The 115,343-nt window shown below is 58.8% G+C and carries 88 protein-coding genes and 14 pseudogenes (2 of these 102 cut by a window edge); 51 read left to right on the forward strand and 51 right to left on the reverse strand.

Annotated features, from left to right (window positions below):
* Window positions 1–341, reverse strand: the 5' end (the start) of a protein-coding gene (locus tag LT974_RS07765) for a DUF7260 family protein (RefSeq protein ID WP_232590203.1). 433 nt of this gene lie to the left of the window's left edge; 341 of the gene's 774 nt are visible here — the first part of the coding sequence; its start codon is at window positions 339–341; its stop codon lies off the left edge, out of view.
* A gap of 399 nt (window positions 342–740) precedes the next feature.
* A pseudogene (locus LT974_RS07770) lies at window positions 741–1,733 on the reverse strand (RNA-guided endonuclease InsQ/TnpB family protein); the annotation flags it as partial.
* A 3-nt stretch (window positions 1,734–1,736) separates the two neighbouring features.
* On the opposite strand from LT974_RS07770, the pseudogene tnpA reads away from it, so the two are divergent.
* Window positions 1,737–1,994 (forward strand): annotated as a pseudogene (gene tnpA, locus LT974_RS07775) (IS200/IS605 family transposase); the annotation flags it as partial.
* A 335-nt stretch (window positions 1,995–2,329) separates the two neighbouring features.
* Here the strand turns inward: tnpA and xacF (LT974_RS07780) are convergent.
* A complete protein-coding gene (xacF, locus tag LT974_RS07780; RefSeq protein ID WP_232590205.1) occupies window positions 2,330–3,778 on the reverse strand; it encodes a 2,5-dioxovalerate dehydrogenase in 1,449 nt (482 codons plus the stop codon).
* 191 nt (window positions 3,779–3,969) lie between these two features.
* On the opposite strand from xacF (LT974_RS07780), the gene LT974_RS07785 reads away from it, so the two are divergent.
* The gene (locus tag LT974_RS07785) at window positions 3,970–5,046 is read left to right on the forward strand and encodes a mannonate dehydratase (RefSeq protein WP_232590207.1); all 1,077 of its coding nucleotides are present in this window, start codon (window positions 3,970–3,972) and stop codon (window positions 5,044–5,046) included.
* A 368-nt stretch (window positions 5,047–5,414) separates the two neighbouring features.
* Here the strand turns inward: LT974_RS07785 and LT974_RS07790 are convergent, their stop codons facing one another.
* Window positions 5,415–6,659 (reverse strand): mandelate racemase/muconate lactonizing enzyme family protein, encoded by a 1,245-nt coding sequence (locus tag LT974_RS07790; protein WP_232590209.1) that lies wholly within the window; start codon window positions 6,657–6,659, stop codon window positions 5,415–5,417.
* A 472-nt stretch (window positions 6,660–7,131) separates the two neighbouring features.
* Here LT974_RS07790 and LT974_RS07795 point away from each other — a divergent pair, with 472 nt between their 5' ends.
* Window positions 7,132–7,905: an IclR family transcriptional regulator gene (locus tag LT974_RS07795; RefSeq protein ID WP_232590211.1), complete on the forward strand. Its 774-nt coding sequence runs from the start codon at window positions 7,132–7,134 to the stop codon at window positions 7,903–7,905.
* 116 nt (window positions 7,906–8,021) lie between these two features.
* Here the strand turns inward: LT974_RS07795 and LT974_RS07800 are convergent, their stop codons facing one another.
* The gene (locus LT974_RS07800) at window positions 8,022–8,975 is read right to left on the reverse strand and encodes a dihydrodipicolinate synthase family protein (protein WP_232587091.1); all 954 of its coding nucleotides are present in this window, start codon (window positions 8,973–8,975) and stop codon (window positions 8,022–8,024) included.
* Between the two features lie 674 nt (window positions 8,976–9,649).
* On the opposite strand from LT974_RS07800, the gene LT974_RS07805 reads away from it, so the two are divergent.
* The 6 genes from LT974_RS07805 (at window position 9,650) to LT974_RS07830 (ending at window position 17,392) form a co-directional block, all read left to right on the forward strand.
* Window positions 9,650–11,095, forward strand: coding sequence for an ABC transporter substrate-binding protein (locus LT974_RS07805; RefSeq protein WP_232587092.1), 1,446 nt, complete (start codon window positions 9,650–9,652; stop codon window positions 11,093–11,095).
* Between the two features lie 152 nt (window positions 11,096–11,247).
* Window positions 11,248–12,219, forward strand: a complete 972-nt coding sequence (locus LT974_RS07810) for a carbohydrate ABC transporter permease (protein ID WP_232587093.1) — start codon at window positions 11,248–11,250, stop codon at window positions 12,217–12,219.
* Window positions 12,220–12,247: 28 nt separating this feature from the next.
* The gene (locus LT974_RS07815; protein WP_232587094.1) at window positions 12,248–13,129 is read left to right on the forward strand and encodes a carbohydrate ABC transporter permease; all 882 of its coding nucleotides are present in this window, start codon (window positions 12,248–12,250) and stop codon (window positions 13,127–13,129) included.
* Between the two features lie 60 nt (window positions 13,130–13,189).
* The gene (locus LT974_RS07820) at window positions 13,190–14,416 is read left to right on the forward strand and encodes an ABC transporter ATP-binding protein (protein WP_332840540.1); all 1,227 of its coding nucleotides are present in this window, start codon (window positions 13,190–13,192) and stop codon (window positions 14,414–14,416) included.
* A 173-nt stretch (window positions 14,417–14,589) separates the two neighbouring features.
* Window positions 14,590–15,546 carry a D-2-hydroxyacid dehydrogenase gene (locus tag LT974_RS07825; RefSeq protein ID WP_232587095.1) on the forward strand — a complete coding sequence of 319 codons (957 nt, stop codon included), beginning with the start codon at window positions 14,590–14,592 and terminating at the stop codon, window positions 15,544–15,546.
* A 145-nt stretch (window positions 15,547–15,691) separates the two neighbouring features.
* The gene (locus tag LT974_RS07830; RefSeq protein ID WP_232587096.1) at window positions 15,692–17,392 is read left to right on the forward strand and encodes a thiamine pyrophosphate-binding protein; all 1,701 of its coding nucleotides are present in this window, start codon (window positions 15,692–15,694) and stop codon (window positions 17,390–17,392) included.
* 102 nt (window positions 17,393–17,494) lie between these two features.
* Here LT974_RS07830 and LT974_RS07835 read toward each other — a convergent pair whose 3' ends face one another.
* Both LT974_RS07835 and LT974_RS07840 read right to left on the reverse strand, forming a co-directional pair.
* Entirely contained in the window at window positions 17,495–18,565 is a 1,071-nt protein-coding gene (locus LT974_RS07835; protein ID WP_232587097.1) for an Ldh family oxidoreductase, read from the reverse strand.
* 118 nt (window positions 18,566–18,683) lie between these two features.
* Complete coding sequence (locus tag LT974_RS07840; protein ID WP_232587098.1) at window positions 18,684–19,628, reverse strand: dihydrodipicolinate synthase family protein; 945 nt, start codon at window positions 19,626–19,628, stop codon at window positions 18,684–18,686.
* A 277-nt stretch (window positions 19,629–19,905) separates the two neighbouring features.
* On the opposite strand from LT974_RS07840, the gene LT974_RS07845 reads away from it, so the two are divergent.
* The gene (locus tag LT974_RS07845) at window positions 19,906–20,682 is read left to right on the forward strand and encodes an IclR family transcriptional regulator (RefSeq protein ID WP_232587099.1); all 777 of its coding nucleotides are present in this window, start codon (window positions 19,906–19,908) and stop codon (window positions 20,680–20,682) included.
* 163 nt (window positions 20,683–20,845) lie between these two features.
* Here the strand turns inward: LT974_RS07845 and LT974_RS07850 are convergent.
* From LT974_RS07850 to LT974_RS07855, 3 pseudogenes are all read right to left on the reverse strand, one after another.
* A pseudogene (locus tag LT974_RS07850) lies at window positions 20,846–22,044 on the reverse strand (site-specific integrase).
* Window positions 22,031–22,496 (reverse strand): annotated as a pseudogene (locus tag LT974_RS17910) (hypothetical protein). The pseudogenes LT974_RS07850 and LT974_RS17910 overlap by 14 nt, the downstream one beginning before the upstream one ends.
* Before the next feature lie 3 nt (window positions 22,497–22,499).
* Window positions 22,500–23,037: pseudogene (locus LT974_RS07855) on the reverse strand (DUF7342 family protein).
* 58 nt (window positions 23,038–23,095) lie between these two features.
* Here LT974_RS07855 and LT974_RS07860 point away from each other — a divergent pair.
* From LT974_RS07860 to LT974_RS07870, 4 genes and pseudogenes are all read left to right on the forward strand, one after another.
* Window positions 23,096–23,775 (forward strand): annotated as a pseudogene (locus tag LT974_RS07860) (IS6 family transposase).
* A gap of 32 nt (window positions 23,776–23,807) precedes the next feature.
* A complete protein-coding gene (locus LT974_RS17915; protein ID WP_408611711.1) occupies window positions 23,808–24,191 on the forward strand; it encodes a PPC domain-containing DNA-binding protein in 384 nt (127 codons plus the stop codon).
* A gap of 383 nt (window positions 24,192–24,574) precedes the next feature.
* Window positions 24,575–25,210: pseudogene (locus LT974_RS07865) on the forward strand (IS6 family transposase).
* Window positions 25,167–25,838 (forward strand): annotated as a pseudogene (locus tag LT974_RS07870) (IS6 family transposase). The pseudogenes LT974_RS07865 and LT974_RS07870 overlap by 44 nt, the downstream one beginning before the upstream one ends.
* Window positions 25,839–26,005: 167 nt before the next feature.
* On the opposite strand, the gene LT974_RS07875 reads toward LT974_RS07870, so the two are convergent.
* Window positions 26,006–26,998, reverse strand: a complete 993-nt coding sequence (locus LT974_RS07875; protein ID WP_232587101.1) for a WD40/YVTN/BNR-like repeat-containing protein — start codon at window positions 26,996–26,998, stop codon at window positions 26,006–26,008.
* Window positions 26,999–27,236: 238 nt separating this feature from the next.
* Here LT974_RS07875 and LT974_RS07880 point away from each other — a divergent pair, with 238 nt between their 5' ends.
* Window positions 27,237–27,479, forward strand: a complete 243-nt coding sequence (locus tag LT974_RS07880; RefSeq protein ID WP_232587102.1) for a MarR family transcriptional regulator — start codon at window positions 27,237–27,239, stop codon at window positions 27,477–27,479.
* 51 nt (window positions 27,480–27,530) lie between these two features.
* Here LT974_RS07880 and gdhB read toward each other — a convergent pair whose 3' ends face one another.
* The 5 genes and pseudogenes from gdhB to LT974_RS07900 form a co-directional block, all read right to left on the reverse strand.
* A complete protein-coding gene (gdhB, locus tag LT974_RS07885) occupies window positions 27,531–28,826 on the reverse strand; it encodes a glutamate dehydrogenase GdhB (protein ID WP_232587103.1) in 1,296 nt (431 codons plus the stop codon).
* A complete protein-coding gene (locus tag LT974_RS07890; protein WP_232587104.1) occupies window positions 28,826–28,969 on the reverse strand; it encodes a rubrerythrin-like domain-containing protein in 144 nt (47 codons plus the stop codon). The genes gdhB and LT974_RS07890 overlap by 1 nt, the downstream gene beginning before the upstream one ends.
* A gap of 144 nt (window positions 28,970–29,113) precedes the next feature.
* Window positions 29,114–31,990, reverse strand: a complete 2,877-nt coding sequence (locus LT974_RS07895; RefSeq protein ID WP_232587105.1) for a GAF domain-containing protein — start codon at window positions 31,988–31,990, stop codon at window positions 29,114–29,116.
* A gap of 669 nt (window positions 31,991–32,659) precedes the next feature.
* A pseudogene (locus LT974_RS17920) lies at window positions 32,660–32,806 on the reverse strand (WD40/YVTN/BNR-like repeat-containing protein); the annotation flags it as partial.
* A 9-nt stretch (window positions 32,807–32,815) separates the two neighbouring features.
* Window positions 32,816–34,360, reverse strand: a complete 1,545-nt coding sequence (locus LT974_RS07900) for an FAD-dependent oxidoreductase (RefSeq protein ID WP_232587106.1) — start codon at window positions 34,358–34,360, stop codon at window positions 32,816–32,818.
* A gap of 144 nt (window positions 34,361–34,504) precedes the next feature.
* Here LT974_RS07900 and LT974_RS07905 point away from each other — a divergent pair, with 144 nt between their 5' ends.
* Window positions 34,505–34,975, forward strand: a complete 471-nt coding sequence (locus tag LT974_RS07905) for an FKBP-type peptidyl-prolyl cis-trans isomerase (protein ID WP_232587107.1) — start codon at window positions 34,505–34,507, stop codon at window positions 34,973–34,975.
* Between the two features lie 112 nt (window positions 34,976–35,087).
* Here the strand turns inward: LT974_RS07905 and LT974_RS07910 are convergent, their stop codons facing one another.
* Both LT974_RS07910 and LT974_RS07915 read right to left on the reverse strand, forming a co-directional pair.
* Window positions 35,088–36,881 (reverse strand): ABC transporter substrate-binding protein, encoded by a 1,794-nt coding sequence (locus LT974_RS07910; protein WP_408611675.1) that lies wholly within the window; start codon window positions 36,879–36,881, stop codon window positions 35,088–35,090.
* Between the two features lie 176 nt (window positions 36,882–37,057).
* Complete coding sequence (locus LT974_RS07915; protein WP_232587109.1) at window positions 37,058–37,837, reverse strand: DUF7260 family protein; 780 nt, start codon at window positions 37,835–37,837, stop codon at window positions 37,058–37,060.
* 155 nt (window positions 37,838–37,992) lie between these two features.
* Between LT974_RS07915 and LT974_RS07920 the strand changes: the two genes are divergently transcribed.
* Both LT974_RS07920 and LT974_RS07925 read left to right on the forward strand, forming a co-directional pair.
* Window positions 37,993–39,507: a phosphoenolpyruvate carboxykinase (ATP) gene (locus tag LT974_RS07920; RefSeq protein ID WP_232587110.1), complete on the forward strand. Its 1,515-nt coding sequence runs from the start codon at window positions 37,993–37,995 to the stop codon at window positions 39,505–39,507.
* A 417-nt stretch (window positions 39,508–39,924) separates the two neighbouring features.
* Window positions 39,925–40,554 (forward strand): polysaccharide deacetylase family protein, encoded by a 630-nt coding sequence (locus tag LT974_RS07925; RefSeq protein ID WP_232587111.1) that lies wholly within the window; start codon window positions 39,925–39,927, stop codon window positions 40,552–40,554.
* 18 nt (window positions 40,555–40,572) lie between these two features.
* Here the strand turns inward: LT974_RS07925 and LT974_RS07930 are convergent, their stop codons facing one another.
* Window positions 40,573–42,015, reverse strand: coding sequence for an MATE family efflux transporter (locus LT974_RS07930; RefSeq protein WP_232587112.1), 1,443 nt, complete (start codon window positions 42,013–42,015; stop codon window positions 40,573–40,575).
* 95 nt (window positions 42,016–42,110) lie between these two features.
* On the opposite strand from LT974_RS07930, the pseudogene LT974_RS07935 reads away from it, so the two are divergent.
* A pseudogene (locus LT974_RS07935) lies at window positions 42,111–42,752 on the forward strand (endo-1,4-beta-xylanase).
* Here LT974_RS07935 and LT974_RS07940 read toward each other — a convergent pair.
* The 3 genes from LT974_RS07940 to LT974_RS07950 form a co-directional block, all read right to left on the reverse strand.
* Window positions 42,753–43,682, reverse strand: a complete 930-nt coding sequence (locus LT974_RS07940) for an NAD-dependent epimerase/dehydratase family protein (protein ID WP_232587113.1) — start codon at window positions 43,680–43,682, stop codon at window positions 42,753–42,755.
* 54 nt (window positions 43,683–43,736) lie between these two features.
* On the reverse strand, window positions 43,737–45,218 hold the full coding sequence (locus LT974_RS07945; RefSeq protein WP_232587114.1) for a family 4 glycosyl hydrolase: 1,482 nt from the start codon (window positions 45,216–45,218) through the stop codon (window positions 43,737–43,739).
* Between the two features lie 176 nt (window positions 45,219–45,394).
* Window positions 45,395–47,194, reverse strand: coding sequence for an ABC transporter substrate-binding protein (locus LT974_RS07950; RefSeq protein ID WP_232587115.1), 1,800 nt, complete (start codon window positions 47,192–47,194; stop codon window positions 45,395–45,397).
* A 214-nt stretch (window positions 47,195–47,408) separates the two neighbouring features.
* Between LT974_RS07950 and xacR the strand changes: the two genes are divergently transcribed.
* Window positions 47,409–48,164 carry an HTH-type transcriptional regulator XacR gene (gene xacR / locus LT974_RS07955; RefSeq protein WP_232587116.1) on the forward strand — a complete coding sequence of 252 codons (756 nt, stop codon included), beginning with the start codon at window positions 47,409–47,411 and terminating at the stop codon, window positions 48,162–48,164.
* Window positions 48,165–48,574: 410 nt separating this feature from the next.
* On the opposite strand, the gene LT974_RS07960 is transcribed toward xacR, so the two are convergent.
* From LT974_RS07960 to LT974_RS07970, 3 genes are read right to left on the reverse strand one after another with little or no spacing between them, the layout of a single operon-like run.
* Entirely contained in the window at window positions 48,575–49,354 is a 780-nt protein-coding gene (locus LT974_RS07960; RefSeq protein ID WP_232587117.1) for an SDR family NAD(P)-dependent oxidoreductase, read from the reverse strand.
* Between the two features lie 30 nt (window positions 49,355–49,384).
* Window positions 49,385–50,770 (reverse strand): glucuronate isomerase, encoded by a 1,386-nt coding sequence (uxaC, locus tag LT974_RS07965; RefSeq protein WP_232587118.1) that lies wholly within the window; start codon window positions 50,768–50,770, stop codon window positions 49,385–49,387.
* A 53-nt stretch (window positions 50,771–50,823) separates the two neighbouring features.
* Window positions 50,824–51,777, reverse strand: a complete 954-nt coding sequence (locus LT974_RS07970) for a mannonate dehydratase (protein ID WP_232587120.1) — start codon at window positions 51,775–51,777, stop codon at window positions 50,824–50,826.
* A 139-nt stretch (window positions 51,778–51,916) separates the two neighbouring features.
* Between LT974_RS07970 and LT974_RS07975 the strand changes: the two genes are divergently transcribed.
* Window positions 51,917–53,893, forward strand: a complete 1,977-nt coding sequence (locus tag LT974_RS07975) for an endo-1,4-beta-xylanase (protein ID WP_232587124.1) — start codon at window positions 51,917–51,919, stop codon at window positions 53,891–53,893.
* 24 nt (window positions 53,894–53,917) lie between these two features.
* On the opposite strand, the gene LT974_RS07980 is transcribed toward LT974_RS07975, so the two are convergent.
* Window positions 53,918–54,373 carry a universal stress protein gene (locus tag LT974_RS07980; protein WP_232587125.1) on the reverse strand — a complete coding sequence of 152 codons (456 nt, stop codon included), beginning with the start codon at window positions 54,371–54,373 and terminating at the stop codon, window positions 53,918–53,920.
* A gap of 84 nt (window positions 54,374–54,457) precedes the next feature.
* On the reverse strand, window positions 54,458–55,930 hold the full coding sequence (gene xacF, locus LT974_RS07985) for a 2,5-dioxovalerate dehydrogenase (RefSeq protein ID WP_456298798.1): 1,473 nt from the start codon (window positions 55,928–55,930) through the stop codon (window positions 54,458–54,460).
* Between the two features lie 70 nt (window positions 55,931–56,000).
* Here xacF (LT974_RS07985) and gfo6 point away from each other — a divergent pair, with 70 nt between their 5' ends.
* Window positions 56,001–57,086, forward strand: a complete 1,086-nt coding sequence (gene gfo6 / locus LT974_RS07990) for a D-xylose 1-dehydrogenase Gfo6 (RefSeq protein ID WP_232587133.1) — start codon at window positions 56,001–56,003, stop codon at window positions 57,084–57,086.
* A 19-nt stretch (window positions 57,087–57,105) separates the two neighbouring features.
* On the opposite strand, the gene LT974_RS07995 is transcribed toward gfo6, so the two are convergent.
* The 5 genes from LT974_RS07995 to LT974_RS08015 all read right to left on the reverse strand — a co-directional run bounded on the left by LT974_RS07995 (window position 57,106) and on the right by LT974_RS08015 (window position 63,611).
* Complete coding sequence (locus LT974_RS07995) at window positions 57,106–57,474, reverse strand: hypothetical protein (RefSeq protein ID WP_232587134.1); 369 nt, start codon at window positions 57,472–57,474, stop codon at window positions 57,106–57,108.
* Between the two features lie 80 nt (window positions 57,475–57,554).
* Complete coding sequence (locus LT974_RS08000) at window positions 57,555–59,762, reverse strand: ABC transporter ATP-binding protein (RefSeq protein ID WP_232587137.1); 2,208 nt, start codon at window positions 59,760–59,762, stop codon at window positions 57,555–57,557.
* Window positions 59,763–60,788: an ABC transporter permease gene (locus LT974_RS08005; RefSeq protein ID WP_232587139.1), complete on the reverse strand. Its 1,026-nt coding sequence runs from the start codon at window positions 60,786–60,788 to the stop codon at window positions 59,763–59,765. It lies immediately after the preceding gene.
* A complete protein-coding gene (locus LT974_RS08010; protein ID WP_232587142.1) occupies window positions 60,778–61,776 on the reverse strand; it encodes an ABC transporter permease in 999 nt (332 codons plus the stop codon). The genes LT974_RS08005 and LT974_RS08010 overlap by 11 nt, the downstream gene beginning before the upstream one ends.
* Before the next feature lie 35 nt (window positions 61,777–61,811).
* Complete coding sequence (locus LT974_RS08015) at window positions 61,812–63,611, reverse strand: ABC transporter substrate-binding protein (protein ID WP_232587144.1); 1,800 nt, start codon at window positions 63,609–63,611, stop codon at window positions 61,812–61,814.
* A gap of 207 nt (window positions 63,612–63,818) precedes the next feature.
* Here LT974_RS08015 and LT974_RS08020 point away from each other — a divergent pair, with 207 nt between their 5' ends.
* Together LT974_RS08020 and LT974_RS08025 are read left to right on the forward strand one after the other, a co-directional pair.
* Window positions 63,819–65,888, forward strand: a complete 2,070-nt coding sequence (locus LT974_RS08020) for an alpha-glucuronidase family glycosyl hydrolase (protein WP_232587146.1) — start codon at window positions 63,819–63,821, stop codon at window positions 65,886–65,888.
* Between the two features lie 87 nt (window positions 65,889–65,975).
* Entirely contained in the window at window positions 65,976–66,215 is a 240-nt protein-coding gene (locus tag LT974_RS08025) for a hypothetical protein (RefSeq protein WP_232587148.1), read from the forward strand.
* Here the strand turns inward: LT974_RS08025 and LT974_RS08030 are convergent.
* Window positions 66,212–67,117 (reverse strand): HEAT repeat domain-containing protein, encoded by a 906-nt coding sequence (locus tag LT974_RS08030; protein ID WP_232587149.1) that lies wholly within the window; start codon window positions 67,115–67,117, stop codon window positions 66,212–66,214. The genes LT974_RS08025 and LT974_RS08030 overlap by 4 nt on opposite strands.
* A 194-nt stretch (window positions 67,118–67,311) precedes the next feature.
* Here LT974_RS08030 and LT974_RS08035 point away from each other — a divergent pair, with 194 nt between their 5' ends.
* Window positions 67,312–68,550 carry a mandelate racemase/muconate lactonizing enzyme family protein gene (locus LT974_RS08035; protein WP_232587150.1) on the forward strand — a complete coding sequence of 413 codons (1,239 nt, stop codon included), beginning with the start codon at window positions 67,312–67,314 and terminating at the stop codon, window positions 68,548–68,550.
* Window positions 68,551–68,777: 227 nt separating this feature from the next.
* Window positions 68,778–69,656, forward strand: a complete 879-nt coding sequence (locus tag LT974_RS08040; RefSeq protein ID WP_232587152.1) for a fumarylacetoacetate hydrolase family protein — start codon at window positions 68,778–68,780, stop codon at window positions 69,654–69,656.
* A gap of 100 nt (window positions 69,657–69,756) precedes the next feature.
* Here LT974_RS08040 and LT974_RS08045 read toward each other — a convergent pair whose 3' ends face one another.
* Window positions 69,757–72,087: a glycoside hydrolase family 3 N-terminal domain-containing protein gene (locus tag LT974_RS08045; protein WP_408611676.1), complete on the reverse strand. Its 2,331-nt coding sequence runs from the start codon at window positions 72,085–72,087 to the stop codon at window positions 69,757–69,759.
* 1,484 nt (window positions 72,088–73,571) lie between these two features.
* Here LT974_RS08045 and LT974_RS08050 point away from each other — a divergent pair.
* Together LT974_RS08050 and LT974_RS08055 are read left to right on the forward strand one after the other, a co-directional pair.
* Window positions 73,572–74,243: pseudogene (locus tag LT974_RS08050) on the forward strand (IS630 family transposase); the annotation flags it as partial.
* A gap of 51 nt (window positions 74,244–74,294) precedes the next feature.
* Window positions 74,295–75,026 (forward strand): annotated as a pseudogene (locus tag LT974_RS08055) (IS6 family transposase).
* Window positions 75,027–75,166: 140 nt separating this feature from the next.
* Here LT974_RS08055 and LT974_RS08060 read toward each other — a convergent pair.
* On the reverse strand, window positions 75,167–76,312 hold the full coding sequence (locus tag LT974_RS08060; protein WP_232587154.1) for an acyl-CoA dehydrogenase family protein: 1,146 nt from the start codon (window positions 76,310–76,312) through the stop codon (window positions 75,167–75,169).
* 207 nt (window positions 76,313–76,519) lie between these two features.
* Here LT974_RS08060 and LT974_RS08065 point away from each other — a divergent pair, with 207 nt between their 5' ends.
* The 10 genes from LT974_RS08065 to LT974_RS08110 all read left to right on the forward strand — a co-directional run bounded on the left by LT974_RS08065 (window position 76,520) and on the right by LT974_RS08110 (window position 88,135).
* Window positions 76,520–77,440: a VOC family protein gene (locus LT974_RS08065; protein ID WP_232587157.1), complete on the forward strand. Its 921-nt coding sequence runs from the start codon at window positions 76,520–76,522 to the stop codon at window positions 77,438–77,440.
* A 96-nt stretch (window positions 77,441–77,536) separates the two neighbouring features.
* Complete coding sequence (locus tag LT974_RS08070) at window positions 77,537–78,298, forward strand: IclR family transcriptional regulator (RefSeq protein ID WP_232587158.1); 762 nt, start codon at window positions 77,537–77,539, stop codon at window positions 78,296–78,298.
* Window positions 78,299–78,720: 422 nt separating this feature from the next.
* A complete protein-coding gene (locus LT974_RS08075; protein WP_232587159.1) occupies window positions 78,721–79,974 on the forward strand; it encodes an ABC transporter substrate-binding protein in 1,254 nt (417 codons plus the stop codon).
* 35 nt (window positions 79,975–80,009) lie between these two features.
* On the forward strand, window positions 80,010–80,873 hold the full coding sequence (locus tag LT974_RS08080) for a branched-chain amino acid ABC transporter permease (protein ID WP_232587160.1): 864 nt from the start codon (window positions 80,010–80,012) through the stop codon (window positions 80,871–80,873).
* A 1-nt stretch (window position 80,874) separates the two neighbouring features.
* A complete protein-coding gene (locus LT974_RS08085; RefSeq protein ID WP_232587162.1) occupies window positions 80,875–81,918 on the forward strand; it encodes a branched-chain amino acid ABC transporter permease in 1,044 nt (347 codons plus the stop codon).
* The gene (locus LT974_RS08090; RefSeq protein WP_232587164.1) at window positions 81,911–82,678 is read left to right on the forward strand and encodes an ABC transporter ATP-binding protein; all 768 of its coding nucleotides are present in this window, start codon (window positions 81,911–81,913) and stop codon (window positions 82,676–82,678) included. Before LT974_RS08085 ends, LT974_RS08090 begins: the two co-directional genes overlap by 8 nt.
* Complete coding sequence (locus tag LT974_RS08095) at window positions 82,675–83,388, forward strand: ABC transporter ATP-binding protein (protein ID WP_232587166.1); 714 nt, start codon at window positions 82,675–82,677, stop codon at window positions 83,386–83,388. The genes LT974_RS08090 and LT974_RS08095 overlap by 4 nt, the downstream gene beginning before the upstream one ends.
* Window positions 83,389–83,526: 138 nt before the next feature.
* Window positions 83,527–84,369, forward strand: a complete 843-nt coding sequence (locus LT974_RS08100) for an amidohydrolase family protein (RefSeq protein ID WP_232587168.1) — start codon at window positions 83,527–83,529, stop codon at window positions 84,367–84,369.
* A gap of 122 nt (window positions 84,370–84,491) precedes the next feature.
* Complete coding sequence (locus LT974_RS08105; RefSeq protein WP_232587170.1) at window positions 84,492–86,444, forward strand: 3-hydroxyacyl-CoA dehydrogenase/enoyl-CoA hydratase family protein; 1,953 nt, start codon at window positions 84,492–84,494, stop codon at window positions 86,442–86,444.
* Between the two features lie 59 nt (window positions 86,445–86,503).
* Complete coding sequence (locus LT974_RS08110; protein ID WP_408611712.1) at window positions 86,504–88,135, forward strand: long-chain fatty acid--CoA ligase; 1,632 nt, start codon at window positions 86,504–86,506, stop codon at window positions 88,133–88,135.
* Window positions 88,136–88,986: 851 nt separating this feature from the next.
* Here the strand turns inward: LT974_RS08110 and LT974_RS08115 are convergent.
* Entirely contained in the window at window positions 88,987–89,745 is a 759-nt protein-coding gene (locus LT974_RS08115; protein WP_232587174.1) for a maleate cis-trans isomerase family protein, read from the reverse strand.
* A gap of 157 nt (window positions 89,746–89,902) precedes the next feature.
* On the opposite strand from LT974_RS08115, the gene LT974_RS08120 reads away from it, so the two are divergent.
* A complete protein-coding gene (locus tag LT974_RS08120; RefSeq protein ID WP_232587175.1) occupies window positions 89,903–91,039 on the forward strand; it encodes an amidohydrolase family protein in 1,137 nt (378 codons plus the stop codon).
* Window positions 91,040–91,041: 2 nt separating this feature from the next.
* Window positions 91,042–91,419, forward strand: a complete 378-nt coding sequence (locus LT974_RS08125) for a Rieske (2Fe-2S) protein (protein WP_232587177.1) — start codon at window positions 91,042–91,044, stop codon at window positions 91,417–91,419.
* A gap of 134 nt (window positions 91,420–91,553) precedes the next feature.
* On the opposite strand, the pseudogene LT974_RS08130 reads toward LT974_RS08125, so the two are convergent.
* The 5 genes and pseudogenes from LT974_RS08130 to LT974_RS08150 all read right to left on the reverse strand — a co-directional run bounded on the left by LT974_RS08130 (window position 91,554) and on the right by LT974_RS08150 (window position 96,935).
* Window positions 91,554–92,112, reverse strand: a pseudogene (locus LT974_RS08130) (IS6 family transposase).
* 115 nt (window positions 92,113–92,227) lie between these two features.
* Window positions 92,228–93,007, reverse strand: coding sequence for an SDR family NAD(P)-dependent oxidoreductase (locus LT974_RS08135; protein WP_269785362.1), 780 nt, complete (start codon window positions 93,005–93,007; stop codon window positions 92,228–92,230).
* 6 nt (window positions 93,008–93,013) lie between these two features.
* Window positions 93,014–93,835: an enoyl-CoA hydratase/isomerase family protein gene (locus LT974_RS08140; protein ID WP_232587180.1), complete on the reverse strand. Its 822-nt coding sequence runs from the start codon at window positions 93,833–93,835 to the stop codon at window positions 93,014–93,016.
* A 752-nt stretch (window positions 93,836–94,587) separates the two neighbouring features.
* A complete protein-coding gene (locus LT974_RS08145; protein WP_232587181.1) occupies window positions 94,588–96,210 on the reverse strand; it encodes an acyl-CoA synthetase in 1,623 nt (540 codons plus the stop codon).
* A gap of 113 nt (window positions 96,211–96,323) precedes the next feature.
* Window positions 96,324–96,935 carry a GNAT family N-acetyltransferase gene (locus LT974_RS08150; RefSeq protein WP_232587182.1) on the reverse strand — a complete coding sequence of 204 codons (612 nt, stop codon included), beginning with the start codon at window positions 96,933–96,935 and terminating at the stop codon, window positions 96,324–96,326.
* 139 nt (window positions 96,936–97,074) lie between these two features.
* On the opposite strand from LT974_RS08150, the gene LT974_RS08155 reads away from it, so the two are divergent.
* Window positions 97,075–97,911: an acyl-CoA thioesterase gene (locus LT974_RS08155; RefSeq protein WP_232587183.1), complete on the forward strand. Its 837-nt coding sequence runs from the start codon at window positions 97,075–97,077 to the stop codon at window positions 97,909–97,911.
* A gap of 396 nt (window positions 97,912–98,307) precedes the next feature.
* Here the strand turns inward: LT974_RS08155 and LT974_RS08160 are convergent, their stop codons facing one another.
* The 3 genes from LT974_RS08160 to LT974_RS08170 are packed head-to-tail and all read right to left on the reverse strand — an operon-like array spanning window position 98,308 to window position 100,203.
* Window positions 98,308–98,781, reverse strand: coding sequence for a MaoC family dehydratase (locus tag LT974_RS08160; protein ID WP_232587184.1), 474 nt, complete (start codon window positions 98,779–98,781; stop codon window positions 98,308–98,310).
* A 4-nt stretch (window positions 98,782–98,785) separates the two neighbouring features.
* Complete coding sequence (locus tag LT974_RS08165) at window positions 98,786–99,478, reverse strand: ABC transporter ATP-binding protein (RefSeq protein ID WP_232587185.1); 693 nt, start codon at window positions 99,476–99,478, stop codon at window positions 98,786–98,788.
* Complete coding sequence (locus LT974_RS08170; protein WP_232587186.1) at window positions 99,475–100,203, reverse strand: ABC transporter ATP-binding protein; 729 nt, start codon at window positions 100,201–100,203, stop codon at window positions 99,475–99,477. The genes LT974_RS08165 and LT974_RS08170 overlap by 4 nt, the downstream gene beginning before the upstream one ends.
* Window positions 100,204–100,356: 153 nt before the next feature.
* Between LT974_RS08170 and LT974_RS08175 the strand changes: the two genes are divergently transcribed.
* The 5 genes from LT974_RS08175 to LT974_RS08195 all read left to right on the forward strand — a co-directional run bounded on the left by LT974_RS08175 (window position 100,357) and on the right by LT974_RS08195 (window position 106,505).
* Complete coding sequence (locus tag LT974_RS08175; RefSeq protein WP_269785363.1) at window positions 100,357–101,868, forward strand: amidase; 1,512 nt, start codon at window positions 100,357–100,359, stop codon at window positions 101,866–101,868.
* A gap of 168 nt (window positions 101,869–102,036) precedes the next feature.
* Window positions 102,037–103,311, forward strand: a complete 1,275-nt coding sequence (locus tag LT974_RS08180; RefSeq protein ID WP_232587188.1) for an ABC transporter substrate-binding protein — start codon at window positions 102,037–102,039, stop codon at window positions 103,309–103,311.
* A gap of 154 nt (window positions 103,312–103,465) precedes the next feature.
* The gene (locus tag LT974_RS08185) at window positions 103,466–104,329 is read left to right on the forward strand and encodes a branched-chain amino acid ABC transporter permease (protein WP_232587189.1); all 864 of its coding nucleotides are present in this window, start codon (window positions 103,466–103,468) and stop codon (window positions 104,327–104,329) included.
* A complete protein-coding gene (locus tag LT974_RS08190; protein ID WP_232587190.1) occupies window positions 104,326–105,345 on the forward strand; it encodes a branched-chain amino acid ABC transporter permease in 1,020 nt (339 codons plus the stop codon). The genes LT974_RS08185 and LT974_RS08190 overlap by 4 nt, the downstream gene beginning before the upstream one ends.
* A 158-nt stretch (window positions 105,346–105,503) precedes the next feature.
* Window positions 105,504–106,505, forward strand: coding sequence for an MBL fold metallo-hydrolase (locus tag LT974_RS08195; RefSeq protein ID WP_232587191.1), 1,002 nt, complete (start codon window positions 105,504–105,506; stop codon window positions 106,503–106,505).
* 656 nt (window positions 106,506–107,161) lie between these two features.
* On the opposite strand, the gene LT974_RS08200 is transcribed toward LT974_RS08195, so the two are convergent.
* Together LT974_RS08200 and LT974_RS08205 are read right to left on the reverse strand one after the other, a co-directional pair.
* On the reverse strand, window positions 107,162–107,446 hold the full coding sequence (locus tag LT974_RS08200; protein ID WP_408611713.1) for a 2Fe-2S iron-sulfur cluster-binding protein: 285 nt from the start codon (window positions 107,444–107,446) through the stop codon (window positions 107,162–107,164).
* A gap of 1 nt (window position 107,447) precedes the next feature.
* On the reverse strand, window positions 107,448–107,927 hold the full coding sequence (locus LT974_RS08205; RefSeq protein WP_232587193.1) for a GNAT family N-acetyltransferase: 480 nt from the start codon (window positions 107,925–107,927) through the stop codon (window positions 107,448–107,450).
* A gap of 118 nt (window positions 107,928–108,045) precedes the next feature.
* Between LT974_RS08205 and LT974_RS08210 the strand changes: the two genes are divergently transcribed.
* The 5 genes from LT974_RS08210 to LT974_RS08230 are packed head-to-tail and all read left to right on the forward strand — an operon-like array spanning window position 108,046 to window position 110,546.
* Window positions 108,046–108,966 (forward strand): Phenylacetic acid catabolic protein, encoded by a 921-nt coding sequence (locus LT974_RS08210; protein ID WP_232587194.1) that lies wholly within the window; start codon window positions 108,046–108,048, stop codon window positions 108,964–108,966.
* Window positions 108,966–109,331: a metal-sulfur cluster assembly factor gene (locus LT974_RS08215; protein ID WP_232587195.1), complete on the forward strand. Its 366-nt coding sequence runs from the start codon at window positions 108,966–108,968 to the stop codon at window positions 109,329–109,331. The genes LT974_RS08210 and LT974_RS08215 overlap by 1 nt, the downstream gene beginning before the upstream one ends.
* The gene (locus LT974_RS08220) at window positions 109,328–109,537 is read left to right on the forward strand and encodes a phenylacetic acid degradation PaaB family protein (protein ID WP_232587196.1); all 210 of its coding nucleotides are present in this window, start codon (window positions 109,328–109,330) and stop codon (window positions 109,535–109,537) included. Before LT974_RS08215 ends, LT974_RS08220 begins: the two co-directional genes overlap by 4 nt.
* The gene (locus tag LT974_RS08225) at window positions 109,534–110,304 is read left to right on the forward strand and encodes a Phenylacetic acid catabolic protein (RefSeq protein WP_232587197.1); all 771 of its coding nucleotides are present in this window, start codon (window positions 109,534–109,536) and stop codon (window positions 110,302–110,304) included. The genes LT974_RS08220 and LT974_RS08225 overlap by 4 nt, the downstream gene beginning before the upstream one ends.
* A complete protein-coding gene (locus LT974_RS08230) occupies window positions 110,301–110,546 on the forward strand; it encodes a PaaD-like zinc ribbon domain-containing protein (RefSeq protein ID WP_232587198.1) in 246 nt (81 codons plus the stop codon). The genes LT974_RS08225 and LT974_RS08230 overlap by 4 nt, the downstream gene beginning before the upstream one ends.
* Before the next feature lie 209 nt (window positions 110,547–110,755).
* Here LT974_RS08230 and LT974_RS08235 read toward each other — a convergent pair whose 3' ends face one another.
* From LT974_RS08235 to LT974_RS08250, 5 genes and pseudogenes are all read right to left on the reverse strand, one after another.
* Window positions 110,756–111,910, reverse strand: a complete 1,155-nt coding sequence (locus tag LT974_RS08235) for an acyl-CoA dehydrogenase family protein (RefSeq protein ID WP_232587199.1) — start codon at window positions 111,908–111,910, stop codon at window positions 110,756–110,758.
* Between the two features lie 72 nt (window positions 111,911–111,982).
* On the reverse strand, window positions 111,983–112,906 hold the full coding sequence (locus tag LT974_RS08240; protein ID WP_232587200.1) for an MBL fold metallo-hydrolase: 924 nt from the start codon (window positions 112,904–112,906) through the stop codon (window positions 111,983–111,985).
* Window positions 112,906–113,682 (reverse strand): hypothetical protein, encoded by a 777-nt coding sequence (locus tag LT974_RS17825; RefSeq protein WP_332840541.1) that lies wholly within the window; start codon window positions 113,680–113,682, stop codon window positions 112,906–112,908. Before LT974_RS17825 ends, LT974_RS08240 begins: the two co-directional genes overlap by 1 nt.
* A 417-nt stretch (window positions 113,683–114,099) precedes the next feature.
* Window positions 114,100–114,372 (reverse strand): annotated as a pseudogene (locus tag LT974_RS17925) (3-octaprenyl-4-hydroxybenzoate carboxy-lyase); the annotation flags it as partial.
* A protein-coding gene (locus tag LT974_RS08250) for a UbiD family decarboxylase (protein ID WP_408611714.1) crosses the window boundary here: on the reverse strand, window positions 114,369–115,343 show its 3' portion. It continues 522 nt past the right edge of the window; the window shows 975 of its 1,497 coding nt (coding positions 523–1,497); its start codon lies beyond the right edge, outside the window — the gene reads right to left on this strand; the stop codon is at window positions 114,369–114,371. The gene LT974_RS08250 and the pseudogene LT974_RS17925, both read right to left, overlap by 4 nt.

The raw sequence follows: 115,343 nt of genomic DNA on the forward strand, positions 1-115,343 counted from the left end.
AACTCTTTGGCAACGTGCTCCTCGAGAGACTCCCCGTACACGTCGTCATAATGTGGGAGGTCCATCACAGTTTCACGATACGTAGTACAAACCCGGTCTATCTTGCCATCTGAAGGACTGTAATCCGTGAGTACTGTCGATGGCGCTGGAGAGCGCAGAGCCTGCGTTGGTGTGATTGCTGCGATTCGCTCAGACAGTGGTTTGTAAGCATCGCGTTCGTCTGCTGTTTCCGAATACTCCTGTTCTACGAGAGTGGTTGCTGTCGAGAGAGGAGAAAACGTGTAACTGCGTAAGGACTGGAGAAAGTATAGAGGATGCTCTTCAGTCTGTGCACCCGCCATAGTGATAGATACGGTAACAACCGACAAAAAGATATTGTGGGTTTGAATACATGAAATGTGGCTAGTATACAGGTTTCGAGTAGGCACGGAAACATACCTTACATAGACTGTAATTACTGATAACGAAGCTCAAACTGTACGTTCCCACTCGCTGCTCCCCCGATACCTGCGAAGGTGTGTGCCATCGTCGTCTTCTGGCGTGACGTAATCGGGACAGACACGACCATCGACGGTGGCGAGTGTGGAGCAGTCGTCGTTGTCTGTGGTGCGGGCCCCGTACACGACGCCTTTGCCACGGAACGTGAACCGCCTCGGGGTCAAGTGGTTCAAGACGCCGAAGGCGTCTCGTCATCACGAGAGAGCTTCGCTCTCTCGGACGACCCCGAGGCTTCCCGAGGGTTAGTCGGACACTCCCATCCGACCATCGGCCTGATAGCCTCGGGCGGTCGGGTGGGTCACGGTCGGGGCGTCCACGGCCCCCGATGCCTGCCGTCGCACCTTCCGAACAACGGGAAGGTTGTTGAGAGCAGGCACATTCCAATCGAGTTTCTTTATGCCTTTCACGGCGATATTGACGCTTGCACCACGGTCACTGTGGTCTTGATGCCCGCACGACCGACACTTGAACCGCTTCTTATGTCGATTCGCACGCTCCGTATGCCCGCACATCGGACACCGTTGACTCGTGTATTCGGGGTTAATCCACGCAGTCGGGATGCCCTCGAACGACGCCTTGTACGACGTATAGAACTGAAGGGCGCGGAACGGGAGGTGGTGCAAGCGTCGGTTCATTCGCGTGCCGTAGTCGATACTGTCGCGCATCTCTTTGAGGTCTTCAAAGACGATGCACGGCTTCTCGAACTGCTGGCTCCACTCCACGATGTGACGGCTCACTTTGTGGAGTCGGTCGCGGACGAACCGTTCCTCACGTCCTTCCAGCGTGTCGTGCATACTCGACTTCCCCGCGTTCTGGACGCGCTTTCGCATCGTGAAATAGCGGTGGCGCTCGAACTTGATTTCGGGGAAGTCGATGACGAGCGTGTCTTCGACGCCACCCTCGGAGAGTGCGGTGAGGGCCACGTTGTCTTCGTTCACGTCCACACCGACGACCGTCCGCGAGTCCTGCTTGTCTCGAACAGTCTGCTCGGTATTGGTGACGTTGACGTGCAACTCGGCGTTGTCGTTGTGGAGCAGGGCTTCAGCTGTCCCAATCTTCCACTCGTCGCTTTCGAGGGCGGTCTTGAGAATGTCGAGGTGAGCGTCACTCCCTTCGAGAACACCCTTGACGTGCTTGTACGGTTTCGCGCTGATGCGGAACGCAACGTCACCGTCGTCGGTGAGCGACAGGTTGTACCCTTCCTCGTAGTTCGCACGAAGCGGGTACGCACCGTCCGCTACGAGATACTGTCGTTGCACATCTCGCCCGACCACGTACACCTGTTCCTGTCAGCCCATCCGAAGCACGCGCCGAGAGAGATTGTGCGGACGGTCAAGAGCATCACGGCGCGGGAGATGTGGGAACAACACGAACCACTCTTGGAGGAGTATCTGTGGGGCGGTGGGTTCTGGGAGGAATCATACTACGTGGGGACGGCAGGCGACGTTTCGACAGACACGATTGAGCAGTATATCGAGCGCACGGAACACGTTTAGCGGAGCGTACGGCCTTCACCCTCGGGGTCAAGCCCCGAGGCACTCGGCCTGCTCAGCCTGTAGACTTGGTCGCGTTCCTTCCGCCGAAACTGCGGTCTTGGCAGTTTGACAGTACGTCGACGGCGAAGCTACGAGTAGATTGGACGTGGTTCGAGTGAAGTTGATCTCTTCGCGTACGTCGTCGTAGGTGGCGGCGTCGAGGTCGCCTTGGCTGGTGCCGATCTCACTCGACCATCGGTCCATCTCCGGCAACTGAAGAGATGTCCGGACGCGAAGAACAAATTGCCCGGGAACTAAACCCCTGGCGAAAACCACCTTCCGTCTTCGCTACGCCGTCAGTAGTTGTCGTAGACGGTTTTCTCGATGGTGTAGAACTCTAGTCCGGCATCCCCTTGCTCGCGCCAGGTTTCCGAGGAGGAGCGCTTGAACCCGCCGAACGGAACGTGCAGTTCCAGCCCGGTCGTTTTCTCGTTGACTTTGACGACACCAGCCTCGGCGTCGTCGATGAAGCGATTGGCTTCGGTGTGGTCGTCGGTCACGACGCTCGCCGAAAGGCCGTACTCGACGTCGTTGGCGGTTTCGAGGCCTTCGTCGAAGTCGCTGACTTTGATGACGGCGACGACCGGCCCGAACACCTCCTCCTGGGCGATGCGCATGTCGTTGTCGACGTCCACGAACACCGTCGGCTCCACGAAGTAACCGTCCTCCACGTCTTCACCTTCGGGCGTGTTCCCGCCAGCCGCCAACGTCGCGCCCTCCTCCTGGGCGATGTCGATGTAGTCCAGCGTGGAGTCGAGTTCGCTCTCGCTGACTTGGGGGCCCATCTCGTGGTCGAGACCGGGACCGATGTCGATGGCCTCAGCCTCGTCCACGAGTTCGTCGACGAACTCGTCGTAAACATCCTCGTGAACAATCGCCCGAGAACACGCCGTACAGGACTGGCCAGTCGTCCCGAAGCCACCAGAAGCGACGATTTCGGCGGCTTCCGCGGGATTTGCGGAGTCCGCGACCAGCGTCGGATTTTTGCCGCCGAGTTCGGTCTGGACGCGCTTGCCCTGGTCGGTCGCTTGGTCGTAGACCATCTCACCGACTTGGCTGCTGCCCGTGAACGAGACGGCATCAGTACCTTCGTGCTCGATGAATTCGCTGCCGACCGAGCTTCCGGGACCAGTCACGACGTTGAACACGCCGTCCGGGAGACCGGCTTCGTCAAGGGCTTGCGCGATAGCCAGCACCACGCCAGGCGCGGCGCTGGCGGGCTTGAGGACGACCGTGTTGCCGGCTGTCAGGGCGGGCGCGAGCTTCCACGCCGGAATGGCGATGGGATAGTTCCACGGCGTGACCAGCGCGGCGACGCCGACCGGCTCTTTGCGCGTGTACAGCGTCGTATCCCGGCTACTAGAGCCTTTGACAGTGCCACCGAGGTCGGAGGCCTTCCCGGCGAAGTAGTGGAAGATGTCGATTGCCCGCTGTACCTCGCCCGCTGCCTCCGGGCGAGCTTTCCCCTCCTCTTCGACGAGGAGTTCCGTGAGCTCGTCTTTGCGGTCGGCCAGAATCGAGCCAGCCTGCCGGAGGATGCGGCCGCGCTCCGGACCCGGTGTGTTCGCCCACTCGTCCTCGGCGGCGACGGCGGCCTCGACGGCCGCGGTGGCGTCGTCGGCGCTGGACTGCTGGTAAGTTGCGACCGTCTCGCTGGGGTTCGCCGGGTTCTCGACGTCGAAAGTCTCGCCCGTCTCCGAAGCGACCCACTCTCCGTTCACGTAGTTCTGTTTGCCATTCGGCATATGGAGTGAATCTCTGCACTCCCATACCATTCTTACGATTTTGTCGCTTGTTACCAGATATATCGTGAGTGGCGTTTGCACCCCTGGCTGTTCACTCTGCTACCGTTGAAGCGGGATAACCAGATTTCAGGGAGGACCGCGAGAGAAAATGCTCCGGAATGATTTAGTAGTTAGAAAAATTGGCGATAGGTGTGAGCCAAAATGACAATACTGGCGTTCGAGTAGGCGTTCGAACGCGATCACTCGCAGAGCCGAGACTGCGCTACATCAAGCAACTCGGTGCGACAGACATCTTCGTCGACCATGCGGATACGGAAGAAGAACCCGACGAGTTTAACGATCGGGATGGGACTGATACGATTGCAGTCGGTCCAGATCAAATTCCGTCCGTTTCCGAGCTCGAAGCTGCGAGAAGCCGTATCGAGGATGCAGGACTCTCGTTCACTGGCATCCAATCTCTGCCGTATTCGATGTACGGCGATATCATGTTCGACCGTGAAGGCGCCGGCGAAGCACTTGAACAAATCAAGACCCTAATCAGGAATCTTGGGGAGGCCGGGATTCCGATTCTGGGCTACCAGTGGAATCCTCGGAGTGTAGTTCCGATGCGGACCTCCCCGGTTGAGACGCGTGGTGGTGCCGAAGCCACGGCCTTCGATTATGACGAGCTCGAGAATCCAGACAAGCTCGCACCCGGTATCGATCGAGCGTACACGGAGGAGGAGTTCTGGGACTACTATCAACGGTTCCTTGAGGAAATTCTTCCGGTCACAGAGGAAGCTGGCGTGGATCTTGCACTACATCCCGTTGATCCACCCGTGTTGGAGTTGCTCGGGGGAATCCCCCGGCTGTTCCGTAACGTCGAAAACTTCGAGAAGGCCATGGACCTTGTGCCGAGCGACAACCATGGATTGAAGCTCTGTCTGGGGTGTTTCTCTCAGATGGGCGAAGATATTCCCGACGTAATTCGTCGGTTTGGCGAGCGCGACGAGATTGTCTTTATCCACTTCCGGGATGTGATCGGCACTGTCCCACGATTCCACGAAACCTTCGTCGACAGAGGGAACTTCGATACTACCGCAGTCATCAGAACGCTTTATGATGTCGGGTACGATGGCCCGGTGATTCCGGACCACGTGCCGAAAATGGAGGGGGATGACGACTGGCGGCACCGTGCACGCGGGTTTACTGTCGGGTATCTCCGCGGTGTCATCGACACAGTTCAGACATCCCACCAAGAGAAGGCCGGTGAGTATCAGGGAAACTAATCTCTGGGGCCATTCCCCGCGTCTGTCCACTTATTTTGCGAGGTGATTACCGAGTCGTAGTTCGTGGAGCCAAGTCAGACGGTTAGTCCCCTTTCAATTAACGGAGTTCGTCAATTGTCGTCGGAGATTTTATTAATCGTTGTATCGTGGATGCCACGTACGATGCGATGCGACAACTGCGGCTGTACGTTGGTTGCACCGTACGAATATCCGCAATTCATGTGCGAACAGTGTGGGTACGTGCCGGCACAGGGTTCTGACTAAGCGTAGACAGGGAGATGACACATCGCGAGGAGAAACTATTGCTCGCCCTGCGACTTCTACTTGCAGCCTAGTTGACAGGGTGAAATCGGAGGTGGCAATCGTCGCTATTCGTCGTAGTGGAATTCAGTCCACGGTCCTTCGATGAAGGAATATTCCTCAATTGCGTCCAGATCAACTTCAATTCCAAGTCCGGGATCGTCGGGTACAGTGAGCTGGCCGTTTTGCATCGGTGGTTGCCCCTTCACGAGATCGAAGGCGAGGTCAAACGGATACATTCCCGGGTCACCAGATGCATCCACGAGTGGGTCATCCTCGAAGATCGGATATTCTACGAGGGAGACTTCCGGTGCAGCAGCAACGAGATGCGCGTTTGCAAGTAGGCCCAGCCACGTTCCAAAGTTATGCGGGACAAATTCGATATCCCGCCCTCGACAGAATTCAATTGCTCTATGACAGCCGGTGAAGCCCCGATGATGACGAACGTCGCCCTGAAGAAAGTCGACAGCACCAGTTTTCCCGAGTGCAAGCAGGCCTTCCGGGGACTCCTCGCTTTCGCCACCTGCCAGAGCTGCTCCGGTTTCAGCTAGGCGTTCGTATCCACTGTAGTCGTCAGGGGCGACGGGTTCTTCAACCCAATAGGCCCCGTTCTCATCGGCACAGGCGACGATATCGTCAACTTCCGCCTTACTGTAGGAATCCTCTAGTTTCCACCACGTATGAGAGTCGAGCATCATCTCGGTTTCATCGAGCGCATCCGAAACAAGATCGATCGTTCGACGGTCCTCGTCAGGCCCTATTCCTGGTCGGTATTTGTATCCGAAAAAGCCGGCTTCTTCAACGTAATGTGCTTGCTCGGCGAAGCCTTCCGGCTCCATGTACATCCCAGAACTGGCATAGAGTGGCAGTTCCGTCGTTAGCTCTGGCGGATTCTCGTATTGATCGTGGAGAAGTTCGTATACTGGAGTGCCTAGCTCTTTTCCGCGAATATCGTAAAGCGCGACGTCGAGAGCTGAAATGGCCTTTGTCTTCAGTCGATCCGATAGGTTTGTCTCCTCGATTAATTCGTGAGCATCGGTGATCTGCTCGATGGATTCACCTTCCAACGCATCAGCGGCCTCATTTTCCAGAACATCGGCAAAGGTTCCCTGAGAGTCTCCTTCAAAATACTCTCGCATCGACGAGCTAGTCGCACCTGCAGTCGCAGCTCCTCGGAGACCGTCAGCGGTTTCTACGATTGCAAGTACAACGTCGCGTTTCAGTAGACGTCGCGTGCCGCCATGGAAGGAACGTTCTTGTGGCGGGTCAATTGGTGACGAAAGCGCGAATGCTTTAACTTCTGTAATGCGCATACGTTGAGCGGTATTCGTAGCCATATATCTTCTTTGGTTAGGGTTGTGTTGTTTACTACTTCAAGTAATTTCGATGGTCAGCATCGAGATGATTTCGGTGCTTTCTGCGCAAGAGAATTCCCGTGTTGCGAATCATTACGTCCATATATTTGTAATATCGAGCGACATCGATATTACGGACGTAGTGGTGTAATCCCCTCGATAGAGTCGTCCAACACCAGCCCTCGTACATCAAGGAATCGTGTTATTGGCCCTCATCCATAGCGATTCTATGCGATACATGATGTTCCCGAGAGAGGAACAACATGACCGAGTTGTGTGGTCCCATCCTATTCTTATACATCGATATTCCCACTATTTGGACGACACAACCGGCGAAAAGCAACTTTAGCGAATGAGGGTCATCCATCCGATTGTGGAGGGTTCCCAACACGGGAACAATCTTATGAGGGTGGACCCTAACTACACCATTATGGCAAACGCACCCACGGGAGATGGCGGCAGGCGGATACAAGCGGTCGAGATCACGCTCAATCTCATTAATGTACTACAGAGCGAGGGGCAGCTGGGTGTCACAGAAATTGCCGACCGTCTCGACCACTCGAAAAGCACCATTCACAGCCACCTCCAAACGCTGGAGGACCGAAAACTGATCGTTAAAGAAAACGATGGGTACCGACTGAGCCTCCAGATTCTCAATATGGCAAAGAACGTCCGAGACCAGGTCGGGAATTACGACGTTATAAAGAGCCAAGTTGACGAGCTAGTTGAGGAGACGGGAGAAATCGTACAGTTCGGCATCGAGGAGCACGGGAAGGTATCGTATCTGTACAAGGCTACTGGCGAACAGTCCGTCGAAACGGTTTCGCGAGTCGGTATGCGACAACCGATGTACTCGACATCTCTCGGGAAGGCAATCCTCACGTACTTGCCTGAAGGCCGGATCGAAGAGATCATCCAATCGATGGACTTCGAAGCCAAAACGAGCGAGACGATCACGTCTTCAACTGAGTTATACGAGGAGCTCGATCGAATCGAAGACAACGGCTACGCAATTGATGACGAGGAGAATATCAAAGGACTCCGTTGTATTGCAGCCCCAGTTAGAGATGGTGAAACCGTACTTGGCGCAATCAGCATCACTGGTCCCTCGAGTCGAGTTACCGATGATCGCCTTCACGGAGAACTGGCAGAAACCGTCCAGCGAGCGGCCAACATCATCGAACTCAATACAAAATTTTCCTGACTGAGACCGTACGTCTCCCGCTCGAAGAGACCTTCGTTGGAATTCTGGCCCTGTCGATTTACCCTGGCGTCAAAATCGAAGACGCTCAATCTACATATCGAACGGCGGGTATGGACTCACTGAACCGCGCCGGTGATTCGGAGGCGTTCGAGGTCCTTCTCAAGCTGGCTGTACAGCTCCTTTGCTCGATTCTCGTCGGACGGGGAAAGTGGCCGAATCGGTTCGCGGACCTGGCCACCATGAAGCCCGGATAGCTCTAGGCCTTCTTTGACCGCGGGAATGCTGATTGCTGCTTCAATCTCGTTATCTTCTCCGGTCTCATCTCGGAAGTTCTGGAACGGCAGACAAGCATTCCGGATCTTTCGTGCCCGTTCCCACTTACCTGCAGAGAGCGCATCGAACAGTTCGAGGCCGACTTCGGGACGGAAGTTGCTGACTCCAGCAGAGAACCCTTCGGCGCCCTCTGCCCAGAATGAAACAGCGAACGGTTCGGCGAGGCCATCTACCCAAACGACATCGTCGTCACCAGCGTCGACTCCGTGGCCGAGCTTGACAGGGTCTTTCAGCGCGTATTTGATGCCTGCCACTCCGTCAATCTGTGTGAGCTGTTTGAGATACTCCACAGATGGGTCAAATCCACGAACATACGGGACAAGGGGGCGGTCAGAGGCATCGTCGAGTTTCTCGTAATATCGTAGAAGGCCTTGCTCGTGCAAGTACGAATGATCTGGTGGCATAATCATCATCGCATCTGCCCCAATCGATTCGTACGCATGAATGAGCTCTTTCGCGTCCGAAGTGCTGCCCCCGACGCCAGCAAGTACGCAAGCATCCTCCGGAAGCGCCTCAATCGACGATTGTGCGACCGCGATTCGCTCCTCCTGCGAGAGGGAGTGGTACTCGCTGATGTTTGCAGTTGCGAGGAAGGTCCGGATTCCATCACTGTAGAGGCTCTTCGCGTTCGCTTCGATTTTGTCGTGTTCGATTTGGAGGTCGTCATCGAAAGGAGTCAGGAGCCCAGCAGCTACACCACGAAGGTGTTCCTGCACCTCGTTGGCTGACAATACCATGAACGGACGCTATAGAGGGACAAAGATAAATCCACCGACTAGGCGGGAGAGGAGGCGAATTTATGGCTATTTTGAACGAGTCTAATGTGTTGTTCCGCACGGGCACCCAAAGACCAGATTTACTTGCGCCCCAGGGAGTCACCAGCATCTACTCACCCCAACTGGAACCCCCAGTACTCAGGACGAGTATTTCGGATCCAGAGAGACGATAAACATCATAACAATTCTGCGCCGGTAGTGTTCAGATAAGCAGACGAAAGTAGGGGAGATGCCGTTGCGTTTTGAAAGCCCTCGGTGATCTCGACCGTTGGGAGACTCGCAGTGCTCGTCTCCCGTGGTCTCGTTCGTTGCACTCACGACACTCCCGCGGCTCGATGCGCGCGTTCGCTCCCGTTGGTCGCTCACGTGCTTGCGTTGCCGGGGTTCGTCGAGTGGGCGGTCGGCTACGCCAACCGCCGCAAAACGTGGCGGCTTCGCCGCCACGCGCGCCTCGCTCCTTCAATCCGCCGGAAATCCCCGATTTCCGAGGCCTCGGGAGCGCGTTGCTCTCCCGGCGACCACCAGGGAAGCGGCTGGTTTGCCGGCTGAATCTGTGTTCAGACGAATCCTTATCTGAACACCACCTCTGCGCCATCCCAAATCTTAATATAGTATGGTAAATATGGGTATGATGCATGGCAACAGATTCCAATCTGTCGCGGCGAAGAGTGATGAAATTAGCTGCAGCTGCCGGGGCGACCTCTCTCACGGGATGTCTCGGCGGCGGTGGCGGCGGTAGCGACGGTGACAGCGGTGAAGGTGGTCCGTCAGGCACCCTCGGCGAATGGAGCCTAGACATTAACTCTCCCAACCCGGTAACCGAACGTATCAGTGGTAACGAGTGGATCCCGCCAGAATACGACGAATCAGAGGTTGCAAGCGGGTTCGAGCGCATGAACCTCGGGGGAATGGAAAATGACCCGGCTACGGCCTGGTTCCAGGACTACTATAATGAGAAGACAGGGATTACGCCGAAAGCGGTCACAGTCCCGTCAGCAGACGCCGTTTCGAAGATGCGGACGTTACTGTCTTCTCGCTCGGAGAGTCCTGCGCTCATGCAGATTTCACAGGAGTTCTTCATGGACTTCGTGGAACAAGGCTGGCTGGAGCCTGTTGATGACCTCTGGACGGAAGAGGCGTATGGACAGTTCCCACCATACTTCCAAGACCAGCTGATGACTGGTATTGACCAGTCACTAGATGGGGAACACACGTACATGAGCGTGGGGCTTTCCGAAGCACACGGTCTCAATTATAACCCCACCGTACTCGAGGAATTGGGCTTCGATCCCGATTTCTACGATGATGCTACGTGGGCAGATGTACGTGAGGTATGTGAAGAGGCCACCTCACAAAGTGGTAATCTCCACGGATGGGTTTGGTACGGCAGCGGGAATCGCTACCCTGTGTACCCATTCCTTCGACAAGCATGGTCGAGAGGTGGAACCTTCGTTCAAGACGATGGCACAGTCGTTGTTAATAATGATGCGGCTGTCACCACCCTGGAATGGCAGAGTCAGATGCTTGCTGACGGGCTCCTTCCAGACGTCATGCAGTACGGCGAAGGTGGTCCCGCAGACCTCTTCCTCGGTGGCGGGCTGGCTGGCTTCGGCGGGGGTCTCGGATTGATGGCACTCGCCCACGAAGAATGGGGCGAAGACACCGACCAATATAACGTGTCACTTCTCCCGAAAGGAGAGAGCCAGGAAGAGCACGTTAGCTACATGAACACGGATTTCCTGACGATTAATCGGTTCGCGCCCCCGGAGAAGAAACGCGCGGCGATGGTGTACATGGATGGTGGGCGCAGCGCGATTGCGAGTGCAAATGAGTATGATCAGGAGGGGAATTATCCCGCGAACACCCAGGCTTGGGAACACGAACTGCTCTCGGACGCAAAATACAAGGAAACGGCACAGCGGATCGGTGAAACAGCGAAAGTGGAACTGTGGCCCAAACAGATTGAGACATACGACGCACTGGTCACGAAGCTCCAAGGAGCATGGCTCGGTCAAAAATCTGCTCAGGCTGCACTCGACGAAGCACAGTCGCAGGTGGATAACATCCTAGAGCAAAACTAAAGGCAAGATGGCAATTGTAGAGCTGTTCAGACACACCCAGTTAAATCTGGTTCCGGTTTCAGCCCGGGGTTCCGTACGGCGGGATACATAACCAAATCGTGTCTGAATGATAACAAAAGTTTTAAGCAACCAATTGTACTCGACATAAGCAGATGGCATCAGAAAATCTATTGAGTTCCGTCCGCGAGGTGATTTTCGATCACCCTGACGGAAAAGACACCGGTGATATCGGACCGATCCGGGAGTTCATAAATGACCACTTCATGTTCTTCGTGCTCACACCACCACTGCTGGTGTTGGGTACGTTGGTGATACTCCCGTCGAGCTACCTCGTTTGGTCAAGTGTTCACGAGGCACGATCATGGGGGCCCGACGTTTTCGTCGGCCTGGAGAATTACATCGCAATTTTCCAGGACCCGATGTTCTTCCTGTCATTAAAACATTCCGTCATGTATGTGCTCGGGTCCGTATCGCTCGCATTCGTTCTAGGGCTAACAGCGGCTCTCGCAATTAATCAGGTCGCGTCTAAGCGAGTAAGAAGCTCATTTACTGTGCTCATCCTTCTTGCATGGGCAGTCCCGCTCGTCGTTACGGGGCTCATCTGGCGCTTCATGCTCCACGCAGACTACGGGATTGTCAACGCCCTCCTGATGCAAGCCGGACTGATCTCCACGAAGCTTGGATTTGTTTCAGATCCAGCACTAGCCTTCATTTCAGTAGTCGTGGTAGACGCGTGGGCACGCGCCCCATTCGCGGCAATTCTCCTCCTAGCCGGCCTCCAAACAATCCCCGATGACCTTTATGAAGCCGCCAAGGTGGATGGAGCGAACTTCTTCCAGAAATTCCGCGATATCACTATTCCCCACTTGAAGCCGCAAGCAGCTATTGCACTGGTGATTATGACGATGTTCGCGTTCCGGACATTCTCCATCGTCTTCGCACTCACTGGTGGTGGTCCGGCGAACAGTACACGGGTCCTAGCGACGTACATTTACCAAGCAGGGATCAACCAGGGGAACATCGGATATGCGTCCGCACTATCGGTCATTATGATTCTGATGACGATGGTGTTCGTGACGTTTTACGTCCTCCAGATTCAGGAAGACGCACTTGACACAGCATAACAATATAATGTCAATTACCAATCGCATCATGGACACGGACCAGCAGTACCGGATTAGCCAAACAATCGGGAGTCTACTCACCAGTAAGTACACCATTACGGCGCTCCTCACGGCGTTGGTTCTGTACTTCACCTTCCCAATCTACTGGACCGCTGTCTCGAGTGTGAAAACCCTCGACGGGATTCACGCTTTCCCGCCGACTCTCATCCCGAGCGGAAGCGAAATCGTCGACCCTATCTGGGGGAACTACGCCACGCTACTGTTCGAGAAGTCGTTCAACATGTTTACGTTGAACAGTCTACTCGTAGCGATCGCGACGACCATCATCGTCGTGACCTTCGGTACGCTTGCAGGGTACGGGTTCTCTCGTTTCCGGTTCCCGTACGATGATTACGTCTTTATTGGGATTCTGGGTGCGCGTCTCTTGCCACCAATCGGAATGCTAGTGCCGTTCTACCGGCTCTTCGGCGAACTGAGCCTAATTGACACGCGAATCGCCCTCATCGTCGTGTACACGTACATGAACCTCCCGCTGGTCATCTGGCTCATGCGGAATTACTTCATCTCGATTCCCGCAGATCTGGACGAAGCATCGTACATCGACGGCGCGACCCGCTTCCAGACGTTCAAGGATATCATCCTTCCACTCGCAAAGCCGGGAGTGGCCGCGTGTTCCATCCTCACGTTCCTGTTCTCGTGGCGCGAGTTCCTCTTTGCGTTCTCACTCACGTTCACGCCGAGCGCAAAGACGCTCCCGGTCGGTGCAATGATGATGATCGAGGACGTTGTCGTCCTCTGGAACTACCTTGCTGCTGGTGGGTTCATCGCGATGCTTCCGGCTCTGCTCTTCGTGATATTCTTCCAGCGCCACATCGTCAGCGGCCTCACCGCAGGTGCAGTGAAGGGGTAGCCCAATAATTATGTACAGTGATACCAAAGACCTACTCAGATTCAACGAGGATTCATTATAATGAGCAAGACAAAGAACGAGGCAGGCGATCCCGAGACAACGAATACCACGACTAACGACGCCGGTGAGGAAACCATGACCACCACGAGTAATAACACGGAAGACGACGCGTACCTCGAGATTAACAATCTAACCAAGGTGTATGATGACGGGGGTGACGGCGTCGTTGCTGTCGATGATATGAACATCGACGTAGCCGATGGAGAATTCCTCGTGTTCGTCGGCCCAAGTGGTTGCGGGAAGACGACGACCCTCCGTTCAATTGCAGGCCTCGAAGAGATCACCGAGGGCGACCTGATCATCGACGGAGAGAATGTTAACGGGCAGGCTCCTCGGGAACGGGATGTTGCCATGGTCTTCCAGACGTATGCACTCTACCCGCACATGAGTGTCTACGAGAACATGGAATACCCGTTGAAAGTACGGGGCATGGAGAAAGCCGAACGCGAGCGACGCGTGCAAGAGAGCGCCGAGCTGCTCGAGATTGAAGAGCTACTTGATCGGCAGCCAAAGGATCTCTCGGGCGGCCAACAGCAGCGTGTTGCGCTCGGTCGCGCTATCGTCCGTGAGCCCCGCGTCTTCTTGTTCGACGAGCCGCTGTCGAACCTAGACGCGAAATTGCGTGTCCACATGCGGACGGAGCTGAATCGCCTCCACAACAAGATTGGGAAGACATCCATCTACGTCACCCACGACCAGGCAGAAGCGATGACGCTTGGCGATCGAATTGTTGTTATGGATGAAGGCGAGGTGCAGCAAGTTGCACCCCCCCAAGAGGTGTACGATCACCCGACGAACGAATTCGTTGCCGGCTTCATCGGCAGCCCGCAAATGAATTTCTTCAACGCAACTGTTGATCCGACAGAAGGCGTCATTAAGACGGATGCGTTCAGCCTCCCATATCCGGACTGGATGCAAGAGCAGATCGACCGGGACGACGAATTTGATGCCCGGTTTGGTATTCGTCCGGAAGATATCGCCGTCCAAGCAATCTCTCACGATTCAACAGCGGAGAGCCACGCGACGGCTGATGTGGTCGTCGTCGAAGAGATGGGGTCTGACTTCTTCCTCACGCTGGAGAATAATGGCGTTGAATATCAGGCGATTGTCGAGCCGAACACTGAGATTCATCGAAACGACACGATCAGCCTCAGCTTCGATCTGGATCGGATCCACCTATTCGACACGAAGACGGGAGATTCGCTCGTTCAGTCCGTCAGTCGGTAACCCATAGCTACCGACGAGGGCCTCCAACAGGCCGCTGGTTTCTCTGTCCGAGCGTTTTGCCGACATCGCCGTAGGACCTACCCAACTTTGCGGGCAGGTTGTTCTTTATCGAAGGGCCAGACGTCGGTAGTTTCCCCCATATTTATGCTCGTCCCCTGACTCCGATATGTATTGTGAGCCACCCAAAGACGCTGCTCTTACACGAAGCACCGCATGGCGGCGATCCAGATTCCCTTGCCGCTGAGCTCAAAGAACAAACTGCGGATCTCGGCCTTGTTCGTGCACAAAATTATGACGACGCCCTACAGCACATCAAAACTGCAGATATCGTTATCACACGCAAGTTGACGAATGAACTCTTAGGCCAGGCAGAGAACCTTGACTGGATACAAGCACTTAACGCGGGAGTCGACAGCTACGATCTCGATCGAATTGGGGATATGAATATCACCCTCACTAATGCATCGGGGGTCCACGCCAATCCCATCGCCGAACAGGTGTTGGGATATATGCTGATGTTCGAGCGAAACCTCAATCAGGGTCTCGAACAACAACGCCGTCGTGAATGGAACCACTACGGCGGTGGCGAACTTCGAAGACAGACGCTTGGCGTTCTTGGCGTTGGGAAAATTGGAAGTCGAATCGCTCAATTAGGATCGGCGCTGGACATGCGTGTTCTCGGGACAAAACGGGATACCAACGAGATACCAGACAGCGTCGACGAAATTTTTCCACCACAGGAGACTCATACAGTACTTGGACGGTGTGATTACGTTGTCGTGGCGTGCCCGCTTAATGAGAGTACACGTGGATCGATTGGCTTACCCGAGTTCGCGTCGATGAAACATGATTCGGTTGTCATCAATATTGGACGTGGCGCCGTCGTCGACCAGGATGATCTCATCACTGCAATTCAGAAGTCAAAAATTCGGGGAGCAGCTCTAGACGTGACTGACCCCGAGCCACTCCCTGAAGACTCACCGCTTTGGGAGCTCTCGAACGTCATTATCACGCCTCATATGGCAGGGTCGACGCCACACTACTGGGAGCGTTGTGCAGAGATTTTCTCGACTAATTACGCCCGGTATCTCGAACAGAATTATGAGGAGTTCATCAATCGTGTACTCTGAAGACTGAAACACGCCTCTTCACGAAGGTTGCGACCTCGAGGCGAGCGTTTCAGCTGTCGTTGCGCATCCGGAAGTGTGGCTGCCGCCTGCTCGACCACTCGGATTGCATCCCAAATTATAACCTCTCAACTCCAAAGGATACTCCATGGTCACGGATAGTGAAAATCCCGAAGCCAAGCGCGGTGGCGAATACATCTACGATGCGTTGGTGGATGCTGGTATCGAATTGCTTGTCGGCCTCCCCGGAACCCAAACGCTTCCGCTTGACCGTGTCGTTGCAGATCGTGACGAGATGGACTACATCATGGCGCGGCACGAAACCTCCATTCCGCATCTCGCGTGGGGGTATTATGAAGCTTCAGAGCGACCAGCAGCTACGTTGACCGTCCCAGGGCCAGGTGATACGAATACGATGCATGGCCTCAAGAACGCCTATAACGACTGCGTGCCGTTGGTCCACATCTCAGCTGACGCCGACCCAGAGGATCGTGGAAAAGCCCCAATCCACGAGATTGAGCCCGATACGTATGATAACGTCGTAAAGGCGAATATAAACGTCGAGAAGCAAGTTGAGCTCACGAGGAAAGTGGAACAAGCTATCGAAGCCGCACTAACGGAACCCTATGGTCCAGTCCGGTTAGGTGTTCCAAGCGGGATCCTCCAAGCGACATTCGAAGCGACACCCGTCACCATTTCTCCAGAGACAGTCCAATACGATAACACCGAAAATTACGCCGCGGCAGCCAGAGAGCTAGCTGCAGCGGAACGGCCAGTTGTCTATGTCGGCGGTGGAGCACGGCGATCATCTAACGGCCAAGATATCGTTATGCGACTGGCAAAGGCGCTTGATGCACCAGTTGTGACCTCATATAAGGGGAAGGGTGTTTTCCCGGAAGATAATCCCCGATTTGCGGGCGTAACTGCGAAACACCTCCCCCAAGGAGCAGTAAAGATGCTCGAATCCGCAGATGTCGTGCTGGCACTCGGCACAGATTTCGACGGCGTCACTACTTCAAACTGGAGTCTCCCGATGGGAGACACGGTTGTTCACGTGAATCTCGACGTCGACGACATTAACGCCGGCTATCAGGCAGACATTCCCATTATCGACGATGTCGGACACGCCGGAGAGGAAATCCTGTCGAGGATGCGGATAGCGAGTGACCGAGTTTCGGGCTGGAACGGAACGGTGATCGGATCGGATATTCAGGACGAGTATATTTCACATTTGGAAGCAGAAGGGCTACTCGACGACACGGATATCTCGACGCCAAGCGGACTTCGGACAGTCCGTGAGGCTCTTCCACGTGGCGGAATCGTCACGACCGATATTGGCGGCTTTCGTCTCTGGTCAAAACAAGTATTTTCAGCGTATGATCAGGCGTGCTACATCACTGCCGGTTCTTGGGCGGGAATGGGTGTCGGCCTCCCCGCTGCATTAGGTGCGAAGGCTGCACACCCGGAGCGCCCAGTCGTCTCACTTCACGGCGATGGCGGACTAATGATGTGTCTGACCGAACTCCATACCGCCGTCGAAAGCAACCTCAGCATCGTCCTAGTGGTATTCAACAACAGTGACTACGGGATCATCAGTAAATCCTCGAAAATCGATGAGTACACGGATGGAAGTCAATTTGAATGGGCGTCCCCAGATTTCACGGCGATCGCCGAGGGATTCGGTTGTCGCGGGGTTGATGTCGACTCACAGAGTGAACTCCGCACTGCCGTCAAGGAGGGTATGGATGCTGATGTACCGACGGTCATCAACGTCGACGTACCAGCCGACGAGCAATCAGTAGTCGACGCGAGTACGTACGAATCGAAGCTATATTTCGAGGAATTATAGTCGTCCCACTTATCCCGGAAGAGCTGCTGTTCTTGATGTCAAGACGAGGTCAGCCTCGGCACGATCCAGGGATCAGGATTGAGTCACGATGGTTGAGAGTGATTACCGAAGTGAGGTAGGGAGTTCATGTTCGATATTGAGTTCGTTGGCGAGATTGCGGAGGCCGTCTGCGACAGCGTCTTCGATTGGGATTCCATTTTGTCGTCGTTCCTCCGAAGTCCGGTATTCAGGTTCGCCTGGGAGAAGAACCTCGAGAGAATCCTCGATCGGTTCTGCCGAGCGAATATACTCCGACAGGGCCTTGACGCGGATCGACAGTTCTTCCCGTGTCGTGAATATCTCGGGATCGATTGCGATGAACGCGGCGCCATTCCCCTGCCAGTTTTGATCTTCCTTGGCGGAGACGGGGCCATCTCCAATTATGCTGGCAAATAGCTCCGTCATGACTGCAAGATCAAATCCCTTATACCCGGTTTCACGACCTCCAAGCGGAAGGAGAGCACCGATCCCCTCTTCGAAGTCAGCTGCGTATTCGACAGGGTCACCTGAGCCCGTCGTTGTCCAGTCTACAGGAAGCGTCTCCCCGGAGCCATCGCGCTCAATAATTTTTCCGTGCGCTACCTGGCTGGTTGCTCCGTCATATAGCAAGTCGAACGGTAGCGCATCGAACGTCGGGACACCGAATGTAATCGGGTTGGTTCCAAGCCGCCGGTCAGCAGTTCCAGGAGGGGCGATCCGTTGTGCTCCGCCTTGGAGATTAACCCAGGACATGAACAGCAGGCCTTCCTCCGTAACTCGGTTAGCCCATTCTCCGATGCGACCAAGATGGCCTGAATCGCGAATCCCGACGATGCCAACACCATGTGAATTAGCTGTTTCAATTAATTCTTCAACGGCGTACCGGCCAGTAATTTGTCCGAAAGCTGCGCCACCCACAACTTGAGTGAAGGGGCCTGCTGATTCGATCGTTGGTGTCGCTGTTGGGTCAAGTGACCCATCATTAGCTTGTGCTTCGTAGTATGGAATTCTGACAACTCCATGTGAAGAGTGGCCTACCAGGTCTGCCGAGACCAGGGAGTTTGAGACGGTTTGAGCGACGTCTTTTGATGCTCCGTATGCCTCGATGGCACGCGTAGCAAAGGCTTCGAGGGCGTCTACATCAGTCGATGTCATCAGTGTCTGGCAACACAACCAACCAACATTAATCACCCGATTCATGGTTAACATTACAATAATAAAATCGGAATCAGCGGACGCAGTTTCGCGAGCCTACCGGAGCAGCTTCTACCGACTAATCTGCGGAGGCGATGGGCTCAAGATTCGCACTCTGGATCTCCTCATAGTACTTTTTAGCACGTTTTCGGTCAGCTTTAGAGAGTTCAGTAAGTGGTTCTCGAACAGGCCCTCCGTAACGGTCTGTAAGCTCCATCCCATATTTGACTGCAGGAACATTATTTGCGGCGCTCAAGCGGTTCTCATCGCCCGTCCCGTCACGGAGCTTTTCGTACGGACGGAGCACCTCCCGTATCTGCTTCGCGCGACCCCAATCTTCCTCACAAATCGCTTCCATAAGGGCAAGCGTGGCTTCAGGAACAAAGTTTCCAATTCCAGTCGTGAACCCCTCCGCACCTTCAAGTGCGTATGCGGGCGCAAATCGTTCAGCAATTCCGTTAGACCAGACCACATCACCAGGGGATGACTCAACAAGATCGGAGAAGGCCTCGATATCATTAACTGCGTATTTAACTGCAACAACGTTATCCAGCAGAGTGAGTTCCGAAATCACTTCGTCGCTGAGTTCAGGCCCTCTCTTGTAGAGGACGACACCGCAATCAACGGCATCAGCAATTCGCTCGTAATAGTCGAGAAGACCCTGCTCATGGATGTACGTGTGATCAGGATGCATGACCATGATCGCATCAACACCCGCTTCTTGATAGCGGTCGGCAAGGTCAAGCACAGTTTTCGTGCTCCCAGCAGCGCCACCAACAACAGCATCATCTTCACTAGCGCCCTGAACAGTAGCACGCACCACACCGACTCGTTCGTCGTCAGTCAACGAATAGTACTCACCAGTATTCCCACATGGAATGAAAACCCCACCTCCCACGCTGGAAAGACTTTGAATGTGTTCTTGAAGGCGCTCGTACTGTACTTCTTTCTGGTCTTGACTAAACGGGGTAGCTGTCGTAAAAGCTACACCGCGAAGTTTCTCTTTGAGAGCGGCAAAGCTCATGGTGCACACAATCCCACACAGACGTGATAGTTAAATCTTCCCTCGGAGGTTCTGATTCTATCCCAGAGAAACCGTCTATTCCGAGGGGCACGCTTTTCTTTGAGTGGTTCTGGCGGGCAGGAAGTATCTAAGAGACAGTCCCTCAAATTCTGATTGTGTTGGCTCAAGCAATAATTCCGTATGAAGAATCGGACCAGCCCTCAGTTGGCATCGGTGTTTGTTCACCACAATAGAACGAATCGCATTCTTTTTACTATTCCCATATGATAGGCCGTGTATGTCGAACTCAAATGACGAGAACATCGCCAAGACAATACAATCAGTTGATACTGTGTTCACCATCGTTGAATATATTTCGCAGAATTCAGAAGCAGGCGTGACCGAGATCGCGAACGAAATTGGAGTGTCAAAGAGTACAGTCCACAACCACCTCAAGACGCTCGAACAGCGCGAATATATCAGGAAGGACAAGTCTGGTCACTACGTACTGGGATATCAGTTTCTCACACTAGGTGGAAGAGCCCGGGAACGGTCAAATTTACACCCTGTTGCCAAACCAGAGATCAATTGGTTAGTTGAGGAAACCAGTGAATCAGCGTGCGTCGCGACGGAAGAATATGGACGAATCATATATCTCTACCAAGCACGTGGCGAACAAGCGATCACGACGGACTCACAGACGGGAACGCGCGTCTATCCACACTGCACCGCACTCGGAAAGTCGATACTCGCACACTGCTCCGGGGAGCGAGTTGACGGAATTATTGACCGTCACGGATTGCCAAAATCCACGGAGAATACGATCACATCCCGTGAAACGTTACGAACGGAGCTGGAAACCATCCGTGAACGCGGGTATGCGTTTGACGATGAAGAACGAATAGAGGGACTCCGATGTATTGCTGCCCCCATAATGCACAACGACCAGGTATGTGGAGCTATTAGCGTCTCCGGTCCAGCTAAACGATTACAGGGGAACAGGTTCAAAGAAACCATCCCCGAACAGGTGCGTCGGGCTGTGAGGGTTATCGAAATGAACCTCGAATATTCATAGCGTTCCTTATAGGGAAACAGTGACAGTGGTTCTGATTCTGGTTCTGCGTATCACTTGACGAACACACATATCGAAACCAGAGCTATACCTGATATGGGAATTACACCAATATCGATGTAATCCGCTCAAGCTCGTAATAGCAGACAGCGATTTCGGTTGTTCGTCACCTGTCGCGACTATTCAGAAGGTTCCAGTTCGACGTACTGTCAACCTCCTCTAAGGCCTCGGTAGCGACATCACCTAGTCCCCCGGCCTCGATATGTGAATAACGTACGCGAACAATCTCTTCAGAGTTATCCAAGTATCGGGCTGCAACCTGTCCCGAATGCTCGAACAGGGACTTCCCCCATTCCGCGTCGACCACCGTGGGTGCGAGATAATCGTGTTTAGGATGGTTGATGTCGATCTCAGCGTCGTCTGAAGTGCTGGAGAATCGACCGTGCCCCATCCGTCGTGATTGACGGCGGTCGAAAGTCTTCGTCGAGCGCCAGCAAGAGGCACGAGCGTACTCGTCACTCGTCGATTACATCCGGGCGTTCCCCCGCGGTCAGCCAGTTCATTCTGCACGAGCGTTGCAAGCGTCTACTGGTTGAACGTCGGGAATACTGGCTACTGCTCTGTTGGGTGGTCTATCAACTTGCGGTAGCTCCGAAGCGGAGAGATCGCCGGATCGGGGAGACTCGCCGCATCCCACTGCTGCTTCTTTCGATCGACATGCAATACTGTCTTCCTCAAGGGAGGGTTCCTCCCAGCGTACGCCACGCCGGCGTGGGCCGTTTGGGTCACGGAGCAGTTCCCCAACACGGACAGCAGTGTACGAGAGAACGAACACGAGTGCGCGATCACGAGCGGCCTTCAGCGCCTCGTAGCGAGATCGTTGCCTATCGAGTGGGTCGACATCCTCTGTGAGTGTCGTGTACGCCCCGATGGCGTTCCGGGCTTGCGGCCGTCGTCCTCAGGAAGGGGGTCCATCGCGCTGGCGCGCTGGGTGAAGTGCGCTCAAGGTAGCCCTCGTTGACGAATCAGCCATATCACACAAATATATAGCGATGATTGGTTCATACAGTATTCTGTTTAAGTCCACGATCGCCGACAAGGCAGGGCGTACTCTCGGAACACACGTTCATCGGGGTCCTCGAATGTTGGGGCACGGTCGACGTTGTCGGGGACGATTCCGGTCCAATCGTCGTCACTGCGGTCGCCGGCGGGCCACTCGGCGAATCGGTCGAGCTCGCCGCCGGCGTTGCGTCGATAGTTCCCGCCATCCCCACCACGGCTTTTGCCCTTGTCTTGCAGGTAGCGCTCGAAGGAGGCCCCCAGTGACTGATCGGCGCGCTCTCTCAGTGATTTATCGGGAGTCATAATTCCTCGTCCAGGGACTGATAATTCGACGAACGTCCTCGAGGAGTTCTTCGACGATTCCCCAGAGGATCAACGATGGAGTCTCGTGTTCAAATGTGACGCCCCGACGGCCCTCCGTATTGCAGCGGAGTACTGGAAGTGTGCCCGACCGGGATTAGGGTGGTCTTCGTCCTGATGCCAGCCTGCGTGAAATCCAGTATTTGGGTCGGTGTAGTTGATACGGAACCAATCGTGTGGGTCTTGGCGATATCATTTGACGGTTAATTCCGGTGACTCCGGTCCTGTCGGTGGGGTAAGACGGTTCGGATCGAATACTGCTCGGAGCTCTTGGCCTCGATATCATCAAGGATGGACTCAATTGCCGTAATTTGCGGCACACGGTCGAAGACATCGCGCTTTAGCTGTGCGTAGAAATTCGCGTTCAGGTCACCACCTGGATGTGGAACCGACATCCGTCAGCTACTGGCCTCAGCGGAATCTGTTGGGGCAAGGAAGTCCATTCGCGGATGGCGAAGCCGACGATTTTGATGCGGCGCTGGAGATGCTCCCACTCGCGGGCGATCTCACGGCGCCGGTCTTCCTCCTCGGCGTCGAGAGACTCGTCAGCGAGCGTGCCGCGAAGCTGGTTCGGTGACTCAACGTCGAATTCGTCCTCCCAGTCCCGAATTTGGGTCTTCATATCCGCGAGACGGTCCGTGAGTTCCTCGACAGAATGCCCGCTGTCCCGCAGGCGCATCGCCTCTTGCATCGCCTGACGGCGGTAATCAGGGTAGTACGTCGTGTGCGGGCCGCTTTCGTCACGGTGGAGGATGCCATCGACGACGAGCCGTTCGAGAACACGCTTGGTCGGCTCGTGTGACCAGTCTGCTTCGGAAGCGATCCAGTTGGCCGTCTGAGGCTCCGAAAGCTGCCGAGCAGCCATCCGCATTCGGTCTTCCCCCGTGTGGTCTGGCGCTGCATTAAGCCCTCGGAGTTCGATTCGTCTTCAGTCATACGGCACTGTCTAGTTAAGCCAGTTTGAGAAGTGAGCAGGTCGTTGAGTGAGTTTGGGATGAAGCTCGCAGACCTGCTCAGTAAGTGCTTTGGGGCGGATTTAGAAGAAACTTGGGAGCGTGAGCGGACAGCAACGCCCGTCAGGGCGTTTGCTGTCCGCCTTCACGCGACTGGTTGTTCGCTCAGAGAGACAACAACGATTCTCGCGGAATTAGGTGTTGAACGCTCTCATCAAGCCGTTTGGCAGTGGGTACATCGGCTGGCTGACAGCGTTCCCGACCCGCCGGCGGCTTCGCCGTTGCGGGTCGCGGTTGACGAAACTGCTGTCAAAATTAACGGTGAGTGGTCTTGGTTGTACGCTGCAATAGACCTTAACACGAAACTCATTCTTGACGTTGCGTTGTTCGGACGCCATGGCACGGATCCGGCGGCTGCGTTCCTGTCTGGACTGGCGGAGAAACACGATCTTTCAGACACCACGTTTCTCGTCGATCAGTTCGGCTACCGGACTGCCCTTGCTCGGTTAGGGCTGAACGGTCGGGTTGACTACACCGACCGAAACCTCATCGAAAAATGGTTTCACACGCTGAAAATGCGACTCCACCGTTTCCATAATTCGTGGGTGGGCAGTCGGCGGAGCGTTCGCCAGTGGCTTGCGTTATTTGCACATTACTACAACCGCTCAGGCCGCACCAATCGCTCGATGATCGAACACCAGCCGACGAGGTCCTAAACTAGACAGTGCCGAGTACACTCACGAGTCTAACCAAATTGTCGTACGCCTTGACCCAGGTGATGAAGTCCTTGAATCCCTACGTTCGCTCCGAGACGAATTCCAGATCGAGAATGGATTCTTTATAGGGATCCGCGCTGTGGATCGCGCGACACTGGGCCACTATAATGTCGATTCACAGTCGTACTCAGAGGAGACATTCACGGATCAGTTCGAAGTGACAGCCTTTAATGGGAATATCGGTCCAGACAAAATCCACGCGCATATTGAACTAGGTACAGAGTCGTTCGATACACTTGTTGGTCACTGTTCCGGCGCCCGCGTCTCCGGGACGTTCGAAATTGTGATTTTAATTGGCGGGACTCCACTCAACCACCAACGTGATAAGCAAACCGGACTTGATGTCTTTGAATTTCGGTAACTACACGACCCCTCGTTAAGAGCTATCCTGGCATAACTCTGCAGAAATTTATTGCTTCCTGATCAGGGTGTCAGCGCGGCCTGGTGTTTCAGCAAGCCAGCTCTCTTCACCATGAATTGTACTTAACCCCTTCAACAAGATTAGGATGGTCTGTTCAAGCATCTCTACGTTCTCATTCCATGATGCACGCGCGAATCTGTATAATGCCATCCGATGGGGTCAATCTCATCGAGGACGAGAAGCTATTCCGTCGCGCCGAGCCCATCCAGTTCGTCGAACAGCATCGTGTAAATCATCATGCCGGATGATATCCGTTCGGTGTAATGGAGTGGCGGTGTTCAGATAAGGATTGAAAGGTGAGGCGGAGCGTTTTCTGAGTGTCTATGCCCGAAAACACCCGCCTCAACGGGAATATCAACCAGATCGACTTAGAGTTTGTTGAACGAGAAGTGACACCGCAGCTGCTGATGAAGCTCAGTATTCAGCTCCATCTTGCTGGACTCTCGCTTTCGAATACTGTCTCAATTCTTGAGCTATTCGGTGTCAATCGAGCTCGATCCACCGTTCATAATTGGGTCCATAAAGCCGACCTACAGCCCGAGTCTGGACGGAATCCGGATCACGTCGCGGTTGACGAAACCGTGATCCGACTCAATAACGAGTAATACTGGCTGTACGCCGATGTTGATCCCGACACAAACGAATTACTCCATACGAAGCTTGAACCGACGCGTACGAACGTGATTGCGCGCCCGTTTTTCGCCAAACTCCGCGAGAAACACGACGTCGATGATGCCGTGTTTCTCGTTGATTGTGCACCCACGCTGAAAGACGCCTGTCAACGATACGGCCTCCGATTCCAGTATGAAAAACATGGGAATCGGAATGTTGTCGAACGTGTCTTTCGAGAGATAAAACGACGAACTTCATCGTTCTCAAACTGTTTCAGCAACGCCGACGCAGCCACCGCCGACGATTGGCTCAGATCATTCAGCTTCGCATGGAATCAGCTTATCTGAACACTACCGTAAGCGGACAGAAACGCCCGTCAGGGCGTTTGCTGTCCGCCTTCACACGACCGGTTGTTCGCTCAGAGAGACAACAATAATTCTCGCGGAATTGGTCGTGGAACGCTCTCGTCAAGCAGTTTGGTAGTGAACATATTGTCTGTATGACATCGTTCCCGACCCGCCTGAAGCGCAGCTGAAGCGGGTCGCGGTTGACGAAACCGCTGTCAAAATTAACGATGAGTGGTCTTGGTTGTACGCTGCAATAGACCTCGACACAAAGCTCATTCTTGACGTTGCGTTGTTCGGACGCCATGGCACCGATCCGGTGGCTGCGTTCCTGTCTGGACTGGCGGAGAAACACGATCTCTCAGACACCACGTTTCTCGTCGATCAGTTCGGCTACCGGACTGCCCTTGCACGATTATGATTGAACGATCGGGTTGAATATATCGACTGAAACCTCATCGAAAAATGGTTTTACACACTGAAAATGCGGCTCGACCGTTTCCATAACTCATGAGTGGGAAGTCGGCTGATTGTTCGCTAGTATCTTGCATTATTTACGCATTACTACAACCGCCTCAGACCGCATCAATCGCTTGGTGATCGAACGCCAGCTGACGAGGTCCTAAACTAGATACTCTCTAAACCATCCATCCACATTCCCGATCCGCAAAGCAGTCAACTACTCAGACAAAAGACCATTTCAGTGTATTTTAATTTATGGTATTTGGCCGTGTGATGGTGTCTATCCGTTACGCGCTCTATACACTGAACCCCTACGGAGTCCAGCCACGCTTCAGCCTAGCGTTCAAGGATCGTTCCGCTCGCGCCGACTGCGATGTGCGGGTGTCCAAGTGCGACTGCGTGGAGGTTTTGGCCGGTGGGCGAGGTTTGCGTCCACCAGTCGAACCAGCGTGAAAGCGTCCGGAGCGGCGGTGTGTCGTAGCCCGTCCGGTGTAAGATTGTTCCACTCGCGCCGACTGCATGGACACAGCCACACTCCTCGACTTCGACGTCGTGTAGCGCTGCATTCGCCGCTGATTCCTGCTCCCATTCACCGTTCGAACCAATAACGACCGTTCCACTGGACCCTGCGAGCACGACAGTCTCGGAACTCCGCATCCCGACGTCAGTGAGTGTCTCGTCGAAGGAAGGGGTGTCCAGTTCAGTCCACGTCTCGCCGTCGGTTGTCTTGAATATTGAGCCGTTTTGGTCGACGAGGAAGCCGGTCGAATCAGACACGGCCACGGCAGAGATTTCTGCCCCGCTCCCAGGGGTCGTGTGCGTCCACGTGCCGGGTTCCCCGTTCTCTTCGGAGACGTGGACGTTCCCGGACGCGTCCACGAGGTAGACGGTCGCGTCCCCTGCCGGCCCAGTAACGGCGATGTCGGTGAACGTGTTCGTCACGTCGTCGGGAGCGCTCCGTGAGGTTACCGACTCCGCCGACGGGTCGTATTCGCCGACGGTTCCGCTCGCACCGGCGACCCATAGGCGGTCTCCGTTCGACGTCGTCGCGGTACTCGAGAGATTATTTCCGTTTCCTGCTGGCCCAGATTCGGTGACGAACGACCAGCCGTCCTCAGTTCGTTCGAGAATGACTCCGCCAGAACCGACCGCGAACGCCCCTGCCTCGGCATGGACGGCGTCGTGTAACGTTCGCTGTGTCGGTGGATCAACGGCTTCCCAATCGTCCGTATCGGGCGCATGTGGCTGTGTGCTTCCCCGACTGAGTGCTGTCGGAGCGACGGCCACACTCGTCAGGCGGAGGAACGTGCGGCGGGTGCGCTCAGGCATCTCACTGCTGATGGTTATCGACGTAGAGGAAAGTATTCTGTGGCCGCCTCTTCGTGCGGCGGTAGTCATTTCCACGAAGGTCGAGCCGATTTGTGAGGGTATGGTCGGTTTCGGTTAGTCTGCGTGGTTCTCTTTGGCTTTGTGTCGGTCTATGGTTGCCAAATCAAAACTGTGTTAATAATCATCGGATATTTTTACAAACGTAGGAATTATTTTGCTGCATTCTATTAATAGTGGTATGAGCACAACTGGCATGGGCGAAGAGACGATTGACGCACTCGAAGACCTCCCACCGAGCGCAAAACTTGTCGCGAAAGTCCTCGAATACAACGACACCCTCACCCAGAGCGAACTCGCCGAGAAAACGCTGCTCCCCGACCGTACCGTCCGGTACGCACTCACTCGCCTCGAAGAACAGGACATCGTCGAATCCCGCTTCTCGTTCTCCGACGCCCGGAAACAAGTGTACACACTCGCCTAGCCACAAAACCACGACAAGCCCCGCTACAATTGCCGACCGGTAGCTGGTTTCTTAGGGCCAGAGTCCGCGTGTGTCGTGGGCTTCGGCAATACGGGAGAGAGCGACGATGTACGCAGCGTCGCGCCAGGTCACCTCACGAGCCTCGAACTCCTCACGAACGGCTTTCCAGGCAGTGAGCATCTCCGTTTCGAGTTCGTCGTTCACTCGTTCCAGCGACCACGCCCGCCGGTTGATATCCTGTAGCCACTCGAAATAGGAGACAGTGACACCGCCCGCGTTCGCGAGAATATCCGGGATGACAGGAATCCCGCGTTCCGCGAAGATTTCGCTAGCCGTGCTCGTCGTTGGGCCGTTAGCCCCTTCGATAATGAGGTCTGCGTCGATCTCGCCGGCGTTGTCCGCAGTGAGCACGTTCCCGATAGCTGCCGGGACAAGTACATCGACGTCGAGTTCGAGCAACTCGTCGTTGGTGACGGTCTCAGGAGCGTCATGGCCGAGAACTGCTTCCGGCTCCTCGTGATGTGATGGGATCGAGTGGGTGTCGAGGCCGTTCGTGTCGTAGACGCCGCCGTTTACGTCGCTCACCGCGACGATATTTGCGCCCCACTCGTCGAGGAGACGAGCGGCGTTTGACCCGACGCTGCCGTAGCCTTGGATGGCGACATCGGTCACTTTGATGTCCTTGTCGTAGTAGTCGATTGCTTCGCGGACGATGATAGCGACGCTGCGACCGGGCGCGCCATCACGGCCTTTGCTGCCGCCGACGATTGGTGGTTTCCCGGTGACGACGCCAGGGATTGTTTCACCCTCCTGCATGGAGTAGGCGTCCATCAGCCACGCCATCGTCTGCGGGTCCGTTCCCATATCAGGTGCCGGGATGTCGACCGTCGGGCCGATAACGTCCCGGATTTCTTCGGTGAATCGTCGCGTGAGCTGTTCTTTCTCGTCGTCGCTAAGCTCCTTGGGGTTGACGGCGATACCGCCTTTCGCGCCGCCGAACGGGAGGTCCATAACCGCGCACTTCCAGGTCATCCACATCCCAAGGCCGACACACTCGTCTCGCGTGACTTCAGGATGATACCGGAGACCGCCTTTGAACGGGCCACGGACGCTATCATGTTGGGCTCGATACCCCGTGAAGACGTCGACTGTGCCGTCGTCGCGCTCGATCGGAACCGTGACTTCGTGCACGCCTCGTGGGTGTTTGAGCCGCTCGACGATGTTCGGATCGATGTCGAGGTGGTCGGCAGCGTGCTGGAGTTGCCGACGCGCTGTCTCCAACGCCGACTCCGGTTCGGCCTCGTCTTCGGCGGGTTCGTCAGAGGACGGTGTCGATGAAGTAGCCATTATTCGAGTGGTGTTTGTCGATTTCTCATCGCTCCGGCACAGTCTGGGCACTTCCCAGGATTGTTTTCGGACACGATGACGTTCCCGCAGTCGAAGCACTCGTAGGGCGACTCTTCGCCGGAATTCTGGGTTACGTCTCTCATGGTCAAGCGAGCACCAGTCGGAGACCAAGATGCTCTACCAATCCGTAATAGGTGTCTAAGGGAATATTCCCCAGTTGATTACCGAACCCCACATCAATTCCGGCGTTTACTATTCAACCCGCTCACCGGAAACGAGCATTCAAATCAGCGATCACCGTGCGCTGACGCAACCGGAACGTGGTCGTCGACAAGCGCCGCGAAGAGCTTCCCTTGGACCGACCGGATGTGCTGGTAGAACGCCTGCGGCGAAATTCCCAGAGAATCAGCAACGTCCTCGCCGGTGGCTTGCCGTGGCGTCTCGAAGAACCCGCTGTAGTACGCAGTCTCCAAGACCTCCAGTTGTCGGTCAGTAACTTGGTCGAGAACGGACGCGTAGAACCCGTGTTCGGAAGCTTGCTCGCGGGTCTGCTTCGACGTGAGCGCGACCTCACCGTAGCGATCCGTAATGAACTGTGTGATATGTCTGGTATCGACGCTTCCCGGCACGTCGACGACCAGTGACGTCGCTTGCGGCGACACCGTCGCTGTTCGGAGAATTGCACCGTGGTCAGCTAACTCTGTCGCGAGGAACGGTTGCGAGAGCCGAAGTCGAATCACACCACCAGTTTCACCACCACGAATCCGCTCGACGTCGTCGATGACGACAAGTTCCCCGGCTGCATCGACGACGGCTTCGACGGACGCATTCTCAACAGTAACGAAGACGTGATTCCCGTCGGCAGTCTGTTGGACGCCGCCCTCGTAGATGATCGTACATTCGGCAGCAGCTGCAAGCTGTGAGAGTACGAACGCCGGTGCATCGACGGTGTACTCTGCTCGTGTCAGCGACGTCGTGAGTAACGCACGTTTGCGCTCGCTTGCGCTGATGGCTGCAGCAATTGTTTCGCCGAGTTCTCCTAACACGGTACGGACTGTTTCGTCGAACGCATCGGGTGTTTCCGCGTAAACCGTTAAGACGCCGTACGTGAGGTCATTATACACGAGCGGGATGCTCAACACGGACAGGAAGTCACGAGCGAGAGCGTCTTTGCGCCACGACGCGTCCCGGAGGTCGGCAGCGACGTTCGACACCAACGTGACCTCGCCGGTCGCTGCGGCCTGCCCGGCTGGTTCGACGTGTTTGGGCTGGATAGGGAAGGACTGACTGTCGAGATAGCCATGATCGACGCCCGCCCATGCCTGCGGGGTGACCGCGTCAGTTGTTTCGTCGACTGTCCCAACCCACGCGAACTGGAAGCGGTCGCCGGCAGTGAGCCGCTCACAGACTGTATGGTCGATTTCCTCACGGGTTTCCGCCCGGAGGAGCGCCTGGTCGATTTCGCGAATCGTCTCGTTGATTCGGTTGAGAGTAGTGAGCTGGTCGTTCTGTTGTTGGAGCTCACGGTCCTGCTCGCGGAGCCGGGATTCGCGGCTGACGCGGTCCAGCGCTGCCTCCGCGGTCGCGGCGAGCAAGTCCGCAAGTTCCTTCGTCACGTCGTCGAAGACGCCGACTTCCGTCGACCCAACAAAGAATACGCCGTGGTTCCCCAACGGGATGTACGCCGCGCTGCGGAGGCCAGTCGCAGGATTCTTGAGTCGGTCAGCATCGTGGATATCGCCGAAGAACAGGGGTTCGTCCTCGACGAAGCTGTAACTCGTGAGGTCCTGGCCGTTGGCATGTACAGTCGGGAGTGGTCCGTGGGCGTCTCGCATCGCTTGCGAGTGAGCAGCCGGCTGGAGGTGGTTGTCGTCGGCGTCAAAGAGGTAGACTGCGCTTGCATCGAGGCCCAGTACTTCTTGCGTGTCGTCGACGACGTGTTGGGCGATCTCCTGATGGGTTTCGGCGTAGAGGAAGTCTCGTGCGGTCTCCTGAAGTGTGGCGAGGGCTTGTTCACGCTGCTTGCGCTTTGTGATGTCCCGGCAACTGTACAGGAGTTCCCCATCCTGAATGGAGACCTCTCGAACGTTGACTAGCAGCGTGTGCTCGCGGCCAGCTTTGTCGGTTGCGGTACATTCGATGTTCTTCAGGACGCCGTTCTCAGCGAGTTCCTCACGGTCGAAGAGGTCATCTCCGAGCAGTTCCTCGATCGTTCCGAGGTCCTGGATTTCGCCGGCGGTGTAGCCGAAGATGAAATGAACGTTCGGGCAGACGTACGTGTAGTCGCCGTCCTCGTCAGTGATGAGGACGGTGTCGGTCATGTTGTTGAGGGTGACGCGATGGAGTTCCTCGGACCGACGGAGTTCACGTTCGAGGTCGACGCGATCGGAGATGTCCACCCCGTCGACGACGATGGAGACGAGGCTGCCGTGCTCGTCAGTAACCGGTTGGACGGATAGCTCGATGACATGGTCACTTGTGACACCATCGCGGGTGACAACCGCATGGCCGAACTCGCCGCTTCGAGCTGCATCCACGAGACGATGCATATCTGCGCTGGCATCCGATTCGGTCGCCCACCACGGCAGTGTCCAGAATACGTCGCCGATTACTTCGTCGACGTCGATATTGGCCATCTCTCGCGCGGTCTCGTTCACTCGAACGAGTGTCCCATCGGGATTGAGGACCCAGGTTGCGGCCCGAGTATCGTGGAAGATGGCATCGAATTGACGGGCGCGCTCGCGTTGCATCGTCGTTCGTTGGGCCGTCCGAATCGACTGTTCGATGCGTCCGATTACGTCATCAAGGAATTCCTCAACTGGCTCTCGGACAGCGATATAATCGGTGATACCTGCCTTGATTGCCTCGCTTGCGATCGTTTCGCTACCGTTGGCCGACCCCAGCATGATGGGGACGGTCGCGTTTCTCTTTCGGATTGTTTCGACTAGATCGATGCCTGTCGCATCCTGCAGGTCGTACTCAGTGATGATACAATCGACATTCGTCCCGACGACAGCATCGTGTGCGGCTGCCAGCGTTCGCACGACGCTGACAGATGCGTTCGTTTGTTCTCGTAGCGATTCCGCCACTACAGTTGTCCAGTCCGTGTCACCGACGACAACGATTCTCGACGTATCGAGCACGGGTTTCGTTGATGAGTTCATGGAACGGGAGACCATTCAGAGTGGAAACGGCCAGTCCAGCGATGGCCTGATAACTGAACGTACAGCCGGAACGATGAAAGCCCCATCGTTTAATTATGAACCCCAACTCTACTATTTGGTTTCAAGGTAAACCCCAGAACCCTCTCCCGATTGATCGTGGGCAATCCACATAAATGTATACTGATACTTTTCTGTAATCATCAAATATGCTTAACATGAGATGTCATAATTCAGTAACATTCCGGGTACTTTGCTCAAAATTATATTATCGGAGAAAACTCCTTTCTTCGGAGATACCGACCCAGGTTAGTGACAGCCCCACAGTCTAGCTGACCGGGATTCAGGACAGTATCGGCAAGAAGCCTAATGTGGTGTTTCTCGTATATTTCCTACGTGGTTGTTAGCTAATTTCGGTATTATCGCCTTGAGTGTGCATATACGGGTTTTCCCGAGGTAAATTGAGACCGTGTGCTACGAGTTCGCGTCGCTGACGAGATATAGGTTAGCTCTCTGCGTCCAGTTGAGGGCTATTCTTTGGGAATGTCTAATACCAAATAGGACAATATTTTTACTATCATACGAGATTGATAATGTGGCTGTGTAAGGCGGGGACCAGCCCACATCAACGGCTTCGGTATCCAGTCACGCGTCGCAAACACGAGCTCGTTTCTATAGAGCCGCCATGAAGCCGATATTGGCGGGGACGCGCCCCATCCCGTGATATTTTCCCTCACTGTCTCGGCGTATGACACATCCCTCGACGTCGTCGCGCTGGTCCGGGACGTCGAATAGTCCGGAGCCGCAGACGACGTCGCCGCGGCCAGTCTAGAAGTCCATGATGCCGCGGTACAGTTCCTCGACCGTCAGGTGGTCGTTCGCGGCTTGCCGTTTCGTCTGCCGGTAGAACCGGTCGCGCTCGTCGACGACGTCGTCGCTCACTTCGAAGTCGTTCGTCTCGTAGAACTCCGAGGTCGCGCCCATGTTACGCATGACCGTGTAGAAGTCGGGGAGCGCGAAGACCTTGAGCTCCGCGAGGTGGGAGGCGTCCTCGACGTCGACGTTCCAGTTGTAGCCGTACCGGTCGAACTCCTCGGTAATCTGGTCGATACGTGGGCTGACGTCCAGCGACTGCATCGCCTCCCAGAACTCCGTGTCGCCCGAGGCGTACTCGTAGTGGATGCCGATGAAGTCGTGGATGGACTCCCAGGTACGGCGGACCGACGCGTTGAATGCGTCCCGAATCGCGTCGTCGACGACTCGGCCGTGCGAGGACAACAGATTCGAGAACTGCACCGCGAGCGAGGCGTTGGCGGTGAGCGCGGTCGACTGCAACGGCTCGACGAACCCCTCGGCGTTCCCGATGGTCAGACAGTTAGCTACCCACGCCCGGTCGTAGTACCCGGACTCGAAGTCGTACCTGTCGACGTCCGCCTCCGCGACGTCTGCCCCACTCCTAGCGCCCGTGGGGGACACTTCGGTGATGAACTCACGGAACTCGGTCATGGCGGTCTCCTCGTCGACGTACTCGGAGGCGAATACGTACCCGAGGTCGCGGTCGTCGTAGGTGTCGATTTGCCAGAACCACCCGTGGTCGCCCGTCTCGATGACGGTTGCGGGGACGACGTCCGACAGCGGCCGGTCGATGCGGACGTTGAGCGCCGCGTCGAGTGGGAACTCGAACTCGCGGAATTCGACGTCCTGCTCGCGCCGGAGGACACGGTTGAACCCCGTCGCGTCGACGTAGAGGTCCGCGTCGTACCGGTGTTGGGTGCTGCGGACACCGTCGATTCGCTGGCCGGTCGTCTCGACGGCGGTGATTTCGTCGTCGACGAGCGAGATGTCGCGGGAGTGGCAGAGTTTCCGGAGGAACGTGTTGAACCGTTTCGTGTCGAGGTGGTAGGCGACCTTGTCGTATCTGTCGAGGTCGCCGTCGGGCCCGTAGTACCACGGCGACTTGCCCTGCGCGACGATTTGCTCGTCCCGCGTCAGGTGGTCGGGGCTGTCGTAGAGCTCGTCGTAGTGGTGGTAGTAGTGTTCGACGGCGTTGGGCGTGTCCGCGTTGGGGTACTTGTCCGGCGGGTCGAAGGGGTACTGGAAGGACGGCCGGTCACACCAGTCGCGGAAGAACACCGACGCCTTCCAGATCGGCTTCACCTCCGAGATGAACTGGTGTTCGTCGATGTCGAGCGAGCCGTGGAGGATGTTCTGAATCTCCCGGTACGTGCTCTTGCCGACCTGCGGGATCTCCTGCCGGAAGTCGTCGACGACCGAGACGTCCACGTCCGGGTTCATCTGGCGGATGCTGAGCGCGGTCAGCAGTCCGACGTCGCCGCCGCCCACGATAGCTACGCTGTCTACGTTCCCGTCCATCGTTGTCAACAACCGCGTCGTTGGGGACAATAGCTTCGACGGTTGTATTCACGTTCTAATTGTTGTCAATAATAATCCGGGGTGTGTACTGAGACATTCGCCGTCGATAACAGGGATTATTGGAATGGAACGACTCGTTCCACTATGCCAATCGCCACCGGAGACGCCGTGACGTTCGAGTACACTGGCCGCCTCGAAGACGGCACCGTCTTCGACACCTCACGGGAAGTCGTCGCCGAGGAAGCCGGACTCACCGATGCGGAACTGGACCGCGAGTACACACCGCTGACAATCGACGTCGGAACCCACCAGGTCATCGAAGGGATGGAGAATGGGCTGATTGGATTGGAAGAGGGAGAGGCTGCGACTATCGAAATCCCGCCCGAAGAAGCGTACGGCAAGTGGGACGAGGCGGACGTTCAGGAGTTCGACACCGCCGAACTCGAAGAAATGATCGGCGGGCAGACGCCCGAGGAGGGTGGCTATCTCGAAGCGGAGAACGGCCGGCAGGGAGAAATCGTCCACGTCGACGACGAAACCACGCGCGTGGACTTCAATCACGAACTCGCCGGGAAACCACTCGCCTTCGACGTAGAGATTCTCGACGTCAACTGAACGGCGAGCCCCGTGGTTGCGGACCGTACGGCGATTGCGAGACGTGTACGACGAACTGCAGAGACGGGTGTGGTCGGAGGGGAGCGTCGCTACTGCAACGACCGGTGCCTGTTCAGCCGTTGTACTGGAGGTCGCCCTCGTGGACCCACCAGAACTGCGGCCACTTCACTTTCCGGTTCGGGTTGTCCTCGCTGGCGACCGTCCACTCGTCGTCGGTCGTCCACGACTGCTCGTACTTCGAGACCAGTCCCAGGAACGGTAGCTCGATGTGGTTGTGCCACGCCGCCCGCTGGACGTACTCACGGGCAGATTCGTCGTCGGGCTGTTGGGCGATCTGCTCGACCTCGTCCAGCGGTGTCAGGGACATTTCGCCGCCGTCGGGCCCCGGAATCGTCTGCTCGGATTGAGCAGCCTCGCGGTAGTTGTGACCGCCGCCGATCTCCGACTCCCAGAGCTGGTAGTACAGTGGGAAGTACGGGAACGACGACCGCGACCCGCCCGGCAGCCAGTACAGCGACCCCATCGCGAAGTTGCTGTCCGAGTACTGACTGAACCAGTCGTTGGTCGGCAGCGTACTGATGGAGAAGTCGAAGCCGAAGTCGTTGAGCTGACTGACCACCGTCTGGGTCATCGTCGTCCAGTCACTCCATCCCGCGGGGGAGAAGTAGTCGCCGCCGATGGTGTTGCCGCTGTCGTCTTTCCACGTCCCGCCCTGCTTGGAGTAGCCGGCGTCTTCGAGGAGCTGAGTGGCCTCTTCGGTGTTCTGGGACTCGGGGCCGTACGTTTCGAAGGAGTCCTGCATGTCGTCCAGCCAGTACTCCTGGTCTTTCGGCGCGATACCGCACGGCGTCTCCGTCACGAATTTCGTGCGCGGGCCGGCGTTTTTGACCAGCGACTGGCGGTTGATGACGTGGGCGACGGCCTGGCGAACGTTCCGTTTGCCGAAGTGCTCGTCGTTGTGGTTGAAGACGATGCCGTACCCCCACTTCGCCGGAATGTTGACCTCGACGACGTTGTCCGCGAACTGTTCGGCAATCTCCTGTGGGGCGAACGCGCTCATCGCGCCGTCGATGTGGTCGCCGGCCATGAGCGCCTGGTGTTGCGCCGTCGCACCGCCGGTGTTCTCGATGAGGTGCGTCTGGAAGTTGACGTTGTCGGCGTTGTAGAAGTCCTCGTTGCGCTCGAACTCGAAGGCCTGCCGGTCCTTGTTGACGAACGAGAACATGCCGCTCGCGACGGGTTCCTCCCACGCCCACTGCAGGAACTCCGAGGCGTCCTTGTCGAGGAACTGCTCGTGGGTTTCGGCCTTCGTGTCCACGAGGTAGTTCGTCAGTTCGAATTTGATGATCCGCGGGTTCGTGGCATCCGTGAGGTGTAGTACGGCCGTCTTGTCGTCGACGATTTCGTAGTCGTCGAGGTAGCCCCAGATCGAACTCCCCGTCTTCTTCCCTAACTGGAGCTGGACGTCGAAGTCTTCGGTGGTCCACTCGTCGCCGTTGTCCCACATCAGGTCGTCGCGGAACGTCAGTGTGACCTCCGTACCGTCGACGTTCAGGTCGGAGAGTGCACCCAGGAGGAATTCGTTGGTGGTGAACGAGTATTTCAGGAACGGTGCGAACACCGAGCGGCCCGCCGGCCACCGGTAGTTCTGAATCCCGGACGTGTTGAAGTGCAGGTCGGCTGGGTTACCGTTGTACGCGTCGTTGTACGTGGCATCGTAGACCTGCGGGCCGTCCGAATCGGACGAGTCTGTGCTTCCCGACCCCGGTTCCTCGGTTGGGTCGGATTCGGCACCGCCACCGCTACACCCGGCGAGTGCCGCGAGCCCGGACGCTCCGGCCACGGATAGTATCTTTCGTCGGCTGACCGCGTGGTTATATCTGTCGCTTCCGTCGTCTGCTGACATAGCGTAGCATGGGTTACCGTAATACTTCATAAATATTTGGAATGATATCTCCGGAGCTGCGTCAGTTCGTCGAAGCCACACGTCAGAGAACACCGGGCCGCTTCCGCTGGTCACCGTGTCCCACCGAGTACTCCGACCCGGGGTTTGCTCCCACTCACCGACACCCCGAACGTAGGTCAGCCGCGGGCGGAGTTCGTGGTTCCCGGGCCGGTCGAGCGTTCGAGACTAACGGCTTCCCGCGTCCGCGCGACCGCCGTCAACACCGGGTACGTCCACGGTTCGTCATCGTAGAGGTACGTACACAGGGAGTGCTCGTCGAAGCGGGGAACAGAGTCCCGTCGCTGAATCGTCTGCTGGCGGCACTGCGCGACGGCGTCGAGCTGTTCCGTGAACGACTCACAGTGCCAGTCCGGAATTATCGTCGTGTCCAGCGCGGCGAAGACGTCCTCGAGGTCCGTCCGCGCCGACTCAAGTGACCGCGCTTCCCTCTGGAGCGTTGCAAGGAAGTGCTCGCGTCTGCGCACGGCTTCCGCCGCTGCCCCCACGAGCGCGTGCTTGTACGCCGCAGTGAACGACACCGACGACTCGGGCCGAACGCCCTCAGCGACTTCCGGGCCGAACTCGCCGGCGAGGTGCTCCGCGAGCGACTCGTCGTACGCGTCGTCGTAGTGTGGCATGCTCAGGACGGTCTCGCGGTAGGCAGTACGAACGCAGTCGACCCTGTCGGTCGTCGACGCGCGATTCGCGATTCGCGTCGCCCGGTCCGGTGGGGTCGACGGTGCCGGGTCGATGCCCTCCAGGCGCTCGCGGAACGCCTCGAATGCGTCCTGTTCGGCGTTCACTTCGGCACGCTCCCGTTCGAGGCGGCGCTCGGCCGTCGACAGCGGCGCGAGCACGTGCTGCTGGAGGGAGTGCACGAAGTACTGCGGGTTCCGTTCGCTGCCCGTGTTGCTCATGTATGTGTTTTACAGTAACATAGCACAAAAATCTACTGTCGGCACACGTCAGGGGTGCGAGGTGCGAGCCCGTACCGGAATCTGAGTTAATGTTTTTCGTCGATATCCTCATCTTCAACAGCCTTATTAGACTCTCACGCCGACTACGATGCAAAATGGTAGGTCTCAAAAGCGTCCCGAAGCCGACAGAGTATCCGGACCCCGAAACAGCCGAGCACGTCACGTACAACCCGTCACTGGACGCGCTCCGCGAGTTCTCCTCGGCGCTGGAGACGACGACCGAATTCGGTGCCCCAGCGTACGTCAGCGAGCACCGCTCGCGCAGCGCCGACCGAACCGAGAATGCCGTTGACGCCGACTTCGACGGTGAGGACTTCACCGTCTTCGAGGAGGGCCTGGACTGGGTGACCGACCCCAGCAACGACGTGATTTGTGTCGACCGCGTCGTCGGCCGCCACCCCGACTCCTCGTACGTCTGCCGGCTCTACCTCCCCAAGGCGTACGGCCGTATCGCACTCTCCTGGGCAAAACTCCTCGAACCAGCCGAGGGCACAGAGCCCGACTTCGTTACCGTTCAACTTCCCGATGCCACCGACGAGCCGAAGATTCGCGTCCACCCTGAAACAGGCGTCACGACCGTGCTGGGTAGCGACTACACGGGCGAGGCGAAGAAGTCGTTCCTCCGCTTGTTCATGCTGCGCGCGAAAGAGCAGGGCGGGCTCGGCCTCCACGCCGGCAGCAAACGCGTCACCCTCCACGACGACCAGGGCCACCGCGACGTCGGCCAACTCTTCCTCGGCCTCTCTGGAACCGGAAAATCGACGCTGACCAGCCACGGCCTCTGGCTTGACGATCCTGAAGGGGTCGAGATGATTCAGGACGACGTCTGCGCACTTCTGCCTTCGGGGACTGTCGCCGGCAGTGAGGGCGGTGGGCTCTACATCAAAACCATCGGCCTCGACGGCGACGAGCAGCCCGAACTCTACGATGCAGCAACCGACGAGAGCGCTGTCTTGGAGAACGTGGCTGTCGACGACGACGGTACGGTCCACTTCGACGAACCGCGCCACGGCCGCAACGCACGCGCCGTCGTCCAGCGCGACCATCTCGAAAGCTCCGCGGACGACATCGACCTCGAGAGCGTCGACCAAGTATTCTTCATCACGCGGAATCCGCTGATGCCGCCGGTCGCCCGCCTCAGCAACGAGCAGGCCGCCGTCGCGTTCATGCTCGGCGAATCCATCGAAACCAGCGCCGGCGACCCCACCAAAGCAGGGGAATCCATCCGCGTCGTCGGCACCAACCCATTCATCGTCGGCTCCGAAGGCAAGGAGGGCAACCGCTTCCGCGACCTCATCGCGGACCTCGACGTCGAGTGCTACGTCATCAACACCGGCGCCGTCGGCACTGACGACCCTGCCGACGTCGGCGTCGAGGAAACCGTTTCAATCCTCGAGGGCGTCGCTCGCGGCAACATCGACTGGACGTACGACGAGGCGCTCGACCTCACTGTCCCCGGTAGCGTGCCGGGCATGGACATCAAGCAGTTCAGCGTTCCCGATCGCGTCGAGGACTTCGACGCTGCGCAGGCCAACCTACGCGAGGAACGGCTGACCTACCTCGACCAGTTCGACGACCTCGACGACGACATCCGCGACGCAACCTACTGACGGCGCTGTCGGCTCCGGTTCGATTCCTGCCGATGTCGGCTGGCAATACTGCTGGCGTATCTGTGTTCTGTCGGCTATCTTCTCGCTTCCTACTCGGCTCGGTGTTCTTGGTGGTCAGTCCGCGCCGTGTCGGGGAGCGTGACCGCAGTCTCGGCAGACGAATGAGCCGTGTTCTCGTGTCACGCCACTGTTGCACTGAGGGCACTTCCAACGCATGTGTGCCGGTTGTTCGACATCCACCTTATACGTTATCGTTGATTGTCGATAACTCCGAGTTATTCCGCCCGACCCAGTTCGTAGATAGGTGCGGCGTCGAGGGAAACGCACGACACCGACCTGATACAGGGGACCGCCACGCTTACCCTCGACGCCACCGTCACACGGAGTAACTGGCACTAGCTGCCCGCAACCACACCCATGAACGCATACCTCACCATCGACGATGCGCCCTCGGAGACGCTGGGCGCGAAACTCGACGCACTGGACGCACACGACGTCCCCGCAGTGCTCTTCTGTGAGGGGCGGCGACTCGACGACTACCCGGCGCTCGCCGAGCGCGCCGTCGAAGCCGGCTACCACCTCGGCAACCACACGTACTCGCACCCGTACGCGTCCGACAGCTCCGTCGAGGCGTTCGAGCAGGAGCTCGCGCGCACCGAGCGACGCATCGACGCCGTCTACGACCGCACGAGCGTCACGCGCCCCGCGCGCCTGTTCCGCTTCCCCTACGGAGACGACGGCGGCGACCACGCCGAACTCTTCCAGCAAATCCTCGACGACTACGGATTCACGGGTCCAAACGGGGCCGCGACCGGAGAACGTCCGCGCTTCGACTGGTCGTGGACCCTCGACGCCGAAGACTGGGAAACCGACGACGTCGCGGAGCTGCGAGCGCGCTTCGAGACCGCTCTCAGCGAAGCCGGCGACGGGGACGAAATCGTCCTGTTCCACGACGCCGGGAACTCGCCCGAACTGTTCGAGGCGTTCGTCGGCTGGCTCGACGACAGCGACCTCGACCTCGCGGACCCGCTCGACCTGATTCGGTGAGCAGGCCGCTCGGAGCCGTCAGTCGTCGGTCGCGGCCTCCGGGCGATACCCCCGGCTGATGGCCTTCCACTTCCCGGAGCGGAATCGATAGTAGTTGATGGCGGCGCCCGGCACGCTCTCCGCGAGGAACGAGAGGTGAATCCCGATGATGCCCAGCGGCGTCGTCGCACCGAGGTAGACCAGCGGGATGGCGAGCCCGAACATCCCGATTGCGCGGCTGTAGAACGGCCAGTTCGTGTCGCCGGTGGCGTCGAGCGCGCCCGCCACCGCGCTCGTGACACCCTGCGGGACGACCGCGATGCAGGCCGCGTAGACGAGCGTGACGGCGACCGGGACGGCCTGCGACGTTGGGTCGTCGACGAACAGCCGCACGATTGGCTCCGCGAAGAGCGCGACGACGACGGCCGCGAACACGTAGACGGCGACAGTGAACGTGGTGATTTCGCGGCCGTACAGTTCTGCGGTGGACTCGTCGTCAGCGCCTAACGACTGGCCGACGAGGCTGGACGCGGCGAGGCCGAACCCCCAGCCGGGCGTGTTCATCAATCCCCAGATGCGCCGGCTAATGACGTACGCCGCGACGACGTGCGATCCGAACATGCCGACGAACGCGAGAATCGGGAACCGCGCGACCGTCCACACCGAACTCCGCCCGACGACCGGGACGCCGATGGAGACGAGGTCGCGGCACAGCTCCCACTGGACGTACCGGTCGAACCACTGCACCTGAATCGGGAATTCACCGACCAGCGGGAGGCGGCCGAACGCCAGCCCGATTGCGAACGCGGTCGTGACGAGCACGCCCGCGACGACGGTGCCGAGCGCCGCACCGACGACGCCCATGTCGAGCACGAAGATGAACACCGCGTTGAGCGCGACGTTCGTGACAGCGCCGCTGGAGCGGACGACCATCGGGGTCCACGCGTCGTCGGCACCGACGAGCGCGCGACTCCCAATCTGGTTGAGGATGGCGAACGGGACGCCGACGGCGAGCACGCGGAGGTAATCGGCACCGTACGCGACCGCAACAGGGTCGTCGCTCAGCAGCGTGACCAGCTGGCTCGGGAACACCCAGAAGAGCACGGCTATCGGGAGCGCCATCGCGGTGACGACCGCCGCGCTCGACCGGACGACCTGCCCGAGTTCGTCGTACGCTTGTGCGCCGTAGCGCTGGGAGACGAGCGCGATGGTTCCCGCCGCCATCCCGCCGCCGATGGCGAACGTCATCCCCCAGTACGGCCCCGCGAACCCCATCCCGGCGATGGCTGTCGGCCCGAGCGTCACGCCGACCATCGCGACATCCGCGACGCCCTTCGACATGCGGGCGAGCCCGGTGACGATGCGCGGCCACGCGAGGTCCGTCGTCTCTCGCGCCCGCTCGCCGGAGATGAGGCCGAGGCGAGCGAGTGCCGCGCCGATGCCAAACAGGAGCAGCCGAATCGGGTTCCGAAGGCGAACCACCGTACGCCGCGGCAACTCACACCGACCCAATAAGTGTTGTTCCCGCGAGCGGTCGCGGCTGGTGCTTTCAAGACTCGGCCTGGTGAAGGGCAACTATGCGAACGCTCCGAGACGCTGCCACAGACGCAGACGTACACGTCGGCGCTGCCGTCGACGTCGATTCGCTCCGCACTGACACCGACTACCGGGAGACGCTCGCTCGCGAATTCGACGCCGTTACGGCCGAGAACGCGATGAAGTGGGGGCCACTGGCCGACGGTGAACGCGGCTACGACTTCACGGACGCCGCTGACGTCTCCGACGCCGACCTCTTCTACAACGACTACGGTGCCGACGGTTTCTCCGCGAAATCCGACGAGGTGTACGACCTCGTCGCGCGCGGCGTTCCCATCGACGGCGTCGGCCTCCAGCTCCACGTCTTCGACGACCTCGTGCCGCCCGCGGACGTGGCCGCGAACGTCGAACGGCTCACGGACCTCGGGCTGGACGTCCACATCACCGAACTCGACGTCGGCATCGGCGACGCTGCCGACGACTGCGAGGAACAGGCCGAATACTACCACGACGTCGTCGCCGCTGCCGTGGACGCTGGTGTCGACACAGTCGTCACGTGAGGCGTAGACGACGGCCAGTCGTGGCTCTCACCGAATGGCTTCGGCGAAGCGCCGCTGCTGTTCGACGAGGAGTTCGAGCGAAAGCCCGCCTACGACGCGGTCGTCGACGCGATCGAGGCGTAGCTAGGCGAAGTCCGGGCCGTCGGCGTCTTCGTCGGCGGCGTCCCGCCACGTGTGTTCGGGCGTCCAGCCGAGGTCGCGTTCGGCTTTCGCGGTGGTGAACGCAGCCTCGTTGCCCTCGGTGTCGCAGGGCGGCGCGTCCTCGAAGAGCGCGTCGAACAGGGCGGCAGTGTCGACGTCGAGATAGTTCTCGTCGGCGTGACAGAGGTACGCCTCGTGCCCGGAGACGTCGGCGTCCAGCGCGGCCGTGACCATCGACGCGAAGTCCCGGACGTCGATGTACGACCAGAAGTTTCCGATGCCGCCGTCCGGCGGGTCCTCGGTCGACCGCGCGGCCAGCCCGTCGACGTCGAAGGCCTCGCGGTTCTGTTCGGTGAGGTACCCACCGGGGTACTGCACCCACGACGGGCGGATGGAGACGACGGAGACGTCGTGTCGCCGCGCAGTCGCCTTCGCAACGGCTTCGCCCGAGACTTTCGAGACGCCGTATGGGTCCTCGGGACGGAACGGGTGGGCCTCGTCGATGGGAACGTACTCGGGTTTCAGCACGCTGTCGGCGAACGGGAAGCCGTACGCCGACTCCGAACTCGCCCACACGATGTCCGCCCCGACGCGCCCGCCGGCGTCGAGGACGTTGTACGCGCTCTCGACGTTGTTCGTGAACACTCGTGACCCGGCGTGGTTGGTCGGGTCCGGAATCGCCGCAAGGTGGACAACTGCGTCCGGGTCAGCATCCGAAATCAGTTCGTTTGTCTCGCCTTGGTCAGTCAGGTCCACCTCGAAGAACGACGCGCCCTCGGGGCCGCCCTCCGCGGGAAGGCGTTGGTCGAGTCCGACGACGTCGTGGCCGTCGGCGACGAGCCTGTCGACTACCCACTGTCCGACGCCGCCGAGCGCGCCGGTGACGACGACACTCGATGATGCTGAACACATGGCTGTTGCGAGAGTGCGCGTCCTAATGAAACACGGGGAGACGCGCTGCTCGGTTCAGTACGAGTCTGCCGCCGCGAGCACGTCCGCGTCGTCGAGGGCCCAGTCGTCGAGATACGCTTCTTGAGAGTCGACGAGTTCGGCGAACATCTCGCGGGCGTCCTCGGTCTGGAGTGTGCGCACCTGCGGATCCAGGAGGAACGCCTGGAACGCGTGGTCGACGTCGCCGTCGCGGGCCGCCGCGACGACGGTTTCGATGGTGTCGACGTGCGTGGAGAGCAGCGAGCGCACGGGCCGCGGGAACCCGCCCGCACTCAGCGGCCGGATTTCGCTGGCGGAGACGAGCGCGTTCGTCTCCACGACCGCGCCCGACTCCAGCCCCTCGACCTGCCCGCGGTTCGGGAGGTTGACGTTCGTGACGAACTCCTCGCCGCCCGCGAGCGCGCCCAACACGTCCAACAGCACCTCACCCGACGATTCGAGGTCGAACGCGCGGTCGCCGGAGAGCCACGCCTCGACGTCGGTGGTCTGTTCGGATTCGGCGGGCGTCCAGTGTTTCGCGCGGAAGTCGCTGCCCGTGCGCTTGACGCCCCAGCGGTTCAGGCCCTCCTTGCCGCCCTGCAGGAACCACGTCGCGTACTCGACGATGTGCCGGTCGCCCGCGAACGGGAGCAGCCCGAAGTTCCGGTAGAGCTCCCAGGAGACCTGCCACGGGTCCGTGAACGGACTCCCGTCTTCGAGGTCCGCCGGCTCGTACGTGCGAGTGCCTTCCTCGCCGTGCGCGAGGTCGTCGAGCAGCGGCCAGAGGTCGACGCCGTCGACGTACGCTTCGTCGATCCACGTGAAGTGGTTGATGCCCTTGACGTTCGCCGAGACGTCCGCGCGGTCGGCGTCCATCCCCAGGTGGTCGTTGGCGAACGCCGCAAGTTTGTCGCGGGCGTGCAGCACTTCGTGGCACATGCCGACCGCGTTGATGCCGGGGTACTCGTCGTAGAGCGCGCGCGTCACGAAGTGGACTGGATTCGTGAAGTTGAACACCCACGCATCCGGGCAGTGTTCGCGGATGGCGGCTGCGAAGCGCCGGTAGAGCGGAATCGTTCGCATCGCGCGGAAGATGCCGCCGGGGCCGATAGTCGCGGAGACAGCGCCGTAGATGCCGTACGACTCGGGGATGTCGAGGTCGTGGACGAACGTCTCCGTCGGGTCGTACTGGGTGGACAGCAACACGACGTCCGCGCCGTCGAGCGCGGCGTCGAGGTCGCCGGTCGCGGTGTAGGTCCACTCGGCGGTGGCGTCCTCGTCGTCCTGCACCCGGTTGCCGAACTCGGCGTTCCGCTCGGCCGCCTCGACGTTCACGTCGTAGAGGCGGACTTCGCCGTCGAACGAGGAGAGCGCGAGGTCCTGTACGAGGTTCGGGACCCACTGTCGGCTGCCGCCGCCGACGTACGCGATAGTCACGTCTTCGCTGTCGAGTGCTTTTCCAGCCGCCGCCTCCGCATTCACGGACGACGAACTGTCGTCTCTGTGAACGTGGCTCATACCACCCGACTCCGACTCTCGGTACAAAACCGTACCGGAGCCAGGAGGGAAAGCAGGCCTCCTCAGAGCGGGATAGAAGTCCCGAAAGCGTCGGTCTCTGCACCCTCACAGCTACGTGCGAGCAGTGACCCGGCGTTCGTCGCGACTGCACGCCACTCGACTCGAAGTCCTCGTCGTTACGGCGGCTTCGCGGTCAGTTCACCCTCGTGAATCGGCCACATCGGCGGCCGCGGCACCTTCCGGGAGGGGTCGTCCTCCGCCGGGAGGTTCCACTCGTCGCTCGTGAGCCACTGCTGGCCGTTCGTCCCCACTATCGACAGCATCGGCAACTCGATGTGGTTGTGCCAGGCAGCCCGCTTCACAATCGGCGTCGCTTCCTCGTCCGAGGACATCTGCGAGATGCTGTTGACCTCCTGGAGCGGGTTGATGGTCATCTCGCCGGACCCGTCCATCCCGCGGAGGGTGTACTCGGTGTCGGCCTCGTACTGGTGGCCACCGTTGACGTGCGTGTTGAGCAGCTGGTAGCGCAGCGGGAAGTACGGGAACGCCGACCGCGCTCCGCCCGGGAGCCAGTACAGCGACCCCATCGCGAAGTTGCTGTCGGCGTACTGGGTGAACCAGTCGTTGGTCGGCTTCGTGCTGATGGAGAAGTCGAAGCCGAAGTCGTTGAGCTGACTGACCACCGTCTGGGTCATCGTCGTCCAGTCACTCCATCCCGCGGGGGAGAAGTAGTCGCCGCCGATGGTGTTGCCGCTGTCGTCCTGCCAACTGCCGTTCTGCTTGCTGTAGCCGGCGTCCTGCAGCAACTGCGTGGCTTCCTCCTCGCGGGATTCGTCGACCCCGTAGGTGTCGAAGTTGCTCATCGAGTCGCCCAGCCACTCCTCTTGGTCTTTCGGCGCGATGCCACACGGCACCGGCGCGGGGAACTTCGTCCGGCGACCGCCGTTGTCGACGATTTGCTGGCGGTCGAGCAGGTTCGCCACCGCCTGCCGGACGTTGCGCTTGCCGAAGTGCTCGTCCTCGTGGTTGAAGATGATGCCGTACCCCCACTTCGAGGGCATCCTGTTCTCTACCACGTTGTCCGCGAGCTGGTCGACAACCTGCGGCGGCACGAACAGGCTCGACACGCCGTCGATGGAATCCCCGGCGATTAGGGCTTGCTGGAGCGCGTTGTTACCACCGTAGGACTCCAGCAGGAAGCTCGTGAAGTTGACGTTCTCGGCGGCGTAGAACTCCTCGTTGCGTTCGAACTCCCAGCCCTGCCGGTCCTTGCCCACGTGCGACCACGGACCGCTCGCGACGATGTCGTCCTCCCACAAGAACTGCTGGACCTCCGAAGCCGGCTGTTCGAGGAACTCCCCGAAGACGTCGTGAGGCGTGTCCACCCGCATGTTGTTGAAGGTGAATTTGATTATCTTCGGATTCGTCGGCTCGGTGAGTTCGAGTTCGAGCGTCTTGTCGTCGACGACGGAGTAGTCGTCGAGGTAGCCCCATATCTCGCCGTTCGTCTTCTTCGACAGCTCCAGTTGGGTCTGGATGTCGCGGGTCGTGACGTCGGTGCCGTTGTCCCAACTGAGGCTCTCGCGGAGCTTCAGCGTGACCGTCGTCCCGTCGAAGTTCATCTCTTCGAGGGCGACGGGCTGGAACTCGCTGGTGGCGAACGAGTACGCCACGTACCGGTCGTGGAGGAGTCGCCCGGCGAGTTCGGAGAAGTTCTGTGAACTGTAGGAGTTGGCGTGGAGGTCGACGGGATTGTTCGGGAACCCGTTCCGGTACATCCTGTCGTACACTTCGGGCCCGCTGTCCTCGGTCGTCGTACTGTCGGTACCACTGGTACTGGTCGGTTCGTCGTCGCTTTCGGCCCCGCTGCCACTGCAGCCTGCGAGGGCAGCGACGCCGGAAGCGCCAGCGACGGCCAGCACTTTTCGACGGCTCAGCCGCTCACGAGAGCGGTCGCTCGCATCGTCATTTGGCATGACGTCCCACAGTATAGACGATTATAATTTAAAATTTTCGGAGACACGCACAATTCATACTACTACATCGGGGTTCGGAACTCCTGCCGTCGCGCTCAGTCCGATTCTACGCTGCCGCGAAACGGGGTGTCGATTCGGATTTATCCGACGAGAATTCGGTAGTTCGTTCTCCAATCCAGAACACTTTAGCCGTCGTACGTAGTGAGTATCTAGCATGGACGCCAAACATCCGGTGCGGACGACCGAGAAGACTCTCGCTCTGGTCGAAGAGCTGATGGACCGGGGACCCTGCGGCGTGACAGAGCTCACTCAGGGCCTCGACATGGGGAAGAGCGCGGTCCACAACCACCTCACGACCCTCCAGAAGCACGGCTACGTCCTCAAGACCGGCGACGAGTACCAGCTCGGCCTGAAATTCCTCGAAGTCGGTGGCTCGACGCGGAAGTCCATGGAGTTCTATCAGGTCGCCGAGCCCGAGGTGAAGGCGCTCGGGAACGAGACGGGCGAGCTCGCGAACCTGCTCGTCGAGGAGCAGGGGATGGGCGTCTACCTGATGCGGTCGAAGGGCGAGGAAGCCGTCGACCTCGACACTTACGCCGGGCTCCGGACGCATCTCCACACGACCGCGCTGGGGAAGGCGATTCTCGCTCACCTCCCCGAGGAGCGCGTCGAGGAAATCATCGAGCACCGGGGCCTCGAACGGATGACGCCGCGCAGTATCGGGTCGCGTGAGGAGCTGGACGAGGTGCTGGACGGGGTCCGCGACCGTGGGTACGCCATCGACGACGGCGAACGTCTCGAAGGACTGCGCTGTATCGCGGCCCCAGTCAAGGACTCCTCGGACGAGGTGCTCGGTGCCATCAGCGTCTCCGCGCCAGCGAGCCGCGTCAGCGACGAGGACCTCCACGGGGAACTCCCCGAGCGCGTGCTCAGCGCGGCGAACGTCATCGAACTCAACATCAACTACTGAACAATTGTTCTGAATAGTAGAACACATTCTGTTCCGCGACTACACCGGTCGAAGTTCCTGAATTCGTCCGTTCTACCGTGGTATAATACCTAAAGAGATTCGAGCGATGGGGGAATTACACCTCTACGTATGTAATAGTGGCGTGGCCCGTTTGGAATGTGTCGTTCTGTATGTCAGAATTTGATTCTGCCGGCAGACGAACAGCCGCATCGCTACTCGTCGCGAGCGCGCAGCGGTGCGTACGAGGACGCACTCGCCCGGCGAGACGGGCGGCATCGCGTGGGACAACGCTCCGGAGTACAGACGATACTCTGGACGCCGCGTGCAATCTCTGCCCGGCGAGCCGAGTAGTACCCAGTACCGACTCTACACAATTCTTTCGGAATTTCGAACGGCCCCGCGTGATGCCGTTACTGGTCGCCCGCGCCCCAGCCGTACGCCTGCCAGCCGCCGTCGGCGTACAGCACTTCGCCCGTCACGAAGTTGTTCCGGCTCACGAGGAACAGCGCACACTCGGCCATCTCGTCGACGGTCCCGAAGCGCCCCAGCGGCGTCCGGTCGCGGATGTCGTCGTTGGTGTACCCCGCCGACCCCTGGGTCTGCTCGGTAATCTCCGTCCAGATGAACCCCGGCGCGAGCGCGTTGACGTGGATGTCGTGTTCGGCCCACTCGACAGCCAGCGTCTGCGTGAGGTTGTTCACGCCGGCCTTCGACGCGCAGTACGGCGACCGCAGCTGGAGGCCGCGACCGCCCATCAGCGAGGACATGTTGAGAATCGCACCGCCCTCGTCCTGCGCTATCATCTGTCGGCCCGCGGCCTGACAGCCGACGAACGTCCCCACGAGGTCGACGTTCACGACCTCCCGCCAGTCGTCGATATCGAACTCCTCGGCGGGCCCGAGCGTCGTGACGCCGGCGTTGTTCACGAACACGTCGAGGCTCCCGAACTCCTCGACGGTCGTCTGCACCAGGGCTTCCATCTCGTCCTCGTCGGTGACGTCGGCCTCGACACCGATGGCAGTCCCACCGTCGGCTTCGATGGCGGCGGCGGCCTCCTCGGCACGCTCCTGCGAGCGCGAGTTCACGACGACGTTCGCGCCCTCGGCGGCGAAGTGCTCCGCGATGCCCTTCCCGATTCCCTGACTGGACCCCGTGATGATGGCGGTGTCTCCGCTGAGTCGTCCGGTCATACGTACGCCAGACGACCCACGAGTGCCACTTTACTGTGTCGATGACGCCGACAGGCCGTACAGCTCCTTCGGGCGGTCGTAGGCGACGTGCTCGACGAGGCGCTCTGCGTTGTCGTAGGGAATCCGGCCGCGTTCGACCATCTCACCGACCACGTCCGCGAGCGTCCGCCGGAACATCTCGAAGCGCGACCCGTAGGAGACGAGCTTCCGTGAGTCGCTGACCATCCCAGCGTGGTTCGCGAGCAAGTCGACGGCTGCCACGCGCTCCAACTGGTTCTCGATGCCCATCGGGCTGTCGTTGAACCACCACGCTGGACCGATGCTCACGTTCGGATAGGCGCGCGCGACGACCGTCGCGCTCGGGTAGTGCGTCGGGTCGAGCGTGTAGAGGACGATTTCGGTCTCGCCGTCGAAACAGTCGAAGAAGTAGTCCAGTCCGTCCACGAGGTCGACGTCCGGCGTGGACACGTCCCCGCCCGCGTTCTTCCCGAGGTCCTCGTAGAGGGACTCGCGGTAGTCCCGCACCGCGCCGACGTGCAGTTGGGTCGTCCAGCCCGCCTCGCTGTTCAACTCGCCGACGAACTCCAGCAGGTACGCCTTGTAGTCGCGTATCTCCGCGTCCGAGAGGCTCGCGCCCCGGCGCGCCTTCGCGTACACGTCGCCGGCGCGCTCGTCGCTCACGGGCTTGGAGACCGGATCCGTGCCCATTCCGACGTCGCAAGCGACGCAGCCGTGGTCCGCGAAGTAGTCGTGGGTCTCCGCGAGCGCGTCGAGGAACCCCTCGAAGTCACTGAGGTCGGCCGCCGTGACGTCGTCGAGTTCGGCGACGAACGTCTCCCAGGCCGCGTTCTCGACCTTCAACGCGCGGTCGGGCCGCCACGTCGGCCGGACGTCGACAGCCTCCACCTCGGTTTCGGCACGCTCGTGGTACTCGAGTCGGGAGGTCGGGTCGTCGCTGCTGCACAGCACCTCGACGTTCATGTCCCGCAGCACCTGCTGCGGGCGCATCTCGTCGTCGGCGAGCTGGCGCTTCGTCTCCGCCCAGATTTCGTCGGCGGTGTCGGCGTTCAGCGGCTTGTCGATACCGAATCGGCGCTTCAGGTCGAGGTGTACCCAGTCGTACGTCGGGTTGCCCGCGAAGTCCGGGAACACGTCCGCGAGCGCGTCCCACTTCTCGCGGTTGGTGGCGTCGCCCGTGATTTTCGCTTCGGGGACGCCGCGCTTGCGCATCAACTGCCAGACGTAGTGGTCGGTCGCGCCCTCGACCGCCCAGATGTCGTCCCAGGGCTCGTTCTCGACGACCTCCGCGAGGTCGATGTGGTTGTGCGGGTCGACGACTGGCAGGTCGGCAATCGACTCGTAGAGATCGACTGCCGTCTCCGAACCGAGCAGGTAGTGCTCGTCGAGGAAGCTCATGGACGTAGTTGCTCGGAGGTCGACAATAAAGCTTGGACAAATGAAGTTCGTACCTAGGCGTTAGTCTGCTCCAGCAACCCCTTCATGTACCCGACGGCGAACAGCCGACCCATGTCCGTGTAGCCGGCTTGGGCGTCGTCGCGGTGGCCCTCGTCGAGCATGCGCGGAACGTGGTCGGGGCGAATCGGGCCGTCGAAGCCGACCTCGCGGTACGCCTCCATCGCCGCGAGCATGTCCGTCGGGCCGTCGTCCTGCCACGTCTCGACGAACGACTCGGAGGAGCCGTCGACGTCCCGGAAGTGCACGAAGTGGATGCGGTCCCCGAACTGCCGAATCGTCTCGGGGACGTCGGCACCCATCGCCGCGTAGTTCCCCTGGCAGAACGTCAGCCCGTGGTTCGGGCTGTCGTGGAGGTTCAGGATGCGCTGGACGTTCTCGACGGAGTTGACGAGCCGCGGGACGCCCCGAACTGACTCCGTGGGTGGGTCGTCGGGGTGGAGCGCGAGCTTCACGCCCGCTTCCTCGGCGACCGGGACGATTTCGTCGAGGAAGTATTCGAGGTTCGCCCAGAGCTCGTCCGCCGTGATGTCGACGGGGTAGTCGGGCGCGCGCTCGGCTTGCTCGTGGTCGTACGCCGTCGTCCGGGAGTCCCCGCGTAGCGGGACTTCGTCGGCGGTTCGGAGGACGCCGACTGGGTTCTCCGTCCACACCCAGCAGTAGACGTCGATGCCGGCGCGGCCCATGTTCCGAAGGAGCTGTTTGACCGTCTCAATTTCCTCGTCGCGGCCCTCGCGCCCGAGCACCGTCTTCGTCATCGGCGGCCGGTCCTCGACGACGTCCAGCGAGAGGCCGTGGTCGTCGAACCGATTCTTCGTCTGCAGCAGCGAGTCGTACGTCCACCACTCGTCTTCGCCCCAGAAGCGGACGACGGCAGTCGAGAGGCCGAGTTGTCGGGCGAGCGTCCACCGTCGGTCGGGGTGGGGCGGGAGCATCGTCGTCGTGTCCATACGCTGTCTTCGTGGACCCCCACAATAGTGGTTGCGCGACGAGCCGTCGAGTTACGGGGACCACCCCGTGAGAAAATCCAACACACCCCTACAATTAAATAATAATAAATCGTGAGTGTTGTTGGAGTGAACACACTCCATGTCAGAAGACTTTCCCAGCTACGAGAGCAGGCGGCGTACGTTCCTCAAAGCACTCGGCGCGCTCGGCGCGATGGCGGCAGCAGGCCCCGCCGTAGCCGGGCAGGCCGCGGCCGACGAAGCCGCGGACTACCACGAGTCGCTACGAGCAGAACTCACAGCATCGAGCAGGCAAGCAAAGCAACTCCCCGCGGGCGAGTATGTCTACGACACCACGGAGGAAGCGACCATCGAAACGTTCTCCCTCGTAGGCAGCGGCTCGGAATCGACGATTAGCGTCGACACTGAGGCCGTGCCGTACACGCAGGCCGAACGCCTCGACGTTCCGAGCGCCGACGACCCCGCAGCAGTCGCGTATCGCGGCCCCATCACCGACCACGCCGTCGAGCAGGGCGACCTGCTCCTCGGCGTGGCGTGGGTGCGAAGCGACGACGACGCAGCCGAAGCGAGCGCGCGGTTCGGGTACGTCGACAGCGACGGCAACCAGGTCGGCGAGAACTTCGTCCAGCGCGGCGAACACGTCGACCCGCAGGGCGAGTGGCTCCGATACTTCTTCCCCGTCGAAATCGGCGCGAAACCCAGCGGTGCCGACGTCCCCGCGCTGGAACTCCAGACGGGATACGCCGACCAGACCATCGACATCGGTGGCGTCGCGCTGTTCGACTACAGCGGGACCGACGTCGGCCTCGGCACGCTCCCGCCCTATCACTACGACGGGCGCGCGGAGGACGCCGAGTGGCGGCAGGCCGCCCACGAGCGCATCGAACAGCACCGGAAAACCGACTTCGACGTCGAAGTACTGAACCCCGGCGGCGACCCGATGAACGGTGCGAGCGTCGACGTCGAGATGGCCGAACACGAGTTCGACTTCGGGAGCGCGGTCTCCGTCGAACACGTCACCGGCGACAGCGAGGACGACGAAATCTACCGGGAGACGTTCCTGGAGAACTTCAACAAGGCCGTCGTCGAGAACGGCCTCAAGTATCCCGCGTGGGAGGGCGTCTGGGGCACCGACAACGAGTCCACGCGCGCAACCCTCGACTGGCTGAACGAGCGCGACGTCCCGACTCGCGGCCACTACCTCCTCTGGGAGGAAGACCAGACCGATGGCGGCGGCGGGATGAACGTCGACCCCGAACTCTCCGACGAGGAGAAGCGCGAGGTCATCTCCGAGAAGATCGCCGAGCACGCCACGGAGTTCGAGGGCGACGTCACGGAGTGGGACATGCACAACCACCCCGTCTGGCAGAATAATTACCGCGACGACCCCGAACTCGGCTGGGACGCCGTCGACAAGTGGTGGGCAGCCGCGGACGAAGCCACGGACACCGAACTGTACACCAACGAGATGGGTGCGCTCGGCGGACAGTGGCAGCGCAGCCAGTACCTCGACTACATCGATCACCTCGTGGAGAACGACTACCCCATCGACGGCATCGGCTTCATGGGCCACCACCAGCAGCAGTGGGGCCAGATGCTGGACATGGGGAACCTCCTCTCTGGCATCGACCAGTTCGCGCAGTACGACCTCCCGCTGCTAGTCACCGAGTTCGACATCGAGATATTCGACCGCCGGAACGCACAGGACGTCGACGTCCAGACGGACTACACGCGGGACTTCCTGACCGCGCTGTTCAGCAAGGAGTCCGTCGAGGGCGTCCTCTCGTGGGGCTTCTGGGAGGACGACCACTGGCGGCCGACCGGCGCGTACTACGACTCCGATTGGACGCTCCGGGAGAACGGCGAGCAATTCCTGGACCTCGTCTTCGAGGAGTGGTGGACCGACGAAACCGGTCAGACCGACGCCGACGGCGTCTACGCCACGCGCGGCTTCAAGGGCGACTACCGCGTCGCCGCGGAGAAAGGCGCGCTCTCCGGCGAGACGACCGTGACGGTCGACGACGAGACCGATACGGTCACCGTCGAACTGTCCACGCCCAGCAACGGAAACGGCAAGGGCGCGAAGAACGCTCAGTAAGCAGTCGACACCGTCGCGGCGGCGTCAGGCCATCTGGACGGTGACGTACCCCGGGAAGTTGAGGACGAGTCGCTGGGTGGTGTCGCCGAACACCGCTTTTCCCGTCGGGGAGCGCTGCCGGCCGACCGTGAAGACGTGGTCGCAGTCTCGTTCGTCCGCGATTTCGATGACCCGTTCGGCCTCGACTTCCTCGGTGACGTCGGTGACGACGCTGTACGCCACGTCGAAGCCTTCCAGCGCCTCCGCGGTGACGTCCTCGGCGTACTGCTGGGCGACGCTCAGCGCGTCCTCGTCGCTGTAATCCTTGTTCTCCACGCGGCCGATTTCGTCGAGCGCGGCCAGCGACTCCTCGAACTCGTCCTCGCTTAGCGGCACGTAGAGCACGAGTTCCGTGTCCGCACCAGTCGCGTACGCAGCGGCTTCGCGGAGCACGCCAGCGGTACTCTCCCTGTCGTCGATGACTACGAGTGCATCGTCCATGGGTATCGCCACGAACTCATCCCGTATAAAAGTCGGCTCTCGATGGACGGCTAGAGACGGACCGCGGATGAACCGCGAGCGCCGTCAGTAGTTGTCGTAGACGGTTTTCTCGATGGTGTAGAACTCTAGTCCGGCATCCCCTTGCTCGCGCCAGGTTTCCGAGGAGGAGCGCTTGAACCCGCCGAACGGAACGTGCAGTTCCAGCCCGGTCGTTTTCTCGTTGACCTTCACGACACCCGCTTCTGCCTCGTCGATGAAGCGGTTGGCTTCGGTGTGGTCGTCGGTCACGACGCTCGCCGAAAGGCCGTACTCGACGTCGTTGGCGGTTTCGAGGCCTTCCTCGAAGTCACTGACTTTGATGACGGCGACGACCGGCCCGAACACTTCCTCCTGGGCGATGCGCATGTCGTTGTCGACGTCCGCGAACACCGTCGGCTCCACGAAGTAGCCGTCCTCGATACCTTCGGGCGTGTTCCCGCCAGCCGCCAACGTCGCTCCCTCTTCCTGAGCGATGTCGATGTACTCGAGTGTCGACTCAAGTTCGCTCTCGCTGACTTGGGGGCCCATCTCGTGGTCGAGACCGGGACCGATGTCGATGGCCTCAGCTTGGGCGACGAGTTCGTCGACGAACTCGTCGTAAACATCCTCGTGAACAATCGCCCGAGAACACGCCGTACAGGACTGGCCGGTCGTCCCGAAGCCACCAGAAGCGACGATTTCTGCGGCTTCTGCGGGGTCCGCGGAGTCTGCGACCAGCGTCGGATTTTTGCCGCCGAGTTCGGTCTGGACGCGCTTGCCCTGGTCGGTCGCCTGCTCGTAGACCATCTCACCGACTTGGCTGCTGCCCGTGAACGAGACGGCATCAGTACCCTCATTCTCGATGAATTCGCTGCCGACCGAGCTTCCGGGACCAGTCACGACGTTGAACACGCCGTCCGGGAGACCGGCTTCGTCAAGGGCTTGCGCGATAGCCAGCACCACGCCAGGCGCTGCACTCGCCGGCTTGAGGACGACCGTGTTGCCGGCTGTCAGGGCGGGCGCGAGCTTCCACGCCGGAATGGCGATGGGATAGTTCCACGGCGTGACGAGTGCGGCGACGCCGACCGGTTCCTTGCGCGTGTACAGCGTCGTATCCCGGCTGCTGGAGCCTTTGACGGTGCCACCGAGGTCGGAGGCCTTCCCGGCGAAGTAGTGGAAGATGTCGATTGCCCGCTGTACCTCGCCCGCTGCCTCCGGGCGAGCCTTCCCCTCCTCTTCGACGAGCTGGTCGGTGAGTTCGTCTTTGCGGTCGGCCAGAATCGACCCGGCCTGCCGGAGGATGCGGCCGCGCTCCGGACCCGGTGTGTTCGCCCATTCGTCCTCGGCGGCGACGGCGGCCTCGACGGCCGCGGTGGCGTCGTCGGCGCTGGACTGCTGGTAAGTTACGACCGTCTCGCTGGGGTTCGCCGGGTTCTCGACGTCGAAGGTCTCGCCCGTCTCCGAAGAGACCCACTCTCCGTTGACGTAGTTCTGCTTGGTCTCAGTCACACTCGAAACGTCGCAAGTCAGCCATACCATTCTTACGATTCCGGCACTCCCCGATTCGGCGTCCAGTACACTTTTGCATGGAGCCACGAACCTCACTACCATGTCAGCCGCCGACTATCTGAGCACCGTTCGCGACCGCGACTGGGAGCAACTGGACTCCGGGACGCTCCGCGTCGCGATGATTAGCCTCGGGTGGTGGACCCGCGAACAGGCGATGCCCGCCGTCGACGACTCCGAGTTCTGCGAGACCACCGTCGTCGTCAGCAGCAGCCACGAGAAAGCCGAGAAGGTCGCCGCCGAGACGCCGACCGTCGAAGCCGCGCTCACCTACGAGGAGTTCGAGGCCGGCGACGCGACGGACGAGTACGACGCCGTCTACGTCTGCACGCCGAACGCACTCCACCTGCCGTACGCGGAAGCCGCCGCCGACCACGGGAAGGCAATCCTCTGCGAGAAACCCATCGAGGCGACCCGTGAGCGCGCGCAAGCGCTCGTCGACGCCACCGAGGACGTCCCGCTGATGGTCGCCTACCGGATGCAGACCGACCCGCAGGTCCGCCGGATGCGCGAACTCGTCGCGGACGGCGCTATCGGCGACCCCGTTGCCGTCCACGGGAACATGAGCCAACAGATGCTCGACGTCGTTTCCAGCGACACCGACCAGTGGCGTCTCGACACCGACCTCGTCGGCTACGGCGCGACCGTGATGGACCTCGGCATCTACCCCATCAACACCGCACGGTTCGTGCTCGACGCCGACCCCGTCAGCGTCACCGCACAGATGCACTCCGAGGACGAGGCGTTCCGCGACGTTCCCGACCAGCACGCCGCGTTCACCATGCAGTTCGACGACGGCACGTACGCCGCCTGCACGGCCAGCCAGCACGGCGCTCGCTCGGGCCACCTCCGCGTCGTCGGCACCGACGGTGAACTCTGCCTCGAACCGACGTTCCTCGGGGAGTCCCCGCAGACGCTGACGCTGCGCGTCGACGACAAGGAGATGGAGATCGACGACGGCCGCCGGAACGTGTTCGGCGACGAGATGACCCAGGAGTTCGACTACTTCGCCGACCGGGTGCTCCGCGAGGAACCGATTCACCCCGACGGCGATCACGCACTCGTCGACATGCGGGCGCTCGAAGCAATCTACGAGGCCGCAGAAACCGACGAAACAGTCTCGCTGTAAGCCGAACCGGAACTCGTTCTCACTCGGGCGTTTCGGGGTCGTGTTTGCCTTGCTGCTCGAGGATGTCTACGAGCTCGTTCGCAAATTCGACGGTCCGCCGTGGGAGCCCGTAGCGCTCCGTGCCCATGTCGTAGTCGCGTAGTTCCGCGACCGTCTCCGGCGTGTGCGGGAGCGTCGTCACTGTCTCGCGGACGTCGATTTCGAGCACGCCGTCGTCCGTGTCCAGCCACGGCTGCTTGCGCTGCTTCTGGTCGTACTCGATTGGATGCGTGTCGCCACCCATCGCGGCGACGACGTCCTCGACAGTGCCGATTTCGACGCGGTCGGCGTCGTCCTCGGCGACGAGAAAGAGCGCGTCGCCCTCGACGACCGGCTCGTAGCGTGTCATATCCCGACGTTAGCCTGCTCGCGTAATAATCCTGTTGCCGCTGTCGACAGCCGCGAGTGAAGGAGTTCGCAGACCCGTGGCTACTGCTTCATCACGGCTGGGTCCTCTTCGGCCCCTTCGAGGGGGTCGCTCTCCCAGTACTCGTGGTCGGGGTCCTCGCGGAAGCACGCCGCCTTCCCGTCACCGCCGTCGATGTCGTTCAACGGGGGCTTCTCCTGGCGGCACGCCTCGCGGGCGACCGGACACCGCGTGTGGAACCGGCAGCCCGACGGCGGGTCGACCGGGTCCGGAACGTCCACTTCACGCAGCGGCGGCCCCGACTCGTCCATCTCTTCGAGGTCGAGGTTCGGCGTCGCCCACCGTAGCACCTCCGTGTAGGGGTGGCGTGGGTCGTGAATGAGCCGCTCGGCGGACGCAATCTCGACGACCTCGCCGAGGTACATCACTGCAATACGGCCGTCGCCGTGCTCGGCGAAGTACCGCGCGTTCGAGAGGTCGTGGGAGATGAACAGGAACGACGTCTCGAACTCCTCCTGGAGTTCGAGCATGAGGTCCATAATCTCGATGCGCAGCGAGACGTCGACCGCGCTGATGGCCTCGTCGGCGAGAATCGCCTCCGGATTCATCAGCAGTGCACGCGCCAACGCGACGCGCTGTTTCTCCCCGCCGGAGAGCTGGTGTGGGTACCCGTCGAGGAAGTCGTCGGCCGGCGACATCCCCACGCGCTCCAGCAGCGAGCGCATACGTGCGCGCCGCTCCGTGCGGTCGCTGTCCGGGTGCGTGTGCCGGAGCGCCTCCGAGAGGATGTTGACGACGCGCTCGTTCGGGTTGAGCGCGCTGCCCGGGTCCTGGTGGATAATTTGGAGGGCTTGGCGAATCTCCTGGTAGTCGATGTCGCCGCCCCCGCGCTTGGCCTCCCAGATGTCCTGGCCGCGGAACTCGATGGAGCCGCCGGTCGGCTCCTGGAGGCCGATCATCGTCTTTCCGAGCGTCGTCTTCCCGCAGCCGCTCTCCCCGAGCAGGCAGACGAGGTCCTGTTCGTCGATGTCCAGCGAGACGCCGTCGACGGCGCGCACCGTCTGGGAGTCGCTGAAGAACTGCTCGACGAGGCCCTGCTCCTCCTCGAAGTGGACTTCGACGTCGTTCAGCGAGAGCAGCGGCTCCTCGTCGCTGGCAGTAGCGACTTCGACGGGTTCGCTGTCACCGGTGGTCTCGACGGCTTCGGGGTCGACGCTGTCCTCCCCGAAGTTGAGGGGTATCTCCTCGCGGGCTTCCGCCCAGTGGTGGCACGCCGACCGGTGCTCGTTGCCGTCGTGGGAGACCAGCGGCGGGTCGTCCGTCCGGCACTCCGCGGTCGCGAGGTCACACCGCGGGTGGAACCGACACCCCGACGGAACGTTCACCGGTGCCGGACCTTCGCCCTCGATGGGCTGCATCTCCGACAACGGCGCGTCCAGGTTGGGTGTCGCGTTCAACAGCTTTCTCGTGTACGGGTGCGCGGAGTTCTGGATGATGTCGTCGCGCGGCCCGATTTCCGCGAACTGGAACGCGTAGATGATGGCCATGCGGTCGGCCAGCGACGCGACCAGCGGGAGGTCGTGCGTGATGAAGACGATGGTGAGGTCGTACTCCTCCTGGAGTTCCTCGAGCAGCGAGAGAATCGAGCGCTGCATCAGCAAGTCCAGCGCCGCGGTCGGCTCGTCCATCACCAACACCTCCGGGTCGAGCACCATGCTCAACGCGATGAGCGCGCGCTGCTGCATCCCTCCGGAGAGTTCGTGGGGGTAGGCGTCGAGTACGCGCTCGGGTTCGAGGTAGAGGTTCTCGAGGAGTTCGCGTGCGAACTCCAAGCCTTCCGAGACGTTCTTGTCGTGTGCTTTCAGCGTCTCCTCGAAATGCGCGCCGACTTTCATCGTCGGGTTGAACGAACTCATCGCACCCTGGAACACCATCGACACTTCCTCCCAGCGGAACTGCCGGAGTTCCTCGTCGCTCAACTCGAGGATGTCGATGGTCTCCCCGTCGTCGCGGTGGTAGTGAATCTTCCCGCTGAGCACGCCGGGGTCCGGGATGGCGTCCAGCAGCGCGGACGCGAACATCGACTTCCCGCTGCCACTCTCCCCGACGATGCCCAGCACCTCGTGTCGCTCGATGCTGACGTTGGCGTCGTCGAGGACGTACGTGTGTCCGTCGTTGAATGTGACGTTCGTGTCTTCGACTTCGATAATCGGGTCCCCGACGGAGTGGTCCATCGCGGGCGTCCGAGTTTGGTTGTGTTCAGTACTCATTTACATCAGCCCCGTCGTCGTCTCGTCGTCCGTTTCTTCGACCGATTCGGACTCCCCGGAGAAGCGGGTGCGCACCCGGGGGTTGAAGATTCGGTCCATCCCCTGACTCAGGAGGATGAGTCCGAACGCCAGCCCGACGATGGCGACAATCGGGACGAGCAGCCAGTGGAGCGCCTGCATCGTGAACAGGCCACCTTGACTGTACGCGTTGTTTAATGTGACGCCCCAGTTCTGCCCGCTGTACGGCAACACGCCGATGAAGTAGAGCCCGACGGACGCGAAGATGGTGTAGCGGGCGGCGAGCACGAAGTTCACCATCACGTACGGCATGATGTTCGGGAGGACGTCCTTGCGGATAATCCGCAGCGTCCCGGTCCCCATCGTGCGCGACGCTTCGACGTAGCTCTCCTCGCGTATGGACAGCACCTGCGAGCGTATGGAGCGGCCGAGGCCGGCCCAGTAGTTGATGGTGAGGATGACGCCGAGCAACAGCGGGTTCTCCGGGCTGAGCGTAATCGCGAGCACGATGACCAGCGGCAGCCCCGGAACCGCCATGAAGAAGTCCGAGATGGACGTGATGACGGTGTCGACGCGGCCGCCCTTGTATCCCGAGATGGTGCCGACGAAGACGGCGAGACTGGTCGCCCAGACGCCGCCCGCCAGCACCATCAGCAGGATGAACGGCGTCGAGTCGATAATGAGCGCCAGCAGGTCGACGCCGGACTGGGTCGTCCCCAGCGGGTACTTCAGCGACTGGAACGGCGCGAGCAGCCGCTCGGTGGACTGGTTCGGACTGGCGTCCCGCCAGAGCCCGAAGACGTCGACCAGCGCCATGGCCACGTAGGCGCTCAGGATGACGATGCCGGCGCGCGTGCGGTTGTCCGACCACGCGACGAGCGCGGGTTCTCGAACCGACCGACGGTAGAACTCCGCCAGACGGTCGCGAGTGCTCACTTCCTCCTCCGACGCGGCCGAGCGCCAGTCGAGGTCGTCCGACGAGGCGTTGGCGTCCGCGTCAGTAGGCATTCGAATCACCCGCGCTGATGCGTGGGTCGATGAGCCCGTACGTCAGGTCGGCGATGTAGACGGCGACGACGAGTGTCACTGTAATCACGAGGAAACACCCCATCATGAGGGGGTAGTCGTTGGCGTTGACGGCCTGAATCAGGTAGTAGCCGAGCCCCGGATACGAGAAAATCTCCTCGAGGACGACGGTGCCCCCGAGCCGGAAGCCGACCTGCAGGAGCAGTCCCGTGTACATCGGGAGAATCGCGTTCTTCGCGACGTAGCTGGTCGCGATGCGGTTGTCCGAGAGGCCGCGTAGCCGCGCGACCTCGACGAACTCCTCGCCGAGCACCTGGATGCTGTTGCCGCGCATGTTGAGTGCTGTCGACCCGATGCCGCCGATAGTGAACGCCGCTATCGGGAGCGCTCCGTGGTAGAGGACACTCTTGAGGTACGCGACGGTGAAGCCCGCCTCAATACTGCGCGCGGATGCGTTCCCGGTCGGTAACCAGCCCCACTGGAACGCCAGGAAGAACAGCCCCAGCACTGCGAAGATGTAGTACGGGACCGACATCAGGAAGATGGACCCGCCGGAGGCGAACTGGTCGAACCGGGACCCCTCGTAGTACGCCTGGAGCGCGCCGATGAGCACGCCGATGACGAACATCAGAATCGTGGACGTCACCACGAGGAAGACGGTCCACGGGAGCGCACGTGCGAGCACGTCTATCACGGGCTTGCCCAGTGAGATGGACTGTCCGAGATCCAACTGGACGACGCCGATGATGTAGTCGATGTACTGTTGCCAGAGCGGTGCGTCCGGTCTGATGTTCTGCAGCACCTCGATGCGCGCGTTGACCTGTTCAGCCGGGACCCCGCGCTGGAGGAGTTGTATTCGAAGCTGCGTGAACGGTCCGCCGGGAAGCAGTCGAATCAGCCCGAACGTGAGCGTCGCTACTGCAAGTATCGTCGCGGGGATGCGGAGCGTCCGTCTGAGGTAGTAGTTCATGTTGATAAATGTTGGAAAGGGAACTATCGCCTAGCTCAGCCGTTGTACTGGAGGTCGCCCTCGTGGACCCACCAGAACTGCGGCCACTTCACCTTCCGATTCGGATTGTCCTCGCTGGCGACCGTCCACTCGTCGTCGGTCGTCCACGACTGCTCGTACTTCGAGACCAGTCCCAGGAACGGCAACTCGATGTGGTTGTGCCACGCCGCCCGCTGGACGTACTCACGGGCAGATTCGTCGTCGGGCTGTTGGGCGATCTGCTCGACCTCGTCCAGCGGCGTAATCGTCATTTCGCCGCCGTCGGGCCCCGGAATCGTCTGCTCAGTCTGGGCTGGTTCGCGGTAGTTGTGACCGCCGCCGATCTCCGACTCCCAGAGCTGGTAGTACAGCGGGAAGTACGGGAACGACGACCGCGACCCGCCCGGCAGCCAGTACAGCGACCCCATCGCGAAGTTGCTGTCCGAGTACTGACTGAACCAGTCGTTCGTGGGGAGGGTGCTAATCGAGAAGTCGAAGCCGAAGTCGTTGAGCTGACTGACCACCGTCTGCGTCATCGTCGTCCAGTCAGTCCAGCCGGCCGGCGAGAAGTAGTCGCCGCCGATGGTGTTGCCGCTGTCGTCTTTCCACGTCCCGCCCTGCTTGGAGTAGCCGGCGTCTTCGAGGAGCTGAGTGGCTTCCTCCGTGTTCTGGGACTCGGGGCCGTACGTTTCGAAGGAGTCCTGCATGTCGTCCAGCCAGTACTCCTGGTCTTTCGGCGCGATACCACACGGGGTATTGGTCACGAACTTCGAGCGCGGACCCGCGTTCTCGACGAGTGATTGGCGGTTGATGACGTGGGCGACGGCCTGGCGAACGTTCCGTTTGCCGAAGTGCTCGTCGTTGTGGTTGAAGACGATGCCGTACCCCCATTTGGCCGGAATGTTGACCTGCTCGACGTGGTCGGGGAACTGGTCGACGATTTCCGGCGGGCAGAAGAGGCTCGGAGAGCCGTCTACGTGATCGGCGGACATCAGCGCCTGCTGCTGGGCCGTGTTCCCGCCGAAGCTCTCGATCATGAAGCGATCGAAGTTGACGCTGTCGGCGTTGTAGAACTCCGAGTTGCGTTCGAATTCGAATGCCTGCCGGTCCTTGTTGACGAACGACCACATCCCGCTGGCAACCGGGTCCTCCCACGCCCACCGCAGGAACTCGGAGGCATCCTTGTCGAGGAACTGCTCGTGGGTTTCGGCCTTCGTGTCCACGAGGAAGTTCGTCAGCTCGAACTTGAGAATCCGCGAATTGGTCGGCCCGGAGAGCATGAGCCGCGCGGTCTTGTCGTCGACGATTTCGTAGTCGTCGAGATATCCCCACAGCGAACTTCCCGTCTTCTCCGCGAGCTGGAGCTGCACGTCGAGGTCCTCGGTAGTCCACTCGTCGCCGTTGTCCCACGCCAGGTCGTCGCGGAACGTCAGCGTGACCTCCTGCCCATCGATCGTCAGGTCGCTGAGCGCGCCGAGAATGAACTCGTTGGTGGTGAACGAGTACTTCATGAACGGCGCGAACACCGAGCGGCCCGCCGGCCACCGGTAGTTCTGAATCCCCGACGTGTTGAAGTGCAGGTCGGCCGGATTGCCGGTGTAGGCGTTGGTGTACGTGGCCTCGTGGACCGTGTCACCGCTCCCGGTCGTTCCGGACGTCCCGGGACTTCCGGAGTCCTCAGTGGTTGAATTGGAGCCGCTGTCACCGCCGCTGCTACACCCGGCTAGCGCCGCGAGCCCGGACGCCCCGGCCACGGATAGTATTTTTCGGCGGCTAACTGCGTGGTCGTATCTGTCGCTCCCATCGTCGGCTGACATAGCGTAGCATCAATTACCGTAATAGGTCATAAATATTGGGGAGAATAGCGTCGTCGTCCTCACGACCCGTTGGACGAACACCCGGAACGACTGCGCTTGCAGTACCCGCGTATTACAGGGACATATGTCTACCGCCGAACCGCTGGTGAACCGCTGGCACGACCACTACCATTTTACCGGCTGCCGCCGACCGTCCGAGCGACACCGATGAATCAGTACGACGACTGCTGGCTCCGATACGAGCGCGTCGCCGACGACGACCGACGCGCCGCGTATCGACAGCGGTGCAGCCACGCGTACGTCGCCGAAAAGTCGCCCGAGTGTAACGCGGTCAGGGACGAACTCCGCCGCGCGCTCCCGGACCTCCTCGGGCGAGACCCCCACCTCTGGCAGCACCCGCCCGAGACCACCGACGGCTTCCTCGCAATCGGCACGCCCGACGACATGGCGATGGTTGCCGACACCGTCTCCCGCAACGAGGTCGAATCGCTCACCGACGGCGGCTATCTGCTGCGCTCGGTCACGTGGAACGACGCGGACTGCCTCGTCGTCACCGCGCCGACCGACCGCGGCCTCGTCTACGGGACGTTCCACCTCCTGCGCCTGCTGAGCACGCGCGAGCCAATCGACGACCTCGACGTCCGCGAGGAGCCCGCCCACGAACACCGCCTGCTGAACCAGTGGGACACACCCTTCCACCGCTCCGTCGAGCGCGGGTACGGCGGCGAATCCATCTTCGATTGGGAGCGCCTGCCCGACCTCCGTGAACGCTACGAGGACTACGCGCGCCTGCTGGCGTCCGTCGGCGTCAACGGCATCGTCCTCAACAACGTCAACACGACGAAGCCCCCGCGGGAGAGCGCGAACGAAGCGTTCGACGCCTTCGAGGGCTGGCAACTGCTCGAATCCGGCCGACTCGAAGACCTCACGGGACTCGCGTCGACGTTCCGGCGGTACGGCATCCGGACGTACCTCTCGGTGAACTTCGCGGCGCCGATGCTCGTCGGCGACCTCGACACTGCCGACCCGCTCGACGAGGACGTCCGCGAGTGGTGGCGACAGAAGGCCGACGAAGTGTACGACCTGATTCCGGACTTCGGCGGCTTCCTCGTCAAAGCGGACTCGGAGGGTCAGGCTGGCCCCTACGACTACGACCGCAACCACGTCGACGGCGCGAACGCCATCGCGCAGGCACTGGAACCCCACGGTGGCCGCGTCTGGTGGCGGGCGTTCGTCTACGGCACCCACGAGGACCGCGCGGTGCAGGCCTACGACACGTTCGAGCCGCTGGACGGCGAGTTCGCGGACAACGTCACCGTCCAGGTGAAGAACGGCCCCATCGACTTCCAGCCCCGCGAGCCGGTGTCGACGCTGTTCGGCGCGATGCCCGAGACCGACCTCGGCCTCGAACTCCAGATTACCCAGGAGTACACCGGCCAGGGCGTCCACGCGACCTACCACCTCCCGATGTGGGCGGAGGTCTTCGACTTCGACACGCACGCGGACGGCCCGGGGACGCCCGTGAGCGACCTGTTCCGCGAGAGCGGCGAGGGCGTCGTCGGCGTCGGGAACGTCGGCGAGGACTACAACTGGACGGGACACTATCTCGCACAGGCGAACCTGTACGCGTTCGGGCGCGTCGCGTGGAATCCCGAGGCTGACACGGACGCGGTGACCGAGGAGTGGGTGCGACAGACGTTCGGTGCCGACGAGGCAGTCATCGAAACCGTCGCCGACATCCTGCACGACTCCTGGGAGGCCTGCATCGACTACGAGACTGGCGGCCTCGGCCTGATGCACATGATGCACAACGGCGAGGAGTACCTCGAAAACCACTACTACCCATCGCCGGGAGAATGGCCGGGCTACCACGGTGCCACCGAGGACGGCATCGGCGTCGACCGCACCGAGAGCGGGAGCGGGTACACAGAACAGTACCGCGACCCGGTCGCCGAGCGGTTCGCGTCCGTCGAGGACTGCCCCGAGCAGTACCTCCTGTTCTTCCACCACCTCCCGTGGGACCACGAACTCGCCGACGGGACCACCGTCGTCCAGCGCCTCTACGACAACTGCTTCGCGGGCGTCGAGGAAGCCCGTCGGCTCCGCGCGCTGTGGCAGGACCTCGAAGGCAGCGTCGACGAGCGGCGCTTCCGCCACGTCAGCGAGCGCTTCGACGAGCAGGTCGCGCAGGCCGAGCAGTGGCGGGACGTGCTCACGGAGTACTTCTACGAGTACTCGGGCATCCCCGACGAGCAGGGCCGCATCCCCGCCGAGTAGCGCACCGAAATCCGACCCTCCCCGGCGGGCCGCACAGCGAGCGAGGTCACCGCTGGATTTTTGCCGTTCGTCCGCTACGCTGCCAGTATGTCGAAGACATCGACGCTGCTCGACCTCGTCTGCGCGCACCGGCCGCAGATGAAGGTCGCACTCGCCGTGCTGATCGCGTGTGGGTTACTCCTCGGACTCTCCGCGCTCGTCGTCTCACCCGGGGACGACGCGTGGCCCATCCTCGTCATCGACGGCGTCCTCGTCGGCGGTGGCATCGTCTTCTTCGCAGGAACGTACTGGTACTGCACGAAGCGCGCGATGGACGAGTCGGCCTAGGCGTCGGTGAGGAAGTCCGCCGTCTCGGCTGCGAGCTCCTGGACGTCCTCGTTTTCGTCTGTGTCTGCAAGCGTGCGGAGTTTCGGCACGGCGCTCACGTCGCCGAGACGGCCAATCGCACCGATTGCTCGTGCACGCACGGAGGGATTGTCGTGGTCGAGACAGTCCCGCAACTGGTCGCTGACGGGCGCGACAGCCGTCTGGTCCGCGACGGCCACCTCTCCGAGTGCGTCGATGGCGGGACTGACGACACTCGCGTCGACGTCGTCCAGCAGCGCCGCGAGCGCTTCGACCGCGTCGAGCGCCGACCCCGGCGTTTCCTCCGTGACGGCGACGACGACGTTGACGAGCGTCTGGCGCGCGGAGACCCGACGTTCGCGCTCCTCGCGCTCGTGTTCGGCAATCGTCTCCCGGGTCCCGGGGTGGTCGACGAACTCGCTGACGTCCGTCGGTTCGTCGGCGGGTTCGGTAGCGTGAACGCCCTCGGCGATAGCTCGCGCGTGCGGGGCGACGAGGTCGGGGCGTTCGACGACGAGCTTGCCGAGAACCATCGCAGCGGTCAACTGGACGTCGACGATGGTGCTGCCGGTGGCGGCGACGAGTGCGTCGAGACGGCCGTCGAGCGCTTCCGGGTCGGCGGTCGCGACGGCGTCGAGCACTGAGATGGCGCTCAACCCAATCGCGGCGTTGCTGTCGTCGGGCAGCGCCGCGATATTGTCGAGCAACGGACGCACGGCGTCGACGTCGTCCTCGGCGAGCGATTCGCAGACGTCGATGCCGCGCTGGCGGACCAGCGGGCTCGTAGAGTCCAGCGCCGCCCGCACCTCCGTGATATCGACGTCGCCGGCCGAGACCGAGCCGGGTTCGACTCCGTCGAGCGGGTCTGTCGAGTTCGTAGCCATGGACGTACGATGTGTGTCGCGGTGTAAATACGTGCGGGTCGCCACCGTAATTCACCAGCAGAGCCGCGTCAGCCGCGACGAGCGGGTCGTTGGCTACGACGACCGAGTGCCCGGAATCGCAGGGTATGGGATGGGGTGGGACCCAGTAGCACATCCAAAGTTTTACTATCGGGTTGCGGAATATACGGACGCAAATGGTCGATCACGCGAAGCTCCGCGACCCGAACGCGGAGTATACCATGCGGGACCTCTCCGCAGAAACGATGGGCATCTCCAACGAGCGCGGCGGTGTCCGCGACGCGGAGATTACGGACGTACAGACGACGATGGTCGACGGCAACTACCCGTGGATTCTGGTCCGCGTCTACACCGACGCGGGCGTCGTCGGCACCGGTGAATCCTACTGGGGCGGCGGCGACACCGCCATCATCGAGCGGATGAAGCCGTTCCTCGTCGGGGAGAACCCCCTCGACATCGACCGGCTCTACGAACACCTCATCCAGAAGATGAGCGGCGAGGGTTCTATCTCCGGAAAAGTCGTCTCCGCCATCTCCGGCATCGAAATCGCGCTCCACGACGCCGCTGGCAAGCTCCTCGACGTTCCGGCCTACCAGCTCGTCGGTGGGAAGTACCGCGACGAGGTCCGTGTCTACTGTGACCTCCACACCGAGAACGAGGCCGACCCGCAGGCCTGCGCCGCCGAGGCCGAGCGCGTCGTCGAGAACTTCGGTTACGACGCCATCAAGTTCGACCTCGACGTGCCCAGCGGCCACGAGAAGGACCGCGCGAACCGCCACCTCCGCAATCCCGAAATCGACCACAAGGTCGAAATCGTCAAAGCGACCACCGAGGCCGTCGGCGACAAGGCGGACGTCGCCTTCGACTGCCACTGGTCGTTCACCGGTGGCTCCGCGAAGCGCCTCGCCAGCGAACTCGAGGAGTACGACGTCTGGTGGCTCGAAGACCCCGTCCCCCCGGAGAACCACGAGGTGCAGGAGCAGGTGACGAAGTCCACGACGACGCCCATCGCGGTCGGCGAGAACGTCTACCGGAAGCACGGCCAGCGGACGCTGCTGGAGCCGCAGGCCGTCGACATCGTCGCGCCGGACCTGCCCCGCGTCGGCGGGATGCGCGAGACCCGCAAAATCGCGGACCTCGCCGACATGTACTACATCCCCGTGGCGATGCACAACGTCTCCTCGCCCATCGGGACGATGGCGTCCGCGCACGTCGGTGCCGCCATCCCGAACTCGCTGGCGCTGGAGTACCACTCCTACGAGCTCGGCTGGTGGGAGGACCTGGTCGAGCAGGACGACCTCATCGAGGAGGGCCGCATGGAGATTCCCGAGGAGCCGGGCCTCGGCCTGACCCTCAACTTCGACGCCATCGAGGAGCACATGGTCGAAGGCGAGACGCTGTTCGACGAAGCCTAACTCCGACGAGCACGGGACACAAGTCCCGGACGGCCGATACGTAACCCTCTGGCTCGCGCCGCCCGGCCCACGTCTCGGGTCGGCAACGCGGCAAAGCCCGTGTCGCGGGCTTCGCAACAGGCCACTTCTTCGCTGTGCGGTCGTGTCTGTCCGACAACCGGGTATTATGAGTGGGTTCACGGGCAGGGCGGCGATACTCTTTTAACTACATCGGTGTATCAACGAGTATGCGGTACTACCGACTCCCTAGTAGAGAGCAGGGAACGGACTCGCTCGTCGTCGTCGACGGGGAAGACGACGCCTACAACCTGACGACGGCGTCCGACGACCTCGGTTCGTTCACTGAACTCGCTCGCGCGGCGAACGCCAGCAACCGAACCATCGACGCCATCGCGCGCGACCGGATTCCCGACGCCGACCAGTTCGAACCCGACCGCGCCGAGCGGGACGCGCTCCTCCCGGTCGTCCCCGACGAGGTCTGGGCGGCGGGCGTCACGTACAGCATCAGCGAGGAAGCCCGGAAGGCCGAGAGCGGGAAACCCGAGGTGTACATCGACGTCTACGACAGCGACCGCCCGGAGCTGTTCCTGAAGGCGACACCCTCCCGGACCGTCGGCCCGAACGACGCCATCGGCGTGCGCGGTGACTCCGACTGGAACGTCCCCGAGCCCGAACTCGGCGTCGTCCTGCACCGCGAGGAAGTCGTCGGCTACACCATCGGCAACGACGTGTCCAGCCGGGATATCGAAGGGGAAAACCCACTGTACCTCCCGCAGGCGAAGGTGTACGACCGTTGCTGCTCGCTGGGCCCCTGCGTCGCAACCGGCGACGTCATCGAGGACCCACACGACCTCGGGATGTCGCTGACCATCGAACGCGACGGCGAGGTAGTCTTCGAGGACGAGACCACGACCGCGGAGATGGCGACGACCTGCGAGACGCTCGTGAAGTACCTGCGCCGCCACAACGACCTCCCGGAGACGCTAGTGTTGCTCACCGGTACCGCGCTCGTGCCGCCGGATACGTTCACCCTCAACGAGGGCGACGAGGTCACTATCGACATCGACCACATCGGCGAACTCGTCAACGACACCGTCGTCGTCTGAGCGCGAACGGACCGAAGCACAACAAGTGCGCTGAGCGACGAACGAGCGGAAGTAATCCCGGCGCTGCGTACGACGCGGCGAAAAAACGGCTGCTCGCTCGCTATTCTGCGTTTCCGACGTCGGTCTCCGTGAAGTACGTCCGTCCGCCTTCGGGAACTTCCTTCGTGCCGGTGACCTCGAAGGCCGCCGTCGAGACGATGTCCGCGGCGGAGTGGCCGACGCGGAACTCGTAGGGGCCTTCTTCGACCGCGAGGTTCATGTCGCGGTCGTGGTACGCCAACTGGGAGGCGTCGACTTCGAAGCTGACGCGCTTGGCCTCACCCGGGTCGAGGGCGACGCGCTCGAACGCGACCAGCTCCTGTACGGGACGTGCCTGGTCGGGGTTCTGTGCGCTCCCGTACAGTTGGACGACGTCGTGGCCCGCGGTGTCGCCCGTGTTCTCGACGGTCACCTCGGCAGTGATGGTGCCTGCGGGCGCGAGTTCAGTCGTTGACAGCGAGAGGTCGTCGTACTCGAAGTCCGTGTAGCTGAGCCCGTGGCCGAACGGAAACAGCGGGTCGCTCTCCGTGTAGACGTACTCCTCGTTAGCGGTGTTGGACTTCCGGCTGTAGTGGACCGGGAGCTGCCCGACCGACCGCGGAATCGACACCGGGAGGTGGCCACCGGGGTTGTGCTCGCCGAACAGCACCTCGGCGACGCCCTCACCACCGCGCTCGCCGGGGAGCCACGCCTGCAGGACCGCGGGCACCGACTCGGCGATGGCCTCGATGGAGTGGGGTTTCCCGCTGACGACGACCGTCACGACCGGCGTCCCAGTCTCGTCGACGTGCTCGACGAGCGCGCGCTGCACGCCGGGGAGGCTCAGGTCAACGACGTCACAGCCCTCGCCACTGGTGGCGACGCTGGGCATGTTGACGCGCTCGCGGTCCGAGTCCGAGAAGTCGACCGCCGAGCGCGCGCCGACGAACGCGAGCACGACGTCGGCGTCTTCGGCGGCCTCGGCGGCCGCGTCGAAGTCGTCCGTGTCGGGTCCGGTCGTCGTGCAGCCCTGCTCGTAGTGGACGTCGAAGCCGTGCTCGTCGCCGCGTTCGCGAACCGCGTCCAGCGGCGTCGTGGCGTCGAGTTCGACCTCTTCTTCGGGGTAGTGGGCGGGGTACGCGTAGTCGCCCATGAGCTCCTGGGCGTCGTCGGCTTTCGGGCCGACGACCGCGACGGCGTCCGTGTCCTCGCCGACCAGGGGGAGCAGGTCGTCTTCGTTCTTCAGCAGCGTCATCGACTCGCGCGCGGCGCGCGTCGTGAGTTCGCGGGCTTCCTCGGTGCCGAACGGCTCGGTCGCGGCGTCGGCGTCGACGGTCGGGTCGTCGAGGACGCCCTTCTCGGCTTTCGCACGTAGCACGCGACGGACCGCACGGTCGAGCGTCGCCTCCGAGAGTTCGCCGGCTTCGACGGCGTCTGCGAGGTGTTCGCCGTAGCAGTCCGTGTACGGAAGTTCGACGTCGATGCCGGCTTCGACGGCGGTGATGCCGGCTTCGCGCTCGTCGGCGGCGACGCCGTGTTCGCTGCGGAGGAACTCGACGCTGTAGTAGTCCGAGACGACGGTCCCGTCGAAGCCCCACTCGCCGCGGAGCACGTCGGTCAGCAGCCACTCGTCGCTGGCGCACGGAATACCGTCGATGTCGTGGTAGGCGTTCATCACGGACTCGGCGTCCGCCGTGCGAATGGCAGCCTCGAACGGAAACAGGTGGGTCTCGCGGAGTTCCCGTCGGCCGATGTTGACGGAACTCCGGTTCTTCCCGCCCTCGCCAGCGCCGTGACCGGCGAAGTGCTTGAGCGTCGCGGTGATGCCGTCACCGTCGCCCTGCAGGCCGTCGACGTATCCGCAGGCCATCGCGGCGACCAGGTAGGGGTCTTCGCCGAACGTCTCCTCAACGCGCCCCCAGCGGAGGTCGCGGGCGATGTCCAAGACTGGGGAGAGCGCGTGCACGGTGCCGATAGCTTCGAGTTGGTCGCGGATGGTGTCCGTGACCGTTTCGAGGAGCTCCGGCGACCACGTGCTCGCCATCCCGATCATCTGCGGGAAGGTCGTGGCTTCCGGACCCATGTAGCCGCTCAGACACTCCTCGTGAGGGATAGCAGGAACACCGAGTCGTGTCTCCTTGCGGAGGTATTCCTGGAGTTCGTTCGTCCGTTCGGCCGCTTCCTGTGGCGCGAGACTCCCCTCGCCGCCAATACGGGTGAGGTGGCCGATACCGTTCGAGAGGTGTTCGTCGACGGCCGCCTCGTCGAGCGTGCCGTCCTCGTTCAGGAGCTTCTCGGCGTTCACGGAGCCGAGTTGTGCAGCCTTCTCCTCGACGGCCATCCGATCGAGGAGCTGCTCTACGCGTCGGTCGGTCGGTGTCTCGGCGACACCACCGTCTGAGCCAGTTCGCATCAACGGAATCGTCGCAATCCCCGATATTAATAATTCGGATATGGGAACGTCTGACTCATCGTGAGGACCGTCCCGACCCCGAACGGTATTTTCTCGAATAGAGAACACCCTATCTAGTAGAGGGAACAGGAACCATCTCGAAGAAAATGATTCCAGAGGCCTGCTGGGCGGTAATATCGTTTATTGCTGGTCACCACCTCGGCAATCTAAAATATTGGTTGATTCTACTATAGAGAACGCTGTTTGAGGGTTGTGGCCACTATCACCGACACACCGGAACGGGGCTGCAATCGGTGGCAAACTACCACCGGCAAAAATCGGCGAGTACGGACGGTAACGCACGGAATCGTCCGACGCCGAGCGTCACTTCGCTTCTGTTCAGTTAGCACGGCCGGAGCTGAATCGGTTTCTCGGGAGTGCTTGGTCCGACGGCCACCGGAACGGACACGCATAATGGTTCGCTATCATAGAACGGTGGTGTTCAGATAGGGACTCGTCTGAACACAGCTTCAGCCGGCGGACCAGCCGGTAATCCTGGCGGTCGCCGGGAGAGCAACGCGCTCCCGAGGCCTCGGAAATCGGAGATTTCCGGCGGATTGAAAGCGCGAGGCGCACGTGGCGGCGAAGCCGCCACGTTTTGCAGCGGTCGGTGCAGCCGACCGCCCACTCGACGAACCCCAGCGAAGTAAGCACGTGAGCGACCACCGGGAGCGAACGCGCGTGGTCCGAGAGACGCGGAGCGTCTCTCGTCGCAATTCGTGAGGGCGGCGAACGCTTCGCGTTCGCCTGCTCTCGAAAGAGCGCTGTGCGCTCTTTCGGCGACAGAGAGGGAGCAAGCTCCCTCAGGCAGCCGGCGGGCTATGCCCGCCGGCGACAGCGAGCCACGGGAGTCTCGTGAGTGCAACGAACGAGACCACGGGAGACGAGCACTGCGAGTCTCCCGACGGTCGAGACTGCCGAGGGCTTTCAAAACGCAACATCGTCTCCGCTACTTTCGTCTGCTTATCTGAACACTGCCCATAGAACGAAACTAATGCGAAAATGACGTCATCTGCCGGTAATCCCATGTGTAAAATTATTATTGATTGGAGTTAGTGGACGACCACAGACGACGAGATGGGGTCCCAATTTCGCAGTCGGGATTACACCAATACCTTTGTAATTCTTTGGTGAGTGGCTCGTCGCATGCATGACTCACCGTCGCGGCCCAACAGCAAGTCGCACCACTCAGGCCGGTAACGACATCAGCGACGACACCAGAGCGTAGAACGACGGGTGACTCCGTGGCCATGGATACGTTGCGATTGTTGGATTACCCTAATGATTCTGAGTTAGCCTTGCATCAGTACGAGGGGTTTTCATTACTTTAGGATACTATCGGGTACACCCGTACGAGGATTTCTAGACCGCGATTATTCGCTGTGAAACAAGTCTATACGGGCTACGACCTGTCGCTTCTCATTCAGGGACTGTTGCAGAGGGTAGTGAATCATCTCGACGAAATTTCCGCCGAGGAATTACAAAATGCCTCAGACAACGTGGACGGAAAGAAGCCGACATAACGGCTCTTAGCGACAATTGCGTACAAGAACGGTGTGACGCAGATCGAGTTAGCCGAGTGGTACGATGTTCAGCAGCGGACGGTCTACAGCTGGCTCGAGCGACTCGACACCGACGAGTCGCTTGAGCAGGCTGCATCTAATAATAAACGAGCTGAGAGGAAGCGAAAACTCTCAGAAACACAGCAAGAAGAATCTGAACAACCAATTCACGAACCACCTGAAAAGGCAGGAATCGACGCGCCGGCATGGGCGCCGGCGCTCGCCCAGCAATTCCTCGAAGAAACGTACGACGTGGAGTACTCAATCCCGAGTTGCCGGCTGCTGTTGAAAGAGGCGGGATTGAGCTATCAGAAACTACGCCGTTCAGCCGCCGAATCTGACGAAAGCGAGCAAGAGGGGGCTCTATGACGAACTCAAAAAGCGGCGGGAGATGAACGCCACCGTAGTCTGTATCGACCAAACGAAGCAATCCGTGCAAGTCGAGCCGCGGGCCGCGTGGTTTCCGCGCGCACCGAGAACGGTGCTCGCTTCTTCTCTCGATTCACCGAGTACGTCACGGCCGAACACGCGAAACATTTCATTTTCGGGCACTGTCTAGTTGAGTCAGTTTGAGAAGTGAGCAGGTCGTTGAGTAAGTTGGTCAAGATGCTCGCAGACCTGCTCAACGAGAGATGAACCGGATTTAGAAGAAACTTGGGAGAATGAGCGGACGGCGACGTGACGAGACGCTCTGCGTCTCGTTCGCACATCAGAACCCGTTGGGTTCTGAGGACGCCCGTTAGGGCGTTCGCCGTCCGCCTCCATCAGACCGGTTGTTTTCTTCGAGAAACAACAACAATTTTAGCTGAATTAGGCATGCAACGCTCTCATGGTGCGGTTTGGAACTGGGTGCATCGGCTATCTGACAGCGGACGCGACCCGCCTGAGGCCCAGCCGTCAAGGGTCGCCGTCGACGAGACCGCTGTCAAAATTAACGGTGAGTGGTCTTGGCTGTATGCTGCAATAGACATCGACACAAAGTTGATTCTCGATGTCGCGTTGTTTGGTCGGCATGGCACTGATCCGGCCGCTGCGTTTCTGCAGAAACTCCAGGAGAAACATGATCTCTCGGAGGCTGAGTTTCTCGTCGATCAGTTCGGCTACCGGACTGCCCTTGCTCGAGTAGGATTGAGCGGCCGGGTCAACTATACCGAGCGAAACCTCATCGAAAAGTGGTTTCACACGCTCAAAATGCGGGTCGGCCGCTTCCATAACTCGTGGGTGGGCAGTCGATCGAGCGTTCGAGAGTGGCTTGAACAATTTATGCATTACTACAACCGCCACAGACCGCATCAAGCTCTCGATGGAAAAACGCCGATCGAGGAGGTCCAGAACTAGACAGTGCCGCGTCACAAAATTGAAGATTGAGCGTCATTAGCGGCTTCATAGACCTCATCTGAACAGTACTTGATATTCGACATGCTAATGCTAATCAGTACTTCGGCGCGCGATCTATTGGTATAAGTATCCCCCTCACCTTAGAAATTCTGATAGATGATATCTCGATGGATGGCGCTCACGCCCTCGTAGATTACCGGGTTCCGGGCGTCCCTATAGACTCGCGAAATCCGACTGTCGTCGATAATCCCACGTCCGCCGTGCAGTTGAATCGCAGTTTCCGCACAATCGGTGGCGGTTTCCGTCGCTTTCAGCTTCGCCATCGATGCCCATCGTTCAGAACTGTCGCCGCTCTCTACCCGATCGATAGCCTGCCAGAGGAGTGCTCGTGCGCTTTCAAACTCCGTGCGCATTTCAGCGAGATCGTGTTGTACCGACTGGAAGTCCGCCACGCTCTGGCCGAACTCTTCTCGGTCGTGGACGAACTCCCAAGCCTCCTCGATGGCCGCAGCAGCAAGTCCAATACCTTGCCCCGCAACACGCGTCCGGCCGTGGTTGAAAAACTTCGCAAGCATCCGAAAGCCGTCTCCTCGATTCCCGACGAGATATTCGGCGGGAATTCGGCAGCCGTCGAACGTGATATGGGCCTGTTCAGACGCTCGCATTCCCATCTTCTCGGGGATGTGTTCTGCCTCGTAGCCCGCAATATCTGTCGGGACGATGAACAGTGAATGGTTGCTGTGACGGTCATCCGTATCTTCGGTTCTAGCATATACAGTGATCCAGTCAGCCGACACACCGTGACCGATCCAATACTTCTCGCCGTTGATGACCCACCCATCACCGTCTTTCCGAGCGCGTGTGGCGACGCCAGCTAGGTCGCTTCCTGTCTCTGGTTCGGAAATCGCCATCCCTGTCGTCGCGTCACCAGTTGCAACAGACCTGAGGAATTCTTCTTTTTGCGAGTGGGTGCCGAATTCCTCAAGAATTCCGGTACCGAAGCTCTGGCCGAGGATAGCAAGTCCAATTCCAGCATCGGCCCGGAAGAACTCTTCGATCGTCCCGACTACCTGTGCAAGAGACCGGCCTTGACCGCCGTACTCCTGACTGATTTCTTGGCCAACAAAGCCAGCGTTTTGCGCTGCCTCGACGACGGCAGCGGGATATTCGCCTGACTTGAAATGTTCTGGGGCGGCGGGCTTGATTTCTTTGCTGGCGAATTCTCGGGCCTGTTGTTTGATAGCTCTAGCTTCTGCTGGTACCGAATTTTCGGAAAGTAGCTCCATACGTGGTGTCTCTGCGCTTGCCACTAATATTCTCGGTTGGCGGTAGCTCTGGGTACTGTCATCTGCTCGCTTGCCGAGCAACGATTCGTCCAATCTGCGATTGTAGGGTCATCATGATGGTTCCGCATCCGTCTGCTGATTCTCAATCAGGGGGCGATCGGTGAGTCGGAGGGAATTATTAAGTAGGCGGTTCTCATTACAGCAGCTATGACGGGGTTAGAGCGGATCGACCATGCAAAGCTGCATGTACAGGACTTGGATACAGCCGTTGACTTCTATACGAGCGCGATGGGGCTCGTAGAGCTGAGTCGTCGTAACAGGACAGCGTATCTCAGTACGGGCCTCGAAGGATCCTTCGACCTTGCTGTCGCTGAAGGTGGCACTGGTGTCGAGCACGTTGCACTGCGTGCAACTAACGAAGCCGTCGTGAATCAATTTGCCGAGCGGTTGTCTTCGCACGATCTCGATATTACTCGTACCGGGGGCACTGGGCCGGGCATCCAGGAGAGTGTTCGATTCAAGTTACCATCGGGAGTACCGGTTGAGATTGTCTCGATCGAAGAACCGGAATATTCGCATGCTGACGTTTCGGATTTGGGGCGGGCAGGCCATGCGCCTTCTGCGATCGACCACATTCAGTTCTTCACGCCCGACCTCCCGGCAGATCTATCCTTCCTGCGCGACACTGTCGGTCTGGCTGTCTCGGATATCGCCGGCCCTCGTGACGACCCAGAAATCGCCTTCACACGCTGTAACACTTTCCACCACGATATCGCCCTGAAGGCGAAACCGGAGCTATCCCACACTAGTCTCCATCACTTCGCATGGGGCTTCGACAGTCTCGAACACATGAAGGTGTTCCTAGATACGGTCACAAATCGTGGAAGTGAATTTGAACGGGGAATTGGCCGGCATTTTGCTGGGAACAATCTCTACGCATATATCTGGGAACCTGGCGGAAACCGGTTCGAGCTGTGTGCGGAGATGGCGGCTGTCCGGACGGAAACGGTGAATCACGTCGAGGACTACGAGAGCGCCACGACAGCTTGGGGGCCGTCTGCACCACCGTCCTTCGAAACCGGCTCTGGGTTAGTGCGTTCTGACGACGATTCGGCTATAGACAACTGAATACGCGTGTTGACGTTCACGGGGATGATTCGTGCTCCACGGTGCGTCTAAGATATCCGGACGACTTATTGTGGAGCGGGCGCACTACTGTGAGTAATGGGGAACGACACGCCGCCAATCAAGTCCGTGCAACGGGCCTTCAGAGTATTTCACGCACTCTGGGAGCTACAGAGCGCTGGCCCATCTGAATTGGCCTCATATCTCGATCTCTCGAAGAGTACAGCTCACGTGTATCTCCGATCTCTTGAGGAAACCGGCTACGTCGTGAACCACAACGGTGAGTACGAACTCAGCTACCAGTTCTTGACTGTTGGCTCACAGCTGAAGTACCGGAACCGGCTGTTTCAGGTTTCTGAAGCGGAGATGAACCAACTCGCTCGTGACACTGGAGAACTGGTGACGTTGGTCATCGAGCAGGCCGGAGAGTCTGTGCTCATCCATCAGGAACACGGAGATCAAGCTCTGGAACTGGGGATGTATCCTGGACTCACGATTCCACTTCACTCGCACGCGTCCGGGAAGCTATTCTTGACACATATGTCTGAGGAGCGGCGGGAGGAGGTTTTCGATCGGCATGGGCTTGAGCCAGTGACAGAAGCGACGATTACGGATCGGAATACACTCTTGGCCGAACTAGAACAGATTCGGGACGCTGGATACGCGTATGATTGGGATCAGCAGGTCCGTGGAATGGGTGTCATCGCGCAACCGATTGTCGTAGAGGACGAACTTGAAGGAGTACTCTCCGTCGCCTGTCCAACAGGCCGCTTACAGGAGGAGAAGTATCGGGACGAGTTACGGCAGAAACTTCAGGGTGCTGTCGATACGATTAGTATCAAGTTCCAGTACGGCAACTAGGTGCCATTTCGAGTTGGTCTGACCCTCAACGAGTATATTTTCGCGTAAATGCCTCCTAAGGGGCATCGTTCAATAATATTAGACGAACACGTAGCGTTGCTTTGCATGCCGTTTTCCGATTGTTCCCGTTCAGATAGCAGTATCTAGGTGACTTCCTCACATCCCTATATCTGTAATGGGGAGTTCGAATCCCACTCTGAGCGGTCCTTAAAGCGTACAACATTATCAGACGTACTCTGTTATTCTTTGGAACCGCATCAACCGATCCAAGCTCGTATTCCACTGAACTCTTCGTTGGTCCCACGGAAAATCAAGCTGAAACGCAGTTCAGTTGAGGAAGACAGCGTAATCTCGATTTTTCCATAACGGTCCCAGCTAAACCGTCCGAAACAACTATGAGGGTAAGGGGTAATTGGCGTGGTATGCCACACAATAGCAGTGGCCAGAGTATCGCAAGCCGTCGGCAAGTCCTTTCAACGCTCGGTGCCACAGGCGCATTCGGTCTCGCTGGCTGCCTCGGTAGCTCCAGTTCAGGATCGTCCACCATCACAATCGGTGCGATGGGGCAGAAGCAACATCCCGTCGGCCGAGGCGTTCTGAATGCCGCGAAACTCGCTGCCAAGCAGCTCAACAATAACGGCGGAATCCTCGACAGAGACATCGAGGTGATCACGAAAGACACGAAAGGCGACCCTGGAACGACGAAGTCAGTGTATCAAGAACTCACGGGGGCACAAAACGTTGATGCGACGATGGGGATCTTCTCAAGTGAGGCGCTGCTTTCACTCATGCCCCAAATCGCGGACAAACAGACCATCCACATGTCGACGGCATCAAAGTCGCCAGAAGTACCACGCATGGTGTCGGACAACTACGAGAAATACAAATACGTCTTCCGAGCGGGCGCAGTCAACTCCCACTTCATCGGCGAACACATGCTCTCATACGCGGAAGAGCAATTCTCCGCCATGGGATGGGACCGCGTCGCGTTACTTGCCGAGGACTACGCGTGGACCCAGCCAATCTACGACATCCTGAACGAGAACCTAGACGACATCGCAACAGTTCCCGTAACCAAACGCGTTGCAAAGGGAACGTCTGATTTCACTCCGATTTACGACGAAGTTGAATCGAACGACGTCGACGGTGCGTTCGTCATCTTCGGCCACATCGGTGCGACTGCCCTGACCCAATGGAAGGACCAGCAACGTGACTTCGGCTTCGGTGGCATGCACGCACAAGCGATCTTCCCACCGTTCTACCAATCAACGTCGGGTGCTCCAGAGTCCGTGTTCTCGCACACGCCCGCGACCCCGCAGAGCCAAATTACGGAAAAAACGGTTCCGTGGGCAGAAGCGTATAAATCCGAGTACGGCAATTACGGGGCTGATTCGGTCTATCCGACGCGAGACGCTTTCACGATGCTGCAGACCGCAGCCGAAGAGGCGGGCTCGTTCGAGACGGACCCTCTTATTTCAGCCCTCGAGTCAATTTCCACGACGGGTACGCAAGGTCAACTCGAGTTTTACCCGAACAACCACGAGTTCGCCCACGATGTCAAGTACGGCGAAGAGTACGTCAAGGGTGTGACGATGCAGTGGCAGGACGAGAACATGGAAGTAATCTGGCCAGGAGACACAGCAACGAGCGAGTACACTTCGCCCTCGTGGCTGTAACGTTGCCGGATACGACCCAACGATAAACACTACTCATGGTTAATGGAATCAGTCTCGTCACAAACTGGCTGCTGTTGAGCGCGCTGTACGCCCTCGTCGCGATCGGGTTGACACTCCTCTTTGGAATCGCGGGCATGCTCAACCTCGGCCACGGAGCATCGATCGTCATCGGCGCGTTTAGCGCCTACTACGTGACAAATTTGGGCTTCAGTATTTGGATTGGAGCCGCAGCCGCGTTCGTACTCCCAGCGGTACTGAATGCAGTTCTTTACCGTGGCGTCGTTCGAAAACTCGAGACGAACTCAATCAACCAGATCATCCTCACGCTGGCGATCACGCTGTTAGCTCACGAAATATTCTACGTCCTGGAGGGAACAGTTCCCAAAACGATCCCGTCACTCGTTGGTGGCCAGACGGCCATTCTTGGCCAAGGCGTCAGCAAGAACCGAATCGCAATCTTCGTGCTGTCGTGGGTCATTATAGGCGTGGTCTACTACTTCGTGAACCACACCAGATACGGGAAAGCAATCAAGGCAACCGGAATGACGACCAAGGGCGCCAGTCTCTCCGGCATCAATCACGAGCACATCAATCTCGTCATCTGGCTTATCGCAGGGGGGTTAGCTGGCCTCGCCGGGCTCTTCCTCGGATCCTTCCAGAACGTTGTGTACAACATGTGGGAGTCACCGCTCCTACTCTCGTTCGGGATTGTGATCCTCGGCGGAATCGGCTCGGTCCGTGGCAGCATCATCGCCGCGTACATCATCGGATTCCTCGAAGTATTCGTAATTACCATGGTAAACACACGTCTGGCGGGACTCGCGTCCTTCGCCGTGCTGGCGCTCGTCATGCTCGTTCGACCAGAGGGTCTGTTCGGCCGCGAATTCACGGAGGCATAACATGAACGCACAAAACCTCCTCCCGGCGAACCTCGCACGACGTCACCAAGTCGGCCTACTTGCCATCGTCGGAATTCTTCTGGCTCCTGCTGTCCTTCCCCAGATTCTGGTATACAAAGCGACTGCCGCGTTGTTCTTCGCCGTATTCGTCATGTGTTGGGACGCAGTCTCGGGATACACCGGTCAGATCAGCCTCGGGCATGCACTCTTCTATGGTGTTGGCGCGTACACGTCCGGTCTACTGAACGTCCATCTCGGACTCCCGGTCTCCCTCACTATCCCCGCCGGGGTTGTTGTCGCAGCCCTCGCTGGCGTCCTTATTGGCGTTCCAGCGCTCCGACTCGAAGGGCCGTATCTGGGACTGATAACTCTGGTTGCACCGCTCATTCTGGTCCAGATCTTCGTGATCTTCAGTGACGTGACAGGCGGCGAGCTCGGCCTCCTCGGCCTTGACACCATCGTCGACGGCGTAATCGCTAATTACTACATCGCCGTCGTCATCTTCCTGATCTCCCTCGCCATCTTCATAGCCGTAACGCGCTCCGACGCCGGCAAAGTGTTCACGGCGATCAAGACGGACTCGGAGGTCGTCGACGCAGTCGGCATCAACAGTCGAAAGTTCAAACTGTTCTCATTCGTCTTGAGCGGCACTGTGGGCGGGCTCGCAGGCGCGTTCTACGTCCACACGCCGGTGGGTACCGCGTCGCCCAGCCAGGTGATCTCACTGATGTTGAGTATTGAAGTCGTTATTGCGACCCTCGTCGGGGGCATCGGAACCATCACCGGAGCTGCTCTCGGTGGTTTCCTCTACTGGTTCATCCGGGACGCGCTTCGGTCCTCGAGTGTCGTTCTGCCAGTGCTCAATACTCCCATAAGCGAGCTAGATATGGTGATATTCATGCTATTGGCGATTGGTGTCCTCTTCTACCTCCCCGACGGAGTCCTACCGAGAATCGTTCGGTGGGGGGCACGACTTGATCCATTCGAGGTGTCGAATCCACAATCCAATACAAGCGAGGATGATGACGTGAACACTAATGACTGAGACTGAATCCCAGTACGACCCGGACGACGGCGTGCTCGTCGTCGACGATATGACCAAACAGTTCGGTGGACTCTTGGCAGTCGATTCCCTCTCCTTCTCGATTCAGGAGGAGGAGATTGTCGGCTTCATCGGCCCGAACGGTGCCGGGAAGTCGACAACGTTCAGTTGTGTCACTGGCCGATATACCCCGACGAGTGGCCACATCTGGTATCAGGGCGAAGACGTCACTGAGACTCCGCTCTACCAGATGGTCGACAAGGGCGTCACGTTGACCTTCCAGGACTTCCGGCCGCTCCCGGACCGAAACGTCGTCCAGAACGTCGCACTCGCGTTAGTACCGAACCGCATCGTATCTATGGCGAGTCTACGGAATGAGGCGTACGAGCAGGCTGTCGACATCTGTAATCGTGTTGGTCTCGGAGACGACGTCCATCGCTTCCCAGACGAACTCCCTCACGCTGGGTTACTCCGCCTCGAAATTGCTCGTGGGCTCGCTACCGACCCGACGTTATTCCTCGTCGACGAGCCGTTTGCGGGTCTTACCAGATCGGAGGTCGACGAAATCGCGGCGCTACTCAGTTCGCTCAGAGACGACGGCCTGACGCTCGTCGTCATCGACCACAACATGCGCGGACTACTTTCCCTCGTCGACCGGACGGTCGTGATCGACTCAGGGGCGAAACTCGCGTCAGGCCCACCCGAGGCGATCCGGTCGAACCCTGACGTTCAGGAAGCCTATCTGGGCGGTGATATCGCATGACCGATGCCCCACTCCTCAGCGTCAGCGACCTCGAAGTCTATTACGGAAAAGTGACCGCCATCGACGACATTAGTTTCGACGTCGCGGACGACACGCTCGTGAGTGTCATCGGGCCGAATGGCGCCGGCAAGACGTCGCTGTCTGAGGCCATCACCGGGTACAAATCCTACGAGGGGTCGATTCGATTCCGCGGCCAGGAAATTCGCGAGTTCGCTCCCAGCACACTCGTCGCTCGGGGAATGGCGTACTGTACCGAGAACCGCGACCTCTACGGTCATCTGAGCGTCGACGACAACCTCGAACTGGGGGCGTTCGCCCAGACGAACGTTGCTATCGACGAGCGGCGCGAGTTCGTCTTCGACCTGTTTCCGCAACTCGCCGACCGCCGCGACCAGATGGCGCGCACGATGAGTGGCGGGGAACAGCAGATGCTCGCAATCGGACGCACGCTCATGGCTGATCCGGACTTCCTCATCCTCGACGAGGCAACGCTGGGACTCGCACCCGTCATTCTCGATGCCATCAGTGAGGGCCTTGAACAAATCCGCGACGAGGATGTGACGATCCTCCTGTGTGAGCAGAACGTGACGTTCGCATTGCAACACGCCGACAGAATCCTCCTACTTGAGAACGGTACAATTCAGTGGGACGGGACGGGAGACGAACTCGAAGACAACGAGGAAATTCAGGAAGCGTACCTCGGCAGGTAACCAATCCATCTTCCCTCACAGTATTTGAATTCATCCTGCGCCAATTATGAGCGGTAGTACCGTCGGAAAGAGAGGGGAGTCGTGAGTTACTTGTTGTGAGGGAGTACCTTTTTGCAAGGTGGTGCCAAACATCCGGTGATGGCAACGATTATCGATACGCACGTCCATCCAGCGAACGACCTATTCGTCGAGCAGGGCGGAGAATCGCTTCAACATGCCTTGGACTACTTCGGGAAAGACTTCTCGCCGGAGCCAATCGAAGAAACTGGCGAGAAATTACGTGCTGCGGGCGTTGACACTGCCATACTGTTCGCGCTCGACAGTGAATCAAATACTGGCACCCCAGCAATTCCGAACGACTGGGTTGCTGAAGTCAAAGATGACTATGACCTGTTCCGCGGCTTCGCGAGCGTTGACCCTCACAAGGGGGAATCGGCGAGACAGGAGGCTGTAAGAGCTATTGAAGACCTCGATCTGGATGGTTTCAAATTCCAGCAGGCAGTGCAAGGCTTCTCGCCCAGTGACCGACAGTACGACGAGCTCTGGGCGACCCTCGAAGACCTCGGAAAGCCGGTCCTATTCCACGGCGGCCACACAGGTATTGGCGCCGGCAGCCCCGGTGGAGACGGCCTCATGCTCAAGCACACGCGCCCACTCCATATCGACGAGGTTGCCGCCCGATACCCCGACCTCGACATCATCATCGCGCACCCCGCGTGGCCCTACCACCAGGAACAACTCTCCATCGTGACACACAAGAGTAACGTTTACATGGATCTCTCAGGATGGCGGCCAAAGTACATCCCCGACGAAGTCATTCACTACGCGAAGTCCCGCATCTCCGATAAGGTCCTCTTCGGGTCGGACTACCCGATGGTCACGCCGGATGTCTGGCTGTCCGATTTCGAAGAAATGGACTTCGACGACGAAACCCGGGAGAAAATCCTTCATGAGAACGCTGAACGTCTCTTCGACCTGTAACGTGCCCACTCGCTGACTGAGACATAAGGGCTCGCTATCTGCCTAGTCTGAAGAGCGAGGAACCGGTCTCTTTTGGCTATCGGGGATACATTTAATGCGTCGGGTCGCATGGAGAATAGTGCATGACGGTTAGTCAATTGGATATCTCAGCGGTCACGGTATTGGGTGCAGGTAGCATGGGGCACGGGATTGCGGAAGTCGCCTCAATCGCCGGCTACGATGTCGTCCTTCGCGACGTCAAGGAAGAATACGTCCAAGACGGTTACGAGCAACTTGAATGGAGCGTCGAAAAACTCGCCGAGAAGGGGCAGGTCGAGGAAGACGCGGGAACGATTCTCAACCGGATCGAGACCACGACGGATCTCGACGACGCCGTCGCTGACGCTGACATCGTTATTGAGGCGGCCCCTGAGAACCTCGACCTGAAACAGGATATTTTCAGTAACATCGAAGCTGCGACGGATGAGAATACTATTATCGCGACAAATACTTCGAGTCTCCGCGTTTCCGACATCGCCAGTGAGACGGAACGGCCTGCTCGTTGTTGCGGACTCCACTTCTTCAATCCACCCGTAAAGATGGATCTTGTTGAGGTCGTCTCTGGTGAAGCGACCGCCGAATCGGTTGCAGAGGCAGCGTACGAGTTCGCCGAGTCACTCGATAAGACGCCGATTCGTGTCCAAAAGGACGTTCCGGAGTTCGTTGTCAACAACGTCCTCACGCCGTTTATGGAGGAAGCCGGCTGGATGCTCGACGATGGTTCCGCGTCTATTGAGGGCGTTGATGCGGCGATGGTGTACGAACGAGGCTACCCGATGGGGCCCTGCGAGCTCAACGACTTTGGTGGGTTGGACGTGCTCGTCCATACGCGCGAACAGTGGAAAAATCCGATTCCCGAGTCGGTTCACCAGCGGTTCGAGGCCGAGGAACTCGGCCGCAAAACCGGGCAGGGGTTTTACGACTACGAAGACGGCGACGGTGTTTCCTACGTCCCCGAAGACGCGGAGGGCGTCGACACGCTCCGCATCGAGGCACGGATGGTGAACGCCGCTGCTCGGCTCGTCGGAGAGAGTGTCGCCTCTCCGGAAGCGATCGACATCGGGATGCGTCTCGGTGGCCGCTTCCCGGAAGGGACGTGCCGAACCGGCGACAAAGTCGGTCTGGATCGCGTGCTTGAGAAACTCGAATCGTTGCACGACGAGACCGGAGCTGACCGATACGAGCCCGCAGACTATCTCGTGGAGCTCGTCGAGAACGGTCAGACCGGCGAAGAGGCAGGGGAAGGATTCTACGACTACACCGGCGATGGGCCGTACTTCTACGTGAACCACGAACTCGACGACAGGGGCGTCCTCCACGTCACGCTCGACCGTCAGGAACGGCTCAACGCGTTCAACGACGACATGTTCGCGGAAGTGGAAACCCTGCTGACGTCAGTCGATACGGACGAGGTTCAATGTGTGGTCTTCGCGGGCGCTGGGGACACATTCAGCGCCGGGGCCGACGTTTCGGCGTTCCCGACGATGGAACCGGCCGAGATGATGGATGTTGATGAATCTATGGTCGCAGTAGCGGAATTCGACCGGCCGACAATCGCGAAAATAGACGGGCACTGCCTCGGTGCTGGACTGGAACTCTCCCTAGCCTGTGACTTCCGTATTGCGACAGAAGACTCCACTCTCGGCGCACCTGAGATCGACTTAGGGTTGATCCCAGGTGGCGGCGGTACACAACGGCTCGTTCGGTTAGTCGGTGAACCGCTTGCAAAAGAACTCATTCTTCGAGGCAAGCATATTCCGGCATCGAAAGCGGACGACTGGAACCTCGTCCACCAGGCCGTTGCAAGTGATGACCTTGACGAAGCCGTCGGGTCATACATCTCCGACATGGTTCAGGGGCCGCCGATTGCGCTCAAAGTTGCCAAGGACGTCATCAACACTGGCCGTGATGTCGACCTTGAATCCGGTCTCAAACTCGAGAAACAGGGCTTCAGCACTCTCATGACCACCGACGACATGGTCGAGGGCGTCACTGCGTTCCGTGAAGACCGCGACCCCCACTTCGAAGGACGGTGACCTGTTCCAACCGGTAAATCAACAAGGCCAGAGTGTATGCACAACATTACCACGCCATGATGGACTACGACCTCACCCTCACGAAAACACTGCAGCGGGCCGTTACCCAGTTCCCACACAAGGAAATCGCCACTAAACTACCCGACGGAAGCTACCATCGATACACGTACGCGGACGCGTACGACCGGATCTGCCAGTTGGCGCACGCACTCGACGAATTCGGCCTTGATCAAGGGAACCGTGTGTCGGTCATGGCAGCCAATCACTACCGCCACTACGAGCTCTACTACGGCCCGTCCTGCAGCGGCCGTAGCATCCACATGACGAACCACCGACTTCCACGGTCGCACCTCGTGAAAATCATCAACGAGGCCGAGGACCGACTGCTCTTCGTCGACCCGGCATTTCTGGACACGGCTGAGTCTATTGCACCGGACCTGGATACTGTCGAAGAATTCGTCGTGCTGGACGACGAGGTACCTGAAACGTCCCTTGAGCCCGTCACCGACTATGAGTCGTTCATCTCAGGATATCAGACCGACTACGACTGGCCGGACCTTGACGAGGAGACTGAATGTGGGATTTGCTATACGTCAGGGACAACGGGCCTCCCGAAGGGTGCGACCTACTCCCATCGTGGCCTCTATCTCCTGAGCATGAATTACGGCGCAAAAGATACATTCGGGATTTGCGAATCAGACGTCATCTTGCCCGTCGTGCCGATGTTTCATGTCAACGGCTGGTGCCTTCCGTATAGCGGCACGTTCTACGGGTCCTCATTTGTCCTGCCTGGCCAGCACACCGAACTTGGGGACGTTGAGGGGATGATTCGGGCAGAATCAGTGACTGTCGCGGCGGCCGTCCCGACAATCTGGACGGACATGGCGAACTATCTCGACGAGACACCTGATGCCGATATTAGTTCGCTCGACCGTATTCTGACCGGCGGTAGCTCGCCGCCCCCAGCAATCATGCGGCGGTTCGAACAGGAATTCGATGCGCCGATCATTCAGGGCTATGGGATGACCGAAGCATCCCCGCATCTGGTGAACACGCTCGTCACGACGGAAGTTCAGGAGCTTCCCGAAGAAGAACAGTACGATCTCAAGACCAAGCCCGGGATGCCGGTTCCGGGAGTCGAACTCCGGCTTCGAGACGAAGGCGGTGAACTAGTACCGCACGACGGTGAGGCTAAGGGAGAAATCCAGGCGAGAGGCCCCTGGATAATCGAGGAATACTACAAACGCCCTGACGCTACGAAGAGTTCCTTTACCGATGATGGTTGGTTCAAGACTGGTGACATCGGGACCATCGGTGAGTATGGATACCTCGACGTTGTCGACCGCGTCGACGACATTATTAAAAGCGGTGGCGAGTGGATCTCCTCAGTAGAGCTTGAGAACGAAATCATCGCCCACGACACCGTAGCGGAAGCCTCCGTCGTTGGTGTCGACCACGAGCGATGGCAGGAGCGGCCGGTTGCCTATGTAGTCACGACCGACGACCTCAATGAAACCGCACTCCGCAAATATTTACTGGAGACATTCCCGAAATGGTGGCTTCCAGACCTTTTCGTGTTCACTGACGAACTCCCCCGGACGAGCACGGGGAAGTACGACAAGCAGGCAATCCGCTCCTCGTTTAAACAGGAGTTCGGATCACTACCCACGGAAGAGAACGACGCCAACTAAGCGTATTGATGCCTTCCTCCTGAAGGTACAGGTCTCTTCTCCTATCTAGTCCAGGGGGGAAGCTGACGCTCTTCTATACTACAGGCAAGAAATGTGATGGGGGGTAATCTTCTGCGAGTGAGTCCATCACCGCCAACCAGGTAGTGTTCAGATAAGCAGTTTCCAGCAGCAGAGTTGTGGGGAACAGCTGAAAGCCCTCGGCAGTCTCGACCGTCGGGAGACTCGCAGTGCTCGTCTCCCGTGGTCTCGTTCGTTGCACTCACGACACTCCCGCGGCTCGCTGTCGCCGACGGGCATAGCCCGCCGGCTGCCTGAGAGAGCTTGCTCCCTCTCTGTCGCCGAAAGAGCGCACAGCGCTCTTTCGAGAGCAGGCGAACGCAAAGCGTTCGCCGCCCTCGCAAATTGCGACGAGAGACGCCGTCGGCGTCTCTCGGTCGACTGCGGAAGACGCGTCGCGTCTTCCGAACGCCGGGGTTCGTTGAGTGGGCGGTCGGCTACGCCGACCGGCGCAAAACGTGGCGGCGAAGCCGCCACGCGCGCCTCGCCCCTTCAATCCGCCGGAAATCTCCGATTTCCGAGGCCTCGGGAGAGCGTTGCTCTCCCGGCGACCGCCAGGATTACCGGCTGATTCGCCGGCTGAAGCTGTGTTCAGACGTATCCTTATCTGAACACCACCTCTCGGCCAGACAGTATCACGCGCCCATAGTTGTAATCCTCGTGGCGGCACTACTTGATCTGAACTAGGTTCGATTATATCGAAATTAGTGTCGGATCATCAGCAACGACCAACGAACAGCTGTAACTAGGCCTAATTCCGTCCTCACAGCAGCTGACTCACTACGGGCGAATATTTATTCTAGGTTGTTGCCACCGAGCACTCGGCCTGCACCAGGGACCTGTGTGCTAAGATTGAGATGGTCCAGTATTTCGTACGTCGTTGCAGTCGCAGCAGAGAACACTGGCAGGCCGAACTTGTCTTCTGCGGCCTGAATCGACGCTAGGGACGGCATCTGAACACAGGATGAGAGAACGAGTGCATCAGCATCCGCCGTATCTAGGTCCTCCGCAATAGAGAGTAGATTCCGTTGATCGAGCTGCGCAACCTCGAGATTGTCCGGACATTCGAGTGCCTCATAATCGATGACGTCGACACCAGTTTCCTCGAAGTACTCGATCATCGTCTCCACGAGTTCCTCCATATACGGAGCGATCAGTACCACCTTCTCAGCCTCCAACCGTTCAAGCGACCGCACGAGCGCGCCAGCACTGGTCACAACGGGTGCACCCCCACCATTTTCGACGGTTTTCTGGTGGAGTTTGGCCTCGCTCTCTTCGTGGTATCCTGGGCCCTGAGCCATAATCCCGATCAGGCAGGCGTACGCGATTACGTCGCAACGAGCGTCCGAAAGCAGTGTCGCACATTTTTCGGACTGTTCGTCCATTCGCTCTAACTCCTCCGCAGTTACACTCTGCATCCGCATCCGGCTAGAATGGAAGGTGAAGCTCTCCTCGTAGATCTCGGGGCGATTGTCTAACATCGCAGGAACTTCTGTCTCCATCGTGACGTTCGAGCTTGGGACGATCATCCCAATCCGGAAGTTGTCTGTCATAGCGCAGTCAGAGATTCTTTGCTTACCAGGATAAGCCTTGGGAGAACTGCAAGTATCTATTCTAGAGCGGGCTCTTCGCCCCTCCTAATCAGTATCAGCGTGGCTCCATTCCAAACAACAGTAAACTATATCAATCGTCTCTCACAATTGGCTATGCATGGGAACGTCTACCGACCAGTTAGATCCGGACCGTGAGGTCCCTGAACAAGCGTTCGAGGACCACATCATCGACCTCGACTTCCACGTCAACCCCATGGAAGAGGAGTTACTGTCGTACGTCGACGACAGCGTGGTTCGAGACAAACTCTCGACCGAGTTCGGTGCCACACCGGTCAAAGGCAAGTGGGACGCCGCATTCGCGATCAAAGAAGGGACCGAAGGGCTATTCACGCAAGGACGGGCCAAATACGCTGATGACGTTCGTGAAGCCTGCGAGAAATTCGCTATCGACGAGCCCATCGTCAATCCCGGGATTAACAACCTCAATCTCCAGCACAACCCCGTATTGAAAAACGGCGTCGCACAGGCGGCGAACGACTATATGCTGGACCACTTCGCCGACGAAGGAGTGGCGACGTCGATGATGGTCCCGAAGTGGGATCCTGAATACGCCGTCGAGGAAATCGAACGGGTTGGCAGCGAGGACAACATCGTGGCGGCGTACTCCTGGTTCGACCCGAAAGTCCCGTGGGGGAGCGAGCAGTTCGACCCCGTCTTCGAAGCACTGGTTGAAAACGACCTCCCGCTGTTGCTTCATGGGTCGCTCGCGTACTGGCCGCAGCAGTCCTACATCGGGGACGAGATGCTGACCTGGACCGAAGTGCTCGGATTCGATTGGCCGATACATGGCATGGTCAACGTGGTCAATATGATCATGCGTGGCGTCTTCGACCGATTCCCCGATCTGAACGTCGTCCTTCAGGAAGCCGGACACTGGTGGGTGCCGTTCGTCCGCTATCGGATGGACGAATTCTACGAGATGCATCCGGAAGACATCAAAATCACGCCGCGAAAGCACAACTCCGGCGAGCAGTATCTCGACAGAACCCCCAGCGAATATCTCCGCGACAACTTCTACCTCTGCACACAGCCGTTCGCATTACCCCGGAATGCGGGCGACGCAGAGGATATGTTGAATCTCAGCCTCGCGGAAGACATGTTCATCTATTCCAGCGACTGGCCACACCAGACGCTTGACCCGCCGACGTGGTTCTACACGTCGCGTGCCTTCGACGAGAACACCCGAGAGTCAATCCTCCACAAAAACGCCGAAGAGATCCTCCGGCTCTCATAATTATGAGTACAAAATCACCATTCGACGATCGCTTCACCAAAGTCGCCGAAACTGATGAAATCGAACGAGGAGACGGAATCGCTGTAGACGTGAATGGGATTGAAGTCGCCGTGTTCAACGTCAACGGTGAGTTCTACGCGATTAGTAACGTGTGTGCTCATCAGTGCGCCCCGCTCGACAAGGCGGGTGAACAGAAGATCAACGCCGACGACACGTGGACAGACACGCGTGGAGGGGTTAACGAAGACGCTTGCACTGTAAGCTGTCCATGGCATCTCTGGGAGTGGGACCTCGAGACCGGCGAACACGAAGCATCCGGGAAGCGCATCGGTACTTTCGACGTCGAAGTAGCTGATGGAGACGTGTACGTCGGGATCTGACCTGCCCGTCACGCCCCTCTCGGCTCGACCTCCCACTCCCTGATTTACTGGGCCCGTGAGTGTTCGTTGCTGGCCTCAGAACGTTCTCGGTTGTACCTCACGTTCCACCGCTACGCCCACGAATAGGGCGGTGTTCAGATTAGCTGATTCCATGCGAAGGTGAAGGATTCGATCATCGGCGGTGGCTGCGTCGGCGTTGCTGAAATAGTTCGAGAACAAGGAGGTTTGTCGTTTTATTTCTTGGGAGACACGTTCGACAGCATTCCACTTTCCGTGGCGTTCATACTGGAATCGAAATCCGTATCGACGACAGGCTTCTTTCAGCGGTGTTGCGCCATCATCGAGAAATACGGCATTATCGACATCGTGTTTCTCGCAGAGTTGTGCGAAAAACGAGCGAGCAATAACGTTGGTTCGAGTCGGATCACAATTCCGTCAACCCCGACGTGATTCGGATTCCGTCCAGCGTCGTGGGGACCGGATTTGTGCAGCAGTTCTCAGCGGGGGACCATACACGCTCGACAGCTCGATACCGAATACCTCAAGAATAGAGACAGTACTCGAAAGCGAGAGTCCACCAAGATGTAGCTGGATACTGAGCGCCATCAGCAGCTGCGATATCGCTTCTCGTTCAACAAACGCTAAGTCGTTCTGGTCGATACTCCCGCTGAGGCGAGCGCTATCGGGATGAATTATTCAAGAAATGCTCCGCGTCACCGGTCAATCCTTATCTGAACATTTCCGACACAACGCCCCCAATTTTGAAAACTAGATGCAATCAGAGAGGCCGTTTAGTGACGTACAAGAACTAGCGACGCATGTATCCACCGTCGACGTGGAGTGTCTCTCCGGTTATCCAACTTGCGGCGTCACTTGCGAGAAAAACCACGCCATCCGCGACTTCTTCAGGCTGTCCGACACGGCCGAGTGCGTATGATTCGCCGAGTTTCTCACGATACTTCTCGACGAAATCTTTCGTCGATTCCGTTTCCACGGTCCCGGGACAGACGCAGTTGACTCGAACACCCGAATCGCCGACCTCGGCGGCGAGTGTCTTCGTAAATGACCGGTTAGCAGCCTTGGAGGCGCCATACACCGATAATCCGGGATCGTTACCGCGATAGGATGAACTGGCGTAATTGATGATGCTGCCTTCGCCACGCTCAATCATCCCCGGAAGGGCGGCATGCGTACAGTTGAGCGTTCCGTACAGTGAGACCTGAAGCTTCTCGTCCCAGTCTTCAGGTTCAGAGTCTACGAAGTCCTGGCTGCCAGCCTTGCCGGCATTATTGACGAGTACGTCGAGACGACCAAATTCTTCCACGGTCGCTTCAACCATAGCCACGGCAGCGTCGTAATCCGTGACATCGGTCTCATGACCGATTGCCCGTCCATCATATTCGTCCGAGATGCGCTCAGCGACGGCTTCCGCGCGTTCACCGTGGTGGTCTGTAACGACAACGTTGGCGCCAAGCGAACCGAAGGCCTCCGCCACGGATGCCCCGATCCCTTTTCCGGCGCCCGTTATGCATACAGTCTGCCCCTCGAAATTGAAGGCCTCGAGGACGTTGGAGTGACTAGCTGACACGAATACTCACTTCCCCTCGAACTCGGGCTCCTCGTCCGTACCGAACGCTTCGATCGCTTTGGCGTAATCCTCCGATTGTGCCAGTGCAGGCCAAGCGTGGCTAGCGTACTCGATACCAGCATCATAGCCAACGTTGCGGGTAATGTTGGATGCCTGTTTAATCGAGCGGACCGCTAGCGGGGGCTTATTTGCTAGTTCGGTGGCTAATTCGTCGACACGCTCTTCGAGCTCTTCCTCATCGTCGACGACTTCAGTTAAGATGCCTTCCTCGGCAGCTTCGGTGGCACCGATCCGCTCTCCCGTCATGGTAAGTTCCTTCGCGCGACTTGCACCGACGATAGTCGTCAGCCGTTGTGCTGCGGCGCCACCCGGTAAGACCCCAAAGTTGACCTCCGGCTGACCGAAGGTACCGTCCTCGACCGCAAATCGGAAATCCGAGGACATGACAATCTCAAATCCGCCACCCAAACAGAGGCCATCTACGGCCGCGATTACTGGTGCATCGTACCCCTCGAAGGCTGCACACATCTCACAGAAGAGGTCCGGGACGCGTTTCTTTTCGTGGTAGGTCGAGAAATCACTCATCTCCCCGACGTCGAGACCAGAACAGAAGGCTTTCTCACCGGCCGCATCAAGAATTACAGCCCGAACTGCAACTCCGTCGGCCTCATCGTCGAGCGCCTGAAAGGCATCAAAGGCCTCGATGAGGTCGTGTTGCATCTGGATGTTTATCGCGTTCATCGCGTTCGGGCGATCTAGCGTGATGTGACCGAGACCAGTTTCCTCGTCAAAGGACCACTCGATAGTCTCGAAATTAGTGTCTGACATCACGCTCAGATTTTCCGCCGACCCATATATAATTAATGGAGGGGCGATTGGCAATCGTCAGTATACAATATTGTATACTAACGCAATCTGTCTCGTAGCTAGTGGCGTCTTGTTGTGGAGATTACGCCCCTATGCTTGTAATGGAAATGGCCAAGTTGAGGATGTGGGTAATGTTATTGAATAGCGTACGTTAGACAGGCATCCATGTATACTAATAGGTATACGCCCCAGAACCATCGAACAATTCTCACAGCAATATGATGCTCATTCAGTACTGGTTGAGAACGAGGACGAACAGAGTCCCGCATCTTAGAAACTTGTCGCTGGTGGATTGTATACTGCGAATATTTATATTCCATCCCAAGAAGGGGCGGCGGTGTTCAGATAAGGACTGAAACTGGCTTGATGTGCTCGCCGAGACAGCCGAGGGCTTTCAGCTGTTCCCCACGACTCTGCTGCTGGAAACTGCTTATCTGAACACTACCGAAGGGGCAGGCTGATCGAGGATGTGTTCAAAATCAAACGCAGGGACACAATCAGTTTGGGAGAGAGTATCACTCAGACCGCGACGAATGCCATCGCTCCAAACGACGAAGGGTATTACAGTTTCCTCCTTACAGGCGACGCAGCTGGCGATTCCCCCGAATTGGAGGTTGTGACTGAGCGGAGATGCTAATCAGTGCCGCATTCAGTCCCTTTGAATTCCTGTTCACGCCGGGGCGAATGGACTAGCTCAACCGTCACCCGTGTATTTATTCACGCAGCTCTTTTCTCCTGATTTTCCCGGTTTCGGTACGAGGCAGTTCGTCCATAAACTCAACATCTCGAGGATACTTATACGGTGCCAGCGTGTTCTTGACGAGGTTCTGGATGCTGTCAACGAGGTCATCTCCTCGAGTTACGTCCTCAGAAGGAACCACGTACGCTTTGACAATCTCGCCCCGTTCCTCATCGGGGACGCCGACAACGGCAACTTCGGCAACATCGTCGTGCCCCTCGATTACAGCCTCAACTTCGGGCCCAGGAATGTTATAACCACTGGAAATGATGAGGTCATCCTCACGAGATTTGTATTCGAGACGGCCGTCTTCGCGCTGAACAAAGATATCTCCGGGGATGGACCACCCGTCTTTGACGGATTCTGCCTGCTTCTGTGGACGATTCCAGTATTCGATCCCAGTCGGGCCACGAACAGCGAGCAGTCCAGATTCACCTCGATCGAGTTCGTCACCAGTTTCCGGGTCGATAATCTTACATTCGTATCCGGGTACCGAATATCCAGTCGCGCTGGGGTCAATTTCCTCATCATGCCGGTGGCTGACGAAGATGTGGAGCATCTCCGTCGTGCCAATTCCATCCAGCAGCTTGATGCCATACTCGGACGAAAATTCACCGTACGTTGCTGGTGTGAGCGGTTCACCAGCACTTAGTCCAACGCGCAGTGAACTGACATCGTACTCGTCCGGGCCGTTGGGATACTTGGATAGAATTTGATTGAAGCCCGTGGGAATCGAGCACAGGACCGAGATCCTGTGGTCTTCAATCGCTTCAAGTAAATCACCGGGACTCGCGTCTTCGACGAGGCTGGTACTTGCGCCGAAGCGCAGCGGGAATGTGACTAAGTCACCATATCCGTACGCGAAGGGAAGTGGAGGATTGCCACCGAAAACATCCGCTTCGGTTGGCTCAAGGCAGTATTTGGCATATGAGTCTGCAGTAGCCAATATCCCCCTGTGCGTGTGTATCGCCCCTTTCGGGCGGCCAGTTGTCCCGCTCGTGTATAGCATCAGCGCGGGGTCATCACGATTCGTATCGTATCCCTCAACATCGGTGTCTGCCTCGGTGAGGAGCGTATCGTAGCTCAGGTGATCATGTTCAATCCCATTCCGCTCTGCGACAATCACCTGTTCAACTGTATCGAGTTCCGGAAGTGCATTCTCGATCTCGTTAAGCAAGTCATCATACACAACGACCGTGTGAGCCTCGGCGTTATTGATTATGTACTCCAACTCCTTCGCCCGGAGGAGCTTCATCGAGGGGAGTGCGACGGCACCAATCTTCTGTGTCGCGAGGCAGCTAACGATCGCTTCCGGCCGATTTGGGAATCTGACGACAACCCGATCACCTGCCTCCACCCCGTGGTTTCGAAGTGCGTTCGCCATCCGATTCACTCGTTCCTGAAGTTCGGCGTAAGTGATTTCTTGATCCTGAAAATAGATCGCGACGTTACTGCTCTTGCCTTCCTGGACGTGCTTATCGACTAACTCCTCGGCAGCGTTGATCTTCTTTGGGTAGTGTAGTTCTGGGAGAGAGTAGATGTAATCGGGTGCTTCGGATGCCTCTGGGAGGTACTCTGAAGGGATGGCTGGTTGCATGGTATGTCCAATCTATGACCCTCATAAAATATAATTAATGGTCATGGCAAATCAGTCCGCCGACAGAGTGACTACCAAAGTTCGCCCCCGGTCTAAATGGTTCGAAATATGAACTATTCCTCTCGCTCTGCCGGAGGTAACTGTACGCGATCCGCTATCGGATGGCTCATCGGGAGCTCCATCTCGAGATCGGACGCTTCTCGCTTGGCGACGTCGAATCCGATGTTCTCATAGACGGTGATAGCGTGTTTGTTACCCCGCGAAACGTGAAGCTTGAGCCCCTCGTGTTCTCGTGCGCCTGCGTGGGCGACAAGGTGTTTGAGTAGTTCCGTTCCGATGCCGCGATTTCTGACCGATTGGTGGACGAATATCACGAGTTCGGGGCGTGGGGCGGAATCCGGGATCGCCGCAGTGTGAGCGATTATTTGTTCGCCATCCCCGTCAACGACGAGGTTCCAGCCCTCCTCAAAGAGGGATTCGATCCAATCGATTATCTTTGACCGGGTAGTCGGCGGAATTCCCTGGGTTCGGCTGTAAGCGTCGAGATCATCGTACATGTCTACGACGGCGTCGAAATCGGTGGGTTCGAACCGTCGAGCGATCCGGGCTGTCCCGTCATCGTCGAAGAACCGCGGACAGCGCGGCGGACAGTGTTCGGTCCCCTCGCACGACGAGTTTTTCCACCCCGTACAGACCGAGTCGGTGTCCTCTGCATTCGCAGTCATAGTATGACAGAGGTGTCGTAAACACTTTGTGAATGGGGCGAACATGTTCGAGTACCCGCTACTATCCGAGTCACCACGAACGCGTTACGATTTTTGCCGCCACCTGAACTAAGTTAATTCCAGCAGATAGCTTGGGTGTATGCGAGCTATTGACGAACACCCGGTTAGGTTTGGTGAACTCGCTGGGCCACTAGTCCACGGTGCGAAGTTCTTCGACTGGCAGTTAATCTCGACCCAAGAACTTGCTCACGCAGTCGAATACCCCTTCGAGGATCTCGTCGCCGAAGATGCAATTCCGTATGCCCCCGTTAAGGTGGATACCACAGTCCATCGATATCCAACGTTCGACGACGTCATCTCGACCGAAGTGACGCCGACACACGTAGGTGACTCCAGCGTCGAGCTGGTCTATGAAGTGGTCGACAGCGATGGCGACCCCGTTTCGACAGCTCAAATGACACACGTTACGATCGCCCCTGAGGGCGGTGCGCTACCCTTCCCACAAGCTGTTCAGAGTCGACTCGAAGACCGTCGAGAGAATGTCGACGTAAATCTCTCTCTTCAAGACGAGTCGAGTGGGGAGTATCCGACGTTCAATCAGAGCTATTCTGTGAACAGCCCACATATCGAAGGGGCGGAGCTGGCGTACTTCGAGGAGTACCCTCGCTTCGCTGATCTCGCACTCGAGTCGTTTCTCGCCGATTCCGGTTGTCAACTGAGCGAACTCGCGGGCGACCGACAGCCGTTCCGCCTCCGCGATTGGCACTGGGAATTCAAATCTCCGGTCCATTTCGACTCGATACTCGACGTGACGAGCGATATCAAATCCGTCTCCACGGAGAGAATTCAAATCGCCCACACGTTCCGAACTGACGGCGAGATCCGGATTCAGGGAACTTCCGAATACGGCTGTTTCGACCGCGGCGGCAACCCAACGACGTTCACTACCGAGATGACCAATCCGTTCGAGAGGTGAAAACCAGCGATTTACTGAAATGCAGGGCGCTAAGGCTCCCCCCTCAAGGAGCGACCGAGCGAAGCGAGGGAGCGAGTAGGGGGATACAGTGTCCGTCATCATCTGTGCAACCGTGCGAATCGGTATCCTTACTACCCGTGCGGTCGAATAGGGTAGTAAGACGGTAGTCAGTTGGCCCTGCGTTCAAATCCGAAAACACGGATGCGCAGTCAGCCACTCCCGATAATGGGACCGTCGAACAGGTAGGAAGGGGACGGTCCGAACCCAACGCCCTCGGAGACTGCGGTCCCCGTGCGACTTCGTCGTAAAAAGCGCGTCGAAGAACAGGGGGGCCCACCTCAGTGAACCGCCACAGGCGGTGAACAGGGTGGGGTAGTTCACAGACCGTACACACCTTCACATCTCGTGTACGGGCCATTCATTCGCTGCGACATCAGTAACGAGGATATTCGTCGCTCGCCAATAGATGACCTCCTCACTGTCGTCGTTTTCACCCCGAACCGCGTTCTGAACATATCCACGATCGTCGTGGCTCTCGGATGCCGTCGTTTCCAGTATTTCAACCTCGACGTCGATGGTGTCACCGGGATAGACCGGGTTGCGCCAACGAAGCTCGTCCAGCCCAAAGGAGCCGAGAGTCGCCGTCTCGGACAAGAACCCATCGACCATGAGAGCCATGCACGAACTAGCTGTATGCCATCCACTGGCGATAAGACCGCCGAATATTGTTTCCCGTGCAACTTCGGGATTGGTATGGATCGGTTGCGGGTCGTATCGTCGTGCGAACGATAGTACCTCCTCTTTCTCAGCTACATAAGAGCCGAGATCGTACGACTCGCCGACCTCGATGTCCTCAAAATAGCGAACCATCTATTCAGAGGTATGCGTTTTCAACGTGGTCGCTTTCCAGAAGCTCCATTCCAGTATCTTCGCGGACTATACGGCCATTTTCCAAAAGATATGCTCGGTTAGCCATCTTGAGCGCGCGGTTGACGTGTTGTTCGACGAGTAACACAGTGATGTCTTCGCTAATCTCGTCAATCTTCTCGAAGACACGATCGGTGATTTGGGGAGCCAGCCCCTCTGAAGGCTCGTCAAGTGCGAGAATCTTCGGCTTGGCCATCAGTCCACGACCGATTACGAGCATTTGCTGTTGGCCACCGCTCATCGACCCTGCTCGTTGGTCAGATCGTTCCTCGAGTATCGGGAAGAGATCGTAGACTTCCTGAATTGTCTCTTCGAGGTCATCACGGGTGGTATACGCACCCATTTCGAGGTTTTCCTTGACGGTCATGTCCCCGAAGAGATTCCGCTCCTCCGAGACGTGCACGAATCCACGTCGGACGATGTCGGATGGATCGAGATTGCTGACGTCTTCACCCCAGACTGACACGGTCCCCGCATCAACGGGGTGTAGTCCCGACATTACCCGGAGGAGGGTTGATTTCCCAGCGCCATTCGGACCCACAATCGAAACGACGCCATCGTCTTCGGCTATCTGAAATTTGAGATCCCAGATGACTTGGATATTGTCGTAGGAGACGTCAATATTGTCAAGCTTTATCATGCATCATCAGCCCCTAAGTAGGCTTCAGTAACAGCCTTGTTGTTCCTGATGTCTTCGGGCGTCCCTTCTGCGATCTTTTGTCCACTTTTGAGGACTATGATCCGATCGGCGGTACCCATAATCGCGTCCATAATATGTTCAATCCAGAAGACGGAGATACCTCGGTCGTCCCGGAGCCGCCGTATAGTATCGGAAAGCTCCTCAATTTCACCCGGTGTCAGACCACTCGCGATCTCGTCAAGCAGGACGAGATCAGGGTCTGATGCTACTGTCCGAGCGAGCTCAAGTTGCTTCTGCTGGGCAATCGGGAGGCTCCCTGCCTTCATCTCAGATTTGTCCTCAAGCCCGACAAACGCCAGCACCTCGCGGGCCCGCTCTTCGGCCTGTTCTCGGGAAATGGATTCTTCAGTACCGAACATCGCTCCGGCGACCGCGTTCTCGAAGACAGTCATCTCATCAAACACCCGCACGATCTGGAACGTTCGCAGTAACCCAGTGCGCGCGATTTCATGAGTTTCGAGCGAGACCAGGTCCTCCCCGTTGAAGGTGATATCAGTCCCTTCCTCGGGTTCAAGCATACCGGTAATGGTGTTGAACAAGGTCGTTTTGCCAGCGCCATTTGGACCAATAAGCCCGACAATCTCGCCGCGTCCGATCTCGAGATCAACCCCGTCGATGGCGACGAGACCGCCGAACGTCTTGCGTATGTTCGCGGCCGTAAGCATGGCACGTACATACACGGAACCAGGGTATTATAATGGTTTTGTATGTCATATGTCCTATGTTTTGGCGGCCTTTCATCAGACTCGTACCTGTGCTGCGAAACGCCAAACGTGGACAATACTTCTATATGTTATCGGTACCCACACTGACAAGGCATGTCCAATCCACGGCCACCGACTGCCGATGAAATCGAACAGTATGCTGCAGTTCATCACATGGAACTGTCCGAAGAAGAAATCGAAGAGATGGCGGCAGTCATCCCGGAGCTACTCGGTGCATACGAGCGCTTGGAAGAACTGTCGCCGTCAAAGCCGGAAGTCAAGTATCCGGACGGGCGTGCGGGTGTCAAACCATCGACCGAGGACGACCCACTTAATGCATTTATCCGAACCTGTGAAGTCTCAGGGGCCGACTCGGGACTGCTCTCTGGATACGACGTCGGCCTGAAGGATAACGTCTCCCTGGCCGACGTCGAAATGACATTTGGGTCTACTGTCGTTCCGGGATACGTGCCCTCAATCGACGCAACCATCGTCACACGGTTGCTCGACTCCGGAGCATCGATTACGGGGAAGCTGAACATGGAAAATCTCGCGTTTTCCGGCAGCGGAGAGATGTCCGCGTTCGGTCCCGTCAAAAACCCCCACGACACAGACCACTTAGCAGGAGGCTCGTCGAGCGGATCGGCTGCAGCCGTCGTAACCGAAGACGTCGACGTCGCAATCGGTGGTGACCAGGCCGGCTCGATACGTATTCCGGCCGCATGGTGCGGCTGTGTCGGTCATAAACCGACGTACGGGTTAGTTCCGTATACGGGCATCCTTGGCCTAGGACGTTCATTCGACCACACTGGCCCGCTCGCGCGGAACGTCGTCGACTGTGCCCGCGTCCTCGAAGTAATCGCTGGCAAGGATCCGCTAGACCCTCGACAGGGGACGATCACAACCCAGTCCTACACCGACGTGACCGACAAAGACCCGACTCCTGGCGATCTCACGATCGGCGTTCTAGAGCAAGGTTTCGGCCACGAGGAGAGCGAGCCGGACGTCGATAACACGGTTCGGGGCGCGCTTGACGCCTTTGCTGAGGCGGGTGCGGAGACCACTGCTGTCTCAATCCCGATGCACCTCGATGGACTGCCGATTTGGAACGGAGTCGCCAACGAGGGGACGACCGCGACCATCGCTGGTGAGGGCTTCGGTCATTTCGGAAACGGGTATTACGATACTGACTTGATGGAAGCGTTTGCCGAGGCTCGCCGGAAGAACGCCGACGAGTATCCTCCGACGATCAAACTCGTAGCGACGCTTGGAGAGTACCTCGCTGAGGAGTACCACAGCCACTACTACGCCAAGGCGCAGAACCTGTCGCGCGATCTCGCCGCTGCGTACGATGACGCCCTCAAAGATGTCGATGTACTGGCGATGCCAACGACGCCACAAACAGCCCACGAACGGATCGAGAACCCCTCCAACCTGCAGATCATCGATCGTGCAGTAGACATGCTCGCCAACACGTCTCCGTTCGACGTGACCGGCCATCCCGCTATTTCGGTTCCGGCCGGAACGAGCAACGGGCTTCCAGTTGGCGTGATGTTCGTCGGTCAGCACTTCGACGATGCAACCGTGCTACGGACTGCTCACGCCTTCGAACAGTGCGTCGAATGATTTTCTCAGATACGGCAATTTCGACGATTTGAGACCTGTTTTTCGTAATATCCCCCGGGAAGGTTGCCGTTCCTGTTGGATATATCCGTTCTATTTAATTATAATAATAATGCTATTTGTGGCTGTTAACATCCGCCAAATTAAAAACCCCGAGTTGTGTGATTGATAATGATAATGTCGCGAGAATCCTACGACAGGCGCGCAGTTTTGAAAGCCACCGGTGGCGCAGCAACGCTCGGACTCCTCGCAGGCTGCTTGGGCGGGGGAGACGGGAACGGCACCGACGGAGACGACGGAGGCAGCACAACTAGCACCAGTGGTAACGGCGGTGGTAGCAGCGGTTCAAACTCCATCAACATCGGGTCAGTACAGCCGCTCTCCGGTGGGTTCGCCCCATGGGGACAGGCCCATTCGGCTGGCCTATCCTTCGCAGTCGACGAGATTAACAGTAATGGGGGCGTCCTTGACGGCCGGAATCTGAACATCGTCGAGGCGAATTCAGAGAGCGATCCTGCGGAGGCCTCGTCCATCTTTGACCGGTTTGCCGAGCAGAACGACATCGTGGCCGCCACGGGGCCCGTGAGCTCCGACGTCGGAATTCGGACATCACGAACCGCGCAGGAACTTGGCATTCCGATGGTGATGCACATGGCCGGTTCCGACGAGACAATCACCTCGGAGACGCGCCACTCATTTCGTCTCGGCCTGCTACCCGCGGCAACGACCATGCAGGCGCAGGCAGAGTTCGTCAGCGATGCTAACTATCAGAACGTTGCAGCCATCGTTGGTGACTATGCGTGGGGGCGGTCAGTCAAATCCGCTATAAACGAACACTTCGACGTTGACGTAAACATCCAAGTTGCACCTGTTGGGGCAAGCGACTTCAGTTCGTACATCCGACAGATTTCACAGGACGTCGAGTTGGTGATTGCGAGTGGGCACCCGCCGGGTTCGCTATCGATCTCGCAACAGCTCTATGAACTCGGCTACAACCCTGACGTGATCACCGGTCCCGGACTGCCGCCGACAGTCATCCGATCCGCGTTGGGTGACAACGCAACTCGTGGCTTTACGCACGTTCACATGACGGACGTGTACACCGACAAATTCGCAGAGGTTGCACAGCGCTTCGGAGAGCAAGTAGGAGAGCAGTTCGACACGCACACTTCCTACGGGTACATCACCGGCAAAATGATTGCACAAGCAATCGAAAATGCGGGTGAGTCGAACCCTGAAGCGGTTACCGAGGCGATCCGCAACATCGAGTTCGAAACGTTGTTCCCTGAACCGATCCAGTACTCCGAGTACGGCGAACTCAAGAATCAGGTTCAGCTGTACAGTACTCTTTCGACGGAAGCACCGCCGTACCATCCGTCGGGCAACTACAGTCTTCGGGAGGAGTACCGGACCGAACCGCTCCCTGCGCTGGATCCCGGGAATTGAGACTGCCTGCGGTGTGGGAAGGCACTTCCGCCCCTCTACGCTGCCCGTAGTGCTTGCGGGCGGCAGCCCGCCCATTCACAAAATGACACAAGAACACATCATAAGTCTGGGCAGTCGTAAAGTATTTAATAGAACCTGTGAATTAAAGCCATAAATGGTATCAGTTAGCACACTCGCGGCGCTCGCTATTGACGGGCTTGCGTTCGGCGCGTCCTTAGCGCTGCTCGGCGTGGGTATCACGCTTGTGTATGGGCTCGGAGAAGTGCTGAATCTAGCAATCGGGGCATTCGCAGTAATCGCAGCTATCAGTTCCGCGCTATTAGTTGACGCGGGAGCTCCGCTTCCAGCGGCCGTTTTTGGAGGCCTCGCGCTGGTCGGCGTTTTCAGTTTACTCGTCGATCGGACACTTCTCTCACTCGTATACCGCTCCGAAGGCGAGGAACGCATCCTACTTGGCATTTTTACGACATTAGGGCTTTCAGTCCTACTGGAAGGTATCATGATCAACTACGTCTCCTCACAGTACTCGCTCCCGCTGAATATTTCGCCGATTCGCGTCGGGAGCTCCGTCGTCACCGGGACATCTGTAGTGAGCATCATCGTCGCAGCGGTGGTCTTAGCCGTTCTATTCCTCTTCCTGAACCAGACGTTTCTCGGAAAGGCGACGCGAACAATCTTCCAAGACGAGCGTGGCGCTCGTCTAGTCGGAATTGACCCGCGACAGATTCGAACCCTAGTATTCGTCCTCTCGGCACTGGTCGCGGGGCTAGCCGGCATTCTCGCAGCCGCACGGTCAAACGTCAGCGTCTCGACCAGCTTCCAGTACACGACGTTCGCACTCATCGTCTCGATTGTCGGTGGAGTCCGGAGCATCATCGGCGCCGTCATCGCCGGTCTTCTACTCGGGCTGGTTAACACATATGCGAACTTCTTCATCGGATCGTACTTCGCAACAGTTGTCCTCTTCAGCGCCGCAATCGTTTTCCTGCTCATCCGACCGGAGGTGATGTCGTCATGAACAGCGACGTTCTCCCGGGCGCACGCAAACTCGCATTCGTTGGTCTCCTGTTCGTCATCGCTCCGCTCCCGATACTGGAAAGCGGCTACTATATCGGCGTGCTCTCCCGAATCGTCCTGTTCGCTCTGTTCGCGCTCGCGCTGAATATCGTGTTCGGACACAACGACCAGCTGTTCCTCTTCATGGGTGGTCTCGGTGGCTTCGGGGCTTACACCACGGCTCTGATTGCCGACAGCGTCGGTGTTTCACCGTGGATTGGACTCCCAGTCGCCGCGCTTCTATGTGGAATTATCGGTTTCTCAGTCAGTTGGATCTCCGCCCGACAGCGTTTCACCGTCATCCTCATTTCGATCCTGACGTTGAACCTCCAGTTGGTTTTCGAGGAAGTGTTCATCGGCGCTCGCGGCTTCACAGGCGGATCGACTGGATTCCCCTACGAACTGTTCTCGCTAAGCAGTATCGCGGACGCCGCAGGCGTATCAACGGGGGTCGTAATCTACTACATCACACTAGCGTTCCTGCTCGCTGGAATGGTCATGTACCTGTGGCTAATTGAGTCCTCACGCTACGGAGTCGCGTTTGAGGCGATCCGTGAAGACGAAACTGCGGCCGAATCTATCGGCATCAACGTCGTCCGATACAAGGCAATCGCAGGGTTCGTCGCCGGCGTTCTCATCGCAGTCGCCGGGACGATGCTGGCCCGTGAGGCGTCGTACATTACCCCCTCGGTGTTCACGTTCCTCGCAGTCGACTTCATCGCCTTGATCGCCCTCATCGTCGGAGGAATTCGACGGACCTACGGACCAATTGTCGGTGCGGTCATCGTCGAACTCATCGAAGCTGCGCTCGGGACGTACGCATCGAGCTGGCGAACCGCGATTTTCGGCCTGCTGCTCATCGTGCTATTCCTGTACTTCCGTAGCGGGGTCATCGTAGCGGTCGAAGAGTTCCTCGAGAAACGAGATATCTCGATGGGTGGAGGTAACAGCGGGGATCAAGCTCGGGCAGAAGGATAACCGGCCCTCGATTCTATTTGTGGTATGGAATCCGATTGCTTCAGCCTATTTGGTATACGTTTCCGACTGGCTGAAAGAAGACCAACTCGATTCAGACACAACGCCCAGGGATCTAACCGGTAGATTTGTAAACGCGTGGCCATACCGTATCATCAACTATGCAGTCGATTAGTCTGCAAAACGCAGTCTTTGAAGGTGAGAACACCATCTATCTGCTGGGTGAAGGCGCCGAAGGGCCGCTTACCCTTCTTGATTCAGGCTTCGATGACCAGAAAATACGAGCACAAGTAGAAGACGGTCTGGCTAGCGTCGGATACTCCGTTGCAGATATTGACCAGATCCTGCTAACACATTACCACGGAGATCATGCTGGCCTCGCAGGTTGGATTCAACAGAAAAGTGATGCTACTGTCCGTATGCATCCGACCGATGCTCACCTCGCGGCCCACGAAAGTGGCGCTATTCAGGAACTTCGTGATCGACAGGAGAGCTCCTTCGCTGACTGGGGAATGCCGGAAGCGAAACGTGAGGAGCTACGTGCTGAATTCGAACGTGAGATTGACTTGAGTACTGGCACGCTGACTGTCGAGCCCATTTCAGACGGCGAAACGGTGCGCGCTGGCCCGTACGAACTTACTGCTTGCCACCTTCCGGGTCACACTGCCGGCCACGTTGGCTATTTGAGTTCTGATGAACGTCTCCTCTGGGGAGGGGACGTTTTACTCCCGCATTATACACCAAATATTGGTGGGGCGGATGTCCGTCTCGACGATGCTCTTGCAACGTATCTCGATACGCTCGCCGAGCTTGTTTCCCTCGACCTGGCGGCAGTCTGGCCAGGCCATCGTGAGCGTATCGATGACCCAAGCGAACGGGCAAGAGAGATCTATCATCATCACCGCGATCGTACAAGACACGTCGTAAACGTGTTGCGTGAATTCGGTCCTCTCGATACGTGGTCCGTGAGCCACAGGCTCTTCGGGGAACTTCACGAAATTCACATCCTTCACGGACCGGGTGAAGCTCACGTCCACCTCGAGCATCTGGAGACACACGATGTAGTTTCAGCGACCGACGGCGTCTACGCTCTTCGCGACTCGGACCCGGACCTCGACGAATTCTTTCCCCACTTCTCAACGAATCCAGAAGCGAATCAGTAGAACACATTTTTAGAGTGCGACGAGACAATATTTTGGACGGTATGGGCCTGCAAAATATTGGTTGCGGAACGCGCTTGTACTCGTGATTGACTAACCGCTTGTTCGCGAGTCCTGACGCGGAAACCTGGCAGTTGATTCGGTGTCTATCGCGGCGAGCGTTCCTCGCAAATCAAACAAGCGAGCCAGCCGCGCCGACCGACACGAACCAAATCCATCGAAGCCTCACAGGGTACGAGTGCCGACTTCGTGGCGATGCCAGTTCTGCCGGTCACAAAGCGTAGCGTCTCACCCTTCAGGATTGACCGACCCGGCTGACACCGAGTGGGCAGTCCCCGCCGGAAGCAACGAGCAGCCCCCATAGAAGGTTTTTAGGCGGCGAATCCGGCGATTATTCTAGTATACGAATTTGTATTCGCATCTAGTGTTGGCAACTTCTCGCCTATGCTTTACAGTTGTATAAATGTAATCCATTCCCGTATTCGCTTACGACTGTATTTCCGTAATGGCTACTACCTCAGGGGGTCGAGACTGGAGACACACATTTGTATTCAGTAAATGTATACTGGGATGGTCGAAACCAGGGATGTTGAGCGATCGAGCAACGATGGAAGAACGAACGACGCCGCGTTCCTCTTCGCGTCGACTTGAAGCCGAAGTTACGGGCTCTCGTTAGTTCGAAGGCGGAGGTCTGAGCGCGGTGTCGCCACGCAAGTAAGGACATATCCTTCCTCCTTCTCCCCACCAGAAAGGAACATTCCTTCGACTTGTTCGACGTCTCCCTCTTCAACACGGATGGCTGAACACACGCCACAGACCCCCATTCGGCATTGGTAAGGCACGTCGAGACCTGCTTCTTCAGCTGCTTCAAGAATTGGCTTGTTTTCCGGGATTTCGATGGTCCGACCTTCGTCGACAAACTCGACTTGGTATGTTGTGGCCATGTTAGATGTCTTTTTCGTAGACATGTTCGACCGGCTCGAGCCCATACTCTTCCAGCTTCTCGGTGGCCTCCTCGTCGCCTGCCAAAACATCGATGCGATAGAAATCAGCATCACGTGGCGACGTTGAGAACCATTCGCCGGCTTTGTCGAGGAGATCCGCTCCGATTCCCTGCCCACGGTGGGCTTCTTTCACGTAGAGCCCGTTGACGTAACCGTGATTCGCGAGTCGGAAGATTGGGTGATTCCCGACGATACGTGCTTCGAGAACGCCGATGAGTTCGTTTTCCTCTTCAGCGAGAACTACCGTTCCGTACTTCGAGTCGACGAGTTGGTTTTCGAAGTAGGACAGCCACCGGTCGTTCGCTTGCTCTTTGTGTCGGTAGCGGTCGTCGTATTGGGCGAGGTGGTCGGTGAAGCCGTGCCACAGATTGAGGATTTGTTCGCCGTCTTCCGTAGTTGCATGCCGTATTTGAACTCCCATATGCTATGCTTTCATCGGGGACTACTAAAATAGTTCGTGTCGGTGCCTATTCCAATACTGTAGAGAAAGTTCTATTACGCTTCGTTCACAAGTGGGTATTGGGTACAACTAACAGACCATGCCTAGCGAGAAAGAGTTTAAAAAGCAGTTGCAGAACGGGCGGATGATCGAGTCGGAAGACGAGATGACTGAGGGGTACCGGGACGCACTGAAGACCACGCTCAAAGTGTCCGGTGACACTGAGCTGATGAGTGCGCCTGCATACTACGAGCAGTCGATGAACGCGCCGACACTCGACGCTCGTGCGTCCTGCGTGAGCGTCATTCAAGATGAGCTCGGCCACGGTCACATCGCGTACCGGCTCCTCGAGGACCTCGGCGAGGATCGGGAAGAACTCATCTACGACCGCGAACCACACGAGTTCCGGAATACGTACGGATTCGACCAGCACCTCGAAACGTTCGCGGAACTCGTCTGTGGCCACGGACTGTTCGACCGTGCCGGAATGGTTCTCCTCAGCGACATCGAAGAGAACACTTCCTACGCGCCGTGGAAGCGCGCACTCCGCAAGGTCGGCAAGGAAGAGCAGTTCCACCTCCGTCACGGTGAAACCTGGATGCGCCGCTTAGTCGGCAAATCGGACAAAATGGAGAGTCGCGTGCAGGATGCCGTCGATTGGATGTTCCCGATGGGAATTGAGTGGTTCGGCCTCCCAGACGACAAAAAGCACAACGACGACCAGCTTGAGTATCGTATCAAGGGGAAGTCGAACGACGAACTCCGCCAGGAATGGCTGAGCCATATCGTCCCTCTGTCCGAGGAACTGGGCCTCGACGTGCCCGCACACTACGACGACGAGAGCGACGAGTACGTGCTCGAATACGACATGCCGGTCGCCTTCGACGAGGAGAACAAAGAGTGGCACTTTGACGAGCCCATTTCGTGGGACGACGTCATCGACCGGTGGCGCTCGCGCGGGCCGGCTAACGAGAAGTACGTCAATATGATCCAATCTGGTCAAATTGAGGTCGAAACCTGATGAGCGCCAACACGGCTGCGCCTAACTCGGCACATCCCGCACCGGACGACGTCGATGAGTTCGAGCAGGAACTCTGGAACACGTTGGACGAAGTGCCCGACCCACATATTCCGGTTAGTTTGGTCGAGATGGCGATGATATACGACGTCACCGTGGATGACGGCGATGTCACCGTAACGATGACCTATCCGTGTATGGGCTGTCCCGCCTACGACATGATCCAGGAGGACGTTCGTGCGGTATTACGCGTCGTTGACGGCGTAACGTCCGTCTCCATCGACGTGACGTGGGACCCAGTTTGGTCGAAGGACATGCTCAGCGAACACGCCCACGAGGAACTCCGCGAGGCAGGGATTGGTCTATGAGTACGAAATACCACGTCTTTACGCGATTGAGCGCTGGTGACGACATAATGCACGTCGGAACTGTGAACGCAGATTCCCCACGACTCGCGAAAACGTACGCCTATCGAACCTACGACGAAGAGGACTGGGACTACATGGCTGTCGTTAGTGACGACAACCTGATCCCCGTCGAGGAACACTCCGTAATTGAAGGAGGAAAGCCATGAGCGACGATAACTGGCCCGAGTCGGCTGTCGACTACATTCAGGCAATTGCTGACACGAAAGCTCTGCTCGGGCAGCGCTATGCAGAATGGATGCTACAGGGCCCGAGTCTCGAAGACGATATTTCAGGAGCTAGCAACGCCCAAGACGAAATCGGGCAAGTTCGCCAGCTCTTCCGCAAGCTCGAAGATCAGGGTCGTGACAGCGACTGGCTCGAGAGCGAGCGTGAACCGGACGAGTACGCGAACGCAGAGACGCTTGACGAGCGTGCAACCACGTGGCCTTCGTTCATGGTTCAGGTCGCACTCACGGACCGTGCAGCGTGGCTCCTACTGGACGCCATCGACCATCCGGATTTCACGGGGATGGTCCAGAAGATGGGCGAGGACGAATACTTCCACCTCGAACACCACGATGCACGGTTGGAGTCCCTCGCTAACTCCCAGCCCAAAGCTGTCGAGGCCGCTCTGGAGACGTACCTCCCGGGAGCACTCGCGTTCATCGGGCCAGCAACCTACGGCTCAGACGACGATCCGCTGACCGCGGCGGGTTTCACGGATAGAGCAGTTGCGGAGATACGCGGTGCATTCCACGAGCATTACGTCGCGCTCTTCGAAGGGACTAACGTCGCCGTCCCATCGCTTGATGACAGCGTCCCCGATCCGAGCACGTGGAACGAGACGCGACGACGTCGTAATGGCGGCCACGTCGAATCTGACGTTGTTCGCGAACTCCAGGGGATTTCGAACAAGGAATACGTGATTGAATGAGCTCACAGACCATCTCACGGATGACACGGGATACTGAAACGGACGCCGACCGCGACGACGTGGACTCACCAGTCGCGGTGTGTCCGTTCTGTGAATCCGACGATACCGAACTGGAATCGACGTTCGGCTCCGAGGTTTCGAAGAGCCAGTACTACTGTCAGGCGTGTCGAACGATTTTCGAGCGCATCAAGTTCGACGGAACGACGCCAAGCACTGGCCGCGAACACGACGGCTCACGGTGAGTCGCTTCGGGTCAAGCCCGGGGCCATTCGCCTTCACCGACTGCAAAAGTCCAAATAGGGGAGTGGAATATCCGGGCCTGCTGTCGGCGGTGGGGCGTGTCGGAATTGTCGGATTTATCCTACCGTAACGAGACGCGACGCGTCTCGCTCGTACACGCGAACGCTTCACGCTCCGGGGATGCCGAGAAACGGGGTATCCTTCTGGTTCCTTATAACCCGAGAAGCTCCGTCGCTACGGTCGTCTTCTGAATCTCATCAGTGCCACCGATTATGGAGAGAATTCGGGCGTCGCGGTAGTACCGTTCGAGAGCATACTCTGTCCGGTATCCCTTGCCGCCATACACTTGCATCGCGTTTCGAGTGACGAACTCGGCAGCTTCGCTCGCAGTGAACTTTGCCCTCGAGGACGATCGAGTATCGCCGTCGCCCTCCACAATCTGGGTCGCGGAGTCGTAAACGAGATGGCGCGCTGACGCGAGCTTCGCGTCCATCTCCGCGACGAGAACCTGAACCGCTTGATACTCACCGACTGCCTGTCCACCTTGTTCACGATCGCCCGCGTAATCGACGGCGCTCTCGAACGCGGCATCGGCAATACCAGTCCCAATAGCACCCAAACCGGTACGTGCCTTGTCGATGGTGCCCATAGCGATCCGGAACCCTTCTCCGACGCTCCCGAGGATCGCGTCGTCGTCAATAACAACGTCATCGAAGGTTGAATCTCCAGTGACGTGCCCGTGCATACCGAGGTACTCGCCGCGCTCGAAGGTGAAGCCGTCTACTTCGTCAGGACTTGGCACGATGAAGACACTGACCCCGTGACCATTCTCGGGCACCGGTCGCTTACGTGCAACGACGAGATGAATATCTGCGACGCCGGCATTCGTACCGAACGTCTTCTCGCCGTTAATCCGATAGCCATTCTCCATCGTTTCCGCGACGGTCTCAAGTTCTGTCGGGGAAGATCCAGCGTTAGGTTCCGTGAGGAGCATCGATGCGACCCGTTCCCCATTTACCATATCCGCGAGAAGCCGCTCACGCTGGGCTTCAGTTCCGAAGTTCAAGACCGGTAACGCCGCGAAGGTATGTCCCTGAATCGTCTCGGCGACGGCACCACTCTCCGCGGCGATTCGCTCGATAGCAAGACAGTACGCCACGAAATCGGAACCGAGACCCCCGTATTCCTCAGGCACAAGGATTCCCAGCAGTCCGCGATCGCCCGCCTCCTCAATCACGTCGCGGGGGAAGTCACCGGTTTGCTCGATTTCTTCGGCGCGCTCGGCGACAACTTCGGTCGCGAATTTCTCGGCGCGTTCACGGACTGCGCGCTGTTCGGCAGATACGGCCTGCTCGATGAGTGCCATGGCTTCAACTCCAGTAGCCTGCCCCTTAGATTTAACGTGCTTCAGTTCACGTCAGCGAGTAGGCGAGGTAGATCACGTCGCTCGGACGTATCGTACGGGGTGAAGACCGACGCGCTGTACGTCATCATTCGCTTCTGCGTAGGCAAGATGAGCGGCTGCTTCGCCTGCGCCCATCTTCGCGTGGATGCCGGATATCTCCCCGAAGCACGCGCAGGCGACGCCCCAGGGCGTTTTCGCTACCTCTTCGTCAAGTGTGGCCACCATCGTTTCGACGCGATCATCGTGGTGTTGGCGTATCTCGTCGAGTCGACTGGGGATAGCGACACTGATTCCATGCCCTGGCTGAGTCGTCTGGTGTTCTTCGAGGATTGTCTCGAGCTGTTCGAGCGTCTCGAAGTAGGTGGCTAGAGCGTTGTCTAGCCGGGTGTCACTCCCACCAACGTTAGGAGTGTACGTCGGGAGTACCGCGTCACCTACGAAGCAATAGGTGCCGTTCGCGATAACGAGGTGCCCCTTCGTGTGGCCAGGTGCCGAATAAACAGTGTAGTCTGCAATTCGGTCCCCCGACGTGTGGGTCACGACAAGATATTCCGCGGGCATCGGCGACGTTGTATCGTTTTCACGAATCGCCGCCACGACGTCGTCAGGTACTCCCCATTTACGAAGGTGATCGGCGTCCCGGCTAAGCCGCGTCTCGCGTGCGTTGTCGTAGTCCGCAACGAGTGGTGCATCGTCTTCATGCATGTGTATTTGTGCACCCGCAACATCCGCGAGTCGTGGCGCAAGTCCTGCGTGGTCGACGTGCCAGTGGGTGACAACAATATGGTCGACATCAGTGATAGAGAACTCAGTAGCTTCGATCCCATCTATGAGTGTGTGCCACGACCCCTCGGTCGGCGGCCCAGGATCAACGATGAGCCTGGACTCCGGGACGAAATACGTGCTATTCGATCCTTCGGGACTACTGTCGTCGTGACTGATGTGATGTACTGCCATCAGCTCTCCGGCTCGTTCTCCGGTCCGTGATCAAAACCCATCTCTTCCCACGTCGTTTCGACGACGCGTCGAAGCTCTTCGGGGTACATATTTTCGAATGTTACCCGTGGCGCGATGTACTCTGTATCCCACCGCGGATCCCACGTTGCATCCACGTAGAGGTTCGACCCAGTCGCACCATCATCTCGGTAGTAGGGGACGCTCGCTGCGGATGCATTCGGTTCGGAGAATTCCCAGTCATTCGCTGGGTTCGCTTTCACCCACATGTCGTCAAACGCGCGAGCGAGGTCTACCGGCTTTGTTTCACTTTCCAGAACGATCACCTTGTCGAATAGCGAGGAAAATGAAAAGAGCGTATTCGCGAGCTGCCATTCGAAGCCCGCGTAAAGAATCTCCGAGGCAATCAAACAAATACCGAGGCCTGCTTCTGCCGGGAGAGCGATCCATTCGACAGGAGTTACCCCCCAGTAGTTGTCGAGTCGATTGAACAGATGGGCACTCTCGATAGTGCCCGTGAGTTGAATCCCATCTGCCATCGGTGCTCCCGTCGGAGAGAACGGGACCGTGGGGTCGTTTCTGAGTGCGAGTTCGGTCGCGGATACAGACACACCGACGGTATCAATAAATCCCTCCCACGGGGTCGGCGGTCCAGCTGGGATCACATCTGTGGTGACTGTATCAACAGTGGTCTCGATGAGCACCTCGCTCGACGAAGGAATCGGGCCTGCAACACTCTCGGCGACCTCGAGGTCCGCAAACGCTGCAGCGATGGCCATCGCGTCACTCGTTCTCGCTCCACCCCGCCAATCGATCAGCGTCCCGATAAGTGCTGCCGGGGGAACTCCAAGTGCGATGGTTACTGGCGATCCGGGCTTGAGACTGGTAGCGACTTCACGAGGAAGACTCAATCGGAGCTGATCACCACCGTGTACAGAACCCCGCACTGGCGCCCAGCACGCGGGCTCCGATACGGCCTCACCCCTCATGTCAGCGGACTGTATTCTCCCAGGGATGTCTGGGGTATCCGGTACTGCTGCAATACCCAACGTAAATGTTGGAATTCCGTCCGAGTGCACGGCCGGGAGGCCCAGAGAGGGTAGATCGACAACATCCTCGGCGGTTGCTAACGTGTTGGTCCATTCGATATTCCCCGGCTCACCCGACGTAGCGGCGATAAGCTCAGTGATGACGTCTTGATAGGAGCTGTCCTGGCTCAAACCGAGAGCAGACGTAATGCGCGACCACGGTTCGCGTTCCCGGATTGCCAAGCGGTCCGGCCCCCCGTACGCCCCGCTAACGAGGTTAACGATTCCACCGGTATCGGTGAGCTGGACTGCCGGGCCATTCGCGTGTAGTACCTCCGCACCTACGGCAGTCGCTTCGTTAGCCCAATGTACGTGTTCTTCGATGGTGATACAGTCATTTTTCTCGCGTAGCCCGTCGAGGTGGCTGCGGAACGAACTCATGCTTCGGTCTCCGTGATATCAAAGTCAACGTCTGCTCGGCGGAGAATGTCTCTGGCCTCTTCACGTATTTTTTCACCCTCCCAATCTGGCCGGCTTTCGCCCTCGCTCGTTGCATCGATGTATGCCTTCGATGTCTTCGCCTTCGACGTCCCCGTTTCTGCGTTCCCTTTTTCCTCTGGGGTCTGGTAGATGTTGAGTGGCACTTTTGGCATCGTCTCCACTCCGAATTGGTGGAAATCTTGGTCCGGATCGGCGTGGAGCGCGACGGACTCTAAGACAGCTCTAGTGTCGAGGGCATCCACTTCCTCGTCGACGAAGATGAACGCGTCAATATGGAGCATTCCCCACGTCGTGAAGATGAAATTGGCAAGTTCGTGGAGGTGTCCAGAGTGAGAGATGTCCGTCGAAATGACGTATACTGTTCGAGGAGTGAAACGCCACGGCACACACTTCTCGACATCGTATCCTGCTTTACGTAGGCCAAGCGTTGCGTCCGGCCCAACGCACGCGACCTCGGTCGATGCACTGGTGTTGAGTGTGTGTCCGACACCTGACCCTTCGACGCAAAACGGTATGTAGGGCTGTTTTCGATGTGTGATTGCGTCGACTTGGAGCGCCGGCATCGAGCGTCGAGGGCCGTGCATATAACCGAAGTAGTCGCCGAATGGACCTTCATCGAGTCGCTCATCTGGTTTAATCCGTCCTTCGATAACGACTTCAGCAGTCGCGGGCACTTTGAGGTCGTTCGTCTCACACTCGACGAGCTCAACTGGGTCGCCTTTGAGGCCTCCAGCGAACGCTGCTTCGTCGCGGCCGGTCGGGATCCACATCGACGACGTCATCTGCGTCACCGGTTCCCCTCCGACGACGAGGGCGACCGGCATCGGTTCGTTCCTGCGCTCGTATTTGTAGTAGTAAATATTCGGAGTTTGTTCACCTGCTAGTAGGAGGAGACTCGCGCGGTCGCCGTC

Origin of the sequence: Halobacterium noricense, assembly GCF_021233435.1 — an archaeon.
Taxonomy (GTDB): Archaea; Halobacteriota; Halobacteria; order Halobacteriales; family Halobacteriaceae; genus Halobacterium; species Halobacterium noricense.

Coding starts and splice junctions, on each gene's coding strand:
- LT974_RS08140 (WP_232587180.1), bottom strand. CDS start 93,835: ATGTCAGACACTAATTTCGAGACTATCGAGTGGTCCTTTGACGAGGAA.
- LT974_RS07940 (WP_232587113.1), bottom strand. CDS start 43,682: ATGTGTTCAGCATCATCGAGTGTCGTCGTCACCGGCGCGCTCGGCGGC.
- LT974_RS08100 (WP_232587168.1), top strand. CDS start 83,527: ATGGCAACGATTATCGATACGCACGTCCATCCAGCGAACGACCTATTC.
- LT974_RS07845 (WP_232587099.1), top strand. CDS start 19,906: ATGTCGAACTCAAATGACGAGAACATCGCCAAGACAATACAATCAGTT.
- LT974_RS07835 (WP_232587097.1), bottom strand. CDS start 18,565: ATGACATCGACTGATGTAGACGCCCTCGAAGCCTTTGCTACGCGTGCC.
- LT974_RS07960 (WP_232587117.1), bottom strand. CDS start 49,354: ATGACCGGACGACTCAGCGGAGACACCGCCATCATCACGGGGTCCAGT.
- gdhB (WP_232587103.1), bottom strand. CDS start 28,826: ATGGCTACTTCATCGACACCGTCCTCTGACGAACCCGCCGAAGACGAG.
- xacF (WP_456298798.1), bottom strand. CDS start 55,930: ATGGTATGGCTGACTTGCGACGTTTCGAGTGTGACTGAGACCAAGCAG.
- LT974_RS07800 (WP_232587091.1), bottom strand. CDS start 8,975: ATGGTATTGTCAGCCAACGAGGTGCAGGAACACCTTCGTGGTGTAGCT.
- LT974_RS07980 (WP_232587125.1), bottom strand. CDS start 54,373: ATGGACGATGCACTCGTAGTCATCGACGACAGGGAGAGTACCGCTGGC.
- LT974_RS08150 (WP_232587182.1), bottom strand. CDS start 96,935: ATGACTGCGAATGCAGAGGACACCGACTCGGTCTGTACGGGGTGGAAA.
- LT974_RS08180 (WP_232587188.1), top strand. CDS start 102,037: ATGATAATGTCGCGAGAATCCTACGACAGGCGCGCAGTTTTGAAAGCC.
- LT974_RS08105 (WP_232587170.1), top strand. CDS start 84,492: ATGACGGTTAGTCAATTGGATATCTCAGCGGTCACGGTATTGGGTGCA.
- LT974_RS07815 (WP_232587094.1), top strand. CDS start 12,248: ATGGACACGGACCAGCAGTACCGGATTAGCCAAACAATCGGGAGTCTA.
- LT974_RS08190 (WP_232587190.1), top strand. CDS start 104,326: ATGAACAGCGACGTTCTCCCGGGCGCACGCAAACTCGCATTCGTTGGT.
- LT974_RS07905 (WP_232587107.1), top strand. CDS start 34,505: ATGCCAATCGCCACCGGAGACGCCGTGACGTTCGAGTACACTGGCCGC.
- LT974_RS08210 (WP_232587194.1), top strand. CDS start 108,046: ATGCCTAGCGAGAAAGAGTTTAAAAAGCAGTTGCAGAACGGGCGGATG.
- LT974_RS07950 (WP_232587115.1), bottom strand. CDS start 47,194: ATGCCAAATGACGATGCGAGCGACCGCTCTCGTGAGCGGCTGAGCCGT.
- LT974_RS08070 (WP_232587158.1), top strand. CDS start 77,537: ATGGGGAACGACACGCCGCCAATCAAGTCCGTGCAACGGGCCTTCAGA.
- LT974_RS08145 (WP_232587181.1), bottom strand. CDS start 96,210: ATGCAACCAGCCATCCCTTCAGAGTACCTCCCAGAGGCATCCGAAGCA.
- LT974_RS08045 (WP_408611676.1), bottom strand. CDS start 72,087: ATGCGAACTGGCTCAGACGGTGGTGTCGCCGAGACACCGACCGACCGA.
- LT974_RS08110 (WP_408611712.1), top strand. CDS start 86,504: ATGGACTACGACCTCACCCTCACGAAAACACTGCAGCGGGCCGTTACC.
- LT974_RS08015 (WP_232587144.1), bottom strand. CDS start 63,611: ATGTCAGCCGACGATGGGAGCGACAGATACGACCACGCAGTTAGCCGC.
- LT974_RS07995 (WP_232587134.1), bottom strand. CDS start 57,474: ATGACACGCTACGAGCCGGTCGTCGAGGGCGACGCGCTCTTTCTCGTC.
- LT974_RS07945 (WP_232587114.1), bottom strand. CDS start 45,218: ATGAGCCACGTTCACAGAGACGACAGTTCGTCGTCCGTGAATGCGGAG.
- LT974_RS08035 (WP_232587150.1), top strand. CDS start 67,312: ATGGTCGATCACGCGAAGCTCCGCGACCCGAACGCGGAGTATACCATG.
- LT974_RS07910 (WP_408611675.1), bottom strand. CDS start 36,881: ATGTCAGCAGACGACGGAAGCGACAGATATAACCACGCGGTCAGCCGA.
- LT974_RS08060 (WP_232587154.1), bottom strand. CDS start 76,312: ATGGAGCTACTTTCCGAAAATTCGGTACCAGCAGAAGCTAGAGCTATC.
- LT974_RS07810 (WP_232587093.1), top strand. CDS start 11,248: ATGGCATCAGAAAATCTATTGAGTTCCGTCCGCGAGGTGATTTTCGAT.
- LT974_RS08235 (WP_232587199.1), bottom strand. CDS start 111,910: ATGGCACTCATCGAGCAGGCCGTATCTGCCGAACAGCGCGCAGTCCGT.
- LT974_RS07880 (WP_232587102.1), top strand. CDS start 27,237: ATGAGCACAACTGGCATGGGCGAAGAGACGATTGACGCACTCGAAGAC.
- LT974_RS07830 (WP_232587096.1), top strand. CDS start 15,692: ATGGTCACGGATAGTGAAAATCCCGAAGCCAAGCGCGGTGGCGAATAC.
- LT974_RS07915 (WP_232587109.1), bottom strand. CDS start 37,837: ATGAGCAACACGGGCAGCGAACGGAACCCGCAGTACTTCGTGCACTCC.
- LT974_RS08170 (WP_232587186.1), bottom strand. CDS start 100,203: ATGCTTACGGCCGCGAACATACGCAAGACGTTCGGCGGTCTCGTCGCC.
- LT974_RS08225 (WP_232587197.1), top strand. CDS start 109,534: ATGAGCGACGATAACTGGCCCGAGTCGGCTGTCGACTACATTCAGGCA.
- LT974_RS07840 (WP_232587098.1), bottom strand. CDS start 19,628: ATGAGCTTTGCCGCTCTCAAAGAGAAACTTCGCGGTGTAGCTTTTACG.
- LT974_RS08085 (WP_232587162.1), top strand. CDS start 80,875: ATGAACGCACAAAACCTCCTCCCGGCGAACCTCGCACGACGTCACCAA.
- LT974_RS07970 (WP_232587120.1), bottom strand. CDS start 51,777: ATGGACACGACGACGATGCTCCCGCCCCACCCCGACCGACGGTGGACG.
- LT974_RS07900 (WP_232587106.1), bottom strand. CDS start 34,360: ATGGACGGGAACGTAGACAGCGTAGCTATCGTGGGCGGCGGCGACGTC.
- LT974_RS08095 (WP_232587166.1), top strand. CDS start 82,675: ATGACCGATGCCCCACTCCTCAGCGTCAGCGACCTCGAAGTCTATTAC.
- LT974_RS08115 (WP_232587174.1), bottom strand. CDS start 89,745: ATGACAGACAACTTCCGGATTGGGATGATCGTCCCAAGCTCGAACGTC.
- LT974_RS08195 (WP_232587191.1), top strand. CDS start 105,504: ATGCAGTCGATTAGTCTGCAAAACGCAGTCTTTGAAGGTGAGAACACC.
- LT974_RS08020 (WP_232587146.1), top strand. CDS start 63,819: ATGAATCAGTACGACGACTGCTGGCTCCGATACGAGCGCGTCGCCGAC.
- LT974_RS08080 (WP_232587160.1), top strand. CDS start 80,010: ATGGTTAATGGAATCAGTCTCGTCACAAACTGGCTGCTGTTGAGCGCG.
- LT974_RS08215 (WP_232587195.1), top strand. CDS start 108,966: ATGAGCGCCAACACGGCTGCGCCTAACTCGGCACATCCCGCACCGGAC.
- LT974_RS07890 (WP_232587104.1), bottom strand. CDS start 28,969: ATGAGAGACGTAACCCAGAATTCCGGCGAAGAGTCGCCCTACGAGTGC.
- LT974_RS08005 (WP_232587139.1), bottom strand. CDS start 60,788: ATGCCTACTGACGCGGACGCCAACGCCTCGTCGGACGACCTCGACTGG.
- LT974_RS17825 (WP_332840541.1), bottom strand. CDS start 113,682: ATGGCCATCGCTGCAGCGTTTGCGGACCTCGAGGTCGCCGAGAGTGTT.
- LT974_RS08240 (WP_232587200.1), bottom strand. CDS start 112,906: ATGGCAGTACATCACATCAGTCACGACGACAGTAGTCCCGAAGGATCG.
- LT974_RS08065 (WP_232587157.1), top strand. CDS start 76,520: ATGACGGGGTTAGAGCGGATCGACCATGCAAAGCTGCATGTACAGGAC.
- LT974_RS08230 (WP_232587198.1), top strand. CDS start 110,301: ATGAGCTCACAGACCATCTCACGGATGACACGGGATACTGAAACGGAC.
- LT974_RS07895 (WP_232587105.1), bottom strand. CDS start 31,990: ATGAACTCATCAACGAAACCCGTGCTCGATACGTCGAGAATCGTTGTC.
- LT974_RS08185 (WP_232587189.1), top strand. CDS start 103,466: ATGGTATCAGTTAGCACACTCGCGGCGCTCGCTATTGACGGGCTTGCG.
- LT974_RS08155 (WP_232587183.1), top strand. CDS start 97,075: ATGCGAGCTATTGACGAACACCCGGTTAGGTTTGGTGAACTCGCTGGG.
- gfo6 (WP_232587133.1), top strand. CDS start 56,001: ATGTCAGCCGCCGACTATCTGAGCACCGTTCGCGACCGCGACTGGGAG.
- xacF (WP_232590205.1), bottom strand. CDS start 3,778: ATGCCGAATGGCAAACAGAACTACGTGAACGGAGAGTGGGTCGCTTCG.
- LT974_RS07920 (WP_232587110.1), top strand. CDS start 37,993: ATGGTAGGTCTCAAAAGCGTCCCGAAGCCGACAGAGTATCCGGACCCC.
- LT974_RS08200 (WP_408611713.1), bottom strand. CDS start 107,446: ATGGCCACAACATACCAAGTCGAGTTTGTCGACGAAGGTCGGACCATC.
- LT974_RS08075 (WP_232587159.1), top strand. CDS start 78,721: ATGCCACACAATAGCAGTGGCCAGAGTATCGCAAGCCGTCGGCAAGTC.
- LT974_RS07875 (WP_232587101.1), bottom strand. CDS start 26,998: ATGCCTGAGCGCACCCGCCGCACGTTCCTCCGCCTGACGAGTGTGGCC.
- LT974_RS08000 (WP_232587137.1), bottom strand. CDS start 59,762: ATGAGTACTGAACACAACCAAACTCGGACGCCCGCGATGGACCACTCC.
- LT974_RS07925 (WP_232587111.1), top strand. CDS start 39,925: ATGAACGCATACCTCACCATCGACGATGCGCCCTCGGAGACGCTGGGC.
- uxaC (WP_232587118.1), bottom strand. CDS start 50,770: ATGAGCTTCCTCGACGAGCACTACCTGCTCGGTTCGGAGACGGCAGTC.
- LT974_RS08010 (WP_232587142.1), bottom strand. CDS start 61,776: ATGAACTACTACCTCAGACGGACGCTCCGCATCCCCGCGACGATACTT.
- LT974_RS08030 (WP_232587149.1), bottom strand. CDS start 67,117: ATGGCTACGAACTCGACAGACCCGCTCGACGGAGTCGAACCCGGCTCG.
- LT974_RS08040 (WP_232587152.1), top strand. CDS start 68,778: ATGCGGTACTACCGACTCCCTAGTAGAGAGCAGGGAACGGACTCGCTC.
- LT974_RS08025 (WP_232587148.1), top strand. CDS start 65,976: ATGTCGAAGACATCGACGCTGCTCGACCTCGTCTGCGCGCACCGGCCG.
- LT974_RS08120 (WP_232587175.1), top strand. CDS start 89,903: ATGGGAACGTCTACCGACCAGTTAGATCCGGACCGTGAGGTCCCTGAA.
- LT974_RS08205 (WP_232587193.1), bottom strand. CDS start 107,927: ATGGGAGTTCAAATACGGCATGCAACTACGGAAGACGGCGAACAAATC.
- xacR (WP_232587116.1), top strand. CDS start 47,409: ATGGACGCCAAACATCCGGTGCGGACGACCGAGAAGACTCTCGCTCTG.
- LT974_RS07820 (WP_332840540.1), top strand. CDS start 13,190: ATGAGCAAGACAAAGAACGAGGCAGGCGATCCCGAGACAACGAATACC.
- LT974_RS08220 (WP_232587196.1), top strand. CDS start 109,328: ATGAGTACGAAATACCACGTCTTTACGCGATTGAGCGCTGGTGACGAC.
- LT974_RS08165 (WP_232587185.1), bottom strand. CDS start 99,478: ATGATAAAGCTTGACAATATTGACGTCTCCTACGACAATATCCAAGTC.
- LT974_RS07975 (WP_232587124.1), top strand. CDS start 51,917: ATGTCAGAAGACTTTCCCAGCTACGAGAGCAGGCGGCGTACGTTCCTC.
- LT974_RS07795 (WP_232590211.1), top strand. CDS start 7,132: ATGGCAAACGCACCCACGGGAGATGGCGGCAGGCGGATACAAGCGGTC.
- LT974_RS07805 (WP_232587092.1), top strand. CDS start 9,650: ATGGCAACAGATTCCAATCTGTCGCGGCGAAGAGTGATGAAATTAGCT.
- LT974_RS08160 (WP_232587184.1), bottom strand. CDS start 98,781: ATGGTTCGCTATTTTGAGGACATCGAGGTCGGCGAGTCGTACGATCTC.
- LT974_RS07790 (WP_232590209.1), bottom strand. CDS start 6,659: ATGCGCATTACAGAAGTTAAAGCATTCGCGCTTTCGTCACCAATTGAC.
- LT974_RS08125 (WP_232587177.1), top strand. CDS start 91,042: ATGAGTACAAAATCACCATTCGACGATCGCTTCACCAAAGTCGCCGAA.
- LT974_RS08175 (WP_269785363.1), top strand. CDS start 100,357: ATGTCCAATCCACGGCCACCGACTGCCGATGAAATCGAACAGTATGCT.
- LT974_RS08090 (WP_232587164.1), top strand. CDS start 81,911: ATGACTGAGACTGAATCCCAGTACGACCCGGACGACGGCGTGCTCGTC.